At 31.7% G+C, this 115343-nt stretch carries 93 protein-coding genes, 20 tRNA genes, 2 pseudogenes, 2 riboswitches and 2 other annotated features (1 of these 119 running past the window's edge); of the genes and pseudogenes, 25 read left to right on the forward strand and 90 right to left on the reverse strand.

Translation table 11 applies throughout. The annotated features are described in order from the left end of the window. Nucleotides 1-202: 202 nt before the first annotated feature. Nucleotides 203-382, forward strand: a pseudogene (locus G9F72_RS22060) (tyrosine-type recombinase/integrase); the annotation flags it as partial. Between the two features lie 104 nt (nucleotides 383-486). Here the strand turns inward: G9F72_RS22060 and G9F72_RS22065 are convergent. From G9F72_RS22065 to G9F72_RS22175, 23 genes are all read right to left on the reverse strand, one after another. After that, nucleotides 487-563: transfer RNA gene (locus tag G9F72_RS22065), tRNA-Arg, on the reverse strand. A gap of 54 nt (nucleotides 564-617) precedes the next feature. Beyond that, nucleotides 618-691: transfer RNA gene (locus tag G9F72_RS22070), tRNA-Gly, on the reverse strand. A gap of 5 nt (nucleotides 692-696) precedes the next feature. Then, a tRNA-Gly gene (locus tag G9F72_RS22075) sits at nucleotides 697-771 on the reverse strand. Between the two features lie 29 nt (nucleotides 772-800). After that, a tRNA-Leu gene (locus tag G9F72_RS22080) sits at nucleotides 801-884 on the reverse strand. An 18-nt stretch (nucleotides 885-902) separates the two neighbouring features. After that, a tRNA-Lys gene (locus tag G9F72_RS22085) sits at nucleotides 903-978 on the reverse strand. Nucleotides 979-982: 4 nt separating this feature from the next. Continuing rightward, a tRNA-Gln gene (locus G9F72_RS22090) sits at nucleotides 983-1057 on the reverse strand. 9 nt (nucleotides 1058-1066) lie between these two features. After that, nucleotides 1067-1142, reverse strand: a tRNA-His gene (locus G9F72_RS22095). A gap of 4 nt (nucleotides 1143-1146) precedes the next feature. Continuing rightward, nucleotides 1147-1223 (reverse strand) — tRNA-Arg (locus tag G9F72_RS22100). A gap of 29 nt (nucleotides 1224-1252) precedes the next feature. After that, nucleotides 1253-1326 (reverse strand) — tRNA-Gly (locus G9F72_RS22105). Nucleotides 1327-1387: 61 nt separating this feature from the next. Continuing rightward, nucleotides 1388-1463 (reverse strand) — tRNA-Pro (locus G9F72_RS22110). Nucleotides 1464-1478: 15 nt separating this feature from the next. Beyond that, nucleotides 1479-1554 (reverse strand) — tRNA-Lys (locus G9F72_RS22115). Nucleotides 1555-1559: 5 nt separating this feature from the next. After that, nucleotides 1560-1636, reverse strand: a tRNA-Arg gene (locus G9F72_RS22120). Nucleotides 1637-1666: 30 nt separating this feature from the next. Further along, nucleotides 1667-1741, reverse strand: a tRNA-Gly gene (locus G9F72_RS22125). 52 nt (nucleotides 1742-1793) lie between these two features. Then, a tRNA-Leu gene (locus G9F72_RS22130) sits at nucleotides 1794-1877 on the reverse strand. Between the two features lie 18 nt (nucleotides 1878-1895). After that, nucleotides 1896-1971: transfer RNA gene (locus G9F72_RS22135), tRNA-Lys, on the reverse strand. A gap of 4 nt (nucleotides 1972-1975) precedes the next feature. After that, nucleotides 1976-2050: transfer RNA gene (locus tag G9F72_RS22140), tRNA-Gln, on the reverse strand. 9 nt (nucleotides 2051-2059) lie between these two features. Further along, nucleotides 2060-2135 (reverse strand) — tRNA-His (locus G9F72_RS22145). A gap of 4 nt (nucleotides 2136-2139) precedes the next feature. Continuing rightward, nucleotides 2140-2216: transfer RNA gene (locus tag G9F72_RS22150), tRNA-Arg, on the reverse strand. 29 nt (nucleotides 2217-2245) lie between these two features. After that, nucleotides 2246-2319 (reverse strand) — tRNA-Gly (locus G9F72_RS22155). Nucleotides 2320-2396: 77 nt separating this feature from the next. Beyond that, nucleotides 2397-2472 (reverse strand) — tRNA-Pro (locus G9F72_RS22160). A gap of 263 nt (nucleotides 2473-2735) precedes the next feature. Continuing rightward, nucleotides 2736-3206 (reverse strand): metallophosphoesterase, encoded by a 471-nt coding sequence (locus G9F72_RS22165; protein ID WP_164958998.1) that lies wholly within the window; start codon nucleotides 3204-3206, stop codon nucleotides 2736-2738. Nucleotides 3207-3240: 34 nt separating this feature from the next. Then, entirely contained in the window at nucleotides 3241-3837 is a 597-nt protein-coding gene (locus tag G9F72_RS22170; RefSeq protein WP_164958999.1) for an XTP/dITP diphosphatase, read from the reverse strand. Between the two features lie 35 nt (nucleotides 3838-3872). Next, nucleotides 3873-4847: an AIR synthase family protein gene (locus G9F72_RS22175; RefSeq protein ID WP_164959000.1), complete on the reverse strand. Its 975-nt coding sequence runs from the start codon at nucleotides 4845-4847 to the stop codon at nucleotides 3873-3875. 93 nt (nucleotides 4848-4940) lie between these two features. On the opposite strand from G9F72_RS22175, the gene G9F72_RS22180 reads away from it, so the two are divergent. After that, nucleotides 4941-6320: a hypothetical protein gene (locus G9F72_RS22180; protein WP_224676215.1), complete on the forward strand. Its 1380-nt coding sequence runs from the start codon at nucleotides 4941-4943 to the stop codon at nucleotides 6318-6320. 150 nt (nucleotides 6321-6470) lie between these two features. On the opposite strand, the gene G9F72_RS22185 is transcribed toward G9F72_RS22180, so the two are convergent. The 3 genes from G9F72_RS22185 to G9F72_RS22195 form a co-directional block, all read right to left on the reverse strand. After that, nucleotides 6471-6815, reverse strand: a complete 345-nt coding sequence (locus G9F72_RS22185) for a hypothetical protein (RefSeq protein WP_164959001.1) — start codon at nucleotides 6813-6815, stop codon at nucleotides 6471-6473. Between the two features lie 38 nt (nucleotides 6816-6853). Continuing rightward, on the reverse strand, nucleotides 6854-7108 hold the full coding sequence (locus tag G9F72_RS22190) for a hypothetical protein (RefSeq protein WP_224676216.1): 255 nt from the start codon (nucleotides 7106-7108) through the stop codon (nucleotides 6854-6856). A gap of 89 nt (nucleotides 7109-7197) precedes the next feature. Continuing rightward, entirely contained in the window at nucleotides 7198-8862 is a 1665-nt protein-coding gene (locus G9F72_RS22195) for a peptide ABC transporter substrate-binding protein (RefSeq protein ID WP_164959003.1), read from the reverse strand. Between the two features lie 410 nt (nucleotides 8863-9272). On the opposite strand from G9F72_RS22195, the gene G9F72_RS22200 reads away from it, so the two are divergent. Further along, entirely contained in the window at nucleotides 9273-9488 is a 216-nt protein-coding gene (locus G9F72_RS22200; RefSeq protein ID WP_164959004.1) for a hypothetical protein, read from the forward strand. Nucleotides 9489-9557: 69 nt separating this feature from the next. On the opposite strand, the gene ligA is transcribed toward G9F72_RS22200, so the two are convergent. The 31 genes from ligA to G9F72_RS22355 all read right to left on the reverse strand — a co-directional run bounded on the left by ligA (nucleotide 9558) and on the right by G9F72_RS22355 (nucleotide 49259). Then, the gene (gene ligA / locus G9F72_RS22205) at nucleotides 9558-11552 is read right to left on the reverse strand and encodes an NAD-dependent DNA ligase LigA (protein ID WP_164959091.1); all 1995 of its coding nucleotides are present in this window, start codon (nucleotides 11550-11552) and stop codon (nucleotides 9558-9560) included. Between the two features lie 123 nt (nucleotides 11553-11675). After that, nucleotides 11676-13943 (reverse strand): DNA helicase PcrA, encoded by a 2268-nt coding sequence (gene pcrA, locus G9F72_RS22210; protein ID WP_164959005.1) that lies wholly within the window; start codon nucleotides 13941-13943, stop codon nucleotides 11676-11678. Nucleotides 13944-14217: 274 nt separating this feature from the next. Further along, the gene (locus tag G9F72_RS22215; protein ID WP_164959006.1) at nucleotides 14218-14520 is read right to left on the reverse strand and encodes a YerC/YecD family TrpR-related protein; all 303 of its coding nucleotides are present in this window, start codon (nucleotides 14518-14520) and stop codon (nucleotides 14218-14220) included. Nucleotides 14521-14763: 243 nt separating this feature from the next. Further along, nucleotides 14764-14994 (reverse strand): preprotein translocase subunit SecG, encoded by a 231-nt coding sequence (gene secG / locus G9F72_RS22220; RefSeq protein WP_164959007.1) that lies wholly within the window; start codon nucleotides 14992-14994, stop codon nucleotides 14764-14766. A gap of 216 nt (nucleotides 14995-15210) precedes the next feature. After that, nucleotides 15211-16506: a phosphopyruvate hydratase gene (gene eno / locus G9F72_RS22225; protein WP_164959008.1), complete on the reverse strand. Its 1296-nt coding sequence runs from the start codon at nucleotides 16504-16506 to the stop codon at nucleotides 15211-15213. A 150-nt stretch (nucleotides 16507-16656) separates the two neighbouring features. After that, the gene (gpmI, locus tag G9F72_RS22230; protein WP_164959009.1) at nucleotides 16657-18189 is read right to left on the reverse strand and encodes a 2,3-bisphosphoglycerate-independent phosphoglycerate mutase; all 1533 of its coding nucleotides are present in this window, start codon (nucleotides 18187-18189) and stop codon (nucleotides 16657-16659) included. A gap of 52 nt (nucleotides 18190-18241) precedes the next feature. Further along, nucleotides 18242-18988 carry a triose-phosphate isomerase gene (tpiA, locus tag G9F72_RS22235; protein WP_164959010.1) on the reverse strand — a complete coding sequence of 249 codons (747 nt, stop codon included), beginning with the start codon at nucleotides 18986-18988 and terminating at the stop codon, nucleotides 18242-18244. Nucleotides 18989-19134: 146 nt separating this feature from the next. Then, entirely contained in the window at nucleotides 19135-20331 is a 1197-nt protein-coding gene (locus G9F72_RS22240; protein WP_164959011.1) for a phosphoglycerate kinase, read from the reverse strand. Nucleotides 20332-20535: 204 nt separating this feature from the next. Beyond that, entirely contained in the window at nucleotides 20536-21543 is a 1008-nt protein-coding gene (gene gap / locus G9F72_RS22245; RefSeq protein ID WP_164959012.1) for a type I glyceraldehyde-3-phosphate dehydrogenase, read from the reverse strand. A 79-nt stretch (nucleotides 21544-21622) separates the two neighbouring features. After that, the gene (locus G9F72_RS22250; RefSeq protein ID WP_164959013.1) at nucleotides 21623-22657 is read right to left on the reverse strand and encodes a sugar-binding transcriptional regulator; all 1035 of its coding nucleotides are present in this window, start codon (nucleotides 22655-22657) and stop codon (nucleotides 21623-21625) included. Nucleotides 22658-22803: 146 nt separating this feature from the next. Further along, complete coding sequence (rpoN, locus tag G9F72_RS22255; RefSeq protein WP_187356100.1) at nucleotides 22804-24192, reverse strand: RNA polymerase factor sigma-54; 1389 nt, start codon at nucleotides 24190-24192, stop codon at nucleotides 22804-22806. A 142-nt stretch (nucleotides 24193-24334) separates the two neighbouring features. After that, on the reverse strand, nucleotides 24335-25288 hold the full coding sequence (locus G9F72_RS22260) for an ABC transporter permease (RefSeq protein WP_164959015.1): 954 nt from the start codon (nucleotides 25286-25288) through the stop codon (nucleotides 24335-24337). Further along, nucleotides 25281-26387 (reverse strand): ABC transporter permease, encoded by a 1107-nt coding sequence (locus G9F72_RS22265; RefSeq protein ID WP_164959016.1) that lies wholly within the window; start codon nucleotides 26385-26387, stop codon nucleotides 25281-25283. The genes G9F72_RS22260 and G9F72_RS22265 overlap by 8 nt, the downstream gene beginning before the upstream one ends. Further along, nucleotides 26380-27921, reverse strand: coding sequence for an ABC transporter ATP-binding protein (locus G9F72_RS22270; RefSeq protein ID WP_164959017.1), 1542 nt, complete (start codon nucleotides 27919-27921; stop codon nucleotides 26380-26382). Before G9F72_RS22270 ends, G9F72_RS22265 begins: the two co-directional genes overlap by 8 nt. Nucleotides 27922-28179: 258 nt before the next feature. Continuing rightward, nucleotides 28180-29286 carry a BMP family protein gene (locus tag G9F72_RS22275; RefSeq protein ID WP_164959018.1) on the reverse strand — a complete coding sequence of 369 codons (1107 nt, stop codon included), beginning with the start codon at nucleotides 29284-29286 and terminating at the stop codon, nucleotides 28180-28182. Nucleotides 29287-29677: 391 nt separating this feature from the next. Beyond that, the gene (grdD, locus tag G9F72_RS22280) at nucleotides 29678-30841 is read right to left on the reverse strand and encodes a glycine/sarcosine/betaine reductase complex component C subunit alpha (protein WP_164959019.1); all 1164 of its coding nucleotides are present in this window, start codon (nucleotides 30839-30841) and stop codon (nucleotides 29678-29680) included. 54 nt (nucleotides 30842-30895) lie between these two features. Continuing rightward, the gene (gene grdC / locus G9F72_RS22285; RefSeq protein WP_164959020.1) at nucleotides 30896-32428 is read right to left on the reverse strand and encodes a glycine/sarcosine/betaine reductase complex component C subunit beta; all 1533 of its coding nucleotides are present in this window, start codon (nucleotides 32426-32428) and stop codon (nucleotides 30896-30898) included. A 269-nt stretch (nucleotides 32429-32697) separates the two neighbouring features. Then, the gene (grdB, locus tag G9F72_RS22290) at nucleotides 32698-34005 is read right to left on the reverse strand and encodes a glycine reductase complex selenoprotein B (RefSeq protein ID WP_164959021.1); all 1308 of its coding nucleotides are present in this window, start codon (nucleotides 34003-34005) and stop codon (nucleotides 32698-32700) included. 133 nt (nucleotides 34006-34138) lie between these two features. After that, nucleotides 34139-34615 (reverse strand): glycine/sarcosine/betaine reductase complex selenoprotein A, encoded by a 477-nt coding sequence (gene grdA / locus G9F72_RS22295; RefSeq protein ID WP_164959022.1) that lies wholly within the window; start codon nucleotides 34613-34615, stop codon nucleotides 34139-34141. Nucleotides 34616-34712: 97 nt separating this feature from the next. Next, complete coding sequence (locus G9F72_RS22300) at nucleotides 34713-35999, reverse strand: glycine/sarcosine/betaine reductase component B subunit (RefSeq protein WP_164959023.1); 1287 nt, start codon at nucleotides 35997-35999, stop codon at nucleotides 34713-34715. Nucleotides 36000-36073: 74 nt separating this feature from the next. Continuing rightward, on the reverse strand, nucleotides 36074-36403 hold the full coding sequence (locus G9F72_RS22305) for a thioredoxin family protein (protein WP_164959024.1): 330 nt from the start codon (nucleotides 36401-36403) through the stop codon (nucleotides 36074-36076). 122 nt (nucleotides 36404-36525) lie between these two features. Then, complete coding sequence (trxB, locus tag G9F72_RS22310) at nucleotides 36526-37452, reverse strand: thioredoxin-disulfide reductase (RefSeq protein WP_164959025.1); 927 nt, start codon at nucleotides 37450-37452, stop codon at nucleotides 36526-36528. A 46-nt stretch (nucleotides 37453-37498) separates the two neighbouring features. Further along, nucleotides 37499-37876 carry a GrdX family protein gene (locus tag G9F72_RS22315; protein ID WP_187356098.1) on the reverse strand — a complete coding sequence of 126 codons (378 nt, stop codon included), beginning with the start codon at nucleotides 37874-37876 and terminating at the stop codon, nucleotides 37499-37501. A gap of 130 nt (nucleotides 37877-38006) precedes the next feature. Continuing rightward, nucleotides 38007-38157: riboswitch (glycine riboswitch) on the reverse strand. A 304-nt stretch (nucleotides 38158-38461) separates the two neighbouring features. Further along, nucleotides 38462-39301, reverse strand: a complete 840-nt coding sequence (locus G9F72_RS22320; protein ID WP_164959026.1) for a DegV family protein — start codon at nucleotides 39299-39301, stop codon at nucleotides 38462-38464. A 104-nt stretch (nucleotides 39302-39405) separates the two neighbouring features. Further along, the gene (locus tag G9F72_RS22325; protein WP_164959027.1) at nucleotides 39406-39873 is read right to left on the reverse strand and encodes a tRNA (cytidine(34)-2'-O)-methyltransferase; all 468 of its coding nucleotides are present in this window, start codon (nucleotides 39871-39873) and stop codon (nucleotides 39406-39408) included. A 138-nt stretch (nucleotides 39874-40011) separates the two neighbouring features. Beyond that, entirely contained in the window at nucleotides 40012-41574 is a 1563-nt protein-coding gene (locus G9F72_RS22330) for a MutS-related protein (RefSeq protein ID WP_164959028.1), read from the reverse strand. Nucleotides 41575-42190: 616 nt separating this feature from the next. Next, on the reverse strand, nucleotides 42191-43018 hold the full coding sequence (locus G9F72_RS22335) for a Cof-type HAD-IIB family hydrolase (protein ID WP_164959029.1): 828 nt from the start codon (nucleotides 43016-43018) through the stop codon (nucleotides 42191-42193). Between the two features lie 110 nt (nucleotides 43019-43128). After that, nucleotides 43129-45489 carry a transglutaminase-like domain-containing protein gene (locus tag G9F72_RS22340; RefSeq protein ID WP_164959030.1) on the reverse strand — a complete coding sequence of 787 codons (2361 nt, stop codon included), beginning with the start codon at nucleotides 45487-45489 and terminating at the stop codon, nucleotides 43129-43131. Then, the gene (locus G9F72_RS22345; RefSeq protein ID WP_164959031.1) at nucleotides 45486-46538 is read right to left on the reverse strand and encodes a DUF58 domain-containing protein; all 1053 of its coding nucleotides are present in this window, start codon (nucleotides 46536-46538) and stop codon (nucleotides 45486-45488) included. Before G9F72_RS22345 ends, G9F72_RS22340 begins: the two co-directional genes overlap by 4 nt. 133 nt (nucleotides 46539-46671) lie before the next feature. Next, nucleotides 46672-47613, reverse strand: a complete 942-nt coding sequence (locus G9F72_RS22350; RefSeq protein WP_164959032.1) for an AAA family ATPase — start codon at nucleotides 47611-47613, stop codon at nucleotides 46672-46674. A 257-nt stretch (nucleotides 47614-47870) separates the two neighbouring features. Beyond that, nucleotides 47871-49259: a VanW family protein gene (locus G9F72_RS22355; protein ID WP_164959033.1), complete on the reverse strand. Its 1389-nt coding sequence runs from the start codon at nucleotides 49257-49259 to the stop codon at nucleotides 47871-47873. A 186-nt stretch (nucleotides 49260-49445) separates the two neighbouring features. On the opposite strand from G9F72_RS22355, the gene G9F72_RS22360 reads away from it, so the two are divergent. Continuing rightward, on the forward strand, nucleotides 49446-50486 hold the full coding sequence (locus G9F72_RS22360; protein WP_164959034.1) for a M42 family metallopeptidase: 1041 nt from the start codon (nucleotides 49446-49448) through the stop codon (nucleotides 50484-50486). A 79-nt stretch (nucleotides 50487-50565) separates the two neighbouring features. On the opposite strand, the gene G9F72_RS22365 is transcribed toward G9F72_RS22360, so the two are convergent. The 4 genes from G9F72_RS22365 to G9F72_RS22380 all read right to left on the reverse strand — a co-directional run bounded on the left by G9F72_RS22365 (nucleotide 50566) and on the right by G9F72_RS22380 (nucleotide 54813). Continuing rightward, a complete protein-coding gene (locus G9F72_RS22365; RefSeq protein WP_164959035.1) occupies nucleotides 50566-51936 on the reverse strand; it encodes a TolB family protein in 1371 nt (456 codons plus the stop codon). Further along, nucleotides 51929-52435 (reverse strand): RNA polymerase sigma factor, encoded by a 507-nt coding sequence (locus G9F72_RS22370; protein ID WP_164959036.1) that lies wholly within the window; start codon nucleotides 52433-52435, stop codon nucleotides 51929-51931. The genes G9F72_RS22365 and G9F72_RS22370 overlap by 8 nt, the downstream gene beginning before the upstream one ends. Before the next feature lie 279 nt (nucleotides 52436-52714). Next, on the reverse strand, nucleotides 52715-53386 hold the full coding sequence (gene sleB, locus G9F72_RS22375) for a spore cortex-lytic enzyme (RefSeq protein ID WP_164959093.1): 672 nt from the start codon (nucleotides 53384-53386) through the stop codon (nucleotides 52715-52717). Nucleotides 53387-53550: 164 nt separating this feature from the next. Beyond that, nucleotides 53551-54813: a magnesium transporter gene (locus tag G9F72_RS22380; protein ID WP_164959037.1), complete on the reverse strand. Its 1263-nt coding sequence runs from the start codon at nucleotides 54811-54813 to the stop codon at nucleotides 53551-53553. Nucleotides 54814-55420: 607 nt separating this feature from the next. Here G9F72_RS22380 and G9F72_RS22385 point away from each other — a divergent pair. Then, the gene (locus G9F72_RS22385; RefSeq protein WP_164959038.1) at nucleotides 55421-57274 is read left to right on the forward strand and encodes a YgiQ family radical SAM protein; all 1854 of its coding nucleotides are present in this window, start codon (nucleotides 55421-55423) and stop codon (nucleotides 57272-57274) included. An 820-nt stretch (nucleotides 57275-58094) separates the two neighbouring features. Here G9F72_RS22385 and G9F72_RS22390 read toward each other — a convergent pair. Both G9F72_RS22390 and G9F72_RS22395 read right to left on the reverse strand, forming a co-directional pair. After that, complete coding sequence (locus G9F72_RS22390; RefSeq protein WP_164959039.1) at nucleotides 58095-58979, reverse strand: YegS/Rv2252/BmrU family lipid kinase; 885 nt, start codon at nucleotides 58977-58979, stop codon at nucleotides 58095-58097. Nucleotides 58980-59090: 111 nt separating this feature from the next. Next, nucleotides 59091-59519 (reverse strand): CBS domain-containing protein, encoded by a 429-nt coding sequence (locus G9F72_RS22395; protein ID WP_164959040.1) that lies wholly within the window; start codon nucleotides 59517-59519, stop codon nucleotides 59091-59093. Between the two features lie 338 nt (nucleotides 59520-59857). Here G9F72_RS22395 and pssA point away from each other — a divergent pair, with 338 nt between their 5' ends. Further along, entirely contained in the window at nucleotides 59858-60370 is a 513-nt protein-coding gene (pssA, locus tag G9F72_RS22400; protein ID WP_164959041.1) for a CDP-diacylglycerol--serine O-phosphatidyltransferase, read from the forward strand. Nucleotides 60371-60392: 22 nt separating this feature from the next. Here pssA and G9F72_RS22405 read toward each other — a convergent pair whose 3' ends face one another. The 7 genes from G9F72_RS22405 to G9F72_RS22435 form a co-directional block, all read right to left on the reverse strand. Further along, a complete protein-coding gene (locus G9F72_RS22405; protein ID WP_164959042.1) occupies nucleotides 60393-60722 on the reverse strand; it encodes a hypothetical protein in 330 nt (109 codons plus the stop codon). 120 nt (nucleotides 60723-60842) lie between these two features. Beyond that, nucleotides 60843-61931 (reverse strand): calcium/proton exchanger, encoded by a 1089-nt coding sequence (gene cax / locus G9F72_RS22410; protein ID WP_224676217.1) that lies wholly within the window; start codon nucleotides 61929-61931, stop codon nucleotides 60843-60845. A 19-nt stretch (nucleotides 61932-61950) separates the two neighbouring features. Beyond that, nucleotides 61951-62181 (reverse strand): hypothetical protein, encoded by a 231-nt coding sequence (locus tag G9F72_RS22415; RefSeq protein WP_164959043.1) that lies wholly within the window; start codon nucleotides 62179-62181, stop codon nucleotides 61951-61953. A gap of 11 nt (nucleotides 62182-62192) precedes the next feature. Further along, nucleotides 62193-62732, reverse strand: coding sequence for a rubrerythrin (gene rbr, locus G9F72_RS22420; RefSeq protein WP_164959044.1), 540 nt, complete (start codon nucleotides 62730-62732; stop codon nucleotides 62193-62195). Between the two features lie 125 nt (nucleotides 62733-62857). Beyond that, the gene (sdaAA, locus tag G9F72_RS22425) at nucleotides 62858-63733 is read right to left on the reverse strand and encodes an L-serine ammonia-lyase, iron-sulfur-dependent, subunit alpha (protein WP_164959045.1); all 876 of its coding nucleotides are present in this window, start codon (nucleotides 63731-63733) and stop codon (nucleotides 62858-62860) included. Between the two features lie 31 nt (nucleotides 63734-63764). Next, a complete protein-coding gene (sdaAB, locus tag G9F72_RS22430) occupies nucleotides 63765-64442 on the reverse strand; it encodes an L-serine ammonia-lyase, iron-sulfur-dependent subunit beta (RefSeq protein WP_164959046.1) in 678 nt (225 codons plus the stop codon). A 679-nt stretch (nucleotides 64443-65121) separates the two neighbouring features. Continuing rightward, nucleotides 65122-66780, reverse strand: a complete 1659-nt coding sequence (locus G9F72_RS22435; RefSeq protein ID WP_164959047.1) for a nucleoside kinase — start codon at nucleotides 66778-66780, stop codon at nucleotides 65122-65124. A gap of 125 nt (nucleotides 66781-66905) precedes the next feature. On the opposite strand from G9F72_RS22435, the gene G9F72_RS22440 reads away from it, so the two are divergent. From G9F72_RS22440 to G9F72_RS22450, 3 genes are all read left to right on the forward strand, one after another. Then, the gene (locus G9F72_RS22440; protein WP_164959048.1) at nucleotides 66906-67595 is read left to right on the forward strand and encodes a DUF421 domain-containing protein; all 690 of its coding nucleotides are present in this window, start codon (nucleotides 66906-66908) and stop codon (nucleotides 67593-67595) included. Further along, nucleotides 67592-67972 (forward strand): DUF4363 family protein, encoded by a 381-nt coding sequence (locus G9F72_RS22445; RefSeq protein ID WP_164959049.1) that lies wholly within the window; start codon nucleotides 67592-67594, stop codon nucleotides 67970-67972. Before G9F72_RS22440 ends, G9F72_RS22445 begins: the two co-directional genes overlap by 4 nt. 138 nt (nucleotides 67973-68110) lie before the next feature. Further along, a complete protein-coding gene (locus G9F72_RS22450) occupies nucleotides 68111-69058 on the forward strand; it encodes a ketose-bisphosphate aldolase (RefSeq protein WP_164959050.1) in 948 nt (315 codons plus the stop codon). A gap of 298 nt (nucleotides 69059-69356) precedes the next feature. On the opposite strand, the gene G9F72_RS22455 is transcribed toward G9F72_RS22450, so the two are convergent. Further along, nucleotides 69357-70424 (reverse strand): nucleoid-associated protein, encoded by a 1068-nt coding sequence (locus G9F72_RS22455; RefSeq protein WP_164959051.1) that lies wholly within the window; start codon nucleotides 70422-70424, stop codon nucleotides 69357-69359. Between the two features lie 333 nt (nucleotides 70425-70757). Here G9F72_RS22455 and G9F72_RS22460 point away from each other — a divergent pair, with 333 nt between their 5' ends. The 5 genes from G9F72_RS22460 (at nucleotide 70758) to leuS (ending at nucleotide 76351) form a co-directional block, all read left to right on the forward strand. Next, nucleotides 70758-71309 carry a class IV adenylate cyclase gene (locus tag G9F72_RS22460; protein WP_164959052.1) on the forward strand — a complete coding sequence of 184 codons (552 nt, stop codon included), beginning with the start codon at nucleotides 70758-70760 and terminating at the stop codon, nucleotides 71307-71309. Continuing rightward, nucleotides 71310-72236, forward strand: coding sequence for a DUF5685 family protein (locus G9F72_RS22465; protein WP_164959053.1), 927 nt, complete (start codon nucleotides 71310-71312; stop codon nucleotides 72234-72236). Continuing rightward, entirely contained in the window at nucleotides 72220-72852 is a 633-nt protein-coding gene (locus G9F72_RS22470; RefSeq protein ID WP_164959054.1) for a J domain-containing protein, read from the forward strand. The genes G9F72_RS22465 and G9F72_RS22470 overlap by 17 nt, the downstream gene beginning before the upstream one ends. Before the next feature lie 26 nt (nucleotides 72853-72878). Further along, a complete protein-coding gene (locus G9F72_RS22475; protein ID WP_164959055.1) occupies nucleotides 72879-73376 on the forward strand; it encodes a hypothetical protein in 498 nt (165 codons plus the stop codon). A 140-nt stretch (nucleotides 73377-73516) separates the two neighbouring features. Continuing rightward, nucleotides 73517-73753 (forward strand) — a binding site (T-box leader). Between the two features lie 114 nt (nucleotides 73754-73867). After that, complete coding sequence (gene leuS, locus G9F72_RS22480; RefSeq protein WP_164959056.1) at nucleotides 73868-76351, forward strand: leucine--tRNA ligase; 2484 nt, start codon at nucleotides 73868-73870, stop codon at nucleotides 76349-76351. 117 nt (nucleotides 76352-76468) lie between these two features. Here leuS and G9F72_RS22485 read toward each other — a convergent pair whose 3' ends face one another. Next, on the reverse strand, nucleotides 76469-77263 hold the full coding sequence (locus G9F72_RS22485) for a GTP pyrophosphokinase family protein (protein WP_164959057.1): 795 nt from the start codon (nucleotides 77261-77263) through the stop codon (nucleotides 76469-76471). A gap of 261 nt (nucleotides 77264-77524) precedes the next feature. Between G9F72_RS22485 and G9F72_RS22490 the strand changes: the two genes are divergently transcribed. Continuing rightward, nucleotides 77525-78382, forward strand: coding sequence for a DUF2225 domain-containing protein (locus G9F72_RS22490; RefSeq protein ID WP_411955970.1), 858 nt, complete (start codon nucleotides 77525-77527; stop codon nucleotides 78380-78382). Between the two features lie 148 nt (nucleotides 78383-78530). On the opposite strand, the gene G9F72_RS22495 is transcribed toward G9F72_RS22490, so the two are convergent. The 9 genes from G9F72_RS22495 to G9F72_RS22535 all read right to left on the reverse strand — a co-directional run bounded on the left by G9F72_RS22495 (nucleotide 78531) and on the right by G9F72_RS22535 (nucleotide 88950). After that, the gene (locus tag G9F72_RS22495) at nucleotides 78531-79220 is read right to left on the reverse strand and encodes a metallophosphoesterase (protein WP_164959059.1); all 690 of its coding nucleotides are present in this window, start codon (nucleotides 79218-79220) and stop codon (nucleotides 78531-78533) included. A gap of 31 nt (nucleotides 79221-79251) precedes the next feature. After that, nucleotides 79252-79518, reverse strand: a complete 267-nt coding sequence (locus tag G9F72_RS22500; RefSeq protein WP_164959060.1) for an EscU/YscU/HrcU family type III secretion system export apparatus switch protein — start codon at nucleotides 79516-79518, stop codon at nucleotides 79252-79254. Nucleotides 79519-79617: 99 nt separating this feature from the next. After that, entirely contained in the window at nucleotides 79618-81648 is a 2031-nt protein-coding gene (locus G9F72_RS22505) for a hypothetical protein (protein ID WP_164959061.1), read from the reverse strand. Nucleotides 81649-81789: 141 nt separating this feature from the next. Further along, complete coding sequence (tyrS, locus tag G9F72_RS22510) at nucleotides 81790-83010, reverse strand: tyrosine--tRNA ligase (RefSeq protein WP_164959062.1); 1221 nt, start codon at nucleotides 83008-83010, stop codon at nucleotides 81790-81792. A 61-nt stretch (nucleotides 83011-83071) separates the two neighbouring features. Next, nucleotides 83072-83288 (reverse strand) — a binding site (T-box leader). Between the two features lie 181 nt (nucleotides 83289-83469). Continuing rightward, nucleotides 83470-83880, reverse strand: a complete 411-nt coding sequence (locus tag G9F72_RS22515) for an ATP-binding protein (RefSeq protein ID WP_164959063.1) — start codon at nucleotides 83878-83880, stop codon at nucleotides 83470-83472. A 119-nt stretch (nucleotides 83881-83999) separates the two neighbouring features. Continuing rightward, entirely contained in the window at nucleotides 84000-85145 is a 1146-nt protein-coding gene (locus G9F72_RS22520; RefSeq protein ID WP_164959064.1) for a helix-turn-helix domain-containing protein, read from the reverse strand. Between the two features lie 123 nt (nucleotides 85146-85268). Further along, complete coding sequence (locus G9F72_RS22525; protein WP_164959065.1) at nucleotides 85269-86342, reverse strand: sensor domain-containing diguanylate cyclase; 1074 nt, start codon at nucleotides 86340-86342, stop codon at nucleotides 85269-85271. A 90-nt stretch (nucleotides 86343-86432) separates the two neighbouring features. Then, on the reverse strand, nucleotides 86433-87551 hold the full coding sequence (locus tag G9F72_RS22530) for a Ger(x)C family spore germination protein (protein ID WP_164959066.1): 1119 nt from the start codon (nucleotides 87549-87551) through the stop codon (nucleotides 86433-86435). Continuing rightward, nucleotides 87544-88950 carry a spore germination protein gene (locus G9F72_RS22535; protein WP_164959067.1) on the reverse strand — a complete coding sequence of 469 codons (1407 nt, stop codon included), beginning with the start codon at nucleotides 88948-88950 and terminating at the stop codon, nucleotides 87544-87546. Before G9F72_RS22535 ends, G9F72_RS22530 begins: the two co-directional genes overlap by 8 nt. A 120-nt stretch (nucleotides 88951-89070) precedes the next feature. On the opposite strand from G9F72_RS22535, the gene G9F72_RS22540 reads away from it, so the two are divergent. After that, complete coding sequence (locus tag G9F72_RS22540) at nucleotides 89071-90168, forward strand: endospore germination permease (RefSeq protein WP_164959068.1); 1098 nt, start codon at nucleotides 89071-89073, stop codon at nucleotides 90166-90168. A gap of 36 nt (nucleotides 90169-90204) precedes the next feature. Here the strand turns inward: G9F72_RS22540 and G9F72_RS22545 are convergent, their stop codons facing one another. After that, nucleotides 90205-90753 (reverse strand): ECF transporter S component, encoded by a 549-nt coding sequence (locus G9F72_RS22545; protein WP_411955941.1) that lies wholly within the window; start codon nucleotides 90751-90753, stop codon nucleotides 90205-90207. A 274-nt stretch (nucleotides 90754-91027) separates the two neighbouring features. On the opposite strand from G9F72_RS22545, the gene G9F72_RS22550 reads away from it, so the two are divergent. Next, nucleotides 91028-91183, forward strand: a complete 156-nt coding sequence (locus G9F72_RS22550; protein ID WP_164959070.1) for a hypothetical protein — start codon at nucleotides 91028-91030, stop codon at nucleotides 91181-91183. Nucleotides 91184-91238: 55 nt separating this feature from the next. Here the strand turns inward: G9F72_RS22550 and G9F72_RS22555 are convergent, their stop codons facing one another. The 3 genes from G9F72_RS22555 to G9F72_RS22565 form a co-directional block, all read right to left on the reverse strand. Next, nucleotides 91239-92834 (reverse strand): peptide chain release factor 3, encoded by a 1596-nt coding sequence (locus G9F72_RS22555; RefSeq protein ID WP_164959071.1) that lies wholly within the window; start codon nucleotides 92832-92834, stop codon nucleotides 91239-91241. A 1145-nt stretch (nucleotides 92835-93979) separates the two neighbouring features. Then, nucleotides 93980-94978, reverse strand: a complete 999-nt coding sequence (gene trpS, locus G9F72_RS22560; protein ID WP_187356099.1) for a tryptophan--tRNA ligase — start codon at nucleotides 94976-94978, stop codon at nucleotides 93980-93982. Nucleotides 94979-95383: 405 nt separating this feature from the next. After that, on the reverse strand, nucleotides 95384-95758 hold the full coding sequence (locus G9F72_RS22565) for a desulfoferrodoxin (protein ID WP_164959073.1): 375 nt from the start codon (nucleotides 95756-95758) through the stop codon (nucleotides 95384-95386). Between the two features lie 283 nt (nucleotides 95759-96041). On the opposite strand from G9F72_RS22565, the gene G9F72_RS22570 reads away from it, so the two are divergent. Continuing rightward, on the forward strand, nucleotides 96042-96245 hold the full coding sequence (locus G9F72_RS22570; RefSeq protein ID WP_164959074.1) for a hypothetical protein: 204 nt from the start codon (nucleotides 96042-96044) through the stop codon (nucleotides 96243-96245). 60 nt (nucleotides 96246-96305) lie between these two features. On the opposite strand, the gene G9F72_RS22575 is transcribed toward G9F72_RS22570, so the two are convergent. Together G9F72_RS22575 and G9F72_RS22580 are read right to left on the reverse strand one after the other, a co-directional pair. Next, on the reverse strand, nucleotides 96306-104936 hold the full coding sequence (locus G9F72_RS22575) for a GH36-type glycosyl hydrolase domain-containing protein (RefSeq protein ID WP_318010964.1): 8631 nt from the start codon (nucleotides 104934-104936) through the stop codon (nucleotides 96306-96308). A gap of 154 nt (nucleotides 104937-105090) precedes the next feature. After that, entirely contained in the window at nucleotides 105091-106392 is a 1302-nt protein-coding gene (locus tag G9F72_RS22580; RefSeq protein ID WP_164959076.1) for a M18 family aminopeptidase, read from the reverse strand. Nucleotides 106393-106566: 174 nt separating this feature from the next. Here G9F72_RS22580 and G9F72_RS22585 point away from each other — a divergent pair, with 174 nt between their 5' ends. The 5 genes from G9F72_RS22585 (at nucleotide 106567) to G9F72_RS22605 (ending at nucleotide 109646) form a co-directional block, all read left to right on the forward strand. After that, nucleotides 106567-107754, forward strand: coding sequence for a cation diffusion facilitator family transporter (locus tag G9F72_RS22585; protein WP_164959077.1), 1188 nt, complete (start codon nucleotides 106567-106569; stop codon nucleotides 107752-107754). 173 nt (nucleotides 107755-107927) lie between these two features. Next, nucleotides 107928-108488, forward strand: a complete 561-nt coding sequence (locus tag G9F72_RS22590) for a WYL domain-containing protein (RefSeq protein ID WP_202054888.1) — start codon at nucleotides 107928-107930, stop codon at nucleotides 108486-108488. A gap of 258 nt (nucleotides 108489-108746) precedes the next feature. Further along, nucleotides 108747-108953: a helix-turn-helix transcriptional regulator gene (locus G9F72_RS22595; RefSeq protein ID WP_164959078.1), complete on the forward strand. Its 207-nt coding sequence runs from the start codon at nucleotides 108747-108749 to the stop codon at nucleotides 108951-108953. A 1-nt stretch (nucleotide 108954) separates the two neighbouring features. After that, nucleotides 108955-109407: a hypothetical protein gene (locus G9F72_RS22600; protein WP_164959079.1), complete on the forward strand. Its 453-nt coding sequence runs from the start codon at nucleotides 108955-108957 to the stop codon at nucleotides 109405-109407. Between the two features lie 14 nt (nucleotides 109408-109421). Next, entirely contained in the window at nucleotides 109422-109646 is a 225-nt protein-coding gene (locus tag G9F72_RS22605) for a hypothetical protein (RefSeq protein ID WP_164959080.1), read from the forward strand. Nucleotides 109647-110020: 374 nt separating this feature from the next. On the opposite strand, the gene lysA is transcribed toward G9F72_RS22605, so the two are convergent. Then, on the reverse strand, nucleotides 110021-111319 hold the full coding sequence (gene lysA, locus G9F72_RS22610) for a diaminopimelate decarboxylase (RefSeq protein WP_164959081.1): 1299 nt from the start codon (nucleotides 111317-111319) through the stop codon (nucleotides 110021-110023). 28 nt (nucleotides 111320-111347) lie between these two features. Continuing rightward, nucleotides 111348-112547, reverse strand: a complete 1200-nt coding sequence (locus tag G9F72_RS22615; RefSeq protein WP_164959082.1) for an aspartate kinase — start codon at nucleotides 112545-112547, stop codon at nucleotides 111348-111350. 146 nt (nucleotides 112548-112693) lie between these two features. Then, a riboswitch (Lysine riboswitch) is annotated at nucleotides 112694-112865 on the reverse strand. 281 nt (nucleotides 112866-113146) lie between these two features. Between G9F72_RS22615 and G9F72_RS22620 the strand changes: the two genes are divergently transcribed. Both G9F72_RS22620 and G9F72_RS22625 read left to right on the forward strand, forming a co-directional pair. Beyond that, nucleotides 113147-114247 (forward strand): PRK06851 family protein, encoded by a 1101-nt coding sequence (locus G9F72_RS22620; RefSeq protein WP_164959083.1) that lies wholly within the window; start codon nucleotides 113147-113149, stop codon nucleotides 114245-114247. Between the two features lie 173 nt (nucleotides 114248-114420). Then, nucleotides 114421-114771 (forward strand): annotated as a pseudogene (locus G9F72_RS22625) (asparagine synthase-related protein); the annotation flags it as partial. 413 nt (nucleotides 114772-115184) lie between these two features. On the opposite strand, the gene G9F72_RS22630 reads toward G9F72_RS22625, so the two are convergent. Continuing rightward, nucleotides 115185-115343: the 3' end of a potassium channel family protein gene (locus tag G9F72_RS22630; protein WP_164959084.1), read on the reverse strand. It continues 501 nt past the right edge of the window; only the last 159 of its 660 coding nucleotides appear in the window; its start codon lies off the right edge, out of view; its stop codon occupies nucleotides 115185-115187.

The following is a 115343-nucleotide window of genomic DNA, read 5'->3' on the forward strand; positions in this document are numbered from 1 at the left end:
TGAGTTTGGGATAATTATCCCGTAGGTTTTGTAGATTCATTTGTATGCCCTCCTATTTTATTTGATAAGAAGAGTATGCACTATAAAAAAAAATCCAAACCTTTTTTTGATGGAATAACTGAAATATCAGCTTTTTATCAAAAAGGTATGGATTTTATTTAGGTTTGGATAACATTGTAAATCCAAACGTTTGGATTTCTGAAGGCATACCTATGCTACTCGCCTATTTGAGTTAAAAGAAGAACCCAAAACAGTACAGACTCTTTTAGGTCATAGTAATATTTCTATCACGTTAGACACCTATACTCATGTACTGGAAAGCATGAAGGTTAAGGCTGCTACAAAACTAAATGATTTATATAATTATATGGGGGCAAAATAGTCCTCATATTTTTTATAGAATTTTATAAGGGGCAAAAAAGAGGGCAAACCTAATTTTATGGCAAAAGTAAAAGCCTTACAAACTTAGTGTTTGTAAGGCTTTGATGGTGCGCCCAGCGGGAGTCGAACCCACGACCTTCAGATTCGAAGTCTGCAACTCTATCCAACTGAGCTATGGGCGCAAGAATAAAATTAATTTTTAAAAAGTCTTTAGTATAAATACTAAAGACTTAAAATGGAGCGGGTAGAGGGAATCGAACCCTCGTAATTAGCTTGGAAGGCTAACACTCTACCATTGAGTTATACCCGCGTATTTGGAGCGGAAGACGAGATTCGAACTCGCGACGTTCACCTTGGCAAGGTGACGCTCTACCACTGAGCCACTCCCGCATGTTTTTTCTAGTATGAATTTATAGTAATGGTGCAGGTGAAGGGACTTGAACCCCCACGCCGTAAAGCGCTAGATCCTAAGTCTAGTGCGTCTGCCATTCCGCCACACCTGCTTATTATTATTACTATTTTGGTGGCTTACCGGGGAATCGAACCCCGGACACCATGATTAAAAGTCATGTGCTCTACCAACTGAGCTAGTAAACCATATTGGCTGGGAGGGCAGGATTTGAACCTACGAATGCCACAGTCAAAGTGTGGTGCCTTACCGCTTGGCGACGTCCCAACAAATAAATGGGGTGAACGATGGGGCTCGAACCCACGACAACCAGAATCACAATCTGGCGCTCTACCAACTGAACTACGTCCACCATATGGTGTGTCTTAAGGGATTCGAACCCCCGGCCCACGCCTTAGAAGGGCGTTGCTCTATCCAACTGAGCTAAAAACACACATATAATTATATATGCCTAAGCATATTTGGAGCGGGTAGAGGGAATCGAACCCTCGTAATTAGCTTGGAAGGCTAACACTCTACCATTGAGTTATACCCGCATATTATTGTTTAATACTTGACCATTAAGTTATAGCCGAATATTATTGTTTAATTGTTTAATGGTCGGGGTGACAGGGATTGAACCTGCGACCTCATGGTCCCAAACCACGCGCGCTCCCAGCTGCGCTACACCCCGGCATTATTTGAAAAATGGTGCGACACCAGGGAATCGAACCCTGGACACCCTGATTAAGAGTCAGGTGCTCTACCAACTGAGCTAGTGACGCATATTTGGTGTGTCTTAAGGGATTCGAACCCCCGGCCCACGCCTTAGAAGGGCGTTGCTCTATCCAACTGAGCTAAAAACACACGTATAATTATTATATGACTAAGCATATATGGAGCGGGAGACGAGATTCGAACTCGCGACGTTCACCTTGGCAAGGTGACGCTCTACCACTGAGCCACCCCCGCATATTTTTGCTTTATGATAAATAATTAATAGCCATTTACTTATAAATAGTAATGGTGCAGGTGAAGGGACTTGAACCCCCATGCCGTAAAGCGCTAGATCCTAAGTCTAGTGCGTCTGCCATTCCGCCACACCTGCTTATTATTATTACTATTTTGGTGGCTTACCGGGGAATCGAACCCCGGACACCATGATTAAAAGTCATGTGCTCTACCAACTGAGCTAGTAAACCATATTGGCTGGGAGGGCAGGATTTGAACCTACGAATGCCACAGTCAAAGTGTGGTGCCTTACCGCTTGGCGACGTCCCAACAAATAAATGGGGTGAACGATGGGGCTCGAACCCACGACAACCAGAATCACAATCTGGCGCTCTACCAACTGAACTACGTCCACCATATGGTGTGTCTTAAGGGATTTGAACCCCCGGCCCACGCCTTAGAAGGGCGTTGCTCTATCCAACTGAGCTAAAGACACTTGTATAATTTAATATGCCTAAGCATATTTGGAGCGGGTAGAGGGAATCGAACCCTCGTAATTAGCTTGGAAGGCTAACACTCTACCATTGAGTTATACCCGCATATTATTGTTTAATTGTTTAATACTTTACCATTAAATTATAGCCGAATATTATTGTTTAATTGTTTAATTGTTTAATGGTCGGGGTGACAGGGATTGAACCTGCGACCTCATGGTCCCAAACCACGCGCGCTCCCAGCTGCGCTACACCCCGATATACATTAATATACTATAAAACCGTTAAATGTGCTAAATTCACTCATTCATCATAAGGTTTCAAATTTAATGTTTTTTTATGACGACATGGATTATTTTACACCATATACACTAATACGTCAATACTTTTTTAAACTTTTCCTCTTGAATATTTGAATAAATTTCACCAAAGTATTTTCTTTATGTATTAACACCTATTTAAACGCTATTAAAAAACTGTAATTTTTAAAGTGTAGATTAAAAAAACTATTTGCAAAAAAACTAAAATCTTATTAAATTAGGTTGTATGGATTCTCCCAAAATGTCTATAATAGCAAAGCTTGGAGCTCCATCTCTAGGCTCCGAGGCACTGCCAGGATTTATATACCATACTCCTTCTTCAAAATCTATTTTTCCAATATGAGTGTGCCCATATAAAACTATGTCAGCGCCTGTTTCTGTAGCCTTATAGCTTAATTTTAGCAAACTCTCTTTGACATTATATCTATGTCCATGAGTTAAGAAAATCCTTTTGCCGCAAATATCTTCCACCCTATCATAAGGCGTACTTGTAGAAAAATCACAATTTCCTTTCACATTAATTATTCTTCCCTTATAATACTTCTCTATAGTTAATATGTCATCTACATTATCGCCTAAGTGAATCATCACGTCCAATTCCTTTATTTTCCCTGCTAGCTGCTCTATACAGCTAGCATTTCTATGTGTATCACTTATAACACCTATACGCATTTAAAATCACCCTCTTCATTAGTATTATTCTCCCCTATATTAATTTTTCAAGTTCACTTTTTAATTTATTTAGTGCTCTTCCCCTATGGCTAATAGAATTTTTCTCCCCAGTACTCATCTGCGCAAAAGTTTTGTTGAATTCTTTAACAAAAAATAGTGGGTCATATCCAAAGCCTTCTTCCCCTCTAAATTCAGCTGTAATTATTCCCTCTACCTCCCCTTGCACCTTTATTATTTCATCTTCATTCACTATAAGCACCATTGCGCAAATGAATTTAGCTTTCCTTTGAGCCTCGCTTTCACCCTCTAAAAGATATAATAATTTTTCGTTATTTGCTTTAGTATTTCCATGAGCACCCGCAAACCTAGCTGAAAAAACCCCTGGATCACCATTTAATGATTCCACTGATAAACCTGAGTCATCCGCAAGCACCATTTCTCTATTTGCTATTTTATAAATTTCAGTAGCCTTTATTTCTGCATTATCCATGAAAGTACTTCCAGTTTCCTCAACTTCAATATTAAGATTGGCTTCTTTTAGCGACAAGACTTCAAATGGAAATTGTGATAGCATTTCCTTTATCTCTTTAATTTTATGATCATTATTACTAGCAACTATTAATTTCTTCATTTTTATCCTCCTTTTTCTTCTCTAATTAGAAATAATTATATACTAAATAACTCATCTCTGGTAGGTGGCAAAACGTCTTTTTCCATTTCATCTATTACTAATATACCTCTAGACTCAGTTATATTTCCTATTACTGTAGCTGATATTCCTTTACTAATTAATTCCTCGACTAGTTTTTTTCCACAGGTTGCAGTTATTAACATGCTCCCTGAAGATATAAATTTCAAAGGATCAATATTTAGTCTTTCACAGATTTTAATTGTAATATCACTAATTGGCATTTTACTGTTATACACCTTAAAGCCTAAATTACTAGCCTCTGCAACCTCCCACAAGGCTCCTAGCACTCCACCTTCTGTTATATCATGCATAGAATTAACACCAAACTCTCCGGCTATACGGCCTTCATTAACCACACTAATACCATTAATATAATCTTTTGCTACTTCTACTTCCTTAGTGGTTAAAACATCGGATACCCTATCTAAATAATCATTTACTATAATTGAGGTTCCTTCCATACACAATAGTTTGGTAACAACAATTTCATCTCCTAGCTTTGCCCCTGAAGTTGCCACGGCGCCACATGCTTTTCCTTTACCTATTGCTGTACAGGAGACTACTATTCTATTCACAGCTTCTGTAACCTCAGTGTGCCCACCTAATATTTCCACGTTCAGTTTTTTTGTTTCTTCATCAATTTCACTCATAATATTTTTTATATCTTCTAGAGTCGATGTAGGAGGAACAAGAATTGTAACTAAAATACCTACAGGCTCAACTCCACAAGAAGCTATGTCGTTACAGTTTATATTAACTGCCAATTTACCTATATTTTTATCCGCTCCCGTTATTGGGTCTGTAGAAACGACACACTCATATTCTCCAAAATTTATGACACTACAGTCTTCCCCTATTCCACTTCTAATTCTTACGTCATCACGAACAACACTTTTATTATTGTCTATTATCTGTTTTAAATCATCCCAATTTAGTTTTCCAACTTTCATATAAATTCTTCCTTTCTAATTTTATAAAACTAGCACATTTTAACAACTTTAATCATATTATCTATATAAGGATTAATTTATGGCGGTGGTATTTTGAAATTTATAGGACCTTTTTTAAGAATCAATACATTAAACAAAAATAACATAAAAAATCAATTCTTCTACTTATCAAAAGAATCATTAAAAGATATAGTTTTCGACTCCAAATGTGGGATATATATTCCCGCACGAGATTTAAAATCTAAATCTTTTTCTAAGATTGATATTAACACAATTAATTTAAATTCTCCACTTTTATGTATTTACAAAAAAGCAGATGCTAAATTAAAGTCGCAAGATGGCACGTTAATTTGGAATGAAAACAAGGTAAAAAAAGAAATAACCATTAATAGTAATGCGTTCATGACTTTATCTCTATTAGAACTTGTAGACTATTATAGTAGCTTTAAGCATATTGATGATTCTAAATATGCTTTAAGCCCTTTGTACCTTAAACTATGCAAAGAACAGTTAGAATTCTATGCTTCTTATTTTCGAAATAAGGATGGTCTCTTTGTTGATAAAGTGGATTTAACTGATCCTATGAACCAAGAATTTAATTTTGAAAATAAAAACAATAAATTCAAATTCTCTGATCAAGCACTTATGATGGCCGCTTACTACAAATATTGTTCTTATGATACAGACAAACATGAATATGAATATGAAAAATTCGCTCTGGACATCCTAGATATGTTTACTCAATATAAAGAAGAAATTTATAATGTTTCTTTTGAGGAACTCAATAAGATATGCTTTGCCTTAAACGTATTTTACAAATACTCCGGCTCAGAAAAATGCGAAAATTTATTGCTAGATTTTTCAGACTTGCTTATAGACCAATATAATACTAAGCCCTCTATAATTGTTAATGCTAAATTGGACTATTCTTGTATGCTTTTTATAAATTGTATTCTTTTATATAATAAAACATCATTACACAAATTTAAAGCTACTAGTGATGATTTATATGAAAAACTTACAAAATTATATGAAAGTGAAAAGGGACTATTGCTAAAGGAAAGTAATGATAAAGAGATAAACTACACTTGTGATGAGCTCTTACTATATATGTATAGCTTAATCACATATTCAGATTTTAATAATACGGAAGAGGATTCTTACATGCTTCAAGACATTTTTAAACATCAAATAATAGACTCAGGTATAGTTTTAAGTTGGCCTGATTCACCTTCTTTAGATAGTACGGAGCATTACAGAAACTTTTCACTAAAATCAGAAGACTTGCTTCAAGATGAAAATTTTAGAATGCCTACTATAGGCACACCTGAAAATAATGAACTTGCTTCTATCTTCATTAAAAGTGTGGTTTATAATAGACGAAAAGATACATTTAAACAACCTAAATCATCTTTTGATAGCAGCAAGAATATGTTTATATTCTTCTTAACAATATTTTTCCGAAATAAATAATACTAAATCTGTTAGGCTATTATTTGAGTAAATATAAGGGATATCCATTTATCGCCTATCCCTTACATTTATTTTAAGTATATACTCACAGAGAAACACAGCCTGAGTTGAATACAACTTTTAGGCTGTGTTTTTATATTTAGTTTTAATTTACTTTTTATTACTTTTACACCAGCATATAATACAAGGTAAACAAATAACGATTCCGATTATTAAAAAGGAATAGTGATAAGCATTTTGCATCCAAAGAAATTGTTCCATACTAAATTCACCATAGCCATTTGGAAGGAAATACATTGATGTTAACTTAAAAGAAATGATAGTTGAAAATAAAATTATTAAAATCCCAATAATAAATTGAAATACTTTTAAATCTAACTTTTCTTTAATAATCTCTTCTGAAACTTCAGGTTTTTCAATTAGTTGGCCTCCACAATCACTACAAACTGTATATCCTTCTTCGTATTCAGCTTCGCATTTGGGGCATATTAGCATATTTAATCTCCTTAAATTGATATTGAATAAAAGGATTTCTAATCATAACCTCCATTTGCTGGGGGTAACTTCTTATATTCTTCTTTGTTTATTATTATCTCTTCAATTTTCTTAAATAGTTCTCTCAATTGCATAGCCTCTTTAGTTTTAGACACATTTTCATCTTTCCAATAGATATTTTTTTCTTTACCATCAATAACAATTTTTATAGAATAAGTTTGAAAAGGTGTTTGCATTATATTACTCTTTGGATTAAAGTTTTCAGGATAATTTAAAATATTTATCTTTTTCATATCCAAATATATGGTATTCATTTCTTCATTGGATTTATACTTTTCGTTATAGCATAATATAAGAAAAACCTCTTAGATCATAATTGAAATTATTTTGCAACTGTATTATCCTCTTTATAAGCATAATCAAGTATCAAGTTCCCACCTTTAGTACTATATACATCTTTAACATTTTCTTTTTTACAAATAACTGTATTAGCTATAAATATAGGTATGCAGGGCAAATCTTTTGCTAGTATTTCTTGAGCTTCATTATAAAGTTTTATTTTATTTTTTTTATCCTTCTCCTTTAGCGCACTTTCAATTATTTTATCATATACTAAATTCTTATAACCATAAACATTATAACTTGAACTTGATGTCCACCTTGAAAAAAATTTAAATACATCTCCATATTCTTCATCAATTTTCGAGAATAAGATATTATAATCTCCCTGCTTTATGACCTTATTAAGTTCATCTTTTTCATAGCCTTTGCAAACTACATTTACATTTAAATAATCCTTTTCATCGAAATGACCTTTGATATTTTTAGCTACTTCATCTAAATTTTGTTTAATGTTTTTAGCCATTTCCCTTACTATCCTATTATCAAGGTCTTTATTTTCATATACTATAATTAATTCTGGTTCTTTTTCATAGTTGTTAATCTTTAAATATTCTTTTAAATATTTTGTACCTTTATCCTTATTCCCAAACACATCAAAAATTAATTTACCACTATTATCATTAGTTATGCTAGAAGTCGTATAATTTATTGCTGCAACTGCCAAATCTTTTGATATAGTTTGTATAATAAATTCCTTAGATATTATTGCACTAATTGCATTTCTAAAATTGTTGTCTTTTACTGAACCACTAGTGTTTAAATTAAAAGTTAAATAATACATACTGTTTGTAGGAATAGTTATAGTTTTCTTTTCCATACTAAGAGTGTTTCCTTCACTTATTGGCGGACTAACAAATACATCAATTTTTGAGGTATCACTAGACCCAGTGGTTTCAAAGTCTGCTAGTGTTTTTTCTTCATCCTTTATAGACGTAAACAGCATTTCACTGCTAACAATTTCATGAGCCCTCCAATACTTTTCATTCTTTAATAGTGATATTTCTCCATCTTTATTTATCCCTTTTATAATAAATGGACCGCTGTATTGAATATCGTAGTAGCTATCCTTCCAATTTCTCTTATTAATACTAGTTTCCCTTAAGGTGAAAACTGGATTGCTAAGAATATTTTTAAAATATTCATTGGGACTATTTAGCCTTATCTCTAAGGTTAAATCATCCTTTGCTACAATAGCGACTTTATCGAACGTTACTTTTCCCATTCTAAAATCCTTAGCTCCAAATATACAATATAATTGCTCAGCAAAAATATTATCCTTTTCTAATAGGATGTTGTGAAAAAACCTTACAAAATCTATAGCTTTTATAGACCTTCCATCGCTATAATGAAGGTCTTTTCTTAATTTAAAGGTATACCCAATTTTATCAGCTGAAATTTCATAACTTTCTGCCATAGCAGGTACTATTTCGCCATATTTATCTTCACGGACCAAACCTTCAAATAAAGCCAATAACAAATCTTTTTGTCTCACATTATCACTATTTAGCATTAACAAATCTGAAGGCAATTCTCCCACGTTATATACTAAAAATTTTCTAGAAGTTGTTGGCTTAACTTTCTTCTCAACACATCCACTAGTTAACATCATCATAAAAATTAATATTATACATAATAACTTTTTCATAATTCACCTCCAATATGGGTCTTATTAAAAGTATTAACCTTTCATGTGTGAAGTAATCAAATTTACAATAAAAATATTGACAACTCTCCTAACTCCATCGGTGGCGGTCTTTTACAGTGGAGGAAGTCAGGAGGAATGTTTGAGCGTACAGCGAGTTTGCACTTTTTAGTATCTTTCAATAAAATTAGTTTAGAATTACTTGGCGACGTGAAAGCATTCTAGCAATATATACTTTTCGTTTTAGCATAATCTAAGAAAAAATTTTGAATTAAAATTCTTGTTTTAATTCCTTTTCAAGTCACGCAGTAAAAGTTTTATACTTTCTTATTGTGTTAGCTTTTTGTACTTTGATTATGCTATAATATATTTACATAATTTACGTATTTAAAGGTATATAGGGGGAATTTTTTATGCTAACCTTGACTATTCAAATAATTGCTATATGTGCCATGTTAACTTTTATATTTATTGGAATATGGGGTTTCATTTTATTAATTAAAGTATATAACCAGTTAAGATATAAAAATTATTTAATGGAGAAGCTTATACAAAACACCTCTAAATTATCTTTAACCCATGAAAATATAGCATGTTCTAAAAAAGATATTGAAATATTGGAATCATAACATAAAAAAAGACGTCATATGGCGTCTTTTTCTTTATTCTATATATCCATTGGTCCACTTTATTTTTATCTATTTTAACATATTTACTAATTCCTCTTCAGATATAACTGCAATTCCGAGTTCTTGAGCTTTTGTAAGCTTACTTCCGGCATTCTCTCCTGCTAATACGTAACTGGTTTTACTTGAAACAGAACCCGATACTTTTCCTCCATGATTCTCTATCATCACTGTAGCTTCCTCTCGCCCCATAGACGTCAGTGTTCCAGTTACAACGAAAGTTAATCCATCAAACACATTGTCTTCGATACTAGAGCCCTCTACAGCCATATTAACGCCATATTCTTTTAATCTATCTATTATTTCACAGTTTTTTTTATCTTTAAAAAATTTCAGTATACACAATGCACTTATTTCACCTATATCCGATACGTTTTGTAAATCTTCTAAAGATGTATTTTTCAAATCTTCAATAGATTTGTAATGCTTCATTATACTTTTCGCTGCCACCTTCCCAATATTAGGAATTCCAAGGCCCGTAAGAAGTTTTTGTGCTTCATTACTCTTTGATTTGTTTATAGCTTCTAGTAACTTATCTGTATTCTTTTCTTTTCCTATTATACCTTGCTGGATAAGTTCCTCGCGATAATTAAACAGTGAATATATATCCGCAATATCTTTTATATACTCCATACGAATAAGTTCCTTAATATACGCCGTGCCAAACCCTTTTATATCCATAGCATTCCGACCAACAAAATTAATAATGTGTCTTTCTAATTGCGCCAAACAATTAGGATTTATACATTTGATGTCAGCAGTATCTTTTTCACGTACAGTAGGTGCTGCACATACCGGACAAATGCCAGGAAGCTTAAATCTATTTAATTCGCCAGCGCGTTTTTCTTTCACTACAGATTTAATCTTTGGAATAATCTCTCCTGATTTGTATACAACAATTATATCTCCAATCCTTATATCTAAATCATCGATAAAATCTTGGTTGTGCAGGATTGCTCTAGATACAGATGTTCCGCATAAACGAATCGGCTCAAATATTGCTGTAGGAGTAATTCTACCGGTTCTTCCTACTGATACTTCAATATCGATTAATTTTGTTTCTTTTTCTTCTGGAGGAAATTTATAAGCTATAGCCCATTTTGGAACCTTTGAAGTATTTCCAAGTTCCTTTCTATCTTCCAAGTTATTAATTTTAATAACAACTCCGTCAATATCATATGCTAAGGTACCTCTTTCCTCTCCAATAGTCTGGATAGCATTCCATACTTCATCAGCTGTTTTACATTTTACATAATTCTCAATAACTTTTACACCTTGCTTTTTTAACCATTCATAACTTTCCGTATGTGTTTCAAATTCAATTCCTTTGGTATCTTGAACATTAAAAATAAATAGAGATAATTCTCTTTCCTTTGTTATTTTACTATCTAACTGTCTGAGTGTTCCTGCTGCACAGTTCCTTGGATTGGCAAATATCTTTTTCTCTAATAACTCTTGCTTCTCATTAACCTTGTCAAAGGCAACAGTAGACATATATACTTCACCACGAAGCTCTAGGTATGGAACTTTCTCTTTCAGTTTCCGTACAACATCCTTAATTACTTTAGCATTTTCAGTTACATCCTCACCTTGAATGATTCCATCACCGCGAGTCACAGCTACTGTTAATTCACCCTCTACATAACGTAGGGACATTGACAAACCATCAATTTTAAGTTCAACAACAAAGGTTGGATCCTCCAGTTCTTCAATCATTTTATTTACGTAAGCATAGACATCTTCTTTTGTAAATACATCTTGCAAACTGAGCATTGGGACATTATGTTTTACTAATACTCCAGCTTTTCTTTTTGCAATTCCACCTACTGTTTGAGTTGGGGAATCTAATGTTACAAGTTCTGGATGTTCTTCCTCTATTGTTTTAAGCGTAAGCATTAATTGATCGTATTCATAATCTGATATTTCTGCATTATCTTCATTGTAATATCTATCACTATGGTATTTAATTATCTTTTTAATTTCGTTAATTCTATCTTCTACATTCATCACATTATTATCCTCACTAATATCCATAAAATCTACACCCTTTCCCACGAAATCTAACCCACAATATTAGTTATCCCAAATAAAATAACTAGCATACTCACTAGTTATTTTATGGAACATGTTTTATAACATTTCTATAGGTGCTTTATCTAATACCAACTTTTTTATTCCCATATTATCAAAGGCTATTGAAATCAAGGTGTCACCATTTGAGCTTGATATTGATACAATGGTGCCTACTCCAAATTTACCATGTTTAACTTTTCTACCTACCGTAGCTTCACTTTTTATACTTTGCTGTCTTAAATCGCTACCTTGCGCCGTAACTGATAGGTTATTTTGTGTTGTGGCAGCACTCTCTGCACCATTTGAGCTCATGAGCCCATGAGGGTTAAACTTTTGTGGCGCCTTAGTGTTGTTTCTTCTTAACACCTGTACAGTCCTATTTTTATTTCCCCCAACAATTTCTTTTAAGTCTTCTGAGATTTCACTTATAAAATCAGAAGGTGCATACCCAACAGTTCTTCCAAATACCATTCTACTCTCTGCAGATGTTATATAAAGCTTCTCTTCTGCCCGTGTTATTGCAACATAGCATAGACGCCTTGACTCTTCCATTTCTGTGAAATTGTTAAAGGAAGACATACCTGGGAATATGCCATTTTCCATACCAACCATGAATACCACTGGAAACTCTAAGCCTTTTGCACTATGTACAGTCATCATTGCTGCGGTATCTACAATTTCCTCAGTATTCTCAGAATTCTCTGCACTTGAACCTAAACTAACCCCTTCTAAGAATGCTAAAAGTGATTTATCCTCTGAAGTTCTTTCAAATTCTACAGCATCTGATACTAATTCCTTTATATTTTCTACCCTGCTTTCATCTTCTGGTTCCTTAGATGTTTCCAATTGCTTTAAATATCCTGTATCACTTAAAATAGACTTAATTAATTGTGATACAGTGACCTCTTCCTTTTTAGCCATAAAACTATTCATAAGACTAACAAACTTGCTTATAGATGATGTATTCCTAGTGGTCAGCGACGGTATATACTCCACATCTAGAATAGCACTGTACAAACATTGATCTATTTCAGTTGCAAACTCTTGAATCTTTTGAATAGTTGCATCACCTATATTTCTTTTAGGTACGTTTATAATTCTTTTTAATGCAATATCGTCAAGAGGATTATTCATAAGCTTTAAATATGCCATTATATCCTTTATTTCTTTTCTATCATAGAACTTTAATCCTCCTACTATTCTATATGGAATTAAAGTTTTCCTAAAGCTCTCCTCAAAAATACGAGATTGGGAATTCATCCTATATAAAATTGCAAAATCCTTAAAACTCTTATTTTCCTCTTGCATAATTGACTTAATCTGACTTGCTACAAAATTTGCCTCATCTCTATCTGAAAATGCTCTATATAAATTAATTTTGTCTCCATTGTCTTTCTCAGTTCTTAGTGCCTTATCTTTTCTTTGAGAATTATTTTTTATAACATCATTAGCTGCTGTTAGTATATTCCCATAAGACCTATAATTTTGCTCAAGTTTAACCACTTTTGCCCTTGGATAATCTTTTTCAAAATCTAAGATATTGGTGACATCAGCACCCCTCCATGCGTAGATGCATTGGTCATCATCTCCAACTACGCATATATTTTCCTTTTCATCTACCAAAAGCTTTATAAGCATATACTGCGCCTTATTTGTATCCTGATACTCATCTACCATAATATATCTGAATTTTTTATGGTAAAAATCTAAAACTTCCTTATTATTTTTAAGGAGTTCCACAGCTTTAAAAATTAAATCATCAAAATCTAGTGCATTATTACCTTTTAATTTTTTTTGATAAAGAACATATATATCAGCAACTTTATTTTTTCTAAAATCATGTTCATTTTCTTTTTTATACATTTCTGGAGTAATCAGTTCATTTTTAGCATTTGATATCTTGTTTAGAATTTCTGAATCTGTTAGATCCTTTTCATTTGTACCAAGTTCTTTCATACACTGTTTAATCAAACTTTTTTGATCATAGCTATCATAAATGGTAAAGTTCTTATTATATCCTAGTTTATCTATTTCACGCCTAAGTATCCTAACACAACTAGAGTGGAAGGTTGAAATCCACATATTATCTGCTACATTACCTACAAGCGCACGCACTCTATCCTTCATTTCGCCAGCCGCTTTATTAGTGAAAGTTATGGCTAAAATTTGTGAGGGATATATATTTAAATCTTGAATCATATGGGCAATCCTATACGTTAAGACTCTAGTTTTTCCAGAGCCTGCACCCGCTAGTATTAGTAGTGGCCCATCCACTGTTATTGCAGCTTCGCACTGCTCTTTGTTTAACAAACTTTCTAAATCCATAAAAACACTCCTTATATATTATATTAATACTAGATACATCTAGCATTACTTAGATTTCACTCAAGGTGCAAATAAACAAATAATAAGTTAGTATAATATTTGTTTATTTGCACCAAACATACCTTTAATTATATCACAATGTGTGTAAACTTAAACAATTTTAAAAATAGAGACGGTTAATTATGTTCACTCCTTTAACGTTAGTTAAACTAAGTAAATATATGTTAACCGTCTCTTTTTATCCTTATCTGTGTGGCAAATGAAAATAATATACTTACTTTTTTAATTTCAAACGTTCTAATATAAGTTTATACCCATCACTACCATAGTTTAATGCTCTATTTATTCTACTTATTGTGGCAGTACTTGCTCCTGTAGTACTAGCTATATCCAGATAGGTCCTTTTTTCTGCTAACATTTTTGCTACTTGAAGTCTTTGCTCAAATGCCTGAATTTCATTTATAGTGCATATATCCTCAAAAAATCTATAACACTCTTCCTTATTTTGCAGGCTTAAAATACCATCAAAAAGAAAATCCATATCTTTACTTTCTAATTTAGAACTATATTCACTCATCATCCTTCACCTCTAATAATCATTGATTACTTTAGACAATTTTAACATTTATATTACATTTATACTATTAAAATTTAAAAAAATCCGAAAATTATATGTTCTACAAGTATTTTTGTTTAATTCAAGTGATTTATAATTTCCTGTGAAATAAAAAAATGCAGTTTATTAAAAATTATTTAAATAAACTGCTGCAGAACCAAAATATTTATTTGAATGTGCCTAACTGTGATTTACAAAATTATATTATTTAACTAAATTTAACATAACAGTAATTACAATAAAAAAGACTGCTGAAATTGCTGTAATTCGTGCTAAAACTGATTCTGCAGTTTTAGTTTTATTTTTAGCAAAAAAAGTATCTGAACTTCCTGCTATAAGACCACTTAATCCATTCGATTTACTAGGTTGCATCATAACTGTGACAATTATAACTATTGAAATTATAACCTGTAAAACTACTAGAAAACTATGCATGTGAACACCCCCCATTTATTGAATACATGATTATTTTAACATACTCTAGGAGAGCTTACAATGGATTGTAATTAACATACTCGCCCTACAATATATTATACTTTATATTATTATATTTTTAGTTTATTCTAACACAATTTCATTTAAATATCCACACAATTCAAAGTAAAATGTAAGAGTATAGCCTATATAGACTATACTCTCATTTTATACTAATTACCTTTTGATGTTATAGAATGCTTTTAGTCCTCTGTATTCAGCCATATCTTCTAATTCTTCTTCTATTCTTAATAGTTGATTATATTTAGCAACTCTTTCAGTTCTAGCTGGTGCACCAGTTTTAATTTGTCCTGCATTCACAGCTACAACTAAATCAGCTATTGAAGTATCTTCTGTTTCTCCTGATCTATGAGAAACTACTGCTGTAAATCCAGCTCTTTCAGCCATTTCTATAGCATTTAATGTTTCAGTGAGTGTTCCTATTTGGTTTAATTTTATAAGAATTGAATTTGCAGTTTTTCTTTCAATTCCCATTTTCAATCTATCTGTGTTAGTTACAAATAAATCGTCTCCAACTAATTGAATTCTATCTCCTATTTTATCAGTTAGGTATTTCCAACCTTCCCAATCTTCTTCAGCCATTCCATCTTCTATAGAAATTATTGGGTATTTGTTAACTAGCTCTACATAGTAGTCAGCCATTTGCTCTGGAGTAAGTATTCTTCCTTCTGAAGCTAAGTTGTATGTTCCATCTTCGAAGAATTCAGAAGCTGCTGGGTCAAGAGCTATATAGATATCTTTTCCTGGAACATATCCAGCTTTTTCTATAGCTTCTATTATAATCTTTATAGCCTCTTCATTTGATGATAAGTCTGGAGCAAATCCACCTTCATCGCCAACACCAGTTGCGAGTCCCTTAGATTTTAACAATGCTTTTAATGAATGGTAAACTTCTGCGCTCATTCTTAATGCTTCGCTAAAAGAAGTTGCTCCAACTGGCATAATCATAAACTCTTGTAAGTCTACATTATTGTCTGCATGGCTTCCACCATTTATAATGTTCATCATTGGAACTGGTAAAACTTTAGCGTTTACTCCGCCAATATATTGATAAAGTCCTAGTCCTAATGATTCAGCCGCAGCTCTAGCACAAGCTAGGGAAACTCCAAGTGTTGCATTAGCACCAAGTTTGCTCTTATTGTCTGTTCCATCAAGAGCAATCATTGCTTTATCTATAGCTATTTGATCATATACGTTCATTCCAATTAGCTCTTCAGCTATTAGATCATTTACATTATCAACAGCTTTCAAAACTCCTTTTCCGTTATATATATCTTTGTCACCATCTCTGAGTTCTACGGCTTCAAACATACCTGTAGAAGCGCCTGATGGCACTGCAGCTCTTGCTACTGTTCCATCTTCCAGGGTAACTTCAACCTCAACAGTTGGAAATGCCCTTGAATCTAAAATTTGTCTTGCGTAAACATCAATAATTTCAATATAGTTTTTCATATACTCATACCTCCAATTTTTTTTATGTTATTATTTTCTAAGTTAATAGGATAATCCATTAGTCTTTGAAAATATTTGTTTAACTTAGATAATATAATAATCTCATTTATTTTTCACTTAATTAAATAATCAGCTTTGGTTTTTTTAAAATTAATCTATGATTAGTGATTTTCCTGTCATTTCTTTAGGTACAGGTAGACCCATAACTGAAAGCATTGTAGGTGCCATATCCGCCAATATGCCGTTATCCTTTAGTCCTTTACTATGGTTTGAAACATAGGTAAAGGGAACTAAATTTGTAGTATGTGCTGTCATAGGCTTTCCTGACGAAAAGTCAATCATTTGCTCTGAGTTTCCATGGTCTGCAGTTATAAATATGCTACCATCTTTACCAAGAACATTCTTGACAATTTTCCCAAGACATACATCCACTGCTTCTATAGCTTTTTTAGCAGCTTCGAAATCACCTGTATGCCCTACCATATCTGGATTAGCAAAGTTAAGTATAATCATGTCATACTTATTTGTATCTAGCCTTTTTAATAATTCCTCAGTAACCTCATATGCACTCATTTCTGGCTTTAAATCATAAGTAGCTACTTTAGGCGATGGAATTAAAGCTCTATCTTCATTGGCATTTGGAGCTTCAACCCCTCCATTAAAGAAGAATGTAACATGCGCATATTTTTCAGTTTCAGCTATTCTTAACTGGTTTTTGCCCATTTTGCTAACATATTCTCCCAATGTATTGGTGAAACCTTCCGGTGTGTATGCCACAGCAACATTTTCTAGTGACAAATCATATTGAGTAGTACATACATAGTTTAAATTTAGTGTTTCTCTTTCAAAACCAAGGAATACTTTGTCATTTATTGCTCTAGTAATTTCGCGAGCCCTGTCTGGTCTAAAATTAAAGAATATAACACTATCCTTATTTTTTATAGCTGATACTGGTTTATTGTTCTCCATTATAACCGTTGGAAGAACAAATTCATCTGTCTTATTATCATGGAAAGCACGTTTAACTGCTTCTATTGCCGAGGTGTTCTCTTCGCCTTTAGATAAGACCATAGCATCATATGCAAGCTTAACTCTTTCCCATCTCTTGTCTCTATCCATAGCATAGTATCTACCACTTACAGTAGCAATTTTTCCAAGACCTATTTCCTTCATATATTCTTCTAGGTCTGCTATGTATTCTAGCGCTGAACCTGGTTGTACATCCCTACCATCTAAGAAAGCATGCACATAAACCTTTTTAGCGCCTTTATCCTTGGCAAGTTTTAATAGTGCCTTTAAATGATTAATATGGGAGTGAACTCCTCCGTCAGACAATAATCCTAAAAGATGTATTGAAGAATTTGCCTCAATAGCTTTATCTATTGCACTATTAAAAGCAGGGTTTTTAAAGAAGTTTCCTTCCTTAATTTCTTTTGTTATTCTTGTAAGCTCTTGGTATATAATTCTACCAGAACCTATGTTTAAATGACCTACTTCTGAGTTTCCCATCTGGCCCTCTGGAAGTCCTACCTCCAGACCACTTGCATTTAATTTTGTAGTTGGATATTTTTTTAATATTTCATCATAGTTTGGTTTGTTTGCTGATACTACTGCATTGCCATCTAAATGGTCTGATAATCCAAATCCATCTAAAATCATTAGCATTACTGGTTTCTTTGGCATTTTTGTTCCTCCCACCCGCTTTGTTTCTAATATATATCTGTTTATTTATATTTTAATAGTTTACTATTCCTGCAAAGTCTTCTGCTTTAAGACTAGCTCCTCCAATTAATCCACCATCTATATCTGATTTACCCATTTGTTCACTTATAGTTGATGGTTTAACTGAACCACCATATTGGATTCTAAGTTTTTCTGAAACATCAGATCCAAACATTGCTCCAACAGTTTTTCTTATAAATCCAATTGTCTCATTAGCTTCATCTGCAGTTGCAGTTTTTCCTGTTCCTATTGCCCATATTGGTTCATAAGCTATAACCAATTTTTCCACTTGCTCTCTTGTAAGTCCTGCTAAATCTAATTTTATTTGATTATCTAGGACTTTTTCTGTAATATTTGATTCTCTTTGTGCAAGTGTTTCTCCCATACAAAGTATAGGCGAAATACTATGATTATAAGCAGCTTTAAGCTTCTTGTTTACACTTTCGTCTGTCTCATTGAAATACTGTCTTCTTTCACTATGGCCAATTATAACATAATCAACGCCCATATCTTTTAACATTCCTGGTGAAACTTCACCTGTAAAAGCACCATTTTCTTCAAAATGCATGTTTTGAGCTCCTACTTTTATATTTGATCCCTTAGCTACTTTTATTACTGCATCTAAACATAAAAATGTAGGGCAAACTACAACTTCACATTGTGCATCTTTAACTAAAGGCTTTATTTCCTCAATTAAACTTACAGCTTCACCAACAGTTTTATTCATCTTCCAATTACCTGCAATTATACCTTTTCTCATAAGAACCCTCCTAATTGTTGTTTTGTGGTAGATGTGAACTATTAATTGTTATCTCCCTCATTAGTCTTTAAAACGATTTTTTGAGGGAGGCAACAACTAATATCTAATTAAAATTTAAAATAACAAAATTTTATTTATTTATTTATTTATTTATTTGTAAGAGCTTCAATTCCTGGTAACAATTTACCCTCTAAAAATTCAAGTGACGCTCCACCACCTGTAGATATGTGAGTCATCTTATCTCCGAATCCTAATTGGTTAACTGCAGCTGCACTATCTCCACCGCCTATTACAGTAGTTCCGTCAACCTTTGACATAGCTTCAGCTACTGCTATAGTTCCCTTTGCGAAATTTGCAAATTCAAATACTCCCATTGGTCCGTTCCAAATAATAGTTTTAGCTATGCTTATAGCACCTTTATACATTTCTGCAGTCTTAGGTCCAATATCAAGTCCCATATATCCATCTGGGATATTTTGATTATCAGTTACTACTGGTTCTGCCTCAGCTGAAAATCTATTTGCAACAATGTGATCCACTGGTAACAAGAACTTAACTCCTTTAGACTCAGCTCTTTGCATCATATCTTTAGCATATTCTACTTTGTCTTCCTCAACTAGTGAACTTCCAATAGAATAACCACCAGCTTTTAAGAATGTGTAGGCCATTCCTCCACCAATTACTAAAGTATCTACTTTTTCAAGCAAATTAGCAATAACATCTATTTTATCTGAAACCTTAGCTCCACCTAAAATTGCCACGAAAGGTCTAACTGGGTTATCTACTGCTTCTCCTAAGAATTTTAATTCCTTTTGAATTAAATATCCACATACTGAAGTTTCAATAAATTGCGTTACTCCAACCGTAGAGCAATGTGCTCTATGAGCTGTTCCAAAGGCATCATTTACAAATACATCTGCAAGGGATGCGAGTTCCTTAGAAAAATTTTCACTGTTTTTAGTTTCTTCTTTTCTATATCTTGTATTTTCTAATAATAAAACATCTCCGTTTTCCATTTCTGATACGGCAGATTTCACTTTATCACTAACTACATTTGGGTCTGCTGCAAAAATTACTACTTCTCCTAGCATTTCACTTAATTTCTTAGCAACTGGTGCTAGTGAAAGCTCAGGTCTTGGCTCTCCACTTGGTTTCCCAAGGTGTGAACATAAAATAACTTTTGCTCCATTTTTAACTAAATAATTTATTGTAGGCATTGCACCTTCTAGTCTGGTTACATCTGTAATTACACCCTCACTTAATGGCACATTAAAATCACATCTAACTAAAACCCTTTTACCTTTAACCTGGATATCTTCTATAGTTTTTTTATTAAATTTCATACACATTCTCCTCTCATACTGTTTATTATACAAAACTCAGATAACTTACAATGATTATTGTTAGTATAAATTTCACTTGCTATTCCTATATTTAAAAAGGCCTGATTTCATAGATTAACTATAAAACCAAACCTTAATATTATACTTACTGTTTGCCTACAGTTAGATTATAGTATGCTAACAGTTTTATAGTAAAATTAATTCTTATAGTCTGTCTGCAACATATTTAGTTAAATCTGCGAGTCTATTTGAATAACCCCATTCATTATCATACCAAGCTACAACTTTAACCATGTTATCTCCAATAACCATAGTTGATGGTGCATCAATTATAGAAGATCTTTCGTCTCCTCTAAAATCAATTGAAACTAATGGTTCTTCACAGAATCCAAGAATTCCTTTCATTGTAGTTTCAGAAGCCTTCTTAAATGCTGCATTTATCTCTTCTGCAGTAACATTCTTTGAAAGTTCACATACTAAATCTGTACATGAAACTGTTGGAGTTGGAACTCTTAATGAGAATCCGTTTAATTTTCCTTTTAATTGTGGTAGAACTAATGCTACAGCTTTTGCAGCTCCAGTAGTAGTTGGAATCATTGATTCACAAGCAGCTCTTGCACGTCTCATATCACTATGTGGAGCATCTAATAATCTTTGATCTCCAGTATATGAATGAATTGTAGTCATTAAACCTTTAACTATTCCAAATTCTTGGTCTAAAACTTTAGCAAATGGTGCTAAACAGTTTGTTGTACATGACGCATTTGAAATTATGTTATGTTTTGCTGCATCGTACTTTTCTTCGTTAACTCCTAGTACTATTGTTATATCTTCATTTTTTGCTGGTGCTGATATAAGAACTTTTTTAACACTTCCGCCTAAATGTGCATTTGCTTTAGTAGCATCTGTAAAGAATCCTGTAGATTCTATTATTATTTCTGCTCCAAGTGAATTCCAATCTATGTTTTTTGGATCTCTTTCTGCGAATATTTTAATTTCTTTTCCATTAACAACTATTGAGCTTTCTTTAGCTTCTACAGTTCCGTTAAATTTTCCATAAAGTGAATCATATTTTAAAAGATGAGCAAGTGTTGCAGCATCTGTTAAGTCATTGATTCCTACTATCTGTAATTCTGTAGCATAGTTTGCCACTAGTGCTTTAAATACATTTCTTCCTATTCTACCAAATCCATTTATTCCTACTTTTATCATTTGACAAAACCTCCTAAATTTTTATAAAATAATTATATGTAAATATATAATTTTCTCTTTTACAAAATCATTATATAGTTTACTCTTTTTTCTCTAGAATATTTATAATTTCTTTCGCAGCTGCTTCATCAATTATTAAAACTGCGCTTGAACGATTGATTTCAGTTGCTATAATGGCTCTAGCTTTATTTTTTCCAGCTGCTACCGCAATTAGGGTTTTAATATTTTTGACATCTTCATTTTTCACCCCAATAGTAGGTGTAGAATGAACTATTTTTCCTAATTCATTGTAATAATGTCCAAAAGTCTCTCCTACAGCACCTAATTCTTTTAGGTCCTTTATATCCTCTTCCGATAGACCTCTTTTCCTAGCCATGTCTGTAGCGATTCCTATGCCATAAATAAGAACTTCGGCACTTCTGATTTTTTCAATTATGTTTTTTATTTCTTTTTCATTTAATATAGTTTCAAGTGCCGCATTGCTCAAATTATCAGGTGCATGAAGTAATTCATAATTACCCCCAATTTTATCTGCAAGTCTTGCCACTAATGTATTAGCTTGAATTTCTACGTTTCTTGCCATACCGCCTCTAGCTGGAAGCACTAAAATATTGTTATATTTATTATTTTTAGTAAAACCCTCTACAACTTGTTTAACTGTTGATCCACCTGTTATTGCAATTATACTATTATCTTTAATAATGTCCATGGCATAACTAGCAGCTACTTTTCCAAGTTCTTTAAGCACACTTTTATCGATGTCTACATCTCCAGGAACAACTATAACTTGGTGAAGATTTAAATATTTCTCAATAAACTTCTCAATTTTTGATAAGCCTTTAATCTCATGAATAAAACCTTTTAACTTATTTATAATTTCTTCTCCATCAGTTGTTATAAACATGCCTGATGCATTAACCTCAATTAAATTCTGAGATTTCAAAAAGTTTATTTCATTTCTTACTATTCTCTCGCTTATATTCATGTCATTCGCCAAAATTCTTCGTCCTATAGGTCCATCATAATATATCACTCTTAGTATATCATACCTTTTTTGGAGAAGTTCTATAAGTTCTGGCACTACCTTTTGTTGTAATTTTAATATATTCAGCACTTGAACACCTCTCTGGACTATTTAAGTCCCAGCACATATTTTTTGTTCCCACTTACATTATAGATGAAATACTAACTTTTTTAAATTAGTATTTGAAAAAAAGTTGTTAACATTTTGTTAACTAGAGGATTAATTTAATATTTCACCTAAAATCTTTTACGTTTACTAGAACTCTTAATTCCAAGTTCTTCTCTATATTTTGCTACAGTTCTTCTTGAAATATTCATACCTTCTATGTTTAATCGATTAGAAATAATTTGATCTGATAGTGGCTTCTTTTGCTCTTCGTGATCCACCATTTCCTTTATTGCGCTCTTAATATTAATTGTAGATATATCCTCTCCACCTATAACCGAGGTAATTCCGTTAGTAAATAAATCCTTTATTTTAATGATTTTACCACTATTTACGCTAACATATTTTTCTCTAATTGCCCGACTTATAGTGGATTCATGCATTTCTAAATTATTAGCAATTCTTTTAAGTGTCATTGGTTTTAAGTATTGGTCGCCGTCATCGAAATATTCCTTTTGAACCTCTAAAATCTCTTCCAAAACTCTATACACAGTATTTTTTCTTTGTTCAATGCTTTTAATAAGAAACATTGCACTATTAATTTTATCTTTTACGTATTCTACTGCCTCTGCGTCTTTTCCGCTATTAATAATTTCCTTATATAATGAATTTATATTAAGCTTTGGTAGCACATCTTCGTTCATAGAAATAAAATATTGATCATTAATCTTATTAATGTAGGCATCTGGTACAATATATTTAACCGTCTCACCAGTATAAAATCCTCTTGATGGCTTAGGCTCTAAAGTTTTTATTATGTCTACATATTTCTGAACATGAGTAATTGTAATTTTCAGTTCTTTAGCTATAACATTATATTTATTTTCTGCCAATAATTCTAAATACTCTTCAATGATTTTATAGATATTTTCATCATTATTGCCCAGGTTATATAATTGAATTTTTAAACATTCTTTTAAATTCCTAGCTCCGATTCCTTGAGGGTCTAAGGATTGGAGAATTTTAAGTGCATCTTCAGCCACTTCATTTGATATTCTAAGCTCCTTGCATATATCAGATAATTCTGCAGACAAATATCCTTTTGTATCTAAGTTTTCCACCATGTATTTGCATATGTCCAGGATTTCAGGTTTTTCAGTTAATTCTCCTATTTGCTCCATAAGATAATCTTTAAGAGATTTTTCCTGTGCAATATAATAAAAAGGTGAGACTTCTTCATTCTCAGCCTTAGAACTGTGATTTTTTACTTTGTAATCATCTTTTTCAAGATATTTAATTATTTCTTTATAATCCTTTGCTTCTTTATAATCATTTGCTTCATTGCTATTGCTTCTAGTATTTTGTAAATCTTTTTCCTCTAGCACCGGATTTTCTTGCATCTCTTTATTTACATATTGACCCAGTTCGTATGCTGACATTTGAAGAAGTTTAACAGACATCTGCATTTCTTGCGTCATTATTAATTTTTGTTCTTGGATCAAATTCAAACCAAAATTAATGTTCATTTTATCCATCACCTCATCTAAGTCAGATTATAAATATTATAACATAGCACAGTATATAAATATAGATTATGTCTTAAGGCACCTTCTATTAAAATAAAAAACTCAGCAAATGCTGAGTTTTTTTATTTTTAAAATATTACCTCGATCCTTTATCATAGGGCTTCCCACTTGCCAATGGCCCTGTGGTTTTTCCAACAAAACCTGCAAGTGCAAGCATAGTAAGTACATATGGAATAACATCGTATACTTCTGTAGGTAAATTCCAGCTAAGTCCCTGTGCAAAAATATTAAATGCCGAACCAAAAGCAAATAATAAACTAGCACCAAGGGCTCCAAAAGGCTTCCAATTACCGAAGATAACTGCAGCTAAAGCAATAAATCCACGTCCTGCTACCATTCCTTCTCTGTAAAGTGGAGTTATACCAAGGGATAAGGCTGCTCCACCAAGTCCCGCAAGCATTCCTGATAAAATAACACATAAATATCTTATTTTATAAACATTTATTCCTAGTGTATCAGCAGCCTTTGGATGCTCTCCTACAGCTCTAATTCTTAGTCCTAAAGGTGTTTTATATAATACATAATGTGAGACAAATACTAAAATAATTGCTAATATTACAAACCAGTTTAACTGATCTATAAAATCACCTATTAATGGTATATTTCTAATCCAATTTGGGATGTTATAGGAAAGCCCTGTTACTATATCCGTTTGACCACCCTTGCCGTTAAATAGCTTAAATATTAAGAAGCTAGCAAGGGCCGTGGAAAAAAGATTTATAGCAGTACCTGAAATTACTTGATCTGCACGCAAATGTATACTGAGCACTGCATGTATTAACCCCAAAACTCCACCAGCTATAACACCAAAAAGTATTCCTATTAGTGGACCATACACTGGGCCAAGCAATGGACTAAACAAATAACTTCCATATACTCCAAAGAAAGCGCCTATTACCATCATACCTTCAAGGCCTATATTAACTACACCTGATTTTTCAGAAAATATACCACCGAGTGCTGCAAAAATTAGAGGCGTTGCTATTCTTAAAGTTTGCGCTAACAAATTTATTAAAATATCACTACTCATTTGTAATCGCCTCCTTTTTTTTCTTTTCCGAGAAGTACTTAACAATATAATCTGTAGCTACAAATATAATAATTATAGCTTGGATTAAATAAACTATATCTTTTGGTATTCCATTTAATTGAAGAGTTCTAGCACTACTATTTAATGTTCCGAATAATAGAGCTGAGGCTATACATCCAATAGGATTGCTCTTGGCAAGTAGTGCAACTGCAATACCATCAAACCCATAGGAGGGAAGTGCCATAAAGTCTTTTACATTATGAAGAACACCCGCAACCTGCGACGCCCCACCAACACCTGCTATTGCACCTGAAATCACCATAGCAAGTATTGTATTTTTTGCTACATTGATTCCACCATATTCTGCCGCATGTGGATTTATACCAACTGCCCTTATTTCATACCCAACAGTAGTTTTCCATAATAGCCAGAATATAAAAATTGCTACCGCTATGGCAAGGAATACACTAACATTAGCTCCACTACCAGAAACAAACCTAGGAAGTTGTGCACTCTCTTGTATAGTTGCAGTACTTGCTTTACCTGGCACTCCAAAGCTAGTTCTTAATATAAGAAAATTAGCCAGTGCCATAGATATATAATTCATCATAATTGTATTAATAACTTCATGAGTACCTACCTTAGCTTTTAAATATCCTGGGATAGCTCCCCATATTCCACCGGCTACAAGCCCTGCAAGAATAATTAATACTATATGAATTACTGGATTTAATCCTGGAATAGTTCCTACAAAAGCCGCTGCTAGCATTCCAAGTATAAATTGACCCGCTACACCTATATTAAATAGTCCACATTTAAATGCCACTGCATTTGCAACTCCTGTAAATATTAGTGGAGTAACTTCTGAAATAGTAACAAAGGTTACTCTCTCATTACCAAACCCACCTTTATATATAAGTCGAAATAAGTCACCTAAAGCTGAAAAATACTGTAATATAGAATATCCTTTTGCCCACATTACAAAGAACACAGCAACAAATATGGAAACTATTATTGAAAGCAACGGAAATGCAAGTGTTTTAAGAGTGTTCTTTGCTATTTTAACAAATTTGCTATCTTTATTTTTAGCTTTATTCATTATTTTTAACTCCTTTCGGTGTTTCAGAAAGAGTACCACCAGCCATAAGTATACCAAGTTTTTTCTCTGTGGCATCACATCTATCTAGTATATCTACTATTTTACCATCATACATTACAGCTATTCTATCTGATAGTGATAGTATTTCATCAAGCTCTAAGGAAACTAATAAAACCGCCCTGCCCTTATCACGTTCTCCCACCAGTCTTTTGTGAATATATTCAATTGCTCCAACGTCAAGACCTCTTGTAGGTTGTGCTGCTATTAATAGTTCTGGATCTTTTGAAATTTCTCTAGCTGCTATAAGTTTTTGTTGATTACCACCTGACAATGATTCCGCGTTTACCTCAGAATTAGGTGTTCTAACATCAAATTCGCGAATAAGTTCATCACAATGTTTTCTAATTTCACTGTAATTCATAACTATACCTTTACTAAACGGTGCATTTTTATGAATTCCCAGTATTGAGTTTTCAAACAAAGAGTAATCTAAAATAAGCCCTCTCTTTTGTCTATCCTCTGGTATATGACCAACACCTGCTGACATAATAGCTCTTGGTGATTTACCATATATACTTTTTCCATTTATTGTAATATTCCCACTCTTAGGCTTGCGAAGCCCAGTTAGAACCTCTAAAAATTCTGATTGACCATTGCCATCGACACCAGCTATACCTAGAATTTCTCCCCCATATACTGTTAATTTCAAATTATCTACAGCAGGTAATCCTCTTTGATCGTTGGCACAAAGATTTTCAATTTTTAATATTTCTCCTTTTATCATAGCAGGCTTCTTGTCCACGGTTAGATTTACTTTTCTGCCCACCATAAGTTCAGCTAATTCGTCTATACTTGTTTCTTTAGTTTTTACTGTACCAGTTACCTTACCTCGCCTAATTATAGTAACTCGATCACTCATACTCATAACTTCTTTTAATTTATGTGTAATAAGTATTACTGATTTTCCTTCTTTTTCAAGATTTCTAATTATATTCCCTAGTTCCACAATTTCTTGAGGTGTCAAAACTGCAGTAGGCTCGTCTAGTATTAAAATTTCAGCACCTCTATATAGTGCCTTTAGTATCTCTACTCTTTGTTGTTGTCCTACTGAAATATCTTCTATGATTGAGTTTGGATTAATAGCAAAACCATACTTTTCTGAAATTTCTTTAACATCATGTATTGCTTTATTCATATCAATTTTAAAGCCTTTTTTAGGTTCAATACCTAACACTATATTTTGTGCCACAGTGAAATTATGTACAAGCATAAAATGTTGATGAACCATTCCTATACCTAATTTTATAGCATCATTTGGAGTAGATATATTTACTAGGTTACCGTTTACATAAATCTCTCCTTTTTCTTGTTTGTATAGTCCATAAAGAATATTCATAAGGGTTGTTTTTCCTGCACCATTTTCACCAAGAAGAACGTGTGTTTCTCCTTTTAATAGTTCGAAATCTATATTGTCATTGGCAATAGTTCCTGGAAAAACCTTAGTTATGCCCTTCATTTCGATTACCTTTTCCATTTGCTTTCCTCCTTAAAAAGATTAATCATCACCTCAGGTGACTCCATCACCTATGGTGCTGAAACGTCGTTAAAAACCCACTAAAGTGTTATGATTGCTGTGGTAATAACATCACCACCTCTAGAGGTGGAGGATTTCCTTTTAAAACGTATCTAAAATACCATTATTTTTAGAAAGAGCTAGATGTAATACATCTAGCTCTTATTGTATACTATAAAGCATAAATCAGTAAATAATAAATTTAAAAAAATATTAAATTTATTTAAAATCCATTGCTTGTTGTCTATTTGCTGGAACAACTATTTGTCCAGCTATAACTTTATCTTGATATGTTTTAACTATATCTAAAACAGCTTTTGGTACGTTTTTACTAGATGTTTCAGCTATACCTACGCCTTGCTCTTTTAATCCAAGGTTAGTAACTGTACCACCTTTAAATTCGTTTTTAACTTCAGCTTTAGATTCATTGTAAGTTGCTATATCAACTCTTTTTATCATACTTGAAAGTATAACGCCAGCGTATTTTGGAACTGTTAAGGATTGATCCATATCAACTCCGATAGCCCAAACTGGTTTTCCACTATCTTTTAATTCTTGAGCTGCTTTAAATAAACCAATACCAACTCCGCCTGCTGCATGATAAACTACGTCGCAACCGCCTTGGTATAATGATTTAGCCAATTCATATCCTTTTGCTGAATCATCAAAACTATCTGCATATTTTACAGTTGTTCCTGGAGTTTTTCCATTTGAGCTTAATAAACCTTTTGCAGCTTCTGGGTTAACTGCTTTAACACCAGCTGCAAAACCAGCTTCAAATCTATTTATTAAATCAAAATCTTTTCCACCAATAAATCCGATTTTATTAGTTTTAGTCATCTTTCCAGCAATTACTCCCATTAAGAAAGAACCTTCTTGCTCTTTAAAAGTAATAGATGTTACATTTGGTAACTTAACTTCTGAGTCTATAATCGCAAAGTGTTTGTCAGTATGGTTTTTAGCAACTTCTGTCATTGCATCTGCCATTTGAAATCCAATAGCGAAAGTTAACTGTGAACCATTTTCAATTAATGATTCTAAATTAGCTGTATAGTCTTCTTTCTTTTTAGATTCGATAGCATTGTACGTGAAACCATCTTCAGCCTTAGCCTTTTTAACCCCTTCATCTGCTGATTGGTTAAATGATTTGTCATTTAATCCACCTTCATCAGTAGAAAGTCCTATAGTCTTAGTTGGTTTTGCTGCTTCTGTTTTTGGTGCTTCTGTTTTTGGTACTTCCGCTACCTTCTTAGTTCCACAACCCACAAATAATGTTGCAACTACAGCTACTGCTGCAAGTACTGCAACTACCTTTTTCTTGTTCATAATAATTCCTCCCCATAAGTAATTAATTAATAAAATACTTTTTTGTTTTGCATGTTAGTATTCTATAAAAATTAAAAAAATCCTTTTATTGCAAAAAATTTTCCTAAATTTCTATACATGTTAACGGTTACTTAATTTTCAAATAACATTTCACTATAAAATATATGCTAAACACATTTCATATAGTATATTAAATAAATTATATATGAATTTTTTATTAATAGCAACTAATAATTAAGTATATATATGTTTTTATATTTTTTTCATTTTTTTTGTAAAATAATAGAAAAACTCTCACTATTAATTTAGTGAGAGTTTTGTTTTTAATTTAAAAGTAAATTAATTCATCTCCTGCGGAGCTGTATATTAATGACTTCAGAAGGAAATGTCATTAATTCATAAATTCAGCTTTTTTAAGAATTTCAATAGCTTTGTCTGATTCTTCTTCTGGAACTAAAACTACTGGTCCTGTACATCCCATACCACTTTCCGAATAGATTCCTTCTTTCCATAATGATTTACATGCATCTTCAAGTTCAAGTATATCTATTCCAAGGATAGGAAATATAACAACTCTTTTCTTTGGCATTTTTACTTCTTCTTCTGTATCTACTTTTTCTACCTTTTTAATAACCTTGTTTATGGCTTCTTTGAGCCCTGCACTATTAGCACTCGCAAATTCATCTCTTGCTATGCCCAAAACAGAGTTTTCTGCACAAATAGCACAATATTTTAGTGCTTCCGCTATTAATGGTGCTCCGGAAGATCTTGAAACTATATTAACAAGTTTATCGTAATTTTCTCCAATACCTGGCCCATATCCCGCACCTACTGTCTCGTAGTTGCCTCCTGTAGTGAAAGACGCGAAAGTTTTAACTAAAAGGTTACCAGTTAATGAATCACATACCATAACATCTGGTGTTCCTGCGAGAAGGTCATTCCCTCTCATAACTGCACCACCATCAGCTCTTAGTGAGTCTGCAAATCTAAAATCATATCCATTACCTTGTACTTCCTTTAATATTCTTTCAACTTGTCTTGCTCCATCTAAATTTAGTATTCCAACAGTTGGATTTTTGATACCTGTGGCTTTAGCTGCAGCAATACCTGAAATTGCATTAAGTACCATTCCTTCTACTCTATTGGTAGAAGAAGTTCCAGTAGTGGTAGCTAATATCATATCAGTTCCCCTGCCCGGTGTTACTATCTTTCCAACTGTAGATACTCCTATTGGAAAATCAAAATGTTGAGTAACACATCCGCTTAAATTGCCACTTTCTAATAACTCAGTCATTTTTTTATGACCTTCTTCGGCAGTCTTAACTTCTATAATTTCAAAGTCAGCGTCTACCTTTGGTCCTATTAAAACAATCTCAAAATCATCATATTTATTTTTAGCAATTTCTGCAGCCTTTACCATTTCTTCTACTCCGTGTTCTGATCCGAATGTAGTTAATCCTATTCTAACACTATTTTTAAATTTTCCGCTTTTTATGCCATTAGCTATATCATTAAATACTTCAGCAATCATTTGTTTAGTTGCATTTTCACTCATATCTACACCCCTTTTCTAAGCGACAAATTAAATTATTATATATTTTTTTATTCATTATTTATTTAATAAATAATCCGCAAAATCTTTCATTGCGTCTCCAACCATAGCCTTAACTTCTTCTTTACTAATTCCTGATTGCTGCTCTACTTTACCTGGGTTTTTTTCAACTAAAATAGAGATTCCATCAAATAAGTTAGTCATTCTTCCGAGGAATAAACTTCCCTTACCGATTATCATAAAGTTTTTCAAAACTCCCTCTTTTATATGCTCTATTCCGTGTCCAACAATAGGCGCTCCTGAAGGTATATGTCCTTGTGTTGGTGCAAATCCTGGGTATCCATGTTGCTTAATAAAGTTAGGTAATTCTTTTCTATCCAATTGTCCCTTTTTAACTGCAAGAGCTCCAATCATTTTATAATTTTGTGTAGGTACATCCCCTGCGCCTGCAGGCTCAGTTATATCTGGAGTTTGCATTTCTGGTGCATATTTATCCACATCTGTTATTTTCATTCCTGCAGCAGTTAATGGCTCCATTACTAATGCTTCAAGTACTGCTTGTGGTGCTGCTCCATGTCCTATAGTATGTTTTCCTATTACATCAGTTCGAAGTATTGGGCTAACTCCATCATTTTCTGAAACAAGAATAGCAAAGCCACCTAAACAATCTTCAAGTATAGATAATCCCTTTTTGACATGATCTTTACCATTCATACCGAGTTTTGCAGTAGCTCCTCCAGCAACAACAAGTACATTTTTAAATATACCTGATTTAACTAAGGACGCAGCATTTACTAAGGCATGAGTTGGAGCAGCACAAAATCCTCTAATATCAGACCCTGTTGCGCCAACAAGTCCTACAACTTCACCTATAGATTTAGCTAAATTTCCGCCACCTCTTTGGTTCATATCTCCTACAGCCTCTTCAGAACATTCTAATATATAACCAATTTCTTCTATTGGAATATCTAAGTTGTTTACTAAGTGAAGTCCTGCAAGAATGCCTGAAGCTTTAACAGCTATGTTTTCTAGCATATAATGTGCGCAAAGGTTTGGGTCAAATTCGTGAGCACGTCTTACGCAACCTATTAGTTCTGTTCCCTCGTATAGTCCTTCTGCACCATTGTCTTCAACAAGGCTTCTAATTTTATCTATTTCCTCACCAACTATTTTTTCCACTTTACTAGCTATTAATGGGTGTTTTGATAATTTTTCTTTTACACACTCTGCAAAAGAAGTCTCGAGTAATACAAGATCAAATACATCTGAAATTTTCATTAAACCATAGAACTCATCCTGTGGCATGATTTCACCAAATTTACCAAATCTATCTGCATTATCAACATTTTTGCCATACCAAGGTCTTGGCATTTCAGCTAATTCCTCTGGAGTTATGTTTCCTATATATGTTTGGTTTGGGGCATATGCCACAACCTCATGAAATCCTCTTAAATGACTCTTCATATCTCTTAAATATTCGGAATCTGGATTTGTTTCTCTCTCTAATGTTTGTGTAGTTCCATTGTGAATTACCATATCTGGAGTATTGACTAAAATATAAGATGCTTTTTTTATAACTGGGAAATTCATAATCACTCATCCTCCTTATTTGCTTTTACAAGTACAAAGCTTGGTTATATTTATGTACATTAATTTAACTTTAAAAATTTTAATGCACAATCCACAATATAAACTTTTCTAACCAAAATTCATATGGTTACTTTTATAGAATTAAACTAAATTGTACATTGTGCATTGTGCATTGTGCATTGTATAAATGTATCTTATACACTATAAATCACATAAATAATTAGGGAACTTATAAGTCCCCTAATTCATTTATTAATTGCAAGGTAAAATTAGACTTCAAATACCTTTTGACCATCTACAGGAGTCTGTAGAGCCTCTAATGCTTTTTCTACTAAGTGTCTTCTTAATTTAAACTCATCTTCCATGCTTAATGCAGGGTTTCCAAGTGGGTGAGGAATAGCAATTGTAGGTATAATTCTATTAGCACCAACAGTTACTGAAACTGGAGTAATAGTACACATATGAACTACAGGGAGTCCAGCCCTTTCTATTTCTTTAACTAACGTTGCACCGCAACGCGTACAAGTTCCTCATGTAGAGGTTAATATAACTGCATCTACTCCGTCAGCAATTAATTCTCTAGCAGTATCTTCACCAAATTTCTTAGATGATGCAACCGCTGTACCATTACCTACTGTTGAATAGAAATATCTGTGTAATGAGCCTATTTTGCCTTCTTTTTCTAAGACTCTTAATACATCTACTGGAATAACTCTATCTGGATCTTCATTAGCATATACTGGATCATGTCCACCATGTGCTGTTTCATGAGTAACAGACGTTAAATCATTTATTCCTTCTATGTCATATTTGCATATTTTAGATGCACTTGAAGATTCTATATGATCAGGGTTTCCTTTTGGAACAATACCACCAGAGGTAACTATCGCTATTTTAGCTTTAGTTATATCGATTACAGGAGCATTTGGTTCAACTCTATCGAAAGTAGGCATTTTGAATTCTGTTACAAATTCTTCTCCCTTTAACTTCTTAACAAGCATATCAACTGCTCTTTTAGAACCTCTCTCTTTGGCGAAATAGTTCTTTCTTATACCTCTTTCGATATAATTTTCTTCAGCAGGAGTTCCTATTTCTTCACCTTTAGCGAGTTTTAACGCTAGTGATGCCATTTTAGGTAATGCATCTCTCATGCCAACTGCACTGTTTCTAGTTGAAACTAGGTACAATTGTTTTTTATACATATCAGCACCTGGATTTTCTACATACATTCCAGACATAACTGGTATATTTAATTTTTCTTTTACTTCTGTGGCTATAGCACCACAAGCAATACCATATCTTCCTGCATTAAAAGCTGGACCTGCTATAAATAAATCAGGATTATATTTTTTCACCATTTCGATTATTTCAGCTTGAGCTTCTTCCATGTTTTCAGCAAAATATGAGTCACCACAAATTATAGTAGCAACTATTTCTGCGTCACCTTTAGTTAATAAACCATTAAGTCCCATACCTGGTCCTACAAAACCTTCTCTAACCTCTGGTTTAATATTTGCTTTTTCTTCTCCGCCTATTCCAGCGTAAAATTGGTTTAGATAATGTACAATTTTTAACAAGTATTTCTCCCCCTTTCTAACGGGAATTGACAATTTTATCTTAGCTATATTAATCAAAGCTACCACACAATTGGCAATCTTATAGTACTTATACTAGTGTATATTTTTAGTTTAACTTTATAGGTTTAACCTATTAAACAGTATATTTAGAGAATTCTTCTCTAATTGGTTTTACTTCTCCAATTATTTCATCTACTTCTAAAACCATTTCCATCATTCCACATTGCTCTTCATAAACTGCCTCATCACATTGGTCTTTAATTTCTGGTTCAACTATGTGGTATACTGCAAGTCCTAGTGCAATTCCAGCTAGTGGGCCAGCATATGTTGGGTCTCCAGCTGCCACTGTTTCTGCTGAAAGTCCTGATGCTTCAGCTTCTGCTCCTCCAATAATTACTACCATATTTTCAGCACCATACTTTTCAGTAAGGTCTTTTACTCTTTGTTGGATCTCCAGATCCATAGCTCCTGCGGCTGTTCAGACAAAGCATTCTGTTGATGCAAATACTACCTCAGCTCCAGCAGATGTTACACAAGCCTCTATAGCTGGTCCTGGTATTCCATCTCTATCACCAATAGCGATAACTTTTTTCCCTTTTAACATTTTCATCTTCCTTTCTTGTTTATATTTTTCATTATTTCATTTAATTCTGTCTATACATAGTTGCATTAAAATTTCTTATAAATAAAATTCATCTGTAATAGTATTAGTATCCTTTAGCTGTTAAATAGTTAAATCCTACTTCGCTAGTTGCACCTGTTATAACTTGAATTTCAGCATAAATAGAACCATCTTCTCCCAAACTTCCCATGTGTCCACCAGCTATTATATCAGCAGCTTCAAGATGTCCAATGATTTTTTTCATTGGAGGTAGAGTAATTACTTCATTAGCATTTCCACCAGTTACAACTGCATCACCATGTGGTGTTGAGTCAGCAAGAGATTGAGAACTTCCATCTTGTCCTGCATATTCATCAGTTAAAAGTACAGTTTTAACTCCTTTTGCAGTTATCTTATTACAGTTCATGACAAGGTCAGCATCTGGATTACCAAAACCTTCTTCTGAGATTATAGCAGCATCTGCTCCCATAAATTCAACTAATTTTGCAACCATATTTGAAGATCTTTCTTTATCTGCTAAATATACATTTTCATTTGTTATTATACATCCCATAAAGTTGATATCCTTGCCATGTCTCTCATATAAATCTTCAATTATTGGATGATTCATATGCACGTAACTTGGGTTTTTGTCACAAGCGGAAACACAGTTACCACTAACGACAGCTCCATCAAATATTTCTGTTGGGTAAATAAAAGTAGGTATTATTTTTTTAGCATCTACTCCATAAACATAAGTATCATGTAATAATCCTTGTGTTTGAAGCATGTACACATATACTACTTTTGGTAGATCAGGGTATTGTTTAACCTGTTCTAAAAGTGGTAATGTTTCAAATGTTTTTATTTCATCTGGTTCAATATTTTTTCCAGCTCGTCCAAGATAAACAGCAGCTTTAAAACCTACCATTCTTACAGCTTCTTCATGATCATGTTGAAGTATTCCCTCTTTTGGCTCACAAGTAATTACTAAGTTGTTTGTTTTTGAGAAAGGTGTGTATTTAGCTCCCTCTCCGCACATATCAACTATTCCTTCTTGGAATCCAACGATTTTACCAGTAGTTATAACGGCAGCTCCCTTAAGAACGTGAGTCCTTCCTGAACCTACTGTATCAACCTTGCTAATAAATCCTGGGAATATTCCACCACCCCCATTAACTTTAACTCTTGGCTCTATAACGTCTTTTACAGGAATTATTCTAACTTCTTCACCTGGTCTTGCTATATCAAAATTAATTGATTCCAATCTTTCGTCTCCAGCAACCTCTTTTAATAATTCCTCTTGATTCACATAAAGAACTCCACCCTGAACCTTTGTTTCTGGCCCAAACTGTACATCTTTAATAAATATATTTCCAATTTCTAGACGCAAAACATTCACCTCCTATGATATATGAGCATATATCTAATAGCTTATAGCCTTTTACTATAAGCTTTAGTACCAAATTATAATGTGTTATAGTAATCTTTTATAAAGTTTTCTACATCGTCTAATGAAGAAATTTTGTCTGGTGTTATTGTAGCTACTTTTTCTCCACCCTTATATAAAATCATTGTTGGAAGTCCTAAAACTCTTTGAGCTATAGCTGTTCTTCTTGCTCCACCAATGTTTAAAGAAGCGAATTTAATTTTATCTGAATATTTTCCTTCTAGGGCATGAACTCCTGGCATAAGTTCTATACAGATTTCACATTTATCTCCCCAAAAATCTACAAATACTGGTTTTTCTGATTGCAATACTTCTGCTTCAAAATTTTCTTTATTTAATTCTACCATTGTTAATTACCTCCTAAAATTTTAATTATTGTTATTTCATTCATTTATAATGAAATAAATTGTTCTATATATATTTAAAAGGATAATGCCTTTTATTTAAAAGGTTTATCTTTTAATACAAGCTAGTTAAATTTGTCTTCAATGTAATGTTCAGCATGAGTAGCTGCTATTGCACCATCTGCTGCAGCTGTAATTACTTGTCTTAGTAATTTTTCTCTTATGTCCCCTGCTGCATATACTCCAGGTATATTTGTTCTCATTTCCTCATCAGTAATAACATCGCCTCTATCGTTCATAGTAATCATACCTTTAAACAATTCAGAAATCGGAAGATATCCTACAAATACAAAACAACCATCTACTTTTAAATCACTAAGTTCTCCAGTTTTAACATTTTTCAAAACTAGACCCTCTAAAATTTCTTCTCCCTTAGCTTCCTGTGCTACTGTATCCCATATAAATTTAATTTTCGGATTTTTAAAAGCCTTTTCTTGAAGTGACTTAGCAGCTCGAAGCTCATCTCTTCTGTGTATTACTGTAACACTTTCGCCAAATTTAGCTAAGTATATGGCTTCAGACAAAGCTGAATCTCCGCCTCCAAGTACTGCAATGTCTAAATCAGTAAAGAAGTCAGCATCGCAAGTTGCACAATAAGAAACGCCTTTTCCTCTTAATTCTATTTCATTTTTAAATCCACCAAGTCTTGGGTAAGCTCCTGTAGCAATTATGATCGTTTTAGCTTTATAAGTTTCTTTCTTACATTTAATTACTTTAATATCTCCTTCAAGTTGAACTTCAACAACTTCTTCTTTAACAAATTTTGTTCCAAATTCTTCTGCTTGAAATTTCATTCTTTTACTTAATGATGTTCCTGTACATTCTTCAATGGAACCTGGGTAATTATCTAATTCATCTGTAGTAGTCGCCTGTCCACCAAACTTTGCTCTTTCTATTATTAAAGTATCCATTCTTGATCTTGATGCATAAAGCCCAGCAGATAATCCCGCAGGACCTCCACCAATAATTATAGTATCATAAATATGTTCCATAGCTCGCGCCTCCTAATTTTTTTCATTACTCTATTTTTTAATATGTCTAATTTATTGCATGATTTATTAAATCAGAATCTATAAGTTGAAAATCCAGCAATATTTTTTCATTCCACTGGGGTGTTTTAAAATCATTTAAGAATTTTTCCGTGGTCATAATGCTTTCTTCTATTATAGATAACGATTGCAAGTCAACTTCACTTAATTTCTCTTTGGATATACAAATGGTTCTATAAGGTGTTTCATTAGGCTTTATACTACTCATTAAAGGGTGTGTTAATAATTTATGACCTACATGGATATTATCTCTAACTTTTTTAAGAATATCCATCATAGTTCCTTCAATAAAAACTACCTTATATTTACTTTCAAATTGTTTTACTGACATTGGATTATTTGTAACAATAATTAATGGTTCTATCAATTAATTCCTCCTATTTAAAACACATTTTAGCACAACAAAAAAGACAGATATAAAAGCCCCTTGTGCCTTTATACTCTGTCTTTTTACCTGAGAGGTTTACTCCGTCGGTGCTATTCGCTTTCCAGAGGTATGTCCATTTTTGGTACTTTTGCCTGAGAGATTCATGTTGCATAGGCTGCAAAACTTACTCCTTCGGCTATCTTAAAAGGGTTAAATCTTTTCTTTTACATTTACAAAGATTTGCCCTGGGATAATTTAAGATCATCTCCCTAAAATATCATCCATTCCAATATTAAATTTTATTTGTATTTTATTTATCAGTTATCAACTATTAATCTATCATATATTTACATTATACACTATTTTTTTCACAGTAACCATAATATTTAGAATATTACCTATTCAAGTTTTCTATAGCTGTGATTTATATATCAAATAGTTTGTTATTTTTTTATCATTTACGAATCACATTAAATATCTTTACAGAAAAGAAATTATATAATACTATAATTATATTATAATTATAGTATTATATTGCAGCTTCGCCGAAGATGAACAGCTACGAGTGCGATGATTGAATGTACTTTAATAATCTTCAACGTAAAACACACCACAAGCACCTTCGCCAGCATGTGTTCCAACAACACAACCAACCTCACACTCTATAAAGTCCATTTCTCGCTTACTCATATGCTCTCTTAAACTCTCTAGAATACCTTTATCACTGGCTTGTAATAGTATACTAGTTTCTCCGCTTTTAATTCCACTTTCATCCATTTTCTTTAAAATGGTTTTTATTGCTTTATTTCTTCCACGAGCTTTATCTATTACTGCCATTTCACCATTTTTTACAGATAAAATCAATTTTATATCCAAAAGTCCTCCTATAGCTCCAACGGTTTTAGACAACCTTCCACCTTTAACTAAATTATCCAAGGAGTCAAAAGCAAGTGCACTTTTTATATGAGGTATAGCTTCTTTAACTTTTTCTTCAATTTCAAAAATACTACATCCATCTTCTTTTAATTTACAGGCTTTTAAAACTAAAAGTCCAAGACCTGAGGTAACATTATAACTATCAATTGTAATAATGTCATCTGTTTCTAGCATGCTTTTAGCCATACAAGAAGATTGATAAGTTCCGCTCATTTTTGAAGACATATGAATAGAAACTATCTTATATCCTTCATCTAAATATTTTTTATAGCATTCATAAAATCTGTGTGGATTTACCTGAGTTGTAGTAGGAAACTCTTTAGAATTCTTCATCTTATATAAATATTCTTGCAATGAAATATCTATGCCATCCATATAAGTTTTATTTTCTATGTTCACCAGTAGTGGTAAAACTTCTATATTATACTTATCAATAACAGCTTTATTTAAATCGCAGGTGCTATCTGTTATTATTTTAATCTTTTCCATTTTACTCCTCCTTGCTTACCTATGGGGGGGTATAACAATTATTAATTACTATACTCATCTTTAAAAATAACTAGTCAATATACTAGTCTATTCTTTAAGTTTTCTTATTTCATCTCTGGAAACCCTATTTGCCTAAGAGCTTCGTATGTTGTAATCGCAACAGTATTGGAAAGATTAAGGGACCTGGTTGTAGTATTTATCATGGGTACTCTTATACATCTTTCAGGGTCACTATCTCGAACATTATCTGGAAGTCCTGAAGATTCACGTCCAAATATTATAAAATCTCCTTTTTTATATTCTACTTCTGAATATAATTTTGAAGCCTTTGTCGTAGAATAGTAGAAGGTTGCATCCTTATATTTTTCTCTAAGTGCCTCATATGAATCATGTATCTCAAGTTCTAGAAAAGGCCAGTAATCTAAGCCTGCCCTCCTCAGTTGTTTCTCCTCTAAACTAAATCCTAAGGGTTTTATAAGATGAAGCTTGCAGTCAGTAAGCACGCAAGTTCTTCCAATATTACCAGTATTCTGTGGAATTTCTGGTTGAAATAAAACTATATTTACATTCATAAATTTTTCCTCCTTGACCTTGTAGCAGTTCAAACTGTGTTAATTATTGTTCCAATGGAATAAACATATAGACTATATTACCCTAAATTTAAATAATAGTAAAGATGTAGGCCACCGTTAGCCTCCATATTTCCAAAACTACAATAGTTTTTCAATTATCTCAGCTCTTTTATATGCCTTATCTGTTATTTCCTTTGGATAACTCATGTATTCTAAAAGTCTGATGGCATTTCTCGTTTGAGAAATTCCTTTTTTTATCTTATAATCAAAGCTTAACCCTTTATTAGTATCAACCTTCTCACTAAAGTAGTAAAACGCATAATTTTCTTTTAAAATGTCCACCAGTTCTCTATCATGTGTAGCTACAATGGAAATACTTTTTCCGCGATTTATATATGTTAATATTTCTGCTGACATAGAAATTCTCTCTATGGGGTTTGTACCCCTAAATATTTCATCTATAGGGCAGAATACAGGTACATCTTTTTCTAGTGCTTTAATTATTCTGTGAATTGATTCTACTTCTGCCATAAAGAAACTTTTTCCCTTTGTTAAATCGTCGTTAGGGCTAATTGATGAAACTATATTGAAAAAAGGTGCCTGATATTTTTTAGCTAAAACAAAATAAAAGCTTTGAGCCAAAATCATATTTACTCCCAGCATTCTTAAAAAAGTAGATTTACCAGCCATGTTTGTACCTGTAAGTACGATACCTCCACTTTCTATGTTAATTGAGTTTGCAACAGCATTATCTATAAGAGGATGAACTCCTTCCACTATATTTAATGTAACCGCCTTTATAAACATCGGTTTTACAAACTGCTGATTTAAATTATGTTTATAACCTGAAATAGAAATTAGCGCTTCTAGTTCTCCAACTATATAGTAAAGATCCAATAGTGTTTGTTTTTCTTCCTTTATCTTTTTAGATATAGAATAATAAGCAGTTTCTTCCAGAAGAAAAATTACAGAAAGAAATTCAAAGAATCCCCCCCACATATTTACAAACCCTATTAATCTTGTGCCTCTGTCTATATCCTTTACAGATTTAAGTAATCCTTTTATCTTGTCTGTGTAATAAATAATATCTTTATTATTGACACTTGCAATTTTTTTAGCTGCAACAATAGTTTTTCTTAAATAGAATATTCCATTAGACTTAATAGCCCTTACTTCCACATTGTTTATAAGCATATTAATAGAGCTTAAGCCAAGTAGCACTACCATATATTTTACATTCACAAATATTGAAAGAAGAATAATTATTAGTGGTACTATTTTACCTAACAAAGTATACATATAATATTTAGTTTTATTTATAATAAGATTATTCTCTATCATATCTAAAAAATAATTTTTAAAATCACTATTCAAATTAAAGAAAATGCACTGAAGACTTTCCTTTAATTTAATATTTTCTTTAAATAAATCAATTAATCTTCCTCTTTCTTTTAACTTTTCTTCCTCCATTAAAGGATTTCTAAGCATTGAGTATAGTGCTGCTTCTCCAGGGCTACTATAGGCTCTATCCAATTTTTCATACACCTTATCCATATCTAAATCGTCCCATGTCTGATTATCTAAAGTGTATTCATTTTTTTCACTCACTTTAAAAAAATTTGAAATCTTCTCAAAATCTCTTTTCTTATCCGCATCCTTGTTATAATCATTTCTAATTGAGTTTAAAACCATTTTATTCATAATGTCATACTCCTTTGTACCCTATATATACTATTGGGTTCCATTTCAATGTTTTCATGCAAAACGAACTTGAACATTTTGTTAGCTGCTGTAGCGTCTTTTATCATTTGATATTATATATTGTACCATAATATGGCCCTTTATCATAAAAATCGTCCCATTATTTACTTAATAATGGGACTTAATGTTAATATTTTCTTCTTGAGCCTATTACAGTTAATCTTCCACGTTAGGAATGTGGCTTTTCACCAGAGTGACTTGCAATACGAGGCGAAGAAGCCGTTGAAATTCGATTTAGAAATTCTTGTTTTGCGAATATAAAATTCTCGTAAGCCTGCCAGGACGATTTAAATTCCTGATAATCATTTCGAAAATTAGGTGTTTTTTCTTGGATTATGCTAACAAAAGTATATATTGCGCAGAATGCATTTGAATAAGCCTTAGTAATTCACAATTTATTTTATTTGCAGATGCGTAAAGAAAAATTCATGTTTGAGCGAAGCGAGTTTGAATTTTTTAGCAGCTGCAGATAAAATAAATTGTAGAATTACTCGGCGAAATGAAAGCATTCCAGCAATATATACTTTTCGTTATAGCATAATCTAAGAAAAAACTGTTATACCTCTAGCACAAATTTCTCAATAACCTTTGCTACACCATCACAATTATTGCCATCAGTAATATACTCTGCCGCCTCTTTCACCACCTGGCTTCCATTTTCCATGGCAACCCCAAGTCCAGCAAATTTGATCATAGATAAATCATTTTCACTATCTCCTATACAAATAACCTGGTCACTATTTATCCCATAATAATCTGCTAGAATTTTAACCGCATTTCCTTTTGATACTCCCTTATTCATTACTTCAAAATTATCAAACCTAGAACTTACCACCTCAAAATCTTCCATATCTCTTAAGATGTTTTTTGCACTCTGCAATTTTTCTAAATCCTCATCTACAGCTATGCCTTTAAAAATTTCACCCTCATATTTCTCAAATATCTCATTCCAATCCTCAACAAGTACTATTTCAACCTGCTTATCCTTAGGCAATGTTTTATTAACTTCCACATAAAATGATGAAGAATATATTAATTTCTCTGTAAAAACTATATTGCTAGTATAATAGTGTGGATATAGATTGTACTGTCTAAATACCGCTAGAAGTTTCTTGCATTTTTCCACCCCGAGTGTTGACTTGTAAACTACTTCCTCCCTATCCTTCTCTCTAATATAAGCTCCATTTGATGCTATTACTGGAGACTTAACTCCCAAAAGTTCCGAGAAAAATTCTGCTGAAGTAAAAATTCTCCCTGTACAAACTGCAATTCTAACACCCTTTTCACTTGCCAATTTTATAGCTCTAAGATTATTAGCGCTAATGATTTTTTCATCATTTAACAATGTACCGTCCATATCAATGCATATTAATTTATAGTCCATATTTTTACCTTCCTTCTTAATGTGTTTTGTTGAATTTATCTTAAGTTATAGAAAATAGACTAGGTCATTTTAGAGTAGCCTAGTATAATATTAACTAGGCTACTAGCCTGTTATTTAGATGTACCTAAGTACTTATTCAATAAATATTTGAATCTTCCTTCATATTCCTTTAAATATCCCTCCAAAAACTTGTAGTATTCTTTATTATTTACTCCCACGGCTGATTGTCTGCCATAGAACTCTGCATATGATCCTCCAACTAAAATTACCATTCTTTTTTTAAGCTCCAAATTTACTATTTTTTTTGCAAACTCTAAATCGCCTTGATCCTCTGGTTTATCTATCCTTATTGCACCTAGTCTATAGATATAATAATTATAAAGTGGTGCAACTTTTTTAGATCTTAATAGCTTACTGCGCCTTTTTAAAACTTTTATAATTCTCATTAGAATAAATAATATAACTGAAGCTAATATATTCATTGCCTTAAGTTGAAAATCCGATATTGCCCCTACCTTACTTTCGGAAGCTCCTTGTGCTGGATCAATATCCTCAATAATTTTTTTGGGCTTACGAATATTATTTATACCCACATTACCACTATTAACAGTACTTTTTTGTTCTTCTTCAAGCGCCTTTAATTTCCTTTGCATGTCTTCTGAGGCAGTAGGGGATGCATCTGCTATTGTCCACATATTTGAATATTCTGAAGCTCCAAGTAGTACTTCACACCAAGCATGAGCGTCAGAATTAGAAACACTATATAATCCGCTAACATCTTTTTTATCAGGTGTTTTGAATCCTTCTACATATCTTGAAGGAACTCCTGCCATCCTGCACATCACAGTCATTGCCGTATTAAAATAAGTACAGTACCCTTTTTTCTCCTTGAATAAAAAATAATCAACAAATTCACTATTCTCAGGTATTACTGAAACCTGTAAATCATACACATAATTTTTTGTTAAATAATTTTTAATTTGTAAGACCTTATCTATACTAGAATGCGCATCCTTTGTAATATCCTTGACTAAATCGTAAGTCCTTTTAGAAATATTTTCTGGCACCTGGAGATATTTACCATAGTTTTTTACTACTTTAAAATCCTCACTATATCTATAAGAAAATTTATCTTCAATAAGAGTATCTTTATTAATAAATATATTTACATCCTTTGGTTTAGGTTGTATCAAATAATCCATAGGCAAAAAATATTTATTACCCGATGCATAATCAACTCTTCCTAAAATTTTTGTATAGGAAGCTCTTACATCTTCAATAGTATCAATCACATCACTATATCCATAAAAGTCTACAGAATAAGCCTCTTTAACAACTTCTCCACTTAGTGCTGTAGCTGCCTTATCATAATACATGGCCTCCCCCACAGCTGTAAAATTAAAAGCGTAGTTAGGTACAAATATTGTATTGGTTTTAAATTTTTTGTCTGGATATATAGTTAATGAATTTTTCTTACCTATTGCACTGCTACCATAACTGACAAATTTCATATCTCCACCGAACAATTTTTTATAATAATTTCCGTTAGCTTTGCCCCATTTATATCCATCATATAGATCCATAACATTACCCTTTAAATAATAAGGCTTATCACTTTTAGCCTTAAAAACTTCTTGGTAATCCAGCGAAATAGGTCCACCTAATCTTTTTTCATTATTATTGTAACCAGAGCTAGACAAACTATATCTGTCATTATTTGCCGAGGAAGTCCCGGCAGCATCAGAGGCAAATTTATTCTCGAAAAAATTACCAAAGTAAGTTAATTCTTTTCCATTATACTCTTGTGGTAATATAGTGGCTATTTTAGAAATCATCAATGATACTATAACTCCATAAACTAAAATATAGCTGAATTTTAAAGATACTTTTACGCCTTCATCCTTATACTGCTGAATTCTTTTAATATGACTCATAATAATAAAAGTCAATGAGGAAATAAAAATATATATAAACAAATGATGTTTAACTACAAGATAGCTACTAGAAAACCATAATGTAATAACTGCCACAAGAGTTACTATTAATATAAATTTCTTCATAAATCTAAAAGTCACCCATAAAATCAGTACAGTAATTAGTGGAATCAATAGGATAAGTATAATCTTATATTGATAAAAATAAGTAGTAGACCCCTCATATATAAGATCGTTTAAAGTGATAATATTCCCCGAAAAATAATCATTCAACATGCCTTTTATAGCATAAGCTCTAATTAGATAATAAACACCACCTATACTAAATATAAATAATGTAAACAAAATCTTATAACTTGATTTTCTGAGCACACACTGATAAAACCAATAAATTAAAAAGCCCATTATGAATAGCAAACTCGTAAATCCATAATTAAAATTTTTAATATAGATACCTTTTTCTAGAAGTCTTAAAATAAAGTTAAAGTTTATAAATATCAGAACTATGTATATGAGTCTTTCCTTTATCCACTTCATTGCTTCACCTTCTCTATGATTTGCTTAAAATTAATGCAATCTATTCCAACATTTTTAAGAAGATCAATGTTTTTGAAAGTATTTGTATTTTTAAAATTGTTTAAAATATTTGCGTAGTAAAATACATTAACTCTATATCCCATTCCTTTTAAATTCATAAGCATATTTCTTAAACTATCATCAACAGCTATACTTACAAATCCTATCCAATTTCTTTTAGGTACATGTTGTAGATTTGATTTTACAAAACTAGTAAATTCTAGAGTGCCATCACTTTTAGCTTTTAAGAAGTATTCCATTAATCCTTGAAAATCTTCTATAGACTCCATTTCTATATTTTTTTGCTCTTTTGCATGTATAAATAACTTAGTTCTGATTTTATTAATCATCATATATTTTGCTAGGGACACTAAAAAATCTACCATATCTTCCTCAATAATCTCAAATAAATCATTATCTAAATTATCGGTATGCATATTTACAAACAAATTACATTCCTTACCCGAAACCGAATCAAAATTCTTCACATATAGTTCTCCATGCTTAGCACTTAATTTCCAATGTACTTTTTTAAGATTATCTCCTGTATTATACTTTCTTATATCTTTAATTAATGTAAAATCATCAATTCCATTTTTTCCATTAATAAGATTTTCATAACTATTCCGTCCGCTTAAATTTATATTTCCCAAATCATATACCTTAGGATATACCTTAATATTAAGTTCATTGTGGATATTTATTACTGATTTAAATATCAAAAGTAAGTCATTTACCTTAAGAGATATATCTCCAAAATCATAAACTCCCCTTTTAGTAAAAGTGATATTATTATTAATCCATATACCCTTGTCCCCGCCTACATAAATCAAATCCCCTTGGTATCCTTGTATTAGTGAGGATAAAACTCTGCTTTCAACATGAACACATGGTGTGGGAATTACCCCTAAATTTTCTACTATAATTGTTACATTAGCGATGTCTCCAACATTATATATTTTGCTGTCACATCTAAATTTTGCATATAAACTTTTCTTAGCCATACTCATATAAATTATCCCCAAAACTATGCTCACTAAAAATACATAAAATATGGAATATGGTAAATTACCTCCTGATATAAAAGCGAAAATAAAAGCTACAATGCTTAGAAATACTATTTTTTTATCTACCCTAATCATGCTATTTAACCTTAGGAACTTGAATGGTTCTTAAAATATCTAAAATCACCTGCGACCTGCTATAATTATTAGCTCTAGCTGATGAGGTCAAGGTTATTCTATGGCTTAACACAATCATTACATTTTCTTTTATATCCTCAGGTATAATATAATCTCGCCCATTAATAAGCGCAGTTGCTTGTGCAACTCGTTGCAGCGCTAAGGATGCTCTTATGCTTCCTCCTAAAAGTATAAAAGTATTATGCCGAGTGGCATTAACTATTTTAACTATATATTCATTTAATTCTTTTTCCACATGAATTTCTCTAACTTTTTTCTGTAAATATATGATATCATCATCTGTGGCTACTGGTTCTAATTCTTCAATAGGATTACTTTGCCTATATAGATCTAATATATCCTCTTCAGCATCTGAGTGAGGGTAACCTATACTTACTTTAATCATAAATCTATCTAATTGTGCCTCTGGTAATGAAAAAGTACCTTCATACTCTATAGGATTTTCAGTGGCTAAAACTAGGAATGGTTCTTTTAGCTTATATGTAATTCCACCTTCTGAAATTTGTTTTTCCTCCATTGCCTCAAGCAGTGCAGACTGTGTTTTAGGCGATGTTCGATTTATCTCATCCGCCAGTACTATACTAGAATAAATAGGTCCCTTTTTATATTCAAACTCCATGGTCTTTTGGTTATATATAGATACCCCAATAATATCTGAAGGTAAAAGATCCGGTGTAAATTGAATTCTACTGTATGATAAACTTAATGACTTTGCTAAGGCTTTTATGAGTGTGGTTTTTCCTACCCCTGGAACATCTTCAATTAAAATATGACCATTAGCTAATATTCCTTTTAATATATTGTATACTTCAAGTCTCTTTCCCAAAATAACTTTTTCTATATTATCTGCAATCTTATGAACTAATTCCACTTCATTTGTCATAATATATCCCCCCTATCAACTTAAGTTAAAAATACTATAATATTATGTCATTTATATAATATTATAGTATTTATATAATATCATGTTATTAATTATTTATCCATTAGTTCAATTATTTAACTTAGATTTTTCTATAATTTGTAGTTGTTCTATCCCACCCTAAAACATTTCTTAAATATTATACTTTTCGTTATAGCATAATATAAGAAAAAACATAACGCTAATTAAAACGTTATGTTTTCATATATATATATCTATTATTGTGCAACTACTGGAGGTACTACTGGGGCTATGGTGCCCTTCTTCTTAGTACCAACTTTTACAATTCCATTAATAACGTTAAAAGTATCCTTATTTATAACCACTGTATTAATTAGTTTACCATTTTCAAAGGTTTTTCTAGATACTTTAACCTTATATCCATTATAACCAGGTTTAACAATTTCACTCTCACCTTCGTACTTAGTTGGATCTTTTACTATTTCTGTTTTAGGTTGAGTAACTTCCAATATCTCACTTGTAATTTCATAAGTTCTGTTAGTTAATGTGGAATTAGAATAAATATTGAAATATACGTTTCTGTTTGATACAATGCCTTCAATAAATATTGGATACTTATAGGTATTTTTAAACTTATAATCAAGATTGCCATAATCTACTGTAGCATCCTGTCCTTTTGGAATATATCCTGAAGAAATTGTATGATGAGTTCTTTCTACAGAAACAAGCTCAGTACCAAGTATTGCATTATACAGAGTAGATGAAACCTGACATATCCCACCACCTAGACCTTGTTCTATTTTATCTCCAATAATTACTCCTGCGCTTTGATAGCCTCTCGCTGCTGTTCTCTGTCCTACTGTCCCATTAAAGCTAAACACATCTCCAGGCATTAATAGTGTCCCATTAATACTTTTAGTGGATAGTCCTATATTAGTTGCTCTGCCTTCTGCGGAGCTTGCAAAGTTCGTAGTATAAGTGGATATTCTTGTATTTATTGCCTTTAAAGCCGTCGCTGAAACTTTAGGTTTTACTTGGGTCACTGGGGCCACAATACTTATAACATCAGCAGAAAGAACACCATTGATTTTGCTTTTGATATCTTTTTTTAATACATCTTCTTGTAACTGCCTTCCAACCACATCATTAGTAACACTAAATCGACCACTACTAACCATAGTTATAGTTGCATCTACAGCCTTTTTATTTATATCTTTAGTTATTTCCCCTAGCTTTTGATCAACAATCTTATCATTATATTCAAAGGTTAGCTTTATTTGCTTTACAACAGGATTTTTTATAGCTTTATATTTTTGAAACATATTCATTTCTCTTCCATAGCTGTATGCCTCTTCTATTGCTTCATTAATATTATACTTTGCATCTAGCATTGAGTAGTCTAAAGTATATTTTTTCTCCTCAGTTACTATATCAATTTTTTTCTTAATCACTTGGCTTGAATACTTGTCCATCATTAATTTTTGGGCTTCTTCCTTAGTTTTCCCTGTTAAATCTTCATTTTCTATTTTAACTGTAGGTAAAATCAACGAATCCCAATGTTTTACTTCAACATAAGCATAGCTAGTAAATATAACCGTACCTAACAAAATTAAAATTCCTACTATTATAATTGCTTTTTTCTTCATATAAATTCTCCTTCTCTACTCGTAAATATTATACTACAAACAAACTAATATTCCTATATACTTTTATTTTTTTATGCTCGATTTTCATAGCTATTTATTATTTTAAATTAAATATTTTAGTTTAAATTTAACATTTTTTATGATAATATTATGCCAATACTAATTTCATCTATAAGGAGTGGTAATATGAATTATAATGAAGATAAAATTAAATACTATTTAAAAAATATTCTATCAATAGGTAGTCCTTCTGGTTATACTGAAAAAATTATGGATTACATAAAAGAAGAGCTTCAAATATTAAACGTTCCACACTTCACTACTAATAAAGGTGCTGTTGTGGTTACCCTTAAAGGCAAAAATGATGAATACCAAAGGACGCTCTCTGCTCATGTAGATACACTTGGTGCAATGGTTAAACAAATTAATTCCAGTGGATCCCTTGCAATAGATCCTATTGGTGGATTCATGATGAATTCAATAGAAGGTGAAAACTGCACTATTGAAACTATCCAGGGTAAAACCTTCACAGGAACTATTCAAAGCACAAAACCTTCAGTACATATTAGTGGTGACCAGGCTCGCGAACTTAAAAGAACCCCGGAAAATATGGAAGTAATTCTTGATGAAAAAATTTCTTCAAAAAAAGAAGTTGAAGAACTAGGCCTCAACGTTGGTGATTTTATTTGCTTCGATACAAGAACACTATTTACTGAAAAAGGCTTTATAAAATCTAGGCATCTGGATGATAAAGCTTCAGTTGCAATTTTACTTTATGCTATAAAACACATTGTAGAAAGTAGCATTGAACTTCCATATACAACTAATATATTTATTAGCAATTATGAAGAAGTTGGGCATGGAGCTTCTGCTTCGATGCCAGAAAAAACTAAAGAGTTTGTATCTGTAGATATGGGTTGTCCAGGTCTTGATCAAAACTCTTCTGAATATAGTGTTTGTATCTGTGCCAAAGACTCATCAGGTCCTTATGATTTAAGACTTCGAAAAAAATTAACAGATATATGTATAAAAGAAAACATAGATTATAAAATAGATGTTTATCCACATTATGGTTCTGATGCTTCAGCTGCCTTAAGAGCTGGCTATGATATAAAAACAGCTTTAATTGGGGCTGGTATTTTTGCTTCTCATGGTTATGAAAGAACTCATATGGATTCTATATTATGCACTTTGGATTTAATAATTAAATACTGCATAGCTGAGTAAGACTCATAAAATTAGAAGAACAAGAAATATAAAATTGGTAGTAGAAATTTTTCTACTACCAATTTTATATTATAATTATTTATTTATCTATGTTAAACTTAATGAATTCAAACATTTGTGCATCATTGTTTTTTCTAATAACATATATTTCTTTATTGTTAGAAGACCAAATACTCTCATAATAGCTATATTTACTAGTTACATTAAGGTCACTAGTAACACTTCCACTTCTTACAGCATCTGCCCAGGATTGAATACTATCACCATTGATATTAACTTCGTTATTTGTTAAACTATGGGTGTTTTCAGTTACTAAATCAAAAACCCATAAGCTAGAAAATGTTTTTTGAATATAAACATCTTTTTTAACAGTATTTGCATCATAGTTCTGAGTTTCTTTATCTTCCTTTACATAACTTATTGTGTTACCGTCATCAGAAAAAGCAGGATATTTACCATTATCCACAAACCTTTTATTAGTTGTTGCTAAAGTTAGGATAAATATTTTACCTTCATTTTCATAAACTAACTTTTTACCATCTTTTGATACCATAGGATCTTTTCCATCTACAAGTTTACTAGATTCTTGGCCATTTTTATCTGTTAAATAGATAGCTCCATTTTTTTCACCAATATCCCCATTTTCTAAGGTTACCTTTTCTGATTTATAATAAATTATTCCATCATTAGGTGTAAAATTAGGCTTTTCAACTATTTGAGTCTTATCATTATAAGTTATTAATTTTTTCTCATTTGATGACTGCATATCCTTTACAAATATACCGCCATCTTTAACACTAACTAGGCTCTTTCCACCAACAGAATACCTTGAATCGTAGAATTTCAAACTTAAAACTACATCTTCTTTGATCTCTGTTTTAGGTACATTTACTGGACCTGTCACAACTGTTGAAACACTAGAATTTTTATGGTCCTTAACTAAGCCTTCATTTATGTTGTCATCACTTACCTCTGTATTTACCTTACTTGGGTTTTTATTAACTGCATTACTATTCTTATTACTATATTTTTCTAAAAGATTACCAACAGTGCTACCTTCACTACCACTTGCTATACTTGGTATACTATTGATGTTTGCTACTGCAACTTTAGGTTGTAGCAAATTTGTATTTGTACTATTTTTGCCACTATTTATTGGACTAATAACATCAGTTTTCTCTTCACCCTTTGCAAATATATTTTTACTTGGAACATCTATAACCTTAAATATTGTCCCACTTACAAATACGCAAATTACAAAGCCCGAAGCAATTTTAAAATATTTGCTTTGTTTAAAGTTATTTTTACGTTTAGGCAGTTCTGTAATATTGTTGTATTTATCTCCAAATAATATTCTGTTTTTTAAATCGCATTTAAATTCCTCATCAATAACAATCTTTGCTGCATCATTACACAATAATCTCTCTACGTAAAATTCGTTGCTAACCAATTACATCACCTCCTAAACTATGTTCATAATTTTTCTTAATTTTCTTTATAGCCCTTGAAATAGTTGACTTAACAGTATTTTCTGCTACATTTACTGTTTCTGCAATTTCTCTAAATTTGAGACCACCATAAAATCTCAAATAAAGCATTTTTTTTGTATCTTCTGGTAATCCATCAATTATTTTTTTCACTCCATTAAACTCATCTCTGATAACAATATCCTCATATCCAAAATCTTCATCCCCTCTATCCAAAAAACTTTCGATGGGGATTACTTTGCTGTTTTTTCTATAAAAATCTATAATAGTATTATGAGCTATACGAAAAATCCAATTTTTGCTTGCTTCTACCTCAGTAATTTTATCTTTATTTTCAAATATTTTAGTAAACACAGTTGCTATTATATCTTCTGCGTTCCATTTATTTTTTACAGAAACAAAAATATATCTGTACACGCAATCATAGTACATATCATAAAGCTGTTCGAACTTGCTTTGCATTAAGAAGTACCCCCATTATAATTTGTTAATTCTAATATCACTAGTTATTAAAAAAACATTTCGATTAATATACGTGGCTTTTTATATTTAGTTGCATAATTTACTAATTTTTATGTAAAATATTTAGAAATATTTAGAAATATTATAACATAATTTGAATATTACTAATGTTATTTATAAAATAAAATATTGTATTTTGAAAATTAGAACAAAAATCCACAATAAATATAAAATTTTGTAATTTTATATTTATTGTGGATTTTACTTATTATAAATTAATTAGCTACAAAATCTATGCTTACCAATTATTTTTATAAGTGGGCGTGACCAAATCCACTTATTAGTACTTGTTTCAGGATTAAAATAGAAGACTGCCCCTCCAGAAGGATCCCACCCATTTATTGCATCTCTTGCAGCCCTTATGGAGCTGTCTTCAATTTTCGCATTTATTTGTCCGTCTACTATGGCTGTGAATGCACCTGGTTGATAAATCACCCCTGCAATTGTAGATGGAAATCTTGCATCAGATGTTCTATTGAGAATTACTGCTCCAACAGCCACTTGGCCTTCATAAGGTTCTCCTCTAGCCTCGCCATTTATGAGTCTAGCTATTAAATCCACATCCTTATTGTTTGTTACGTTTTGGCCAGAAGCTGTTCCACTAGAATCTGATGTACTTGGATTTATACCTATGGCCGCTAGTGTTTGGCTTCCTGCCACCCCATCTACCACAAGTCCATTGTGTGATTGAAAGGACTTAACTGAAAGGTAGGTATTATAGCCATATATTCCATCAACACTATTGTTATAATAGCCCCATTTTTTCAATTTAGTTTGAATTTCTATAACCTGATCGCCACGCGCCCCATATTTATAAACCTTTGCTATTGCTGCCTTACTAGAAATATTAAAATAAGCTTCACTTGCAAAATATGCAATTAAAACAGTCATAACCACAGCGCTGCATCTTTTGAGTAAATGTTTATTAATCTTCAAATTATTCCTCCTTAATGCTATTTATTTTCACATGTCTAATATATACTCTTTATTAACAACATTAGTTTGTGCTAAATTTCAAAAAAAATACACCATGCTACTTAAAGCACAGTGTATTTTTATATAATTTTTTTGAGTTTTCTTTTCCATCTAGGAGACAATAGTTCTTCAATTATATCATTCATAATTACTATTCCGCATAATTTTTCATCTAAATCCACTACAGGAAGCGAAATTAAATCATATTTCAAGGCTACCTCAATTGCATCCTCAATGTCTTGACAATCTTTTATTTTAATAACTTTATCATCCATAATATCTTTCAATTTCTGAATTGGAGCCGAGAGCACTAAATTCCTGAGTGAAATAAACCCTTGAAGTTTTTCATCCTCATCTACAATATAAATATAATGTATTACTTCATCTTCAGGTTGAAGCTCCCTTAAAATTTCTATAGTTTCACTAGCTGTAATATTTACATTAAAAGATATAAAATCTTTATTCATTATGCTTCCCACAACTTCATCTGGGTAATCCATAAGATTTCTAATCTCTTCTTCATCCTCTTTATTAAAATTCAGAAGAATTTTTTCCGCATCAACTTCCTTCATTTCATCTAAAATATCAGCAATTTCATCATTAGGCATTTCATCTAAAATTTCTTGCGCGCGGATGTTGTTTATAGTACTTAAAATATCTGCTTGCACCTCTGGTTGTAGTTCCTCTAGGGTATCTGCTGCTAAATCTTTATCTAGGCTCTCAAAAATTTTGTTTCGTGCCTCAGTATCAAGCCCCTCTAAAATATCCGCAAGGTCTGCAGGGTGGAGCTTAGTTAATTTTCCGTAGGGCTCCGTTAGTTTTAAGCTATCAGCTACCATTTCTAGTGATTGAACACTTTCCCAGGTTATACTATTCTCTTGAGGTTTTTTGCCCAATATATCATATAAAAATCTAATTATCCCATCTAATTTATATTTTCTTGAAGCTGCAATAATACCTGATTCTACGGCTACAACTCTTATTTCTCCACCAATCTTATTCATGGTTAGATCATTAACTTTAACAACTTTCTTGCCATTAACATCAACTATTTGTTTATTTAATAAATGTTTAGATAAAAGGTAAGAAAATTTCCTAGGAATTATATCTTTAACTCCCCTTACTCGTAGCACTATTCCTTTATCCTCTTTACACATATCTATATTTCTAAATTCATAATTATAAATTTCTCTTCCTTTTTTGATTTTATATCCTATTACTCTTGGATATCCTTGTTCAGTAGTAACATAAATATCAAACAACTTCCCAATATTATCCTCAAATTCATCATACACATTTTGATTAAGTACTTTACTTAAAAAAAATTCAGAAACTTTTTCCATAAATATTCCTCCTCTTTTGCAGAGAAATATTAAAATATAATTAATAACCCATTGATTTTTAATCACAATTAAAACTATATTAATTTCTAATACAACAATTCCCCTGCATATTAATATTAAATTTTAGAATTAATTTTGACCTTCTAATCCGAGGGCCATTTTCCATTTAGTTTCACCACCTATAAAATTTATACTTCATATTAGTATATTTTTAAATATTAATTTGTGTACAAAAAAATATTCTATCACTATATAATTATATTATAAATACTTCAAAATGCAACTATAAAAGAGAAATTCAATTAAAATTGTCCATTACACTATTTTAAATAGTCCTAGTAAGTTTTATATCAATATTTCTCATTATTACTTAAAAATACATATAATATTTTCGTTTTTTATAACTTTGTAACAACACTATAATATTTATAAGCTTTTATAGTTCATATTTTTGACTTGTTATGTTAATATCATTATGTGCATAAAAATAAATAACAAGTCAAGAATACGCTTATTTATTCCAGTGTGACTTAAATACAGTTAACAGAAAAAAAAAGAACTAAGGTTCAACGTACTTTAGTTCAACTAATCTGTCTTGGAGGATTATATGGAAGTAAACAAACAATTTTTACCTATTAGTATGGCTGATTTAAAAGAAAGAAATATATCTCAATTAGATTTTATAATAATTACAGGGGATGCATATATAGATCATCCCTCCTTTGGGACTGCTATAATCGGAAGAACCTTAGAACATCAAGGCTTTACTGTAGGTATCATAGCCCAACCTAATTGGGAAAGCGTTGATGATTTCAGAAAGCTTGGAAAGCCTAAATACGGATTTCTTATAAATTCTGGTAATATAGATTCTATGGTTAATCATTATACTACTTCAAAGAAAAAAAGACGTACAGATCTTTATTCTCCAGGTGGCGAAATGGGGCATAGACCTGATAGAGCAGTTATTGTGTATTGTAATAGAGCTCGCGAGGCCTTTAAAAATGTTCCAATTATAATTGGTGGTATAGAAGCAAGTCTTAGACGATTTGCCCATTATGATTATTGGGATAATAAGGTGAGGCGAAGTCTCTTAATTGATGCTAAAGCAGATTTACTAATCTATGGTATGGGCGAAAAAACTGTAGTTGAAATTGCTAATCTTTTCAAGTATGGCATGACCATAGATAAGATGACTTCTATAAGAGGAACTATTTATGCTTCAAAAGAAATTGGAGAACTTAAAGATTTCATAGAAGTACCATCTTTTGAAGCTGTAAGTGTTGATAAAGACACTTATGCAGAAAGCTATAAATTACAATCATTGGAACAGGATGATATAAGAGGAAAAATTGTAGTACAAAAACATAATGATAGATACGTGGTACAAAACCCTCCTCAAATTTCACTAACTCAAAATGAAATGGACATAACTTATGATTTGCCATATACGAGAACATATCACCCTATATATGAAGCTAAAGGTGGTATTCCTGCAATAACTGAAGTTGAGTTTTCTATAACAAGTCATAGAGGTTGTTTTGGTAGCTGTTCATTTTGTGCACTAACCTTTCATCAAGGTAGAGTTATTCAAAATAGAAGCCAAAAATCCATTATAGAGGAAGCGAAGCTTTTAACAACCTTAAAGAATTTCAAAGGTTACATTCACGATATTGGCGGCCCAACAGCAAATTTTAGGCATAGAGCCTGCAAAATTCAAGAAAAAGTAGGTGTATGCAGAGATAGACAATGCATGTATCCAACTCCTTGTAAAAATCTTATTATTGATCACACTGAATATTTAGATTTATTAAGAAAGGTTAGAATTCTTCCAAATATTAAAAAAGTTTTTATTCGTTCTGGAATAAGATATGATTATTTGATTTTTGATAAAAACACTAAGTTTTTTGAAGAATTGTGCGAACATCATATTAGTGGGCAATTAAAAGTAGCTCCTGAACACATTAGTGACAAGGTGCTAGATCAAATGGGCAAATCCAAAAAGGAAGTTTATGATCGTTTTGTAAAAAAATATTTTGAAATAGATAAAAAATTAGAAAAAAATCAATTTTTGGTTCCCTATCTTATGTCAAGCCACCCTGGCTCTGACCTTTCGGAATCAATTAAATTATCAGAATATATAAAAGAAATGGGCTACACTCCAGAACAGGTTCAAGACTTTTATCCAACACCAGGTAGTTTATCTACTACAATATATTACACTGGAATTAACCCTTTTACCAAAGAGAAGGTTTATGTTCCAAATGATCAAAAGGAAAAAAATATGCAAAGAGCCCTGCTTCAATTTAAAAATCCAGAAAACTATAACCTTGTAAAAGAAGCTCTAATAAAAGCTCATAGAGAAGATTTAATTGGCTTTGAAAAAAAATCCTTGATACCACCAAGACCTTTAAAAGCAAACACTAATACCAAATTTTCAAGGAATAAAAAGTCTATAAAGTAAAAAAAGCATATATGGCTAAAGATTTATTCAGCCATATATGCTTTTTTTATATAATAAATGAATTTTACCTTTTAAACTTTATTAAACCATAATCTATAGTTATTATCCAAAAAATATCACCTAGCAATATCATTGGGAAATCAGGATTTATGGAAGTTAGAAGCACTGATAATAATGTAATACTAGAGGCTATTACTATTAACAGAGCCCCCAATTTGCTTGAATAAATTTTATTATATAACTTTATACCTTTAATGAGAAAAATCGAATTTATTATAAGCATCACAATATAACAATAAACTTCTAGTTGTAATTCTATAGTATATCCACAGTTATTTGATATATTAATGTTTGCAGGGGATTTATATATAACTATGAAGTAGGCTATACATATCATTGCGCATATAAATAAAATCTTTTTAAGTTTTATTTTATTATTCCTAGAAAAAATAAAAATCGATAGGAAGCCACATATAGGTATGCACAATAAGTTTGCATATACCAAAGGTTTTAATAAATACAAATAGTTTTGATTTTTAATAGTAAAAAGGATTATCAAAGCTATATATCTAAATGTCATTAAACTCAAAGCCATAGCACTTATTATCTTGATTTTTTTAGGTGCATAAGTCAAACTAGAAATTATACCTCCGTATAATAAAAGAACCATTACTAACAGCAGTAAAAAATATATATTCATATACTCTCCCTAAAATTGCTACTGTTAATATTTATTAATTTTTCTTTAAAAATATGCAAGTCACATAAAATTAAATAATAAGGTGATATTCTTGTTAATTGTTTTTTTGTGCCAAATTAATTATATTTTAGCTCCTAATATGGATATCCCACCTTTTACACATTCTATAAGGAGTGGAAAATCTGGTCCTCTTTCCCCATCTATATCTGTGACAATATCTTCGAAGCATTCTATTTCTAATTTTTTCGTTTTAAAATAAATAATGCCATCTACATTTTCTAAATGCTCACTTCGAAGCATTTTAATAAAAACATTTAAGATATTTTTCAACATTCCAGCCTTTATTATAATTACATCTAAAAGTCCGTCGTCCACTTTAGCCTTATATGCAAATTTTAAATTTCCTGCTGTTTGTCCATTAAATACCAACATTAGATACATATCTCCATCAAAAGAAACTTCATGTGAATGAACCTTTATTTTCAACTTTCTAAAATTAGGTAACTGCTCTAAACCTTTTACATAGTATGCAAGTTTTCCTATAGTGTTTTTTAAGTTCATATCCATTTTTTGTGATATATCTGTAAATAATCCTGTACTTGCTACATTTAGAAAATATTTATCATTTATCTTTCCTATATCTATCTTTTTTTCTTTGCTTTTTAATATTTGATTACAGGCTTCTTCAACATCTTGTGGCATTCCTAAATAATTAGCAAAATCATTTGCAGTACCTGAGGGAAGAATCGCTATAGGCAAATCAATATTCCTTTTTTTCATCTCATTTACTACATTATCTACAGTCCCATCTCCACCTGCTATTAAAACATATCTGTAGCTTTTATCTATATCAAAAAAAGCGTTTGATATAGGGTTTTCATAACACATTCTATGTGGAACTATTATATGATTATATTTTTGATGAATCATTATCACCCTATCTAAATCTGATGCTATGGTGTTTTCTCCAGAAAATGGATTATATATAAATTTTACCTTATGCATTGCATTCTCTCCTATTTGCCCTTAATTTTAGTAATATATTCGTATATTATAACTCTTTAAATATAAATCCACAAGATTCACATTTTCCTGTGGACTTTTATTTAGAAATTTTTAAATATTGGGTGTGCAAGGAATAGAAATCTCACTTAATGCCCCTGACGCCTCTTGCCTAAGATTGGGATCTATTGCTAAATCTCCAAGGGATACCATTCCAACCAATTCATTGTTGTTTATTATTGGTAATCTCCTTATTTGCCTTTCGCTCATAATCCTAGCTGCATCATCCACATTTAAATTTTCATCACCTACCACTGGATTTGAGGTCATAATTTCTCTAACCTTTTGCATTTTCAAGTCTTTACCTTCAGCAACACATCTAAGTATTATATCCCTATCCGTTACAATTCCAACTATTTTCTCATTTGTAATTACAGGGATAGATCCTATATCATGTTCCTTCATAAGTCCTGCTGCATGCTCAACTGTATCATCTACGGATAAACTTATAACGTCTTTAGTCATTATCTCAGAAATTTTCATTTAATACTCCTCCTTATTAGATTTTTTAAGAAATACAAAAATTATTATTCACTTTATTTTAACCATAAAGAAAAATTAATATTATTATTTTTTATTCTCCGTAATAATATTTTATATAATAATTTTTAATTTTATAGAATAGTTTTTAATGTACTATTATTTTTTTAATGTATATAATATTTTTTTATTGTATATAATACTTTCGATAAAATATATGCTTTACATACTTAAATATTGTTAATAAATGATGTATACTTAAAAAGACGATTTTTATAAAATATATATTAATATAAAATTTAGATTTATAGTTCAATTTTACTATTTAGGAGTGATGCACAGTGAAGAAAAATTCTATCCCAAATATTTTAACCTTTGGGAATTTAATTTTTGGTTTATTATCCCTACTTATGACTTTTCAAGCTAATTACAAGTTATCAGTAATTTTCATACTACTCGCTGGCCTTATGGATAGATACGATGGCCAAGTAGCACGTTTATTAAAAGTATCTAGCGAACTTGGAAAAGAATTAGATTCATTAGCAGATCTAGTATCTTTCGGCGTTGCGCCTTCATTACTTATATTTAATTTATATAATTTCATATCACTTGGCTATTTGGGATATATCTGCTTTTTAGTTTTTCCTGTAGCAGGTGCATATAGACTAGCACGATATAACAGTTCTAAATTTGATAATGTTTATACAGGAATACCTATTACCGCGGCTGGTATGCTTGTAGCACTGTATGCACTATTAAATTTAAATTCTCCTAATAATTTTCCACTTACTATTATTATAATGTTTATCCTGTCTTATCTTATGATAAGTAAATTTCAAATAAAGAAAGTGTGAGAAAATTTCCCACACTTTTTTTTTAATCTTTTAGTTTTAAATCCTCGTCAATCTCTGTTTCTATATACTCTATTTGAATCTTGCATTTCATAACTTCAGTTTTCATTGAGCAGTAAGACATATAGCTATAACTGGCATTATCTAGTACCTTTATTGTTTCGTCGATAATGTCACCCAAATCATCAGCTCTTTTAAGCGCATCCTTAACCTCACTTTTTTTAGATAGTGCAATTTTATTTAATTCTTCTGCTCCACCTATTAATTGCCGATAAGAACTAACTAGTTTAATTAAAATATCTGCTAAATTATTTATATCGTTATAATAATTTTGAATTACTCTTCTATGCGCCAAATAATCACCTTTTAGTTTTGATATTCATTAATTATATTATTATAAAAATTAAATTATGCACGGACACATGAAAATAAATAACACGTCAAAGAGGTCACCAGCATATTTAAATGAATGCGCCTATACAATATAATAATATGCTAAAGTAATTATGATATAGGAAGTAATTAAAATGCTTCCTTCTAGCCAATAAGTTTTTCCATCCTGAAACACTAAATAAGACATTCCTACTGCTATACCACACATTATTATGTGAAAAACCGGAAATAAAAGCGTCATACTTAGACCCATAAAGCAAGAAAATATTACAAGCACAGGGGTAACAAAAAGTGAAATTTGGATACTTGACCCTATAGCTGTTTCTAAGCTCATATCTACTTTGTTTTTCATTGCACTCATTATAGTAGAAACATTTTCGCCTATATTACCAAGAAATGGAATTAAGATGATACCTATGAATTCCTGGGATATATTATAGTTTTTTATAAAATCTCTAATATTATAAATCAACTTATCACTTATAAAATAGAGTAATACAGATATACAAATTAAGGTTATTGTGCTTTCTAAAACTTTTTTATTTATTGCAATTTTTTTCTTTCTTAAAATTACTTTTTTGTCTTTTATAGTATTTTTTTCTTCTTCATTATCCTCACTAACAACAAATAAATTGTTATGTGTATACAATGAGAATACTAGCCCTAAGATATAGATACCTATGAGTAAAAAAGCAACTTTCACACTTATGGATATAAGTACCGAATTCATAACTACAGAGTATCTATTTAATGTTGCTATAACTACCATAGAAGACATTGCTAGCAGTAACATATTGAAGTTTGTTCTTGCTATTATACTATTGAAATTTTGCTGCCTGTACTTAAATCCTCCGAATACTACTGCAATTCCTAGACCTAAAAGCATATTATTTATAATTGACCCAATTAAGGAAGCTTGAACCAAAGGTATCATACCATACTTTATTGACCATATCCCCATCATAAGCTCTGGGACATTACCCACTGTAGCGGCGAGTAGCCCTCCCTTTTTTTGTCCTATATAATCTGATATTCTAGTTGTTTGATCTCCTAGTAAAATAGCTAATGGAACTATGGCTAAGGAATATATTATTGTATTTACTAAACTTGATGAAGTGCTCATAAACATTAAGGCTATTACAACAATTATAAAAATGTAGGTTTTTTTCATTCAAGACACCAAGCTATCATTATTTTGTGCTTTCATTTACGTACTCTTCGTCAGCCTCTCCAAAAATATCTTCATTTATATTTTTGTATGTGTTAAGCACTTCATTTTCTTCATTGTTAAAGCGAAATCCATACTCATTATTGTATCCCGCGCGGTATTCATCGCTATAACTAGCGCGGTACTCATCCTCATCTATTGATATTACAGGTAATAATGGTACTAAGTAGTAGGTGGGGTAATAAATTATCATATTCACTCCTCCTATTTGTAATCTTCGCAGTATATTTTAAAGTAAGCTCTTGGGAACTTACATAGAGGGCAAAAAGCAGGTGCTTCTTTTCCTATATGAATATATCCACAATTCATACATTGCCATTTTACTTCATTATTTCTTTTAAACATCATGCCAGCTATAAGATTTTCATATATTTTCATATACCTCATTTCATGGCTTTCTTCTACTTCCTGCAATTCTTTATAGAAATCTGCAATTTCTATAAAACCCTCTTCTCTGGCCTCTTTTTCAAATTGTTTATATATCTTGCTACTTTCTGCAGCTTCTCCCGCTGCCGCATCCATCAAATTTTCTGCTGTATTTTTATTCATCTTTAGAAACTTATCAAAAACTACTCTTGCATGAGCCTTTTCATTGTTTGCAGTAGCTTCGAAAATAGAGGCTACATACTCATACCCCTCCTGCTCAGCTTTTTCAGCATAAAGTGTGTATTTGTTTCTTGCTCTTGACTCTCCTGCAAAAGTTTTAAGAAGATTTCTTTCTGTTTTACTACCCTTTAATTGCATTTTGACTCCTCCATTAATTATTTATCTTCTTTATTATTCTATTCATTATGTTTTCAAAGGTTACTTGAAAAAAGAGGGACATCCCATCTAGGATATCCCTCTTTCATTTTCCGTTTATTTCATTTTTATTTCCCTAAAATTTCTTTTGCAAGGCGTAGGCCTGTAGGAGTAGTTGCAAGACCACCCATAGCTGTCTCTCTAAGCTCGCAAGGCAATTGCTTACCTACCTTATACATAGCAATTACGGTATCATCAAAAGGTATTCTACTAGTTACACCGCTCATAACCAAATCTGCAGTGGTTAAGGCACTTACAGCCCCAGCTATATTTCGTTTAGCGCAAGGCACCTCAACCAGGCCTGCAACAGGGTCACAAACCAGTCCTAATATGTTTTTTATCACAATAGCCGCTGCATCCATTGCCATGGCAGGAGTACCACCCATCATTTCTACTACAGCCGCTGCGCCCATTGCAGCGGCTGCTCCACATTCAGCCTGACATCCACCTTCAGCCCCTGATAATGTTGCATTCTTAGCTATTATAATTCCTATGCCTGAAGCAGTAAATAAGGCATTAATTAGATCATCCTCATTTTTATTTAATTTTTCTCCTGCTGTAATAATTACTGCAGGAAGTATCCCACAAGACCCCGCCGTAGGTGCGGCAACGATTTTGCCCATAGCTGCATTCACTTCTGAGCAAGATAGAGCCCTAGCCATTGCTTTTATCATAAATTCGCCTGTCAACGTATTCGCAGAACTGGCATACTTGTTAAGTTTAATTGCATCTCCACCTATTAAACCGCTTATTGATCTAGTTTCATTTGTAAGTCCATATTCTGCGGCTTCCCTCATTATATTTAAATTTTTTCTCATCTTTTCAATAATTTCCAGGCGTGAAAGCCCACTTTCTTCTTGTTCAGACATTATTGTATATTCCCAAATTGGTATATTGTTTTCTTCACATATATGTACAAGATTTACTCCTTTGTTTACAAACATATTACCCCTCCTTAACTCTTTAATTTCTATATTAGGACCGTAGTACTGGTGATATTTCCCTTATATCATAAACATCACCTAAACACCTGATTTTATCTAGTACATTTTCAGGCACTATGGTATCTGTTTCGAACACCATAGCCGCTTTTAGCCCTCTGCTGTTTCTATATACATTCATAGTTGCTATATTAACATTTTCATCAAATAACATGGTACTTACTTTTGAAATCATACCTGGAATATCTTTATGGCTAATTATAATTGTTGGATAGTTACCTGTAAACTCAACTGGTTGACCATCAACCTCAAAGATTAAAATATTCCCGCCTCCAACAGAGGATCCAATAATTTCAACTATTTTTCCATCTTCTTTTGTTATAATAAACTTTACTGTATTAGGATGAACGTCCCCCAAATCTCCCTCCACAAACTCTACACCGAGCCCTTGCTGTTTAGCTATGATTAAGGCGTCTTTAAGTCTATCATCCCAGGGATCCATTCCTAAAATTCCTGCTACCAATGCTCTATCCGATCCGTGACCTTTGTAAGTTTTAGCAAATGAACCATGTAAAACAAATTGCACCGATACAATATTTCCACCTGCAATTATAGAAGCAATTTTCCCAAGCCTAGCTGCCCCAGCTGTATGGGAACTTGATGGCCCTATCATAATTGGACCTAATATATCAAAAACACTATAGTTTTTCATTGTTGTCCTCCTTGTCCGCCTCTGTGCTTTACAAAACAATCATCGATTATTTTGTCACACATTAACATATGTTATTCTTTTGTTACTTCTACAGACTCTTAGTTTACTACATTACAAATTCCATCAAGTAGCCTAGGAAACATACAATTAATAATGTTATGTTTCTGTCCACCAAAGAAATATCCGGAGGGTAGGTAGTGGCCGGGCTTCTGAGACAGGAAGTCGGCTAAGCACCCACAAAATTAATTGTGTACCTATGAAGACTACCCATGAGATATAAAGTTTTTCATGAAATAAACTTTTAATCTGTTAACGAATGTTCTACTCTCCCTTCTTCATTCTTCAGAGTCACTAAACAAATATTTATTATTTAGCCTTCTACATACTGGACCTTCATTGATTGCTTAAAATACTAACTTAATAGTAAGTATGAAATTTATCCGGAGTGACTTGCAAAAGAAACGACAAAACTATTGAAATTTGATTTAGAAATTCTTCCTTTGCGAATATAAAATTCTCGTAAGCTTGCCAGGACGGCAAGCTAGCGAACCCGAGGCAGGACAACCAGGGTGAGTGCTAGAGAATTTTATATTCGCAAAGGATTAGAATTTCTTAATCAAATTTCTTGTTTTAAGTTCTTTTGCAAGGCACATAGGATAAATTTCATACTTTTTTTATGCTAGTATTGATAAAAACAACTTCCACCAGTGAATTCTCTGATTATTGAATTATCTGGTACTAATTCTTTGTCTACATCTACAAAGAAATTTAAAAAACTTCTTAATCTACTTGCTTCATAATATACTGGACTATCCTCTCCAATTTTATTAAGCTCAGCTAATGCAATTTTTTTAAGAACACAAAGCTCATAGATTAAATTTGAATTAAACATTGCATCTGCTTGTTCTTGAAATACAAAAATATTTTTTTCCTCTCCACGTTTTACAGAAGGCCACATTTTAAGTGTATCTTCAACGCCGTAGCCTCTAGATAAATAATCTCTAACTATTCTTCTTGTCATTCTTACATCTGTTGTAGAGATCCTGTTGTGGTCGTCCAAATTAAGCTGTGTTAGTGGACTTATATATATTTTAAATTTACTTTCCATATCTATAGAGGCAGTTAAGATTTCATTTAATCCATGTATTCCTTCTACGATCAAAACTCCATTTTCAGGCATTTTAATCTTATTCCCGTGCCATTCTCTTTTTCCTGTCTTAAAATTAAAACTTGGTATATCAGCCTCCGAGCCTTGTAGTAATAATTTTAAGTCCTCGTTGAATAGCTCTAAATCTAAAGCATATATAGACTCAAAATCATATTCACCATTTTCATCTCTTGGGGTAATTTCTCTATCAATAAAATAATCATCTAAAGAAATAAATATTGGTATTAAGCCATTTACTCTTAATTGAATACCTAACCTCTTTGAAAAAGTTGTTTTCCCTGAAGAGGACGGCCCTGCTATAAGCACTAATTTCACCTTTTCTCTTTGATTAATCATATCTGCAATGTAAGCAATCTTCTTTTCATGAAGGGCCTCTGCTACTCTAATTAAATTAACAATATCACCACTTACTACTTCATCATTTAATGCACCAACACTTCCAACGCCTAATATTTCTCCACATTTCTCTGCTTCGTCAAATATTTTAGCTAGTTTTTCGTGTTTTTGAAATTTAGGAATTTTATCTGGAGCATCCGACGTGGGATACCTTAATATAAAACCTGGCTCATAGTATATTAAATCAAATGTTTTTAATACTCCCGTTGAATAAGCCATAGGTCCATAAAAATAGTCATATCTCCCATCCAATTCATAAAGCTTTACTTCTTCTGAATTAACATATTTTAAAAGTTTAACTTTATCTTGCATATCATACTCTGTAAAAATTTCTACTGCTTTTGCTTTCGGAAGTGTTATCTTCCTTATAGGAATATCCACTTTTATTATTTCTCTCATTCTATTTTTTATCTCATATATATCGTCAATATCCAGTGCCAGGGTCTTATGAATCTCTCCAAATAAGCCTTTGCTTAAGGAATGTTCGATAGAAACTTTAGCTGTAGGAAACAATTCTAGTACTGCCTTTATTAACACAAACTGAAGGGTTCTAACGTATGTCATCATTCCAATTCTACTTTTAATATCTACAGTGTCGAATTTACCATCTTGCGTTATAGTTTCTCCAAGTTCATAGAGTTTATTATTAACCTTACCTAAAACAACTGGCACATCATTTAATAAACTATTTTCTTTAATAATATCATTTAATATAGTTCCCGGTTTTACTAAAACATCTCTACCATCTTTAAGGCCTATATTGAAATTACTCATACAATCATCCCCTATTTTTAGTGGTTAGTACTATTATACTGTAATTTTAAAAAAATGTATCATATACCCCTTATAATTTTTGTATTTAAACGAAAAATATACATCATAGTAAATGAGGTGAACTTATGTTTATTTTAATAATCAGAACTTTTTTCTTATATTTTGCAGTAATCTTTATTATGAGGCTAATGGGTAAAAAACAAATAGGTGAGCTTGAACCTTTTGAGCTGGTGATTGCATTAATGATTTCTGAACTCGCTACTTTTCCCATGCAAGATATAAGAATACCATTGTTACATTCCATTATACCAATACTTACTTTGTTATTTCTTCAAGTAGCTACTTCTTTTATTGAACTCAAAAGTGAAAAAGCCAGAAGAATATTGACAGGCACTCCAAGTATATTAATAAAAAACGGAAAAATTGATATTGCTGAGCTCAAATATCAAAGATTCAATATTAATGATTTATTAGAAGAACTTAGATTAAAAGGATATTTTAATCTATCCGATATTCAATATGCTATTTTAGAGACTAGTGGTGAACTATCCATATTGCCAAGAACTGGTCAAAGCAATGCAACTAAGGATGATTTAAAATTAAAAATAACTCAAGAGTCTTTGCCTGTACCTTTGATTTTGGATGGTAATATAAATTATAAAAATTTAGAACTTTTAGCTAAAGACGAAACTTGGTTAAACCGTAAACTAAAAGAAAATAATATTTCAGATGCAAAAGATGTTTTCATAGGAATAATAGATACTAAAAATAAGTTTTTTTACCAACTTAAGGAAGGTAAAGGTAAAGATAAATGAAAAATGTTTACTTAGCCTTTAGTATATTCATTATAATGATTATAGGAATATTTTTATCTATAAATGCTATAAATCGCAGTTGCGACCAATTGCAAAATTTGAATTGTACCCTAGAAAGTTATATACTTAATGAGAACTATGAAGATGCGTATACTCTATCCCTAGATTATATAGCTCAATGGAAAAGTGATTCTAAATTTTTAACCATTTATATACATCATGAGGACTTAGATTATGTAGACAATGAAATTTTAAAATTAACTCAATATATAAAAACTCGCGATAAGTCAGAATCCTTAGCCACAGTACATTCTATGAAATATCTTATAGATCATATAAAATCTCATGAAAAAGTATCTATAAGCAATATTTTTTAATTATTTTTATTTGTTGGAATCATTTATAGTAAAAGGGTAGAAAATAGTCCATTTATAGCTTATAATTATATTAGACAATAAAAAGTCCCACAGGGACAATATATGTCCCTGTCACAAAATTTGAAAGGTGGAATTAATATGGCTTTAGTTACTACAACTAATATGTTTAAAAAAGCTTTTGAAGGAAATTACGCAATTGGTGCATTTAACATCAATAATATGGAAATAATTCAAGGAATAATGGATGCTTGTGAAGTTCACAAGTCCGCAGTTATTCTTCAAGTATCAGGTGGCGCTTTGAAATATGCTAGACCTACATACCTTAGAAAAATGGTAGAGGCAGCTGTAGAAGACACTGGTCTTGACGTAGCTCTTCACTTAGATCACGGTTCAGATCTTGCTCAAGTTAAACTTGCAATAGCTTCTGGATTTACTTCAGTAATGTATGATGGTTCTCATTTTGATTATGAGGAAAACGTAAGATTAACTAAAGAAGTAGTTGAATATGCTCATTCTAAAGGTGTTGTAGTTGAAGCTGAGCTTGGAAAACTTGCTGGAGTTGAAGATGCTGTTTCAGTTTCAGCTGCAGATGCAACTTATACTGATCCAGAACAAGCAGTAGATTATGTAAAAAGAACTGGCATTGACTCTTTAGCTATAGCTATAGGAACAAGCCATGGTGCTTATAAATTCAAAGGCGAAGCTAAACTTGACTTTGCAAGATTAGAATCAATAACTAAAAAATTAGAAGAAGCTGGAATGCACAACTTCCCAATAGTTCTTCACGGAGCTTCTGCTGTAGATCAAGATTTCGTTGCTATGTGCAATGAATTTGGCGGAGATATTAAAGGAGCAAAGGGAATACCACTAGAAATGCTCCGAAAAGCAGCTTCTATGGCTGTTTGTAAAATAAACATGGATACTGATTTAAGACTTGCTATGACAGGTTCAATAAGAAAAGTTCTAACTCAAATTCCTGGTGAAATAGATCCAAGAAAATATCTTGGAGAAGCAAGAAATAACATTACTAAATTAGTTGATGGTAAAATCACTAATGTTTTAGGTTCTGCTAATTCATCTAAATAATTTAAATCTAAGTGATTAAAACTAAAAGACTCACAGTATAATTATACGTGAGTCTTTTAGTTTTTTTTATTATATAGGAAACTAACAAATGTTTTCATGCGCAAAAAAAGTATATATTACGTATAATGCATTAGAATAAGCTTTAGAACTTCTTATTATATTTTTAAATAAGATGCGTTAAGAAAAACATATGTTTGAGCGACAGCGAGTTTATGTTTTTTAGCAGATTAATTAAAAATATAATTAGTAGTTCTTAGCGAAGTGATTGCATTAGTAGTAATATATACTTTTTACTTTTCTATTTTTCAACATAATTGCTTACATGTTTAATGACCATATTAATTGTTCCATCACCATTTCTTTGTATTTCAAAGCGGCTATTATCATGATACGTTTCAGTGTCCACATATAAGTCAATATCCTTATCAATTTTAAGTCTTACTCTTTTTAGCTTTTTATCTATCCATTCTTTGTCAAGACTAATATTTTCTGTGATTCCTTGCTGCGTAATAAAATCAACAAATTTTTCCTTAGTTTCATGATTTTCAGAAAATATTTCCTGGGACAACTCTCTAACATCAATACTATCTTCTTCTTTAAGTTTCCTCTTTATAGCAGTTCTAACAGCTTCTGCTTTATCAGCATTTTCTGGGAAGGTATTCTGGGTAAATTTTTCAGCTGCTTTAACAAAGTTTTTAGTAACATCTCTTTCATTATCAATAATTGTGCAACCTAAATAATCATTAATAAAGTAGTTTGAACCATATTCCTGATTTTCACTGCTGCTGACTTGATCATTACTCGCTTCTTTACTCTTAACCCTTTTATCAATAACCATTAGATCAAAATTATTCTCATTTCTAATGGGCTTCAAAAAAGCACATTTTTGTATCCTTTGAGATGAACCAGGAAGGCCAGTGAACTGCGGCACTATATCAATGCCTAACTTACTATCTACAAACTCTATAGTGTGAACATAATTCTTAATATAATCCATTTTGAATATACCAAGTATTGGTCCAAATTCTGTAGTAAAAGATACTACTATCAAATCGCAGGATGGAATGCTCCCCTTAGATCTCATCAAACCAAACATCTGACTTGCCAGTTCCTTAGATACAACCAGTAAATTATTTTCACCATTTAAGTATTCCTGAGATAAGTCTTTTACTATGTTTCGATCAGAATTAAATACCCCATATTTTAAGTCTTCATCTTTTAAACACTTCTGAATATGTTTCAATAAAAAATTATATTTTTCTTCATCTAAATCCAAGGCATATTCATTCAATATAGGTTCATCTGCATTATTATCTAAAACATGAATAATAGCCTCATTTATATTAACTTCTTTTATGTACTCCAAAAAAACACCACCTTGTTATTTATCTAATGCACATAAAAATAAATATACTACATTTTGATTTTTTATTTATTCTAATGGCCTTAATTATTACCCTTAATTATTACACTTAATTATTATACTATGTAAATGTATTTATAACAAATTCATATATTGCTATATTCGAAGATATAAAGAGAATATTATTATCCCTAATTAGGCAACCATAATGGTATATATAATTTTATTTAATTCTGTTATTTTAATCTAATATTAATGTTACTTTATTTAGATTATGATATAATCACAATTAATGTAATAATTGTTATGTGACCCAGAGGCAAACAAGGAGGAACTATGAAAGAAATAGAAACTAGAATTATAGATATCGATGTAGAGGAAATTCGCAGAAAATTATTGAATATAAATGCTCCAAAAGTTAAGCAAGAAAATCAAATAAATAATATTTATGATTTCTCGGATAAAAGGCTAATTAAGAGCAAAGGCTATGCAAGAATACGCACTATCCAAGATGAGTTAACAAACTCCACGTTGCACTATATCACCACAAAAAAACTTATAAGCCAAGAAAAGTACAAAATTATGGATGAGCATGAATCAGAAATTAAAGATGAAGTAGCAGCTAAAGGTATATTTGAAGCCTTAGGTCTTGAGCTTATACAATCCATTAAAAAATATAGGGAAAGCTATAAGTATAAAAATACTCTTATAGAAATAGACATAAATGAGAAGGAATTCTGTCCTTTTCCTTATATAGAAATTGAAAGTGAAGATGAGGATGAACTTTGCGAAGTTGTAAACTTGCTAGGCTATAGCCTCTCGGATACTACCTCTAAAACTATTTATGAAATACTAAAATCAAAAAGATTAGAAGTGAAGGGGCTATAAATGTTTGGATATGTAACTCCATGTAAAATGGAAATGAAGATAAAAGACTACGAAAAATTCAAAGCATATTATTGCGGTCTATGTAATTCTATAAAAAATAACTATGGTCAGGTGCCAAGACTTACTTTAAATTTTGATATGACTTTTTTAGCAGTACTTCTAGATTCACTTAGTGATAATAAATGCAACTTCACTAAATTTAGTTGCGCAATTCATCCACTTAAAAAAAGGGTTATGATTAGCAATAATTTGGCTTTAGATTATGCGGCCTTTTGTAATACCACTTTAGCATATTATAAGTTAATGGATGACGCGTGCGATAATAAAACAATGAAAAGTAAAGTTTTTTCAATATTTTTAAAGAAATATTTAGAAAAATCCAAAGTAGAATATACTGAAGTAATGAAGTATACTGAAGTAAAGCTAATATTGTTAAATACTTTAGAAGTCAATTCTATGGATTTATCCATAGATGAGCATCTATCCATAGATGAGTTATCTCATGTTTTTGCTGACCTTACGGGCTTTATAATATCCTTTTATTATAAGGATGCACCCTTTAAAGAGGATTTATATTGGCTTGGTTATAATTTAGGTAAATGGATATATATTATAGATGCTTATGATGATTTAGAAAAGGATTTAAAAAGCGCTTCTTTTAATGCTATAAGTTCATTACTTAATACAGATAATTTGGATTTCAAAAGTTTTTCGAAATGCATACAGCCAAGAATTGATTATATATTGACTACTTGCGCCCAGCAATGTTTGAAAAATTTAAATTCATTACCACTAACCAAAAACGAGGATATATTATATAATATATTAGAGCTTGGACTCATGGAAAAAATGCATAAAGTTTTTAATGAAAAATTAGATATCGATTATATAAAAGGAGTGGAATATAAAGATGGCAAATCCATATGAAATACTTGGTGTACGCGAAGGCTCATCAAAAGAAGATATTAAAAAGGCTTATAGAGAACAGGCAAAAAAATATCACCCTGATCAGTATGGTGATAATCCACTAAAAGATTTAGCAGAAGAAAAAATGCAGGAACTAAATGAAGCTTATGATTCACTTATGAAAAATACAAGTTCCTCTAATAGCTACCAGTCTTCAAATACTTATAATTCTTCTAACAATTATAATTCTTCTTCAAATGATGACTATGTTAACAGAGACATATATCAATCAATAAGAATGGATTTAAACAGTGGAAACCTTTCTTCTGCTGAGCAGAAATTAGGTTCCATGAATACAAAAACGGCTGAATGGAATTATTTAATGGGAATGGTTCATTTAAAAAAGAGCTGGCATGACAGTGCTTACAATTTTATTAGCAAAGCCTGCTCACTAGAGCCTAATAATGTTGAATATAGGAGAAGCTTTAATGAACTAAATACTAGAAACACAAATTATAGAGGTAACTATTATGGCAGACGCAACAGAGATTCTGATATGGGTAATATGTGTATTAACTTATGGTGTGCGGATAGTATTTGTGAATGTTTAGGCGGAGATCTTATTTCCTGTTGCTAAGTATATTAATTTAGGAGATGATTTTTATGAAATCTAATAATATTGCTAAGGGGGGCATATTCGCAGCACTTAGTTTAATATTACTATATCTTTCTTCTGTTTTTCCTACAAATAGATTATTTATATTAGGTGTAGCTTCTTGCATTATACCGCTTTCCATTTTACTTACTGGAGTAAAAAATACTGTTGTTGTATATAGTGCTGTTTGTTTGCTTAGTTTATTTATTATACCTTCAAAGCTTATAAGTATATCCTATATACTGATTTTTGGCTCCTATGGTTTCGTGAAGTATTTCGTAGAAAAATTAAGGAGTATTCCTCTAGAGTTTGTACTTAAGTTTTTATATTTTAATATAAGCTCCGCTTTAATTATATTTATATATAAATTAGTATTATTAAATATTCCTAATATAAATATATATTTACTAATACTCTTTATGGAATTTGGCTTTCTTGTATATGACTATGCCCTTACTATTTTTATAGCCTATGCTAATAAAAACCTTATTAAAAAATTCAGTTAAGTCAAATGAAACAAATGACATGTCAAAGACACTAGTAGCATCTTTAGGTGAATGAACCTAAAACCTGCTCTTGACAGAAAATTCTATTTAAATTATAATGGATAATAATCCTTTAATAAACAAAGTATAATATAATATAATAAATTGCTTTGATTAGGAGTAGTAGTATTTATAGCATTTTAAAGAGAGCTGCTTATTTGGTGTGAAGCAGTAATGATATAATACGAACTTGCCTATGAGCTTACTTTTAAGTAAAGATTTGCCTTTTAAGTAAGAGCTTACTTGCTAAAACAAGTACGGTTAAAACCGTTATATTCGTAAGTGAGGTGTAATGCCTAATTAGAGTGGTACCGCGGAATTTTACTTTCGTCTCTTTGTTGAGATGAAGGTTTTTTTTATTTTCTAAAAAAATCTAACTGCAGTAAACATTAAAGGCTAAATAAAAAAATCAATAATTGTTTTCTACTTAGATCATACAAGGAGGAATATTAATGGCAAAATATAATATAACCATCGATGAAAAATGGCAACAAAAATGGGAAGAAACTAATCTCTACAAATTTGATGAGAATAATACTGCGAAAAAACTATATGTACTTGAAATGTTCTCCTATCCATCCGGAAGCCAATTACATGCTGGGCATTGGTTTAACTATGGTCCTGTAGATTCTTGGGCTAGAATGAAGAAAATGCAGGGTTATAATGTATTTCAACCAATGGGCTTTGACGCTTTCGGGCTACCTGCTGAAAACTACGCAATAAAAACAGGGGTGCACCCAAAGGACTCTACAGAGCAAAACATTATTACTATGGAAAAGCAATTAAAGGCTATGGGAGCAATGTTTAATTGGGATCATGAAGTTGTAACTTGCCGTCCAGATTATTATAAATGGACTCAATGGTTATTCTTAAAACTATTTGAAAAAGGTCTTGCTTACAGGAAAAAAGCACCTGTAAATTGGTGCCCTAGCTGTAGTACAGTCCTTGCAAATGAACAAGTATTAGTAGATGGTTCTTGTGAGCGATGTGGCACTGAGGTTACTAAAAAGAATTTGACACAATGGTTTTTAAAAATTACTGATTATGCTGATGAACTATTAGAAAAGCTTGATACCTTGGATTGGCCTGAAAAAACTAAAGCAATGCAAAAACATTGGATAGGAAAATCTACTGGTGCTGAGGTTACATTTAAGGTAGCAGATTCAGATATAGACTTTAGTGTATTCACTACAAGAGTAGATACTCTATATGGTGTTACCTATGTGGTATTTGCCCCTGAAAATGAACTTGTAGATGTTCTCACTAAAGGTGAATATAAGGCTGCTGTGGTGGCTTATAGAGATGCAGCTAATAAACAGTCTGATATAGAAAGACAATCTATTACAAGAGAAAAAACCGGTGTATTTACTGGTTCCTATGCTATTAATCCTATTAACGGAAGAAAAATCCCTATTTGGGTTGCTGACTATGTATTAAATACCTATGGAACTGGTGCTGTAATGGCTGTTCCTGCTCATGATGATAGAGATTTTGCCTTTGCTACTAAATATAATTTACCTATTGAGAGAGTAATTGTTGGTTATAAAAGCGTAATTTCAGGTACCGAAAACGCGATGGCGAGCGATGAAAATCTTCCTTATACGGAACATGGAAAAATGGTAAATAGTGAAGAGTTTAATGGTTTATCCACGGAGGAGGGAAAAGACGCTGTAGTAAAAAAATTAGAAGTTCAAAACTTAGGAACAGGAAAAGTAAACTTTAGGCTTCGTGATTGGTTAGTATCAAGACAAAGATATTGGGGAGCTCCTATTCCAATAATTCACTGTGATAAATGTGGGACTGTTCCAGTACCAGAAGATCAGCTTCCTGTAGAACTACCTTATGACGTAGAGTTTGCGCCTGACGGCGAATCACCTCTTGCTAAATCTTCGGATTTTATTAATGTACCTTGCCCTGTTTGTGGCAGTCCTGCGCGTCGTGAGGCAGATACCTTGGATACCTTTGTTTGTTCATCTTTCTACTATTTAAGATATGTAGATAACAAAAATAGTGAAAAGGCTTTTGATACAGACTTAATAAACAAAATGCTCCCTGTAGACAAATATGTTGGTGGGCCTGAACATGCATGTATGCACTTACTTTATGCAAGATTTATCACCAAAGCTCTTCGCGATATGGGCTACTTAAACTTTGATGAACCTTTCTTATCTCTTACACATCAGGGTTTAATTTTAGGACCAGACGGATTAAAAATGAGTAAATCCAAAGGAAACACTATTTCCCCAGACAAGTATATACAAGAGTTTGGCTCAGATGTGTTTAGAATGTACCTAATGTTTGGCTTTGGTTATACTGATGGTGGCGCTTGGAGTGATGATGGTATAAAAGCTATCGGTAAGTTCGTTGATAGAATTGAACGAGCAATTGATACTGGAATTAACGAAATGTTAAAGGAAAGTAATAAAGCAGAATCTCTTCATACGGCAGAAAAAGAATTAAACTACTGGAGACATTTTGCAATAAAGGGAGTTACTGAAGACGCAGAAAAGCTTCAATTTAATACTGCTATTGCAAGACTTATGGAACTTACAAATGCCATATCAAAATATGTTAATGAAGAAACCGTAAATAGTAGCTTCTTAAAAGAAGTGCTTGTGGATTACCTTTTACTTTTAGCTCCATTTGCTCCTCACTTCTCGGAAGAAAAGTGGGAAACCTTAGGTATGGATTACTCTATATTTAATCAAAGTTGGCCTAAGTTTGATAAAGAAGCCCTAATCAAAGATGAAATAGAGATAGCTATTCAAGTAAATGGTAAAATTAAATCCCGAATAATTATAGCTCAAGGTTTAGATGAAGATGCTATAAAAGAAGCCGCTCTTGCGGATGAAACACTAATTGCTTCACTAGAGGGCAAAACTGTAAGAAAGATTATTGTAATTAAAGGACGCCTAGTTAATATAGTGGCTTCTTAGGAAAATTGCATACAGTTTTTACAGATAAGAATTGAAAGTTTTTTATATTAGCAAAGGAGAGTAGGTGTCTTAGTTTAGACTCCCTACCCTCTTTTTTTGATTTAAACTATTTACATATTACGAAACTCCATACACGTCTAAGGTTTTTTGAGTTGCTTTAAGAAGGCTGCTAAGTTCAAAGACTTCGCCCTCTTCTAGTAGCTTATTAAGTTGTTCTCTATACCTAGTTGATTCCATTAATTTTCCAAGGGAAGAAATCATAAGAATGTTATTCATTATATCGGATACCAAATTAGATTTAACCTCAAAGAGTTTTTGTGCATCCTTAATTTCGTCTTTAATTTCTAACATCTGCTGGTCTAATTGAAAAGCAGCATCTGCCGCATTTTTAAGTTTTTCTCTTATATATTCTGGTATATCATGCTTATATTTATAATTTAGAGAATGTTCTACTGTAGCCCAAAAATTCATTGCCAAGGTTCTAATTTGAAATTCTGCTAGTATTTCCGTTTGACCATCAACTAAATTTACAGGATACTTTATGATCATATGATAGCTTCTATACCCACTCTCTTTTACATTAGCAACATAATCTTTTTCATAAACTATATGCATATCTCGTCTTTCACGAATTAAATTTACCACCTTATCAATGTCATCTACAAATTGGCACATTACTCTTATACCTGCAATATCCTCCATTTCAAATTCAATTCTATCCAGAGGTATAGAGAATTTATTAGCTTTTTCAAGAATGCTAGATATTTCTTTAACTCTTCCTGTAACAAATTCTACAGGTGAATAGTCATTTTTACGACGATACTCTCTCCTTATGCTTTTGAATTTTAATTTTAACTCTTCTACTGCCTGTTCATAAGGAATTAAGAATTTTTTCCACTCTCTTATTGCCATATACTCAGTCCTTTACATAAAATTTCATGTTTACAATTAGCATATTGTTTACAATTAAAATATTGTTTACAATTAACATATAGAAACTTTTGGATGGTGTTTTATATTATTATTATATTTTTATTAATTTTCTGTTATAATTAATTTACTACTAAATTAATATAAAAGCAATTATTTTAGGTGAATATACCAAATTATACTACGTAAATTTTATTTTGGGGTGATCAAATGGATAAAAAAATGTTTTCTGGTCTAGAAAATATGGGCTTTGATAATATTAACGATATTAAAATCTATAATAAAGAAATTACAATTGAGAAAGAGAAAAAAGAAGAGAACACTGAAAAGTCTCTTCTATATAGTAAAGAAGTTACCTGTCCAGTATGTAACCATGTTTTTAAAGCTAGCGCAGTAAAATCCTCGGCTTACAGGATGATAAAAAAAGATAGTGACTTTTTTATTAGATATTCACTAATTAATCCTTATTTCTATGATGTTTGGGTTTGTAATTCTTGCGGATATTCAGCTATGAAAGCAGATTTCTATAGTATACGAAGTATAGAAATAGAACAAGTACAAAAGTCTATATCGCCTAAGTGGAAGGGGAGAATGTATCCTGAACTTTATGATGTACATGTTGCTATCGAAAGGTACAAACTCTCCCTTCTAAATTATATAGTAATCAATGCAAAATCAAGTAAGAAGGCCATCACTTGTATGAAGCTTGCCTGGATGCACAGGTTACTCGAAACCGAAGAAGCCCAGGAGATGGAGCTAACATTCTTAAAGCAGGCACTAGAAGGACTTAGTGACGCATATTACTCAGAGGTATTCCCCATATATGGCATGGATAAATACAGTGCTATGTATCTTATTGGGGAATTAAATAGACGTCTAGGCGATACAGAAAATTCACTAGTGTGGTTTAGTAATGTGATAACAACTCCTAATGTAAAGCAGAGTCTGAAAGAACTTGCTCGTGATATGAAAGACTTGATAAAAGAAGAAGCTGCTACATTATTAGCTGCTAATGATAATCTAAATAAAGCTTCTACAGAGAACTTTGAGCCAATAGAAACTATTAAGAAATCTGGTTTTTTCTCTAAAATATTTAAATAGTAATTTAAACACATGAAAACAAAAAACAAGTCAATATGCTAGTATCTTTGACTTGTTTTTTGCTTTCATATGTCTATAACTATTAAATTTATTATCCATATAATTAGTTTTAATAGTCATACTTATCCACGAAATATTCACTTTTATGCTATTCTAATATCTTTAGTGGATCAAAATCCAAATAATCACAAGAAGTTACTATATACTCCACGCCCTCTATATTTCCTTCATATAACCTATTTAGTGATGGTCCATGTAAATGTCCATATATGACCTTTGCCACATTATATTCTTTAATTATACTTATAAGTTTAGTTTCTTCGAATTTATCATTAGTAGGTGGATAATGAAGCATTACTATAAATTTACTATACCCATTCTTCATTGCCTCGTCTAATGATATTCGAAGCCTTATTAACTCTCTATTATATATTTTCTCATCATGCTCCGTAAACCTTGCAGCTCCTGGGCAATTCCACCCACGGGTTCCGCATATAGCAAAATCTTTATAGCTAAAAAAATTATTTTGAATGAAATTCATATCTTCATAGAGCGAATTAAGCTTTGTAATGCTGCTCCACCAATAGTCATGATTCCCTTTAATAAGTATTTTCTTACCTGGGAGTTTATGAATCCACTCCAAATCCTCTACGCCCTCTGAAATATTCATTGACCATGAAATATCCCCTGCAATTAATACAGTATCCTGCGTGGAAACTTTTCTAAGCCAATTTTCTTTTATTTTCTCATGATGTTTTTCCCATTTATCTCCAAATATATCCATGGGTTTATCTGAATTTAAAGCTAAATGAAGATCAGATATTGCCCACAACGCCATAATATACCTCCTTCGTTAATTTTCTAATATATTAGTCTTTTTTCATTAATGAATCTATATCCATTACATAAGCAATAACCTTTGCTATTGCATCATATAATTCGAAAGGTATTTCTGATCCTATATCAACATTTAAAAGCAAATTAGCTAATTCCTCATTTTGGACAATAGCCACTTTACTTTCTTCAGCCTTAAGCAAAATTTTATCTGCAATATAGCCCATTCCAGCTGCAGTTACTATAGGCACATCATACCCTTGTTCATATTTTATGGCAGCAGCTTTTTTAGTTTTTTTCATTTTAACACCCCGCGTTAATGTTTCAGTTATAATTTAAATTATATTAAATATATATACTCTAGCATATTCAGGATTGATTTTTTTAAATGTTCTATTTTATTATACCTTTAAATTGAGGGTATTAAAACTTCTATCGTCAAAAAATTCTCCACAATTAGCTAGTGTAAATTCTTTAGCCTTATTATTAACCTCAATATTAACTCTATAATTTAGATTAGATAAATCCTTTATTAACTTCTCTTGGCCCAATTTTAAAACTTTAACCCAGAATTTATCGCAATTAATAGCAATATTCATATTATTATTGTTAATTTTGATATATGCATCCACAGTTCCCATATTTATTGTTTTAACACTTGTAGCAATCTTAACATTCTTACTGTCGATCTTTTTTCCTTTTTTTCTATCATCTTTAATAATTAATTTAAATTGATATTCATCATCTTTAACATTTATAGGCAAATCCAATAAATAATATTGTTCCGAAACAGAGTTAAACATTTTTAAATCATTGAGCTTTTCATGGAATAAATTCATAACTTTTTCATAGCTTTCAGGTTTTATATTGAGTTTATTTTCAATAAGGTCTTTAACAATATTTTTAATCTCATCAGTCTTCAATTTAATTTGCTCTTTAATGAGAAAATCTGTAGTTATCTTTTCTATATCTTTTTCTACATTATTTATAATTCCCTTTTCTACCTCGGAAATATTCAATTCCTTTTTTATCATATTTATAATTTCATTAAGTGAATTATTTTTTCCATATACATTAGTTTTATTATTGATAAAACTTTTAGTATCTAGTTCAGCTTCAATAGCCTTATCCTTTGGTAATATATTTATTGGCAATTCTTCATTTGAAACTATACTTTCTAGTTTCACACCGCTAGTATCAACCTTTGTTATGTTTAATTTCGCATCTAAATTTTCTATTAATTTAATATAACTATCTTTACTTAATGATATTTGCGACCCCTTGAAAATTTTGTCAACTATTTCTATTATTGTGCCCCTATTAAAACTAATATTTCCTGGTTTTATATTTTTATCTATTCCCAAGCCCACATTTAGTTGTGAACTTTTATCTAGTTGTAGTGTTTTATCCAGTTCTAAATTTTTAATAGTAGAATTTACTACCCTATAATTAACATCCAAATCCTTTAACTCTTTATTTATCAAACTAACTATCCCTTTTAAGTCGTTATCTCGGATAGCCTTATCTGCATTCTGAGTTTCATCCACTATTTTATCATTATTTAACATACCCAAATTCTTTGTCTCTTTACTAATATTTTTAAAATCTACATTTGTAAACCCTTCATTACCTTCCTCTAACTCCATAAAACTATTCTGGCTCCCACCTACTTCGGAGTCCTGTATATTCTTTATAGTATTATTATTTGTATCACTATTTAAAAGATAGTTATTAATATCTTTTAAATTATTATATACCGCTGACTGTCCTTTAAATAGCTTTATAAAGCTGTCTAAATTCCCTTTAGTTAGTTCTATATTATTTTCTTTAAATAATAATATCTCATCAATATCTAAATTCTTTAGTGCCTCAAAAAAGTTTTTTAAAGTTTTTGTTATTTCATTTGCCTTTTCACTGCTGGGGTCTATATTTCTACTATCAAGATATTTAGCAATAAAAATTTCTTCTTTATTAGAATTTAAGGATATCTTTTCTCTAAAATCAACTAAATTTTTTATATCAATTATATTATCTTTAGTTAACGGCATATCATGTTTTATCATTTTAAAAAAAAGTAGCGCATCTTCTTTTTGAGTGCCTAGTGACTTCCCCTTACTGAAGTCTTCTAAGCCCTCATTCTCATTAGTTTTACCTTCTTTATCTTCATATACTAATTTTATTTTAAGCTTATCATTTTCAAAACCTTCTACTTGAAATTTAAGCACACTACCCTCAGGAGCTTGTTCCAGTGGCTTATCAAGCTTTGCAGAAAATTGCCATCCATCTAATAATTTTAAATTAACTTCTCCCTTTTGCGGGTCTGTACTTACTATTCTAGCATTGAAGGTTTCCCCAGCTTCAAAAGATATTTTACTAAAAGCCTTTTTAGCTTGTGGATTCTGTAGTATTGCAATATTGCTAATTATAGACATAAGCCACCTCCCATTTTTTGTCATAACAACTTATCAAAAGTTATCAATACTTAATTATCGTATGAAACATATTTTTTTAAAGGGGACAGTTAAAAAACAAAGCCAAAATATTAACTTCAGCTTTGCTTTTTTAAAATTTTATTATTCTATGATTAAGGAATAGTATTTTTTCTTTCCTTTTTTTATAAGTACACTACCCTCTTTAAAATCTGAGTCTAAAAGAGTTGCATTTTTATCTTCAATCTTTCTATCGTTGATAGTTAATCCACCCTGCTCAATAAGCCTTCTAGCTTCAGCTTTTGATGGTACCACTTTAGTGTACACTAATATGTCCATGAATCCCCCATTTTTCATACCTAAGGGTATAGATACTGTAGGCACGTCACTCATATTAGTTCCACCACCAAATAGTGCTTCTGCTGCGCTCTGAGCCTTTATAGCCTCTTCTTCTCCATGGATAAGTTTTGTAACCTCAAAGGCTAAAACTTTTTTTGCTTCATTGATCTTTTCATCCTTTAGTGCACTTAATCGTCTAACTTCATCCATTGGTACAAATGTAAGTAAGGATAAGCATTGCTTCACATCTGTGTCTGCTACATTTCTCCAATATTGATAGAAATCATAAGGTGATGTTTTATTTGCATCAAGCCATAATGCACCATTTTCCGTTTTGCCCATCTTCTTGCCTTCACTATTAGTAAGTAATGCACAGGTCATTCCATATGAAGATTTACTTTCTTTTCTTCTTATTAGTTCCATACCAGCAATTATGTTAGACCATTGATCATCTCCACCTAATTGCATAGTACATCCATATTTTTGATTTAACACTAAGAAGTCATATCCTTGCATAAGCATATAGTTAAATTCAAGGAAAGATAAACCTTTTTCTAATCTTTGTTTAAAGCATTCAGCAGTTAACATCCTGTTTACTGAAAAATGCACTCCTATATCTCTAATAAAGTCTACATAATTTAAGTTTAGTAGCCATTCTGCATTGTTTTCGAGTATTGCTTTACCATCACTAAAATCTATAAGTTTCGAAAGCTGAGATTTTATACAAGATATATTATAATCTATTTCTTCTTTTGTAAGCATTTTTCTCATATCTGTTTTTCCGGATGGATCACCAATCATTGCAGTTCCACCACCGACTAAAGCTATTGGCCTATGACCTGCCCTTTGCATATGTGCCATAAACATCATAGCAATAAAATGGCCAATATGTAGACTATCTGCTGTGGGGTCAAAACCTATATAAAATGTTACCTTTTCTGTATCTAATATTTTCTTTATTTCCTCCTCATGAGTAAGTTGTTTGATGTATCCTCGCTCGAATAGTGTATCATATACATTTGACATAAATTATTCCTCCTTGTTTTTACCTTTGTATTATTTTCGGGAAATAAAAAAACGCCCCTGTGAAAGGGACGAAATAATTCCGTGGTACCACCCAAATTGATTTAACAATCCGCTCATTCCTTATAACGTAAGGTCAACCCGTCTCAGCTTACTACAAAAATACTTTATTTCAGCTTAAAGCTCCAGAATGTATTTCACTATATTCATTAACTAGTTCACACCTGCCACTAGCTCTCTTAATAATTCCTATAGTTACTTTTTCCCTTCACAGCCTTTTAAATATAAACTTTCATTTCATTAATTGTATAGATGTATTTAAAGTATATCAAGTTTACTAATCCATCATTTAATCTATTTACAACTGTTTATTCGATATATACATTCATTTTCACCTATTTGCTCTGTTTACAATAAATGCAGGATTAAAACCCTGCATTACACTAAAAATCAATTAAATGTTTATGCGATATACTCCTTTAAAAATTCCGGAGGGCTTGTAGATTCGCAACTAACATTTACATAAAAATCCACATTATACTTTTTAGCTAAAGAGTCCATTTTAGAAAACAATTGTGCCGTATGCTCAAGTTTATCATCAACAATATTAAATACACCATCAACAAAAATGGTATCAATATCGTAATCCTTTGAAAGCATACCGCACAAAAAACCATAAAAATCATTATTACTTTTTAAATTAAACTCATTTGTAGCTACAAATCTCATTTTTCTGTTTAATTGCAAAACAGCTTTAGTGTCATCATCAATATAAACTATGTTTCCCTTAACTTCATCAACCTTTTCATTGGCAAGTTTAATCAAAGCTTTAGTTTTACCTGAACCTTTTCTACCGCAAAATACATGAATCATGTTAACCGCCTCCTATTTTATCTAACATAACCAGATAATTATTAAACAGGTCTACACTGTACGCAATATAGTTATATTCATTATATATTATTCAGAATATTTTTGCAATATTATACTTATTAAATAAAATTCTTAATCCCTGGGAAAATCACCTTAAAACTATTATCATATTTGGAATCCACAAATATTACTTTACCATATTTGGCAAAGGATTTTTTCATTCGTGCAAAGCCTTTCCCAGATTTTATAAACCTTTTTCTATCATCTAAAGCAATTAACTTATCATATATCCACATATTTCTTTTTGAATAATTATGAGTATTAATTTTAGTTGAAAATAATAAATTACCAGGACTAATTACACTGACGCTATTGTAGTTTATTGCTATTTCTATTTCTCTATAAAACATAGTATAGTCCCTATAAAGTATTGCATTTTTTACAGCTTCATGTACGGAAGCTATAGGATAATTTAAAGGGAATATGCTTTTGAACAATTCTTCTACCCTATCTAACATCTCGAGTAAACTTCCTTGCACAATTATAACCTCATCAACCTTATTATTTATCTTGTTTACTATCTTAATCATATTATGAGGTATATAAATACTATTAACTTCAGAAAATACCAATAAGCCTCCTAGGGTCACTACTCTCTTGTTATAATCCCTTTCAACAAAAGTTATCCCCGTATTATCCATAAATCCTAGTCTATTGTCCTCATTTACTACAATTCCCTTGTTTAAAAAATATTTGTTAATTATATTAAAATCCAAACTATTTATATCACTACTTATAATAGGCATTGTTTCGATATTTAAACTTAGATTTTCTTGTAAACAAGAAATTAATTCATCTTTTCTCATGGTATCTGTTGTAGATCCACGTCTAATATAAAATGCGCCATTTTCCCTTAATTGATAAGGCTTCTGACCACCATCATATATAGTTATAATTGCTAAGTTTTTACTTTGATATATCACAAAATCTATGGAAATTGGAATGGGTGGTTCACATCTCGAACTAATAATTTGCTGAAACTGTTCTTCTTTAAAGTCGTCAAGATTAATACCTATAACTCTTTTTGTCTTATCTTCCACTCCAATAACAATATAGCCTCTTCCCCCACGGGAATTTGCTATAGCACATATGTCCTTAGCTAATTCTTTTTTGCCACTTTCTATTACTATATCCATTTTCAACTTAAAATCTAATTTTGTACCTTCGTCCCTCTTTAACAATATGCTAATTTTTTTCGTATCCATATATTTCACTCCAGCCGCGCTATAATAATATATTATGTTTACTTCCATACAATGTTTCTAAGATAATCTTTCTAAAAAAGCTCAGGTACATTCGACAAAAGGCCATGGAATACCATGGCCCTTTTATTCGCTTATTACTCTATTTTTTCCTCTCGATTTAGCTTTATAAAGCATTATATCTGCTGTTTTTAATACTTTATCCACATTTTTATTTCCCCTATAATAGCTTATGCCAAAGCTAGCTGTAATGGAATTCTTTAGATTTTTACTCTTACTTATGGTACTAGTTATTTGTTTCCTGATATTATCAATTCTATCATAAACTACGTTATAATCTTTAACTTCATGGATATATATAACAATCTCTTCCCCACCATATCTAGCCACTATATCTTCCTTTTGCAAATTTTCATTTATAGTATCGGTAACGCAGAGTAAAATTTCATCACCAACTTGATGACCATATACATCATTTACTTTTTTAAAATCATCAATGTCCATCATAACTATTGCAAATTCAATAAATGCATTCCTAGAAAGTTTATCTTCTATGGTGTCAAAAAAATATTTTCTATTGTATATTCCAAGTAACGGATCTCTCACTGAACTTTCTTTAACCTTAGCATACAATAAACTATTTTCAATGGCTATAGCAATTTGATTTGCAATAGAAGAAATAAAATTAATATGTTCTTGGCTAAAGAAGTTCCATAGTGTATGTTCAACTATTATGTAACCTGTAAATTTATCTCTTAAATTAATTGGTATCCCTATTATTGAATGTATTTTATCTTTTATTAAATCCTCTTCCACAAAATCCTTAGAATTAATAACAAATAATTTTCCTTCATCTAATTGTACAAAATGGTCTTTAAACTTTAAATTTAAATCCACCTCATAGCTATTTGTAGCCTTAACTACCAATTTGTCAAATTCAAATAAATATATTGAGGAATAGGTTACACCTGAAATACCTATAATCATGTCATTAATCATAGATATTAAGTTAGTATCACTAATATTAGAATTAATATATTTGCTAATTTCAACGATGTTGGTTAGATTATCTAACCTTTTCTCTAATTTAGTATTTTTTTCACTCATAATTTGTATGGTACTTTCAGCGAAATTTTGATAAGTTTCAAATTCTTCAGATAGACTTTCAAACTTTTCTAATAATTCTAAATTTTTATCCATGCAATTTAACATTCCTTTTAACTAAATGTATTATTAACCCATTAACCTATAATTAGTATACAACTAAATTGCATAATTTTCTATGGTTTTTTATTGAAAGTTTTTAACATCCCCAGTGTTCATTATTTCTACTTCTACTTCTACTTTCAACTCCGTTTTATTAATAATATTTTCAATTTTTATTTTTGGATATTTCTCATAAAATTCTTCAGTTATATCAAAGATATCTATGCTCATATCCTTGTATTTTTGAAATACATTATTGCAGGCTTTTACAATGTTATTTTCTGATTTCTCTTGGATTTTCTTGATATTTTCTTTGGTAAGCGTAATACATTTTTGGGCTTCTCCAAAATCCACCTTAACCTTAATTTTCTTTTTTAAATGAACAATATTATCATAATAGCTTATTTCTGTCTTAGTTTTATTTTTTAAAATTTCTAAAGTTATAAATTTATTAACATCACAGGGATTAGTTATTTCTAAAGTACCACCTGAAATAGCATTCATTAAAAAGTTAAAGCCTTGACCCTCCTCTCTTGATAGTACGTTAATCATTTTATCCTTTTTAATCACTGCTCCCCCATTTACCTCTATTTTTTCATCTAAACTATCTTTTGGGATATCTATTATGGTTATTACACTGGTTTTATCCCCCATACCTCTTTGATTATAAAATTGGTTTAAAGTTAGTTTTACAGCTCTTGAATATGATCCAATATTATCTATAAGCTGAACTACAAATGATCCAATGTATTTCTCTTCAATCATCTTTAGCGTTATAAGTTTTTCTGGATCTCCTAAATATACTGCAATATAGGGCCTTATAAGCAATTCCTGATCACGATCTAAAAAATCTATGAAATTATCAATACCGTATTCTGCAGCCTTTTGAGTAAATATTATGGCCTTATTCTGTGTATAATTAAATTTATAACTAGAAGTAGAATTCATATTTCTAACAGCTTCAAACACTGTTTTTCCTATTCCTTTATATAAGATTCTCTCATCCGTACCTACAGGCGTTGCTCCTCTTGTTCCCTTAAAAGCTTCACCATACAATATAGGATTACCATCATTATCTACATCTATTATTAAGGCAGTAATAAATAAAACTTTATTAATATCCCTATAACTAAAACATGATGACATGCTAAAACAATTCATTATTATTAAGCTTATAACTAATATTTTTTTATACTTATTCATCACGATCACCCTTATCAAAAATACTATTAGATATCTCGCTAAGATCTTTTCTATAGAATATATCCTTAAATTTAAAGCTTTCTAGTGTACCTAAAGGAAATAAATATGGATATCCACAACTTTCTAGGCCAGCCATATGTGAGATAAAAATAAAGAAACCAATATAAAATCCTGGTAGCCCCAGCACTGAGGAAAATAAAATAATAATTATATTCCATATGGATAGAGCACCATAAAGCTTAGACACTAAAAAAGAAGCTATAGAGGAAAGTGCCACGATTACTACAGTACTTTGAGATGCGAGTCCTGCTCCCACTGCAGCATCTCCTAAAATTAAAGCTCCAACAATGCTCATTGCCTGACCTATGGGCTGTGGCAATCTTATCCCTGCCTCTCTAAGTAATTGAAAGAAAAAAGTCATTAGTAATAACTCTATCACCGTTGGGAGAGGTACACCGGCTCTAGAAATTGCGAGCTTTACAGCAAATACTGTTGGAATAAGTGAAAAGTGGTAAGTAGTAAAAGCCAAATATACCCCTGACAATAAGCTAGCTAAGAAGAAACTAAACACTCTCATAAGTCTGGATAAATTACCAAAATACTTATTAGAATAATAATCATCCGGTGTTTGAAAATTATCCACAAAAAAATGTGGTGCAGTAATTACAAAAGGGCTTCCATCTACAATTATTGCTATTTTTCCTTCTAAAAGCTTTGCTGATGCCACATCTGGTTTTTCCGTAGTGCCTATTGTGTCGAAAACTGTGTTCTTATTTTTCAATTCTTCTTCAATATAACTTGAATCTAATATAAACTCTAATTTTATATTAGATACTTTATTCCTTATATAATCAACAAGATTCTTAGGGGCCACACCTTCTATATAACACATTACTGTTACCGTATTAGATTTACTTCCTAAAATTACTGTTTCAAATTTCAAAGCCGGATTTTTAATTTTTCTTCTTATAAGTGATACATTATCTACAAATGCCTCTGTAAATCCTTCTCTTGGTCCTTTAATCACGTTTTCTGCAACGGGAATTCCCACACTCCGCCTCACATACCCCTTTGCCTCACAATAAATCGCACTATTTGCAAAAGAGAATATAAGCACCACGTCCCCAGACAAAACGTGGTATATAGCCTCATCATTACTATTAATATCTCCAATGTTATTAGCCGGTAATACTTCTTTTTTTATATACTCTAACTCTACAGTTTCAATCTTCTTTTGTATTAGAGGATTAAATATGTATTCACTAATAAATTTAGAATCGCACAAATCATCAATAAACACGCCGAATATTATTCCTAGCGTGCATTCTATCTCTCTATACTTTACATCGTAGCTAATTTTTAATTTATCCTTAATATAATCAACATTTATTTTTTCCATTTTAATCACCCTTTTTATTATTTGTAATAGTTAAGATTAATATTCTGCTTTTGGGTAATAATACTAATATATCGAAATTTTTTTTTAATATGCAGTGTAGAATGGAAATAAGGAGAAAAAATGGATAAGCTAAATACAAAACATTTAATGTTCATAATATGGGGAACTTCCATTGTAGCAATGAAAACTTACCCCAACGTATTCATAGTGAATGGCGGTAGAGATTCCTGGATCTCCGTTATTATTGCCTCTATTATTTTATTTTTTTATTTCATTTTTTTACTTTTCGTTTGTAAAAAAAGCAATTGCTATAATATGGATGAAATATACCATAAGGCTTTAGGTAAAACTATAGGAGATATTTTCTTGATACTATTTATCATAACTTTAATTATCAGCTTAATAGAAAGTTCTTCAGTAGAAGCAAATGCCTTGCATCTAAATATGCTTTCAGATACCCCTACTTGGTTTTTCCTCTTATTTATATTAGTACCTGCCATTTATATTACAAAGAAGGGTACTAGGGCAATAACTATAGTTACCATTATCGGTATATGTCTTATTATGTTGGCAGGGATAAACCTAGCAATTCTTACAGCCAAATACAAAAAATTTAATTACCTACTTCCTATAATGGCTGATGGCGTCACCCCCTCCTTTCTTTTATCTGTAATAAAGGCACTGGGGTGCTATGGTAGTATAGCCATTTGCATTCCATTTTTATCCAGAGTAACAAATAAATCAAAAATCACAAAGCATTGCATTATTGCAATATTAATTGTAATACAAATGGAGATTGTGGCAAATATCGGTATTTTAAGCACCTTTGGAATAGCTAGAGTCCTTAGCATTAACTATCCCAAGCTCATACAAACTCAGTTAGTTGCTTATTTCAGTTTTTTAGAGGGTGGGGAGTTTTTTGTAATGCTTCAAATGGTAGGTGGGTGGTTTATTAAATATGTATTAACTTTAAATGCTATACTAATTCTATTAAAAAAACTTTCTTTCTTTAATAAATACTGGATATACATTATTACCTTATTTGTATTCATAATTTCCTATTTCATATCCGCTAAAGTAATATTACTATATAAGTTTTTAAATATTTACGTCTATTTGTCTGTAGTGTGCTTCATATTAATACCAACAATAATTTTCAGTGTATTTTATATTAAAACTATAAAAAACAATAGAAATAACTACGCAACTAAAAAATAAAAAAAGCCCTAGGGCTTTTTTTCATAAATAACTATCTTATCTATTAATTTTTGTTTTTAAAGCTGTTATTAAAGGTAGTGCTAAAACAATACCGCCTACTACTTGAAGAATGTTAGTTGGTATATCCTTTAGTGAAACAATTAATGCTTTACTAAGGGCAAATTCTTTAGAAATAAATGTTAGTATAATTGCTCCACCTAGATAATATGCCGCAATCATCCAAATCCCTGCTACAACAAAAGCAAAAACATTATTTTTAAAATTATCCCCATTATAATTCTTTCTATAAGCAATGGTCCCGGCAATATAGCCCATTACACCTTTAATAACAAAAGTAAATGGTGCCCACATGGTATACCCTGTCATTAAATCAAATAAACACATACCTACAGCAGATGATATTGCTGATTTTTTTCTTCCAAATAATATAGCTGATAAAAAGATCATACTATCTCCGAAATGAAGTACTCCCATAAAAGTTGGAAAGTGTATAACTGAAGTAGCTATAAATGTAATAGCGGCCATTAAACTAATTTGTACAATATCAATGGTTTTAATTGATGATACTCTATTTTCCATATTCATCCCCCTGTGATTTAATCTTAATGCAATTTAGTCTTTAATATAATCTAAACCGCTCTTCTACTATTATTATATACAATAATAATTATTTTTCAAATGTATGCATACACTTTTAAGATGTTTACCATATTTTTTCTGCATATACATTACTAAAGTAATACATACTATATCTAGTATTCATACATAATTCACTGTAGTGGCTAAATACAATGTAGTGAATTATTGTACTCTAGTTGATTTTTATTACACTTTTATTTTGATAAATGGAGGTACATGTATGCCTTTTTTACGTTGGTTAGGTGGATTTGTAGTATTATTCGGGTTAATGGGAGTACTTTTCATCATAGGTGGGAATTTAATTAATATCCTACTACTAATTGCTACAATTGTATTTATAATTGATGCTCTATCTAGCAGAAAAAAAACCATATAAAAAATAAAGGAAAAAAACTCTTGAAATTATTTCAAGAGTTTTTTTCTTTTATTTTTTAGTCGTTATTTTTGCTAACATCCGATAAAATCAAGCCTTTATTATGCTCTATTGCCCAACTAATGGACCAATCACTTTGAAACAGTAGTAGGTCTCTATCCTTAAAGTCTTTAACTATTCTAGTATCACTAGTCAAATTAAGCTCTTCTTTATCTAAAGAACTATTTTCAATCCATCTTATATATTTAAATGCTAATCTATCCATCTTAATATCTACATTATATTCATTTTTAAGTCTGAATTCTAATACTTCAAACTGAAGCACTCCTACAACCCCAACTATGATTTGTTCAATCCCTATATGAAGTTGCTTAAATACTTGGATTGCACCTTCTTCAGCTATTTGTGTTACACCCTTTATAAATTGCTTTCTCTTCATGGTGTCAACAGTTCTAACGGCTGCAAAATGTTCTGGTGCAAAAGTTGGTATTCCTTCGAACTTAAATTTATTTGATGACGCGCATATGGTATCACCTATGCTAAATATACCTGGATCAAAAACTCCAATAATATCTCCTGCATAAGCCGCCTCAACTATTTCTCTCTCTTGTGCTAAAAATTGTTGAGGTTGCGCTAATTTTATTTTATTACCACCTTGTACATGATAAACATCCATACCTTTTTCAAACTGACCAGAACAAATCCTCATAAAAGCCATTCTATCCCTGTGAGCTTTATTCATATTAGCTTGAATTTTAAATACAAAGGCAGAAAAATCTTTACTGAAAACATCAATTTTACCTATGTTTGAATTTCTTGGTAATGGTGGTGAAGTTAATCGTAAAAAGTTATCTAAAAAGGGTTCAACCCCAAAATTAGTTGAAGCACTTCCAAAAAATACCGGTGTAAGCTCCCCAGTAGCTACTTTTGCTAAATCAAAATCATCACCTGCTACATCTAAAAGCTCCATATCTTCCATAAGCTTTTCATATAGTACATCTCCAATAAGTTCAATTGCCTTTTCATCATCAACTTTAATTTTCGTCTCTTTAGCTTCTATTTGGCCATGCTTTCCATCATCAAAAACAATGATTTCCTTTGTACGTCTATCGTAAACACCTTTAAAATCCACCCCACAACCTATAGGCCAATTCATTGGGTAAGATTTGATTCCAAATTCATTTTCTATCTCATCCATAAGTTCAAATATATCTCTAGTCTCTCTATCCATCTTGTTAATAAAGGTAAAAATAGGTATTTCTCTAATACTACATACATGGAATAGCTTTCTTGTTTGTTCCTCTACCCCTTTTGCACCATCAATAATCATTACTGCACTATCTGCAGCCATAAGGGTTCTATAAGTATCCTCACTAAAGTCTTGATGACCTGGTGTATCAAGTATATTTATACAAAAATCATTATAATTAAATTGCATAACTGATGATGTAACAGAAATACCTCTTTGTTTTTCTATTTCCATCCAATCAGAAACCGCATGCTTAGAAGCTTTTCTGGCTTTAACTGAACCTGCAAGCCTTATTGCTCCTCCATATAATAATAACTTTTCTGTCAATGTAGTTTTACCCGCATCGGGGTGTGATATTATAGCAAATGTTCTTCTCTTTTGAATCTCTTTTATGTAATCCAGCAAGGTTATCGAACTCCTTCTTTAAGTATTTTAATATATACTATAAATATATATTCCTACAACCACTCTATGTACAATAAGTGATTCTAAAATTTTTCATTTCTAAATTCTCTACCTATTGATTTTAGCTTTTATGAACATTTCTGTCAACTAAGCTTGTACTTTATAAATAAAAAAACAACAGACTTTAAGGTTAAACCAGTAGTAAGTATAAAATTTCTCCTACGTGCCTTGCAAAAGAGCTTAAAACCGGAAATTCCATTAAGAAATTCAATGGTTTCTACGCTTCTTATTGCAAGTCACTTCGGAGAAATTTCATACTTACTGTTCAACTACTGTTTTAAACAGCTATCTGGGTATTACTCTGAGGTAAAAAAAAATTTATTATTATTATTATTATGTGCCCTGTCGGACTTACGAGAATTTTATATTAGAGAATTATTGCAAGTTATTACGTAGAAAGTTCATACAGTTATGAATATTTATCTTCAAAGCAGTGATAGGTTAAATTCGCAGCCTGACGGCTAAAAGATTTTTGGCTTTAGGGTCAAAAAAATTCAAAGTGAATACATAAATTATAATCACAAAGGCGATAGCATGTGGGAGTTTGATAGATAGTATATAATGAGTTTTACAGACTCTTAGTTTACTACATTACAAAGTTACCTAAGCAGCCTTATAAACATCCCAATGACTGTTTATAACATTAGCTAAATAATAAGTATGCAATTTTTCCGAAGAAAATTGCAATAAGAAACGATAAACCTATTAAATTCGATTTTGAAATTCTTCTTTTGCTTATATTAAATCCTCGTAATACCTCCAGGCCTCATAACAATTAATAATTGTTATGTCCCCCCAGAGAATACCCGAAGAGCTATTTAAAACAGTAGATTAATACTAAGTATGGAATTTTCCGGAGTAACTTGCAATAAGAAGCGAAAAAACAATTGAAATTCAATTTAGAAATTCTTCTTTTGCGAATATAAAATTCTCGTAAGCCTGCCAGGACGGCAGGCTAGCGAACCCGAGCCAGGACGGCGAGTGTGAGCGCTAGAGAATTTTATATTCGCAAAAGATTAGAATTTCTTAATTGAATTTCTTGTTTAGAGCTCGTTTGCAAGTCACGAAGGAATTTTCAGACTATATTATCTCGGTATAAATCCTATTTTCTTTTGCATTTTTCTTAGTGTCTTATTTGCAACATAGTTAGCCTTTTCAGAACCTTTTTTATAAATCCCCTCTAAATAAGTTTTGTTACCTAGATATTCCACAATCTTCTTTTGTATAGGTTCAAGCTCCCCAACTATTGCTTCTGCTACATCACTTTTAAATTGAGCATAACCTAGTCCTTCATATTTTTCTTCAATTTCTTCAGTAGACATACCTGTTATAGTAGTTAGTATAGTCATTAAGTTCTTAACACCTAATTGCTCATCATTATACACAACTACCCCTAAACTATCTGTAACTGCCCTATTTACTTTCTTTCTTATAACTTCTGGTGGATCCATTATTAAAATGTAACCATTAACATTTTCTTCTGATTTAGACATTTTTTTAGTTGGATCTTGCAGATCCATTATCTTAGCCCCTGCCTTAGGTATATAAGGTTCAGGTATTACAAAGGTGTCGCTATACGTTCTATTGAATCTTTCTCCTATATCTCTAGCAATTTCAAGATGTTGAAGTTGATCTTTTCCTACAGGCACTAAATCTGTTTGATACAATAAAATATCTGCTGCCATAAGCACTGGATAGTTAAATAAACCTGCACTTATACTTTCTCCGCTATTTTTAGATTTATCTTTATATTGAGTCATTCTGCTTAATTCTCCCATGTAAGTGGAACAAGTTAAAAGCCAACTAGCTTCACAATGTGCGGGAACATGTGATTGAATAAATAGAGTGTTTTTCTCAGGATCAATACCTGAAGCTATATAGATAGCTAATATTTCTAAGGTTCTTTTTCTTAAATCCTTTGGTTCTTGTTTCACTGTAATGGCATGCAAATCAACCACACAAAAATAGCATTCATATTCTTCTTGTAATTTGACCCAATTTTTTATAGCTCCTAAATAATTTCCCAGGGTTAAGTCACCAGAAGGTTTAATTCCACTAAATATTACTTTTTTATTGTCTTCCAAAAAAATCATCTCCTATAATAAAATAAATGAATCAAAATCATATATTCAATGTATTAAAAGGTCCTGTAATCTAAAAAAAGCCCTATGGATAAATCCATAGGGCGCATATACACGGTACCACCTAATACTTAGAAGCTATATTAGAGCTTCTACTCAAACAGATACACTACGATATCCTACCTTTATAACGTAAGGCTTACGTTGAGGACTACTGCAATTCATCCTAAGTCTTAGAGACCCATTCAATTTAAACATGATTATCGTAATTCCAACATCTACGACTCTCTGAAAATCTGTTTTTAAATTTACTTACTTCTCATCAATGACTATAACATTATAAAATTTTAAAATGTCTTTTAACTATAATATTCCTATTTACTTAAATTGTCAATAGCAATTTAAATTTTATGCTTTCCAAAGACCATGTAAATTACAGTATTCGCGTGCGAATAACACTTCTTCATCTAATTTAAATTCTGCTACTGGTTTTTCACCTGGTTTTAAGTATTTTCTGTACACTTTATTTTCTGTATGTACTTCAATAAATTCAATATGATGTTCTTCTGTCATTGGATGCTCAACTGCTCCAACTACAACTCTAATTCCACCTTCTATTTTTTCTACTACAGGAACATGTTTTTCAACTGCTGCATCCTGAGTATTTTCACCTTTAAGTGTCATAGGCTTTCCACAACAAACTAAAGTTCCACCAGAATTATGAACCACTTCAACTATATTACCACATATGTCACATTTGTAAATTTGTCTTAATTCAGTCATTATTATTCCTCCTTTAAATTTAGATCACTATAACCCTAATTATAATCAGTTTAATCTATAATAATTATTTATTGATAACTACTATAACTATATATATTCTACATTTTATTTGATTCTCCTCTATTAAATTGTGAATTTTTAGTTACTAATATATTTTAATCTAAATTACTTAATTATATTCATTTAGAATTGCAGGTGATGATTTAACTAATATTACCTTCATTTTTTTCTCTCTTATTTGGAACACTATATTATATAAATATATAGGAAGGAAGTTATGAATATGAGCAAAAAAGAAATGAAAATGTATGCACCTCACCAAAGAGATTTCTATGAAAGAGAACCATCAGATATAAGATCTTATTCTGAAAAAGATTCTACTATGCTACCAGATCCTGTAACTGACCCTATAGTTTCTATGAATATATCTAATGTGGAATTTGACTATACCTATTACGGTGGCGAAGAACTTTTAGACGAAGATTAACTTTTTCTGGTACATGAAAATATAAAAACGGATAACTTTTTTTAAAAGTTATCCGTTTTTTTAAATTATAACCTCTACTTTATGCACTCCATCAATAAATGGAACCAACCCATCACTACATAAATTTCCATCAAGCCAAATACCTTTATCTCCCTGACGTTTAACCTCAATCACATATTCAAATTTATCTTTTTTATAAACAATCTCATATTGTGACCACTCCTCTGGAACGCAAGGTTCAATTGTAAATCCTTTTCCCTCTTTTAGTTTAAAGCCTAAAATAGCTTCTATTCCAGTGGTATACATCCATCCAGAGGTTCCAGTATACCAACTCCACCCTCCGCGTCCTGTATGAGGCTCTTTTCCATAAACATCTGCAGTCATTACGTAAGGCTCAGTTTTATATCTCTCACACTGAGATAAAGTTTTTGTATGATTAATAGGGTTTATCATATTATACAACTTGGTTGCTTTATTACCACTTCCAAGTTTAGCAAAGGCAAGAATTACCCAAGTTGCAGCATGTGTATATTGACCACCATTTTCTCTAACTCCAGGTACATAGCCTTTGATATACCCTGGCTCCAAAGCAGATTTGCTAAAAGGTGGAGTTAACAGTAAGATCATTCCGCTATCCTCTTTTATTAAATACTGTTCTAAGGACTTCATAGCCACTGCTGCTCTTTCACTATTTGCGGCTCCAGATATAACTGCCCAGGATTGAGCTAAAGAATCTATCTTACACTCTTCATTTTCAGATGAACCAAGTGCTTTGCCATCATCGAAATATGCTCTCCTATACCAATTACCATCCCACGCATTATCCTCTAGATTTATCCTTATATATTCTTGCATCTCCACATATCTCTTAAGTCTGCCCTCATCCTTTTTGTACCTACAAGCCTCAGAGAACTTCTCTAGTATATTATATAAGAACCAACCTAGCCATACACTTTCACCTTTTCCTTGGTTGCCTACGGTGCTCATTCCATCATTCCAATCTCCACTTCCCATTAATGGAATGTTATGCGGACCAAATTTAAGAGCTTTGTCTATCGCCTTAGTGCAATGCTCATATATACTACCTGTAAAATCTGCCTTTCCTGAAATGCTATATCTTTCATCTTCACCTTCCGCTAATGTTGTATCCATTAAATACTGGGCACTTTCCTCAAGAATATCAAAATCCCCTGTATTTTTTATATAATCCATAGTGACAAACGGCAACCACAATAAGTCATCAGAGAATCTGGTTCTTATTCCACTATCTACAACTGGATGCCACCAATGTTGCACATCACCTTCAATAAATTGTCTTGAAGCACTAAGTAGAATTTGTTTTTTAGTCATACTGGGCTCGAGTAAGCTCACAGGTATAACATCCTGAAGCTGATCTCTAAATCCATAGGCTCCACCGGATTGATAAAATGCAGTTCTTGCCCATAGTCTACACACTATAGTTTGATACATTAGCCATCCATTAAGCATTAAATCCATACTCTTATCTGGAGTCTTAACCTGTAGTGTATGAAGTAGTTTCTCCCAATAATCCTTCACCTTTTGTAATTCAGTGTCCACTCTTTCAAAATCTTCGAATTCCACAATAGCTTTAGAAATACTTTCTAAATCCTCATTTTCTCCTAGAATAGCTACGAGTTCTATCTCCATATTAGGCTCTAGATGGATTTTTGACGTTACTGCTAGACATGGGTCTAAACCAGCGCCTACATTATTGGAAAGCCTCACTCTCTTTAGTGCCTGTGGCTGTTCTACGCTTCCTCCTCTACCTAGAAACTCACCTCGGTCACCAGTAAAGCTTTGGTTCTCACCGCCAACTAATTTTAAGAAAGCATTTAATTTACCAAAATTTTGACTATAAGTATTTGTAGCATATATATATTTCTTTTCTTCATTTAAATAAGTAACAATGTGCTGAGCAGTATGCTCTCTTACAACACCCATTACAATCTCTGCATAATAGGTTATACTTAGTTCGCGAGCTATATCACTATTATTCACAAGTTTTATTTTGCACAGCTTAAGGTTATGCGACCTAGGCACAAACATTGTTACACTGCCCATAATTCCACAAGCCTCATGCTTAAAAGTTGAATATCCAAAGCCGTGCTGGATTAAGTATTCTCCAGCATCCCTTATAGGTTTAGGTGTAATACTCCACACATTCCCCTGAATATCATCTCGCAAATATATAACTTCTGATGGTTCATCACTTATCCAATCATTGGACCAAGCAGTAATTTTATTCTCCCGACTATTACCCTGCCAAGTATAAGCTGATCCAGATTCTGACACGTGGAACCCAAAATCACCATTTGAAATTACATTTATCCAAGGTGCTGGTGTATTATTAAAATCTTTAAGTAGAATGGTGTAATTTTCATTTTCTGTATCAAAACCTCCTAAGTCATTGAAATACTCTAATGGCTTAATATCAAACTTGTGAGGTTTAAAAGTAAACTTATTTTCTGTCTTTTTCAAAAATGGTTGTTTTTCTAATTTCTTGTTGTTATTTCTAATTTGAGATACTAACATCCCCTTGGAGGAATCTATCACTATTCTAGCTATAGCTATAAAAAGATCTATATCTTCCTCCCTTATAGTTGCGTTATTAAGTATAAAGAGTCCCCCTGGTTTATTTTCTTTATCTCTTAAGTGACTACTACCCACCAAATTTTTAATATCAGCTTGTAACGGTTGATCATAGGAGGTCTTTTGAAGATTTATTATTACCAAATCAACTCTTAGTCCTTTAAGGCCCAAGTATTCATGTGCATTTACAAGTTGGCGCGCTAAGTCTCTATCTTTACTCTCCCTTGCTATAAGCAACATTATAGGTAAATCTCCTGAAATACCATATCCCCAAAGAGTGGATTGACCAGTCTTTACCTTTTTTATATATTCTCCTCGTTCTTTAAAAGTAGAATTTAAAAACAAAATTTTAGAAGCCATTACTTGGTACAAATTTGCTTGGGTTGATTTTATACCTAAATATTTCATGTCTACCTGAGTTTGACTCCAAGCTAGGTCAAATACTCTATTTACATTGTGAAGTTCACTATATTTTTTTGCTAAACTCAGTACCTCTGCTTTACTATTGGCTATTGCTGTAGTGAAGGCTACAATACAAGTTTCACCTGGTTTCACCTTAACTCTTCTTCTTAAACACACTATAGGATCGAGCACTGCCCCCACAGTATTAGTCAAAAGTGAGTCTCTTTTCATGGCTCTAGGATGTATTATATTTTCACCACGGCCTATGAAATTTTCTCTGCTAGTCTCATATTGAACAGTCCCTATGGTAGCTCCAAACGTTGCAACAGTTTGCATAAGCCAAGGTTGCAGCTCACCCTTAGCTCTTGGCCTTCTAGTTGCCAGGATACAGCTAGGATTATCTACATATTCTGTTTTCACGAATAGATTTCCAAAGGCTGGATGCACTATATCTGCATCATAATGAGCTAGAGTTACTTCTAAATAGCTAGTTATTTCTAAACTTTTACTCTTAGTACCATGATTTGTAATGGATAATCTTCTTACCTCTGAGTCATCCTCTGTAGACACAGTAATTTCCATGCGAGTAGTAATATTATTATCGCCCCTTGTAAATTCAGCTTTGTCTAAGGCAAAGGTTACTTCATAACTATCCCCTTCACTTTTACAAGGTTCATAAGCCGCACTAAAGTATTCATTCTCATCCACGTCTTTGATATACACGAACATGCCTGTATTATCTTTTGTCACATCTTCCTTCCATCTATAAATCATAGTTCTATCTCTTGAAGCATACCCTGACCCACTATTAGAAATCATTAAGGAATAGCTTCCATTAGAAATTAAATGAGTTTCTGGCGATTCTGTTTTTGCTGTAGTATATTTTCTAACTATAATCTTTTGTTTTCCCATAGTAGTCCCTGATACATTAAATTTATGTTCTCTATCATATACAACCCTTTTAGATATTTTTTCTTGAAGCAATAATTCCGTAGCTTTAACCTTTGGTAGGCTATGAAATCTTTTTTGAAGTATATTGTTTAATAATACATTATCTATTGCCATTAAGCTCATTCCTTCATGATGAATCATAAAACACTTAATAATAGCTTTAGATTCTTCACTAGGTATTCTATTTTTAGTATAATCTGCCGCTTCATAAAAGCCATAAGTTCCCTCTAAGCCTTCACTTGCAAGTCTACGAAGATTATCATAAGCACCTCTAAAATCAGTTTGAAGTGCCATCACTGTAGAATATGGTGAAATAACCAATTCATTTGCAAGTCCTCGCTTTAAGCCTACTCCAGCTATACCAAATGCCTTATATTGATAATTTAAATTCACATCGAAATTATAAAATGCAGATTCAGAGATTCCAAAAGGCACTCCTTTATCATCACAATATTTCTTTTGTGCCTGAATTACAGCTTTATAAGTTTCATCTAGCATTGTTCCCTTATAATTTTTCATTATAAGTAGGGGCATCAGGTATTCAAACATAGTTCCACTCCAAGAAACTAATCCCTTACCCTTCCCCATAAGAGTCATGGATCTACCAAGCACAAACCAATGTTTCTTAGGAACATCTCCTTTTGCTATGGCAACAAAGCTAGCCTGCCTTGATTCAGATGCTAATAAATCATAATAACTCTTACCTAAATTATCATTCTCTACGTCATATCCAATACTAAACAATTCCCTATCTTTGTCATATACCATTTTGAAATCTGTAGCTTCAGCCATAAAGTTCAGTCTTTGTTTCAAGTTCTCAATGCTACTAATAATCATTTGAGATTTCTCTTTTGTATTTTGTAAGGATATTTTCAATTTTTTTAGATATTCATCACTAGTAGGCTTAGCATTTAACATATTTAATATTTTACTTATTTTTTTTGGAATAGCATTTAAAGCTGTGTTTTCTAACAAGTTCCTTAAAGAATCACTAATCTCTAAATCAATGTTTTCTTCCAAGGTAATATGAAACCAAGGAAAAAATTCATTTATTTCCTCTAAAAATCCTTCTATATCCTCTTTAAGCTTTTTATTCCAATATAGTCCTTTATATGCTTCAATTTTTTCTGTTTCTTTAATCTTAACAGATAAGTTCACAAGCATATTTTCCCAGGATTTAAAATCTATTCTATCATTGTTTATGTCTCCTATGGCGACCTGATATAATTCCTTTGTTCCTGTGGCTTCTTCTATTTCCTTACTAGCTAGCCTCAGGGTGTCCCGCAGGCCTCGAGCTTGCATGTGGTTAAATATTGGAACACATAAATAATCCTCCAGTGCCTGTGATACCACCCACAGGTAACCAACTAAATTCCCACTATCCACAGTGGATACGTATCTTGGATAAAGCGGTGTTTTAGTTTTAGTGTCATACCAATTATAAAAATGACCTTTGTAAGTAGCCATATCTTCCATGGAAGTCATAATTTTGCCTATTCTACTAACAGTGTCTATGATTCCTATATATCCTAGATCATAGGCAACTATATTCGCGGTAAGGCCCATACCCAAATCCGTTGGAGAAGTTCTATGTGCTACTCCATTAGGCGGGTCTTCTTGATAATTATCAGGTCCAAGCCAATTGTTTTCGTCGTTAATATAATCTTGGAAGTAAGCCCAGGTTTTTCTACTTATTTTCCTTAAAAATATCATTTCTTCTTCCTTTATTTCAAAGGTTTCAAGCACTTTATCTTTACTTATAAAATAGGCAAATAAAGGACTTAATAGCCATATGGTACAGGAAGGTATACTAAGGATACCAATGCTTACCCCACTATTAAATGCTAGAAATAAAATCAAAAGTGAAACTGCACTACCCATCCACATAAAAGATATAAAATTTTTAAATCTTTTTCCAAGTTTCACCTCCACGTCTGCTGCCGTCTGCCACTCTAATAAATTCTTCTTGCTAATAATCAACCTATATAAAGTTCTAATTATGGCATCTAGCATCAAGTATGCTTGAAAAGGTATAAAGCAAAAAATCAAAAACACCTGTTCTATACCCATCTTACTATTTTGAATTTTGCCTGATAAACTTATACCAATAGCAGGAGATACTACAGCTTCTGTTACATCAAATAGTACAGGTGCTAAAATCGCAACAAAAGCTGTAATAAACCATTTATCCGTGCCATCAGGCAATATCCCTCCTAAAGTAAGTATAAGCAAAATTGTAATGGCGGGAGCGAGTAAGCTTCTCCTCAGGTTATCTAATATTTTCCATTTAGACATTTTATTTAAAGGTGAAGTACTTTTAAGCCAAGGTAATAATTGCCAGTCTCCTCTAGTCCACCTATGTAGCCTCATGCAGCTAGAGTTGTAATAAGCTGGGTATCCATCTATAAACTCCACATCCGTTACTAAAGCAGTTCTAACATATGCACCCTCTAATAAATCGTGGCTTAAAACAGTATTTTCAGGTATCTCATCTTTTAACATATAATTAAAAATATCTACATCGTAAATTCCTTTTCCAGTAAAAATCCCTTCTCCAAATAAATCCTGATATACATCAGACACAGCGGTAGTATACATATCTATGCCCGTTTCACCAGAAAAAATCTTTGAAAACAGTGTTTTATTTGCGCTAAGAATTGAAACTCCAATCCTTGGTTGCATAAGCCCATAGCCTCTGCTCACATTTTTTTTACTATAATTTATAACAGCATTATTTAGTGGATGCGCCATAGCACCTATTAATTTCTTAGCAGAGTCCCTTGGAAGCTTTGTATCTGCATCTAAGGTAATAACATATTTAACAGACCTAAGCGTCTCTGCATTGTTACTAATTACATTGTAACTGGTATTTTCACTACCTCGAAGAAACTCATTAAACTCCATAAGCTTTCCACGTTTTCTTTCCCAACCTATCCACTTATTTTCACTTTTATTGTACTGCCTTAATCTATTTAAGAAGAAAAATATTTCTTTCCCTTTTTTACAATACTTTTTATTTAGTTCTTCTATGGCTAAGAGCCCTTTACTCACTACTACTTTATCGCCTTCTTCTTCCTCCGTGGCACTGTCCTTAAAATCTCCAAGTAGTGCAAAATACAAATTATTTTGGGAATTGGCTAAATAGTATATTTCTAAGTCACCTATTAACTCTTCTACCCTAGAAGGATTATTGAGTAAGGTTGGGATTACTACAACTGTACTATATCTCTCTGGTATCACTTCTTTAAAATCCATTTTAGGAATAAAAGATGGCGAAATTAAAACACTTACACTCCAGTTGAGAATTGATATTGCTATTTCGCTACAAGGCACTAATATCACAATTATAGCTATAACATATCTCCATAATGTTATATCCTTATCATACAATAGACTAAATACAATAAATATACATATTATTAACATTGTGAATGCAATAATAGTACCTATATATAAATTTTCTCTATTCTTTTTAGTAATATTTTCAAACCAGCCTATACCTGTATTCTTGTATCCTATTTTTTCCTTCAATTCATTGATTCCTTCATCTACCAAATAATACCCAACGTGTTGTTTATAGGTATTGGTTTCTGATGCCCCACTTTGTTTGCAACATTCAATAAGTTTTTTTGCTATATAGGATTCAGGAAGCTTTGTATGTTTGTGTATCTTTTCTATTTCATGCCTATAATTATCTCTTGACTTAAAATCCATCTCCCCATAAATACAAGCTGGATCCTCCCTTAAGATACTTTCTACAGAACTTAGTTTTTCGAAATATTTTTTCCAATTCAAACCTTCAATGACTCTTATGCTATTAATAGAATTACCCATAGATATTTCAAAATTAGCCTCTATTTGATGCTCTAAGGAAATGATTTTTTCTGAACTTGTTTCAAGTGCGGAAAGCCTTTCATCTATAAACCCATAAATTTCTTTTGAATCAATGCCATTATCCCTGAGTAGTTTCAATAATCTTTCTGTAAAATGAGAATTAAATGTAAGCTTTTCACTATTTAATATAGATACCGCATTTGCAATTTTACCTTCATTGAAACTATTAATTAATCGCTCTGCAACCAGTTCCGCTTCTTTTTTATCCCCCTCTGCTTTACCAATTTTCTCAGTTATCTTACTAATATTTTGAATTAATGCTATTCGTAGCATAATAGGAATAGCCCATAGTTCACCACTGGTAAGTAAGGTATTCTTTTGATAAGCCCTAATAAAGTTTGCAATAATACTTTCATCAATTCTACCATCAGTGTGGGATACTATTTCAATAGCAATATGATAAACCCTTGGATATCCCTTCATAACTCCTTTATATATGACTGGTAGGTCATTATAATATGTTTTAGGCATATTATGTTTTATACTCTTATACTCCTTTTCTACCAAGTAAAGATTATCCAAAAGCCATTCTGCCGCAGGTACTACAACTCTTTTATTTCTTCCTTCCTTATATATGTTTTCGTAGCCATTTAATATCTTTTCATAGCTTCTATCTAAATTACTAATAAGCTTTTTCTTGCAATTAGTATTCCTGATATCAGAGTAATGACGTGCTATTTCAGAGGCATGTTTTTCTAAATCCTCTCTATTTACATTTATGGTTGGAATATCCTTTAGTAAATTTTCTTCTCGGTAATAATTCAGATTTTTCCTTACCACTAAGTAAATTAAAACACCTATTACGGCTATTGCCCCTAATGTAATTTGCAGCACTATAACCACCCCTTCAACACTTTTTTGCTAATTATGTTTATAAATATTTAGGACTAACTTAAATTATTATCTCCAACTAACCGATTAATTATTAGTAAAAATAAGAAAAAGAACTCACAATAAATCATTGTGAGTTCTTTTTCTTATTTTCCTACTAAATTTTATAAAATTCTTGGAAGGATCTTGTAACATAAGTATGATCTGTTACTCCACCTAGTTCTCTTATAGAATGCATAGCTAGAGTTGGACTTCCCATATCCACTGAGCGTATATTTAAATGAGTTGAAGATATTGGTCCTATAGTTGAACCTCCACGGGCATCAGAACGATTTACAAATTTTTGTACTGGCACCCCTGCTTTTTCGCAAACTAATTCATAAACTGCATCAGAGTTACTATCAGTAGTGTAGCTTTGACTAGCACTAATTTTTATAACTGGACCTTTATTAATATAAGGCTTATTTGTTGGGTCATTCTTTTCAGGACTGTTAGGATGAACAGCATGTGCATTATCTGCAGATATTATAAAGGATTTAGAAATAGCTCTTAAAAAATCCTCTCGATTTTTACCCTGTGATATTGTAATTCGCTCTAAGATGTCAACTAACATATTTGAGTCAGCGCCCTGCTTAGTTGCACTCCCAACTTCTTCGTTATCAAAGCAAACCATTACATTTGTTGCCTCTACAGCCGGCACTTTAGCTAGTGCTCTTATACCTGCATGTACCATGGCGAGATCATCTAATCTTGAACTTGAAATAAATTCATTATTTAACCCTATAATTGATCCCTTTTCATATTCATAAAGAAATAAATCAAAATCTATAATTTGTTTATTTTCTACAGATAATTCACTTGCAATGGCACTCATAAGATAATTATTTTTTTCTAATTCTTCACTCACCATTGCCAGTAGCGGCAGCGTATCCTTTTGTTTATTTAGTTCAATTCCAGTATTTATATCCCTATTCATATGGATAGCTAAATTTGGAATTATCATTATTGGCTTGTTAATATTCACCAGCCTTGTTTCTGGATATAGAATATTTTCACTTCTTAAAGTTACCCTTCCAGCTATAGCTAGTGGTCTATCCATCCAAGTATTTAATATTGGTCCACCATAAACCTCTGTGTTTAACCTTACATATGTATTGTCTACTATCATTTCTGGTGCGGGCTTAATTCTAAAGCTAGGTGAATCTGTATGCGCTCCAATAATTTTAAAGCCAGTTTCTTCGATTTCTCCACGTCCAACTACAAAAGCAGTTATCGCAGAATCATTTTTAGTCACAAAATATTTTCCGCCTTTTACAAGGTTCCACTTTTCTTCTTCTTTAATTTCCACAAAGCCTTCACTGCATAAATCTTCTTTAGCCTTTGCTACAGCATGAAAAGCTGTTGGACTATCATAAATAAAATCAATAAGATTTTGGGCAAATTCTAATTCACTATTCATATATATTCCTCCAATGCATATTGTGGCACATAAGCACTTTGCTTATCCCCTTCACTATTATAACAAAAGTTTTGGTATTATTCCTATAAATTCTAAATTAATGCTATAATTAATTGTTAAATGAGTGTTTAAAAATCAATTTCTTAAATTATACTGATATTCAGAGGTGAAAATATGTTATCAAAATTTTTAATTTCAAAATTCGTAAAAGATTATGCAAACATTAATAATAAAAAAGTACGAGATGCCTATGGTTACCTAGGCGGCTTAGTTGGAATTATAGTAAACTTAATGCTTTTTATTACAAAACTAATTATAGGAGTACTATTAAATAGTATAGCAGTTACTGCAGATGCCTTTAATAATCTTTCAGATGTAGCTTCTTCAGTTATTACAATTCTAGGTTTTAAACTAGCCAATAAACCACCAGATAAAGAGCACCCCTTTGGTCACGGAAGGCTTGAATATATTTCTGGACTTTTAGTTTCCCTTTTAGTAATGCTAGTTGGTATTGAGTTTATTAAAACCTCCTTTGATAGAATAATTCATCCCTCAAAGGTGATTTTCACCCTCATACCCTTTATATTAATATTGATATCTATAGGATTTAAAATTTGGATCAGTGGATTTAATAAGACCCTAGGTAGAACTATAAAATCTTCTGCCCTTGAAGCTTCCTCCTTTGATGCATTAAGTGACGTAATTAGCTCGAGCTGTGTTGCATTATCACTACTTCTTTCTAACTGGATTGACTTTCCTATAGATGGATACATAGGAATACTAGTATCCTTTATAATAATATATGCTGGTTTTTCACTTATTAAAGATACTATGAATCCCTTGCTTGGTGAAGCTCCTGATATGGAACTCGTAAAAGGACTTCAAGCAAAGTTACTATCCTATGACCATATTACTGGTGCACATGATTTAGTTATCCATAACTATGGACCCAGTAGATGCATGGGATCTGTTCACGCAGAAGTTCCCTGTGATATTTCTATAGTTGAAATCCATGAGATTATAGACAAAGCTGAAAAAGAAATTTCAGAGGAATTTGACATACATCTAGTTATTCACATGGACCCTATAAATACAGATGATGAAGAGGTTAATGCCTGTCGTTTAGAACTTTTAAAGGCATTAGCATATTTTCCTATAATAAAATCAATCCATGATTTTAGAATTGTAGGTAGCGGTGAATATAAAAATTTAATCTTTGATGCTGTAATGGATTTTAACCCTAGCTTTACAGCAAGTGATGAGTCTAAACTAGGTGAGGAAATTAATATTGAACTCAAGAAACGTTGCCCTCAGTATAATGCCTTGATGACATTAGATAGAGATTATTTGGGGGTTGTATAAAGAGAAAAAAGTATATATTACTACAAATGCATTCACGACCCTAAGTAATTCTAAAATTTATTTTAGAATTACTAAAGCGAAGGGAATGCATTTTACGTAATATATACTTTTTTTGCGCTTTAGATCATGCTTTTTTATAATATATCAACAGAATAAAAGATCGCGTTGATTTTTTGTCGGTACATCAACAAGAAGAAATCCCATTTTTAAAACAGCTGTTAGATGCAGCAATTAAACAAGATGTTATAATAATTAGTCATGATAAAAATGGAATAACTAGCACTAGGAGTATTCAACCCATTGGAATTTACTCAAATGAAGGAAAGTGGTATTGTCCATCTTATTGTTTTTTATCTAAAGATTACAGGGTCTTTAGATGTGACCATATAAAATCTGTAGATCTTGATTCAAATACGAGTCCTATTGACTTATCCAATATTAATTTAAAGAATCGCTTTATTATCCACAATGATACTAAAGAAACTTTTGAATTATATGTGGAGTTAACTAACAAAGGTGTAGAAAAATATCTATCTGCAAGGTGGCCAAATATTGAACTTACTAAACGAGAAGATGGTTCTGGATTTTTGAATGGTAATATCTCAAAACACGATATTAGCTTTTTTTCTGATTACTTTATTACATATAGTAAAAATGCAATTATCGAAAAACCTTATGAGTTAATTGAATGCCTAAAAGAGGAACTAAATATAATTTTAAACCAGTATAACTAATAAAATATGGATAAGCATCTTATGTAATTTCATAAGTCAGCTCATATTGCAATGCACAAACGAGAAACCTATCTCATGATATAATTTTTTTTAGTGCAAATTAAAGATTATTTATGAAATTTTTAGCAGTGGACATTCCACTGCTCTTTTTTTTCCCAAAATAAATCTTGTATTTTTGCAAAGCTCGCTTGACATTTAATGCAAAGCATACTATACTTAAAATGCAAAGTAAACATTGCAAAGGAGAGATAAATCCAGATGAAAACATGTATTCAGGAACTGCGAAAAAAACATAAGTTATCTCAAGAAGAACTGGCATTAGCAGTTGGTGTTACAAGGCAGACAATCACATCCCTTGAGTGTGAAAAGTATACAGCATCACTTGTCCTTGCATACAAAATAGCAAAATATTTTAATTTGAAAATTGAAGAAGTTTTTGGTTTTTCAGAAGTGGAGGAGTTATAAAATGGAACAATATAGAAATATATTAAATAAAAAATTAACACTTATGACAGTATTCACCGTACTTGCCGCTACCTTTATTGTCTTAACTGGAGTTTTTGTAAATAAGTCAGCAAGTATTAATGAAGATATTTCTGATATGATACATGGGTTTCAAGTTGGGATCTTCATAGGTCTTCAGGTTACCATGATAATATATATTGCAAAATATAGGAAGGCATTAAAAAACGAAAATGAATTAAAAAAACTCTATATAAAAGAACATGATGAGAGAATAAGACTTATTAATGATAAAATCAGTGGCGTAGGTTTTAATTTTTGCTTAGTTGCAATAACAACTGCTATTATTACGGCTGGATTTTTCAGTCAAATTATTTTTTTAACTTTACTTGGTGTTCTAACTTTTATGTGTCTGGTAAAAGGATCCTTAAAAATATATTATAGAAATAAATTTTAGGAGTTGTTTTCTTTATGGAAAAAGGAAATTTTAATAAGTATTTAAGTATTGGTGTAATTATTTTTGCAATAAGACCACTATTAATGGGTTCTTCAATACAATTACCATGTTTCATTAATGGATTAATTTTAGGAACTGGTTTTTCATTTACATTAATTGGTATATATTCTATAAATCACGATATTTCAAAATTGAAAAATCAAAAATTGTTTTTTATTAAAAAATGTTTTAATAAATAAACATCGAAATTCCATTTAGAAATTCTTCTTTTGCAAATATAAAATTCTCGTGAGCCTGCCAGGAGGATTAAGAATTAATAATTGTTATCCCCCCCAGAGACCCACCCAGAAGGCTGCTTAAAATAAAATAAGTATGAAATTTCTACGTAGTGACTTGCAATACGAAACGCAGAAACTATTGAAATTTGATTTAGAAATTCTTGTTTTGCTCATGTAAAATCCTCGTAAGCTTGCCAGGACGGCAAGCTAGCGAACCCGAGCCAGGACGGCGAGTGTGAGCGCTAGAGGATTTTACATTAGCAAAACATTAGAATTTCTTAATCCAAATTTCAAGTTATTGCAAGGCACGCAGTAGAAATTTCATACTTCGTTCCTTATAAGCACACTTCATTACTAATCATGTCTTTGTAAGTTTGCCTTTTGCATATAAGTCTATGCCTTCCCTCACTTACTAAAACCACTGGAGCCTTAGGTATTTTATTATAATTACTGCTCATTGAATATCCATAAGCCCCCGTTGAAAGTACCGCAATAAGATCTCCACTATCAACCACTGGTAATTTTACACCCTCTAATAAAATATCTCCACTTTCACAGCACTTACCTGCTATTGTAACTACTTCAGTACAAGGCTCACTAGTTCTATTGGCGAGCAGGCATTGATACTGAGCATTATATAAGGCGGGTCTTATATTATCTGTCATACCGCCATCCACTGCCACATATTTCCTAACATCCGGTATATCCTTTATAGCTCCTACAGTATATAAGGTAATTCCTGCATTAGCTATAATAGACCTCCCTGGCTCTATAACAAGCGTAGGAAAATGTATTCCATACTCTGTGCACTTAATCTTAGCTTCTTCAAGTATAACTTTGCAGAACTCCTCTATTTCTTTTGGCTCATCACCTTGATCATAATAAACACCAAAGCCTCCGCCTAAATCTAATTCTTCTATATCATAGCTAAATTTTTCTTTAATATCTTTAATAAAAGACATCATTATGCCCACAGCATCTCTATAAGGTTGTAACTCAAAAATTTGAGACCCTATATGACAGTGTAGTCCTGCAAGTTTTATATTTGAAAGGCTTAAAGCAGTTTTTATAACGCTCTCTAATTCATTATTTAATGCAGTAAATCCAAACTTCGAATCAATTTGTCCAGTTTTTATATACTCATGAGTATGAGCTTCTATGCCCGGAGTCACTCTAAGAAGAACCCGTTGCATAATGCCTTTTTCCACTGCCTTTTTATTAATAATTTCCATTTCATGAAGATTATCTACTACAAAAGTTCCTATTCCAAGTTCTATTGCCATTTCAATCTCATCCAATGTTTTATTATTACCATGAAAATATACCTTTTTTAATGGAAAATCAGCCTTATAAGCAGTATATAATTCTCCCCCTGAAACTACATCTAAATATAGTCCTTCACTTTTTACAATTTCACACATTGCGATAGTTAAAAATGCTTTTCCCGCATAAGCTACCTTATTCCCATCTCCCTCACCTTTAAAAGCTTCTCGAAACCGTCTGCAATTATCGCGTATAAGCTTCTCATCCATGACATAAAGAGGGGTACCGTATTCCTTAGCTAGAACCTGTGCGCTAACACCTGCAATATTCAATCTATTATTTTCAGCCACTATACTACCAAAAAATCTCACATAAATCCCTCCTTCTATATTTTTTCAATTATAGATTAAATTCCTTTGCAATAACATGTATAGCCTTTAATTTGTCCTCTGTTTTAATAGCACAGGTGATTCTTATTTCTGAAGTAGTAATCATTTTAATCTCAATATCGTTTTTGCTAAAAACCCTAAACATTCTAGCTGCTACTCCAGAGGTCGTTTTCATACCAAGACCCACCATTGAAAATTTAGTTATATCCTCATCAACTATAACTCTATTATCTACTATTAAGTTATCTATAATTTCTAAACTATCCTTTAAGTTTTCTTTAGGAATTGTAAAGGATACATTAACCTTTCCATCTATAGGTGATGTTTGACTTATCATATCTATATTAATTCTTTTGCTCCCTATAGTTTCAAATATAGTGGCCAATATGTTCACATCTTTAGGTATCCTCTGAAGAGTTACTGCCACGTCCTCATCACTAGTTGCTATTCCTGTTACTGGTTTGCTTTCCATATCCATATTTTTAACCTCCCGAATTACAGTTCCGACAATGTCACTATTACTTAATCCCACATAGATAGGTATTCCATATTTTTGAGCAAGCTCTATAGACCTTGAATGCATTATTTGAGCTCCCAAACTTGATAGTTCTAACATCTCTTCATATTCTATTTCATCTAATTTCTTAGCCTGACTATATGACCTAGGATCTACACTATATATTCCGTCCACATCCGTATATATTTCACAACTTCCACCAAGCTTCACGGCCATTGCTACAGCAGTGGTATCTGAACCTCCTCTGCCTAGGGTGGTAATATCACCTTCTCCATTTATTCCTTGAAAGCCAGCAATTATTATAATTTTGCCTTCTTTTAAGCTTTTTTTAATTTTCTTATCATTTATATCTTTAATTAATGCTTTACCATATTGTCCGCTAGTCTGAATACCAATTTGATGTGCAGTATAACTTATTGCATCATATCCTAAAGCCTTAATCGCCATGGCGAGTAGTGCACTTGAAATTATTTCTCCTGTTGATAATATAGCGTCGAGTTCCCTCTTATCTGGTTCGTCTGTTATCCCTTTTGATAGTGATATCAAATCATCTGTAGTTTTACCCATAGCAGATACCACTATAACTAAATCTGTATTTTCACTTTTTCTTTTTACTATATTTTGTGCAATACCTTTAATTTTCTCTGTAGTTCCTACAGAGGAACCTCCATATTTTTGAACAACTACTGCCATAACTCAATCCCCTTTTTGATCTTTTTTTATATTCACATATAAACTACTAATATTTTTAAAAATACTAATGCATGGTTTCAAAAAAAATAAATGCAGCAAAGGAACACCTTTGCTGCATAAAATACATGTTTTTATACAAACTTCGTGTACCTTGTAGCTCTCCACTGAAAAAAATCAGTGACAATTATACACATATTATGTGCATAACCAGAAAATATTTTTACAAAATATTTTCTTCGGCTATAGCTCCTTTTCTTATTCCTCCTCGCCTGTCAGCTCCAAATAAGTACTCTTAGATATAGCACCTCTACCCTAGGTAGTTTACTTTTTAAATTAGTTACTAGTCTATCACAGTATGTTCATAAGTACAAGTATTTATTATAAATGTTCTTACTAAATAGTTTTTAAATTATATTAAAATTAATGCCATTACTTCCGAGGAAATAAATTTAAGTTATCTCTTTGCTAATTTAGATATGAATGCTCTCCCTCTTATAATTTATTAATGCAATTATACTACATATTTTACAAATAATTATAACCAATTGTACCATCTCTGAATATTATATATTGATATGATGATATGGAGTGTGATATTAATGCAAGGTACTATTAAAAACATTTTTCCTGGTGGCAATACTTCAAGGGGCTTCTATTCCTTCTATAGGTATATACTAGGTCAGGATGAAGCAAGAAGAATAATATGCATAAAAGGAGGCCCTGGGACAGGTAAATCCTCCTTAATGAAAAAAGTTGGTAAATACTTCAATGAAAAAGGCTACGACATAGAATACCATCACTGCTCTTCTGATAATAACTCACTAGACGGATTAGTTATTAAAGGACTTAATGTAGCAATACTTGATGGAACTTCACCTCATGTAGTGGACCCCATAAACCCTGGAGCTGTAGATGAAGTTCTAAACATGGGAGATTGCTGGAATGAGGAAGGCTTTAAGAAATATAGGCATAAAATAATCGACATAAATAAAAAAGTTGGTAAAACTTTTAAAAGAGCCTATAGATTTTTCGGAGCAGCTAAATTAGTTTATGATGATTGGTATACCTATAATAGTGAAGCCTTGAACATTAATAAGTTAAACCTACTAAAAGAAAATCTAAAAGAATCACTATTTACTACCTCGCCATCTAATGTAGGCAATGATAGGCATTTATTTGCTACAGCTTTTACACCTAATGGCATTGTCACCTATATTGAAAACTTGTGCGCAGATTATAAGAAAATTTATGTGTTAAAAGGCGGTCCTGGTACCGGCAAGTCAAATGTATTAGAATTCTTATCTGATGAAGCCTTAAAGAGAGGCTACTATGTAGAAATTTTCCATACGCCCCTAATTCCTGAAAAAATTGAGCATATATTAATCCCTGACTTAAATGTTGCAATTTTGACCTCTAATGAAATAAATAATTTAGATTTAGCGGGTACTGTAATTGATATGAAGGACTGTTTAAACCTAAATACCCTTGAGAAGAATAAATCTGAAATGGAATATGATGCAACTGAGTTTTTCACACTTTTAAACAAGGGTTTAGCTACAATAAAAGAAGCTAAAGTTCTACATGACGAACTTGAAACTTCCTTTGTACCAAATATGGACTTTTCTAAAGTGGACGAGGTACTTACAAAGGTTATTAGCAAGATAGATGGATATGAAAAAGATTATTTAAATAACAGATAAACTTCAAGGAGCTGTGGTTATCCACAGCTCTTTCATTTAATGCACAACTCTTTGCACCTTAATGCACATGTTTTTGCAATTAAAGCACAATTTTAGTTGAATTACATAAGATAAATATGAATATATGTTATTTGATTTTAGGAGATGTTAAAATGTGTGGCATTACAGGATGGATCCCTATGGATATGAAATATTATAAAGGAAGATAAAAAGGATTACTAAGGGAAGCTCTTACAGATTTACTTCCAGGCGATGTACTTTGGAGGAAAAAGAGTCCTTATCCAAAAACCCATAACCCTAGTTACACTATTGCAGTCCAAAAGTGGATGAATCTCATATTAAAGGATAAATCTTCGCCAATATTGCAAATTATAAACAATGAAAAAGTTCAGGAAATAGTTGATTCAGGTGGACGCGCCTATGGTAAGCCTTGGTTTGGCCAACTTATGGCAGGGCCTCAACTTATTGCATATTTGATTCAGGTAGATACTTGGCTTAGGGAATATAATGTGATTTTAGAGTAACACAGAGACCATAAAACTAACAGAAAAGATTCTAGAAAAAGACACTGTTGAATTTTTTTTCTACAGTGTCTTCTGTGCTTAATCTCTTTTAAGAAATATCATTTATAATAAATAAAATAATATAAATATTCTCTCGTGGTATTCTCTGGAATTTCATTGCCATTGGCTAATAGCTTGTTTTTTCTTTTCATATAAATCTTTTCTAACTCATTTAGAGGCGAACTAACTAATAAATAATATAAACACTTCATTTTGAAGTGTTCTTAGTGGATTTTATATATGAAAAAATTAAAGCAAGTGTGAAACTCACCTTGCTAATATCATATTGATGCCATATAAAATAAATAAAAACATTAATGTATAGCCTATCTCTGTAATTACTCCACCTATAATCTTTTTACTTGTCATAATATTTACCCTCCAATTATAGATTTCTCTACATCATTCCTTTTATCTGCATTTGTGATAATAAGTACTTTATCGCCTTCTTTTATATCTACGCAGCCCCTTGGAAAAATTACTTTCCCATTTCTTATTAATGAAAGTATTACACATTCCTTAGGTATCTTTAA

The sequence above is a fragment of the Clostridium estertheticum genome (assembly GCF_011065935.2).
GTDB lineage: Bacteria > Bacillota > Clostridia > Clostridiales > Clostridiaceae > Clostridium_AD > Clostridium_AD estertheticum_A.

Excerpts from the sequence above, each read along its gene's own strand:
- G9F72_RS22585 (WP_164959077.1), top strand. The coding sequence starts at position 106,567 with ATGTTATCAAAATTTTTAATTTCAAAATTCGTAAAAGATTATGCAAAC.
- G9F72_RS22485 (WP_164959057.1), bottom strand. The coding sequence starts at position 77,263 with ATGGCAATAAGAGAGTGGAAAAAATTCTTAATTCCTTATGAACAGGCA.
- G9F72_RS22320 (WP_164959026.1), bottom strand. The coding sequence starts at position 39,301 with ATGGAAAAGATTAAAATAATAACAGATAGCACCTGCGATTTAAATAAA.
- G9F72_RS22395 (WP_164959040.1), bottom strand. The coding sequence starts at position 59,519 with ATGAAAATTTCTGAGATAATGACTAAAGACGTTATAAGTTTATCCGTA.
- G9F72_RS22185 (WP_164959001.1), bottom strand. The coding sequence starts at position 6,815 with ATGCTAATATGCCCCAAATGCGAAGCTGAATACGAAGAAGGATATACA.
- G9F72_RS22350 (WP_164959032.1), bottom strand. The coding sequence starts at position 47,613 with ATGACAAATGAAGTGGAATTAGTTCATAAGATTGCAGATAATATAGAA.
- G9F72_RS22385 (WP_164959038.1), top strand. The coding sequence starts at position 55,421 with ATGGAAGTAAACAAACAATTTTTACCTATTAGTATGGCTGATTTAAAA.
- leuS (WP_164959056.1), top strand. The coding sequence starts at position 73,868 with ATGGCAAAATATAATATAACCATCGATGAAAAATGGCAACAAAAATGG.
- G9F72_RS22390 (WP_164959039.1), bottom strand. The coding sequence starts at position 58,979 with ATGCATAAGGTAAAATTTATATATAATCCATTTTCTGGAGAAAACACC.
- G9F72_RS22465 (WP_164959053.1), top strand. The coding sequence starts at position 71,310 with ATGTTTGGATATGTAACTCCATGTAAAATGGAAATGAAGATAAAAGAC.
- G9F72_RS22605 (WP_164959080.1), top strand. The coding sequence starts at position 109,422 with ATGGAAAAAGGAAATTTTAATAAGTATTTAAGTATTGGTGTAATTATT.
- G9F72_RS22515 (WP_164959063.1), bottom strand. The coding sequence starts at position 83,880 with ATGATTCATGTATTTTGCGGTAGAAAAGGTTCAGGTAAAACTAAAGCT.
- G9F72_RS22435 (WP_164959047.1), bottom strand. The coding sequence starts at position 66,780 with ATGAGTAATTTCAATATAGGCCTTAAAGATGGTAGAGATGTTTTAGTA.
- G9F72_RS22565 (WP_164959073.1), bottom strand. The coding sequence starts at position 95,758 with ATGACTGAATTAAGACAAATTTACAAATGTGACATATGTGGTAATATA.
- G9F72_RS22595 (WP_164959078.1), top strand. The coding sequence starts at position 108,747 with ATGAAAACATGTATTCAGGAACTGCGAAAAAAACATAAGTTATCTCAA.
- G9F72_RS22615 (WP_164959082.1), bottom strand. The coding sequence starts at position 112,547 with ATGGCAGTAGTTGTTCAAAAATATGGAGGTTCCTCTGTAGGAACTACA.
- G9F72_RS22200 (WP_164959004.1), top strand. The coding sequence starts at position 9,273 with ATGCTAACCTTGACTATTCAAATAATTGCTATATGTGCCATGTTAACT.
- G9F72_RS22475 (WP_164959055.1), top strand. The coding sequence starts at position 72,879 with ATGAAATCTAATAATATTGCTAAGGGGGGCATATTCGCAGCACTTAGT.
- G9F72_RS22620 (WP_164959083.1), top strand. The coding sequence starts at position 113,147 with ATGCAAGGTACTATTAAAAACATTTTTCCTGGTGGCAATACTTCAAGG.
- rbr (WP_164959044.1), bottom strand. The coding sequence starts at position 62,732 with ATGCAATTAAAGGGTAGTAAAACAGAAAGAAATCTTCTTAAAACTTTT.
- G9F72_RS22505 (WP_164959061.1), bottom strand. The coding sequence starts at position 81,648 with ATGTCTATAATTAGCAATATTGCAATACTACAGAATCCACAAGCTAAA.
- G9F72_RS22440 (WP_164959048.1), top strand. The coding sequence starts at position 66,906 with ATGTTTATTTTAATAATCAGAACTTTTTTCTTATATTTTGCAGTAATC.
- G9F72_RS22460 (WP_164959052.1), top strand. The coding sequence starts at position 70,758 with ATGAAAGAAATAGAAACTAGAATTATAGATATCGATGTAGAGGAAATT.
- G9F72_RS22305 (WP_164959024.1), bottom strand. The coding sequence starts at position 36,403 with ATGGTAGAATTAAATAAAGAAAATTTTGAAGCAGAAGTATTGCAATCA.
- sleB (WP_164959093.1), bottom strand. The coding sequence starts at position 53,386 with ATGACTGTTTTAATTGCATATTTTGCAAGTGAAGCTTATTTTAATATT.
- G9F72_RS22445 (WP_164959049.1), top strand. The coding sequence starts at position 67,592 with ATGAAAAATGTTTACTTAGCCTTTAGTATATTCATTATAATGATTATA.
- sdaAB (WP_164959046.1), bottom strand. The coding sequence starts at position 64,442 with ATGAAAAACTATAGTGTTTTTGATATATTAGGTCCAATTATGATAGGG.
- G9F72_RS22270 (WP_164959017.1), bottom strand. The coding sequence starts at position 27,921 with ATGGAAAAGGTAATCGAAATGAAGGGCATAACTAAGGTTTTTCCAGGA.
- G9F72_RS22215 (WP_164959006.1), bottom strand. The coding sequence starts at position 14,520 with ATGAGTGAATATAGTTCTAAATTAGAAAGTAAAGATATGGATTTTCTT.
- G9F72_RS22525 (WP_164959065.1), bottom strand. The coding sequence starts at position 86,342 with ATGGATAAAAATTTAGAATTATTAGAAAAGTTTGAAAGTCTATCTGAA.
- G9F72_RS22495 (WP_164959059.1), bottom strand. The coding sequence starts at position 79,220 with ATGGCGTTGTGGGCAATATCTGATCTTCATTTAGCTTTAAATTCAGAT.
- G9F72_RS22340 (WP_164959030.1), bottom strand. The coding sequence starts at position 45,489 with ATGAAGTGGATAAAGGAAAGACTCATATACATAGTTCTGATATTTATA.
- G9F72_RS22335 (WP_164959029.1), bottom strand. The coding sequence starts at position 43,018 with ATGGACTATAAATTAATATGCATTGATATGGACGGTACATTGTTAAAT.
- grdC (WP_164959020.1), bottom strand. The coding sequence starts at position 32,428 with ATGAATTTCCCAGTTATAAAAAAAGCATCTTATATTTTAGTCAATACT.
- G9F72_RS22580 (WP_164959076.1), bottom strand. The coding sequence starts at position 106,392 with ATGAATAGTGAATTAGAATTTGCCCAAAATCTTATTGATTTTATTTAT.
- G9F72_RS22345 (WP_164959031.1), bottom strand. The coding sequence starts at position 46,538 with ATGAGTATGGCTAAGAAAAGTTTATATGCAAAATTTAGATGTGACAGC.
- secG (WP_164959007.1), bottom strand. The coding sequence starts at position 14,994 with ATGCATAGTTTTCTAGTAGTTTTACAGGTTATAATTTCAATAGTTATA.
- G9F72_RS22170 (WP_164958999.1), bottom strand. The coding sequence starts at position 3,837 with ATGAAGAAATTAATAGTTGCTAGTAATAATGATCATAAAATTAAAGAG.
- G9F72_RS22370 (WP_164959036.1), bottom strand. The coding sequence starts at position 52,435 with ATGCAAAGCAAGTTCGAACAGCTTTATGATATGTACTATGATTGCGTG.
- G9F72_RS22490 (WP_411955970.1), top strand. The coding sequence starts at position 77,525 with ATGGGCTTTGATAATATTAACGATATTAAAATCTATAATAAAGAAATT.
- G9F72_RS22360 (WP_164959034.1), top strand. The coding sequence starts at position 49,446 with ATGAATTATAATGAAGATAAAATTAAATACTATTTAAAAAATATTCTA.
- G9F72_RS22240 (WP_164959011.1), bottom strand. The coding sequence starts at position 20,331 with ATGAAATTTAATAAAAAAACTATAGAAGATATCCAGGTTAAAGGTAAA.
- G9F72_RS22545 (WP_411955941.1), bottom strand. The coding sequence starts at position 90,753 with ATGAATATGGAAAATAGAGTATCATCAATTAAAACCATTGATATTGTA.
- G9F72_RS22355 (WP_164959033.1), bottom strand. The coding sequence starts at position 49,259 with ATGAAGAAAAAAGCAATTATAATAGTAGGAATTTTAATTTTGTTAGGT.
- ligA (WP_164959091.1), bottom strand. The coding sequence starts at position 11,552 with ATGAATGTAGAAGATAGAATTAACGAAATTAAAAAGATAATTAAATAC.
- G9F72_RS22260 (WP_164959015.1), bottom strand. The coding sequence starts at position 25,288 with ATGAGTAGTGATATTTTAATAAATTTGTTAGCGCAAACTTTAAGAATA.
- G9F72_RS22165 (WP_164958998.1), bottom strand. The coding sequence starts at position 3,206 with ATGCGTATAGGTGTTATAAGTGATACACATAGAAATGCTAGCTGTATA.
- G9F72_RS22325 (WP_164959027.1), bottom strand. The coding sequence starts at position 39,873 with ATGAATGTAAATATAGTTTTATTTCAACCAGAAATTCCACAGAATACT.
- G9F72_RS22265 (WP_164959016.1), bottom strand. The coding sequence starts at position 26,387 with ATGAATAAAGCTAAAAATAAAGATAGCAAATTTGTTAAAATAGCAAAG.
- pcrA (WP_164959005.1), bottom strand. The coding sequence starts at position 13,943 with ATGGATTTAGAAAGTTTGTTAAACAAAGAGCAGTGCGAAGCTGCAATA.
- cax (WP_224676217.1), bottom strand. The coding sequence starts at position 61,931 with ATGAAAAAAACCTACATTTTTATAATTGTTGTAATAGCCTTAATGTTT.
- G9F72_RS22550 (WP_164959070.1), top strand. The coding sequence starts at position 91,028 with ATGCCTTTTTTACGTTGGTTAGGTGGATTTGTAGTATTATTCGGGTTA.
- G9F72_RS22275 (WP_164959018.1), bottom strand. The coding sequence starts at position 29,286 with ATGAACAAGAAAAAGGTAGTTGCAGTACTTGCAGCAGTAGCTGTAGTT.
- gap (WP_164959012.1), bottom strand. The coding sequence starts at position 21,543 with ATGATAAAAGTAGGAATAAATGGATTTGGTAGAATAGGAAGAAATGTA.
- G9F72_RS22570 (WP_164959074.1), top strand. The coding sequence starts at position 96,042 with ATGAGCAAAAAAGAAATGAAAATGTATGCACCTCACCAAAGAGATTTC.
- G9F72_RS22380 (WP_164959037.1), bottom strand. The coding sequence starts at position 54,813 with ATGGAAAAAGTTTCTGAATTTTTTTTAAGTAAAGTACTTAATCAAAAT.
- grdD (WP_164959019.1), bottom strand. The coding sequence starts at position 30,841 with ATGAGTGAAAATGCAACTAAACAAATGATTGCTGAAGTATTTAATGAT.
- sdaAA (WP_164959045.1), bottom strand. The coding sequence starts at position 63,733 with ATGTTTGTAAACAAAGGAGTAAATCTTGTACATATATGTGAAGAAAAC.
- gpmI (WP_164959009.1), bottom strand. The coding sequence starts at position 18,189 with ATGCCAAAGAAACCAGTAATGCTAATGATTTTAGATGGATTTGGATTA.
- G9F72_RS22500 (WP_164959060.1), bottom strand. The coding sequence starts at position 79,518 with ATGAAAAAAACTAAAAAAGCTGCTGCCATAAAATATGAACAAGGGTAT.
- tyrS (WP_164959062.1), bottom strand. The coding sequence starts at position 83,010 with ATGTCAAATGTATATGATACACTATTCGAGCGAGGATACATCAAACAA.
- G9F72_RS22530 (WP_164959066.1), bottom strand. The coding sequence starts at position 87,551 with ATGAATAAGTATAAAAAAATATTAGTTATAAGCTTAATAATAATGAAT.
- G9F72_RS22330 (WP_164959028.1), bottom strand. The coding sequence starts at position 41,574 with ATGAATAAAATGGTTTTAAACTCAATTAGAAATGATTATAACAAGGAT.
- G9F72_RS22470 (WP_164959054.1), top strand. The coding sequence starts at position 72,220 with ATGGCAAATCCATATGAAATACTTGGTGTACGCGAAGGCTCATCAAAA.
- G9F72_RS22540 (WP_164959068.1), top strand. The coding sequence starts at position 89,071 with ATGGATAAGCTAAATACAAAACATTTAATGTTCATAATATGGGGAACT.
- G9F72_RS22535 (WP_164959067.1), bottom strand. The coding sequence starts at position 88,950 with ATGGAAAAAATAAATGTTGATTATATTAAGGATAAATTAAAAATTAGC.
- G9F72_RS22520 (WP_164959064.1), bottom strand. The coding sequence starts at position 85,145 with ATGGATACGAAAAAAATTAGCATATTGTTAAAGAGGGACGAAGGTACA.
- G9F72_RS22190 (WP_224676216.1), bottom strand. The coding sequence starts at position 7,108 with ATGAAAAAGATAAATATTTTAAATTATCCTGAAAACTTTAATCCAAAG.
- G9F72_RS22450 (WP_164959050.1), top strand. The coding sequence starts at position 68,111 with ATGGCTTTAGTTACTACAACTAATATGTTTAAAAAAGCTTTTGAAGGA.
- G9F72_RS22195 (WP_164959003.1), bottom strand. The coding sequence starts at position 8,862 with ATGAAAAAGTTATTATGTATAATATTAATTTTTATGATGATGTTAACT.
- tpiA (WP_164959010.1), bottom strand. The coding sequence starts at position 18,988 with ATGAGAAAAGGTATAATTGCAGGTAATTGGAAGATGAATAAAACTGTT.
- G9F72_RS22175 (WP_164959000.1), bottom strand. The coding sequence starts at position 4,847 with ATGAAAGTTGGAAAACTAAATTGGGATGATTTAAAACAGATAATAGAC.
- G9F72_RS22600 (WP_164959079.1), top strand. The coding sequence starts at position 108,955 with ATGGAACAATATAGAAATATATTAAATAAAAAATTAACACTTATGACA.
- trxB (WP_164959025.1), bottom strand. The coding sequence starts at position 37,452 with ATGGAACATATTTATGATACTATAATTATTGGTGGAGGTCCTGCGGGA.
- G9F72_RS22415 (WP_164959043.1), bottom strand. The coding sequence starts at position 62,181 with ATGATAATTTATTACCCCACCTACTACTTAGTACCATTATTACCTGTA.
- eno (WP_164959008.1), bottom strand. The coding sequence starts at position 16,506 with ATGAAAAACTATATTGAAATTATTGATGTTTACGCAAGACAAATTTTA.